This window comes from Fictibacillus iocasae (genome assembly GCF_042665465.1).
Taxonomy (GTDB): domain Bacteria; phylum Bacillota; class Bacilli; order Bacillales; family Fictibacillaceae; genus Fictibacillus; species Fictibacillus iocasae.
The window spans coordinates 113,002-226,122 of sequence record NZ_JBHTCP010000052.1 but is presented as its reverse complement, the minus strand read 5'-3'; the positions used below and the strand labels follow the sequence as shown (position 1 = coordinate 226,122).

Sequence of the window (113,121 nt, the reverse complement as noted above, 5' to 3'; positions counted from 1 at the left end):
TGCGTAAGATGTACTTGATAAAAGCTTCGAAACATTGTATATTGTTTCAGTTAAAAAAGGTTATCAATAACCGATAGAAGGGACTTTTACAATCTAATGAAACTTGGTGCCCGCATGATCAAAACGGGCTTAGCGATTACATTATCGATTTATTTAGCAATCTTCCTTCACCTTGATGCGCCTGTGTACGCGGCCATCGCGGCAACCTTTGCCATCCAGCCATCCATTTACCGGTCGTTTCAGACAATTTTAGAACAAATACAAGGTAACTTGATCGGCGCGGCTTTTGCTATTATCTTTGTACTTTTATTTGGCACCAATCCATTTGTTGTCGGCTTTGTTGTGGTACTTGTCATTGCCGCCAACTTGAAACTCAAGATTGAATCGACGATCCCCCTTGCCATCGTGACCGTCATCGTCATTATGGAAAGCCAGTCGGACAACTTCATCACCTTCGCGCTAGAGCGCTTCTTGCTCGTCATGCTCGGTGTGGTTTCCGCGTTTATCGTCAATCTTGTGTTCATGCCGCCGAAATACGAAGCCAAGCTTTTTTATAAGATCTCCAGCCATACCGATGAAATCATTAAATGGATGCGTATGCTCACACGTCATGCTTCTGAACATACTGTTCTAAAGGAAGAAGTCGAGCGGCTGAAAGAAAGCAGCATCAAAATGAATCAGTTCTATCTCTTTTATAAAGAAGAGCGCACATACTTCCGCCGGAACCATTATACGAAAGGACGCAAGCTTGTCCTTTACCGGCAGATGATTTCAACGACAAACAAAGCGCGCGAACTGTTGAAAAGCCTGCACCGCCATGAAAACGAGCTGTATCAGATGCCGGAAGAATTGCAGGAGCTCGTGCAGGTTCAGCTCGACTGTCTGACAAACTACCATGAGCAGATATTGCTGAAATATACCGATAAGATTCGCGCTGACCATTGTGTCGCGCTGGTCGATGAGATCTGTGAGAGCAAACAGTCGGTGATGAACTCATTCCTCGGCTATTATAAGCCAGACGGGGATCTGAATGATCAATGGCTGCACCTCTTCCCTGTTTTCGCGCTTATCATTGATTACAGCGATCATCTCAGCCACTTGAACAGACTGATAGAAAGCTATAAAAATCACCATGTGGATGATGAAGAGATTCCGCTGTCGCAGAATCAGGAATAAGAGAGTCCTTGCTGGCTGAAATGAGGCCCGCAAGGACTTTTTTTGCGTGGTTAACTGGTTTGAGGATGCGGACCCGCAGCGGGGCAGATGTTAAATTACGGAAAGTCAGTTGCAAGTGGCTGGTTAGCCCGCAAGTTGCTGGAACTCGGCCGCACATACGTTCAACTCGCCCTCACCCTCTCATTTGCCAGCCGTAAACGTGTCGCAGCCGCCGCGCTGGACAAATTGCGAGTAAATGTCTGCGAAATAACACAAAAGAGGCATCACTGACCGCACTTTACTGTCAAGAATGCCTCTTTTTACACATTAATTCTTCATTCGAGGGTCCAGCGCATCGCGCAGTCCGTCACCCATCAAGTTAAAGCCCAACACCGTCAGCATAATCGCGAGGCCAGGGAAAAGAACTGTCCATGGCGCTTCAATGATATAGTTGCGGGAATCTGCGAGCATCTTGCCCCACTCTGGGGTGGGTGCCTGCGCTCCAAGCCCTAGGAAACCAAGAGCTGCCGCTTCGATGATCGCTGTCGCAACGGCAAGCGTACCCGTTACAATGATCGGGGCTAAGCTGTTCGGCAAAATGTGATGCAGCAGTATGCGGGAATCCTTCATGCCGATCGCTTTTGCTGCTGTAATGTATTCTTCCTCTTTTACCGAAAGAACACGGGAACGCAGCAGTCGTCCGAACGTTGGCACGTTGATGATGGCGATGGCAATCAACGCATTCTTCAACGACGGTCCAAGAACAGACACTACGGCGATCGCGAGCAGGATGCTTGGAAATGCGAGCAGGATATCGAAAATGCGAGAGATGACGGCATCCACCCATCTTCCGTAATAGCCCGCGATAATGCCGAGCGCAGATCCTACAACGACGGAGCCTGCCACCGATAAAAAGCCGACCCATAACGAGATTCGTGCGCCGTAAATGATTCGTGTTAGAATATCTCTCCCGAATTCATCTGTGCCAAACCAATGCTCAGCTGATGGAGCAAGGTTCTTGTTCGGCAGCTTCTGTGCATCATAATCATATGGTGCGATCAGCGGTGCAAAAATGGCAAGCAAAATAAAAAACGCAACGATGGAAAGACCAACGATGGCCAGTTTGTTTTTGCGGAAGCTTCTCCAGGCTTCCCTCCAGGGAGATACCGCTTTTTCCTCAGCCGGGCGCGCCATGTCAGGCGGCAGCATCGGCGGGGTATTCTGCAATGCTTCTGCCATGTCCATCCCTCCTACTTATACTTGATTCTTGGATCGATCGCTGCATATAGCAGATCTACAGCCAGGTTAATGAGTACGAAAATAACAGCAACGACGAGGATCCCTGATTGAATGACCGGATAATCGCGGTACGAGATTGCCTCATAAATGTAAGAGCCGATTCCTGGCCAGCCGAAAATGGTCTCTGTCAGGATAGCGCCGCCTAGCAGCAGTCCAATCTGAAGCCCGATTACCGTGACAACAGGGATCAGTGCATTTTTCAAGGAATGCTTGTAGACTACCCAGAACATTCTCATCCCTTTTGCGCGTGCTGTACGGATGTAATCCGAACGCATCACTTCGAGCATGGAAGAGCGTGTCATACGGGCAATAATGGCCATTGGAATCGTTCCGAGCGCGATTCCTGGCAGAATCAAGTGCTTGATGACTTCAATAAATTGATCAAAGCGTCCGTTTAGAAGCGTATCGATCAAATAAAGATGTGTGACTGGATCCACTGAATCTCGTATATTATCACGGCCGGTCGTCGGTAGAAGGTCCCACTGGATAGCCACGATATATTGCTCCATCAATCCGAGCCAGAAGATCGGCATGGATACGCCAACAAGGGCAAGTACCATCGCACAATAGTCGAACCAAGAGTTTTGGAACCATGCGGAAACGATACCTGCGTTCACGCCGATCACGACGGCGATTAGCATCGCAGCAAGCGACAGTTCGATTGTCGCCGCTAAGTACGGCCAGATTTCCTCGGCGATCGGTGTGTTTGTTTTCAAGGAAACACCAAGATCTCCTTTAAAAAGTCCTGTAAAGTAAGCCCAGAACTGGGTGTGCCAAGGCTGGTCAAGTCCGAGCTCCTTCGTCAATGCAGCTACTGCTCTCTCTGTCGCTTGCTGGCCGAGAATGAGCTGTGCCGGATTGCCGGGTATCGCACGGATCATCATGAATACGATGAAGACCATTCCGAGCAGGACAGGAACGAGTGATGCTAATCTTCTAATAGTATAAGCAAACATTCTCTTTCACCTCTCTTAAGGCATTTCGGCTTTTGGACCATAAAAAGAGGGAGTATGCGGAAATCCCCATACTCCCGAATGTACTGCAATTAGTCGATGGATACGTCTACAAATGACTGAGATCCAGTCGGATGAGGTACGAATCCTTTAACTGAGCTAGCGCCAACTAGCTGTGGCTTAGAGTGTACAAGAGGAACCCATGGTGCATCTTCGTGAATGATTTCCTGTGCTTTTTTGTAAAGCTCGTTACGCTCATCTTCATTAGAAAGCTGCTGTGCTTCAATGAGAAGCTTATGAACTTCTTCGTTGTTATAGCGTGCATAGTTGTTAGAGCCGATTGTGTCCTTATCAAGAAGCGTGTAAAGGAAGTTATCCGCATCACCGTTGTCGCCTGTCCATCCAAGCATGAACGTTGGTGCTTCACCAGCCTGAACCTTCTCCAAGTAAGTGCCCCACTCGAATGTTACGATTTTTGCTTCAATGCCAACTTGTTTAAGAGAGGCTTGAATCGCTTCTCCAACTTTTTGGCCGTCCGGCATGTATGGACGTGCTACAGGCATCGCCCATAGATCCATCTTGAAGCCTTTTTCGTATCCAGCTTTCTTCAATAGCTCTTTCGCTTTATCAACGTTATACTCGTAATCTTGAATGGCGTCATTGTAGCCGCCGATTGAAGGAGGCATCGGGTTCTTCGCAGGTTCAGCTGTGCCAGCGTAGAAGTTATCGATAAGCTCCTGCTTATTGATCAAGTGGCTGATCGCCTGACGTACTTCTTTTTTATCAAAAGGTGCTTTTTCTGTGTTAAATCCGAAATATCCTACGTTCATAGAAGGACGCTCGAACACTTGAAGCTTGTTGTTGTCTTTTACTTTTCCTAGATCACTAGGGTTTAAGCCGTCCATCAAGTCGATCTCGCCTTTAGTTACTGCGTTAAGACGAGCAGCGTTGTCCTTGATCACCTTGAACTTGACGCCGCCGAGCTTAGGAAGACCTTTTTTCCAGTAATCTTCGTTCGCTGTCAATTCAATCGTATCGTTTGGCTTCCAAGATTTAAACTTAAAAGGTCCCGTTCCGACAGGATTTTTCGCAAACTTGTCACCGTCAGCAAACGCTTTCGGGCTTGCAATCGCGAATGGGCTCATAGCGATGTTCTTCAAGAATGGAGCTTGCGGGCGAGTTAACGTGAACTCAACCGTTTTCTTGTCTACAGCTTTTACTTCTTTAATCACGTGTCCTTCGTCACCTTCAAAACCGCCAAACATAGAAGGATAGTAAGCGAATTTCGCTTCGTCCTTGCTTGTTGACCAGCGCTTGAAATTCTCGACAACCGCATCTGCGTTAAAGTCAGTGCCATCGTGGAATTTTATGCCTTCTTCGAGGTGGAACGTGTACGTAAGACCGTCTTCAGAGATCTCCCATTTCTTAGCAAGACCTGCTTCAATTTCTGTGTTATCTTTTCCGTATTGTACAAGGTTTTCAAAGATCTGTTCTGTGACGATGAAAGATTCTCCGTCTGTTACGACTGCTGGATCAAGGGCAACCGAGTCACCGCCGCGTCCATAAATCATCGTTCCGCCTTTGCTGCTTCCGCCTTCTTTACCGCCGCCCTCAGAACATCCGGCAAGACCGACAGAAAGAGCGAGCAAGCAAGCAAAGATCACTAATAGATGTTTCTTCATCTTCTTTCCCCCTGTTTCTTCTTAGTTTTTTTTGATGAACATGCCTATTTTTATATGTACGTGCTTTTGTCACTCATAAAGGTGGCAAGCAACGTAGTGGCCTGGCTGAATTTCTTGTAAAACGGGTTTCACGGAAGCGCATGTATCCATTGCCTGAGGACATCGCGTATGAAACGGACAGCCTTTCGGCGGATTAGACGGGCTCGGCACATCGCCCTGCAGGATGACTCGTTCTTTCTTGTGCTCCACATCCGGTATCGGAACCGCCGAGAGCAGCGCCTGAGTATAAGGATGCATCGGCTGATCGTACAGCTCTTCACTGTCGGCGAGTTCAACAATGTTACCCAAATACATGACTCCGACACGGTCACTGATATGGCGGACAACGCCAAGGTCGTGCGCGATAAACAGATACGTGAGATCATATTCTTTCTGCAGATCCTGAAGCAGGTTCAGCACCTGAGATTGAATGGAAACATCGAGCGCGGAAACGGGCTCGTCCGCTATGATCAGCTTCGGATTCACAGCGAGTGCACGGGCGATGCCGATACGCTGGCGCTGTCCTCCAGAGAACTGGTGCGGATAACGCTTCGCATGCCAGCTGTTCAGCCCTACCACTTCAAGCAGCTCTTTCACGCGCCGCTTGCGTTCTGCTTTATCCTTCACACCATGAACGATGAGAGGCTCTTCTAAAATTTTCTCAACAGTATGGCGCGGGTTCAGCGATGCGAACGGATCTTGGAAGACCATCTGCATTTCGCGGCGCATCTTTCTCATCTCGCCCGTTGAAAGCTCGGTTATGTCACGGCCTTCAAAAAAGATTTTACCGTCTGTCGGATCAAGCAGCCTGAGCAGCGCTCGTCCTGTCGTTGATTTTCCGCATCCGCTCTCACCAACGAGTCCAAGCGTTTCCCCTTTATTGATGAAAAAGGATACACCGTCAACCGCTTTTACAGCGCCTACCGTTTTGCCTAGGACGCCGCCTTTGATCGGAAAGTGCATTTTCAGGTTTTCTACTTTAACTAATGGCTGTGTCATTGGCTTCCGCTCCCTTCCCGTCCTCATACAGCCAGCATCTTACTTGCTGGCCATTCTCAAACGCTTTTAGAGCCGGAGTGTCCGAAATGCACTGAGGCATCGCATGCTCGCAGCGCGGTGCAAAGTGGCAGCCGTAGTTGACGGAACCGGGTTTTGGTACGTTTCCGGGAATCGAATAAAGGCGTTCTTTCTTTTCCCTCATGTCTGGAACCGACTGGATGAGACCAACTGTATAAGGGTGTTTCGGGTTTTGGAAGATCGTTTTCACGTCTCCCTCCTCCACAATTTTCCCCGCATACATGACCACAACGCGTTCACACATCTCCGCTACAACACCGAGGTCGTGTGTGATCATCATGATGGCTGTGTCGGTTTCTTTGTTCAGTTTTTTCATCAGTTCAAGAATCTGAGCTTGAATCGTAACATCGAGCGCTGTTGTAGGCTCGTCCGCGATGAGCAATGTCGGATCACAGATCATCGCCATCGCGATCATGACGCGCTGTCTCATTCCTCCAGAAAGCTGATGCGGGTATTCCTTCACGAGCTCTTCTGCCCGCGGCAAGCCGACTAGCTTCAGCATCTCAACGGCTCTAGCCATCGCCTGCTTTTTGTTCCATTTCCTATGTATTCTTAACGACTCTATCAGCTGTTCGCCGATTGTGAAAACCGGATTCAAGCTTGTCATCGGCTCCTGAAAAATCATCGCTATCTCGTTTCCACGAATTTGCCGCATTCTTTTCTCGGATGCGGAAGCAAGATTTTCCCCTTTAAACAGGATTTCTCCTCTGACCTTGCCGTTTGGGGATGGCACGAGTCCCATGACCGACAATGACGTGACACTCTTGCCGCATCCTGATTCCCCTACAATACCAAGCACTTCGCCTGGATTAATATGAAAATCGATGCCGCTGACAACAGGGATTTCTCCGTCATCCGTCATGAATGAAGTATGCAATTGTTTCACTTCAATCACTGGACTGCCCATGATCTCACTCCTTTCTCTTGTTGTTTGTCCAACCTTGACTAAATCTTATTGAATTATGACACTTATCTGACAATTTGACAATAAAAAAATTTCAGAAAATTAGACAAATAGAACCAAAGTAGTAGTCGCTGTATAGGAATATGGTGAATCCTTTTCTTTATTTCAACGAAAGAAGATCGATTATAATAGCATCTTAAGTCTTAAAAAATGTCGAAACCAAATGAAAAAGCGCAGCCGTTGGAGTTCCATTGGCTGCGCTCATTCGTCATGGTTAGTCTAGCTGCTGTACGGTAAAAAGGTCGTAATAAGAGCCTTTGCGCTCCATCAGTTCATAATGAGTTCCGGTTTCCGATATTTCCCCATGTTCGATTACCACGATTTTATCCGCGTGTGTAATGGTGGCAAGCCTGTGAGCCACGATAAATGTTGTCCGCTCTTTTGCAAGCTTTTCAAGTGCTTCCTGGATAAGTTGCTCACTTTCAAGATCGAGGGCGGACGTCGCTTCATCCAGAACAAGGATCGGAGGGTTTTTCAAGAAAACACGGGCGATGGCTACACGCTGCTTTTGACCGCCTGACAGCTTAACGCCCCTTTCCCCGATTTTGGTGTCATACCCTTCTGGCAGGTTCATGATAAACTCATGAGCGTTTGCCGCCTTGGCCGCTGCGATGATTTCTTCTTCCGACGCATCAGGATTCCCCATTAATATGTTCGCTTTGACCGATTCGCTGAAGAGAATATTATCCTGCAGCACCATCCCGATCTTGTCACGCAATGTACGGACCTGGTAGCTTTTAATATTCTCGCCATCAAGCAGAATCCTTCCACCCGTCACATCATAAAAACGAGGCAATAGCCCAACAAGCGAAGACTTACCGCCGCCGCTCATGCCAACAAGTGCAACCGTCTCTCCTGCCTGGATTGAAAGAGAAATCTGCTTGAGCACATCTACTTCCTCTTCGTTGTAGCGAAAGCTCACGTTGTCAAACATAATTTCGCCTTTTACATGATGCAGAGGCCGTGCATCATGCGCATCCACAATGTCATATTCTTCGTCCATGAACTCGAACATCCGGTCCATGGAAGCGATTGACTGCGTGAGGGTAGTTGATGAGTTGACGAGACGTCGCAGCGGATTGTACAGCCTGTCCATGTAACCCACGAATGCAACGAGTGACCCGAGTGTGATGTTGCCCTGTATGGCTTCATATGCAGCAAAGCCAATGACCAGCAGCGGCGCGATGTCCGTGATGGTGTTAACAACGGAAAAGGTTTTCGCGTTCCAAATTGTATGATCCATCGCGCGATCGAGAAAATTCCGATTGCGGCGGTCAAACTGCTGCTGCTCATGGCTTTCCAGAGCGAAGCTTCGAATAACCGATATCCCCTGCACACGTTCATGGAGATGGCCCTGTACCTCAGCTAGCGCCTGCGAACGGTCTTTCGTGAGCTTGCGCAGTTTGGCGTAGAAGAATTTTACGGAAAGGCCGTAAAAAGGCAGCATTGCCAGAGCGACGATAGTCAGCCAAACGTCCATTGAAAACATGATAATAGCTGCGATAATGATGGTGGCCATGTCCAGCCATACGTTCATCAGACCCGTTATAACAAACGTTTTAGTCTGCTCGACATCATGGATGACACGCGAAATTACCTCACCAGACTTATTGTTTGAATAGAACCGGAGACTTAGCTTTTGAATATGATCGAACAGCCTGTCACGGATGTCATATAATATTTTGCTGCCGACCCATTGGGCGTAATATTGACGCAAATATTCGATTGGCGGCCGCAGAATGACAAACACAAAAAATGCGCCGCCCATTAAGTAAAATAGCTTCTCTTTTTTGTCGGCAAGTGTCAGATCCGCCTCGATGATGTCATCGACAACGATTTTTAAAATCAGCGGAGTTAAAAGCGGGATGCCGAACTTCAGCAAACCAATGATAATCGTCCATACAATCTGCATCTTATAAGGTTTAACGAATTGCATGTATCGTTTAATGCTATCCAATTTGTGCACCGTCTTCCTTTGTTGCTGTTTTCTTTAGCATGTAAGAATACATAGAAGGAGTTAATCTCCATTACAGGTGCACGCTTATCCAGAGGGGTGAGCGGTGAGCCCCTTCGCTAGCCAAGCGCCATTGAAGGTTCACCTTCTCACTCATCTAAGCAGGATAAGGAATGCTCCGTCGCAAGACATCGCACGAAGAAAATGTGAAGTCCATTTTCGAGGAGTCGGCACCTTTCATTCCGATTAACTTTTCTGAAGAAGTATTCAGTGATGATAAAGGTGAATGAAAAGGGAAAAAATTACGAAGTTTGTTAATGGCAATAATCTCTTCATTATCTTATAAAAATCATAAGAAACAGAAAACCTGCTGATGGTTTCAACAGGTTTTGTTTGTATTATCTTAATTCTAGGAACCGCTCATACCATTCTTCTACAAATCCAGGTTCGAATGGACCTTTCTTTTGTGTGATCATGGAAAGAAGCTCGTTAAGGTTTCTTTTAATGATTGTGTCGAGCTCCGGTGGGTACCTCATCATTCGTTGATGCAGCTTATACTCATCCTCGTCAAGAAGGATGTATGTGCCATCCGGGAAGACTTTGACATCCAAATCATAATCGATATATTTCAGGGCCTCGTTATCCCACATGAAGGGGGAACCGAGATTGCAGTAATAATAAATGCCATCCTCCCGGAGCATGCCGATCACATTAAACCAGAGCTTGGAACTAAAATAGCAGATCGCCGGTTCTCGTGTTCTCCACTGCCTGCCATCCGATTCCGTTACGATGATCCGATCGTTACCAGCGATGATGATCTGGGAGCTTCCTTTTAGAATGGCAGTATCTACCCACGTCCTGTGCAGATAGCCATTATGCTTATAGCTTTGAATGTTAATAATACTTCCGGTTGCAGGAAAACTCATATGCCGCTCCTTTCTGCCCGAGTTCCGGAAGCCAATGGGTTACCCTATTTACTTGTCCGCTCCTTTTTTCCATTTTTTCTTTTGTGGTAATTCACCAGCTTCAACTTTAAGTCCCTCGTACAATTTTGTCTGCCTACACTACATTCATTTCATTTAACTTTGTTCTAGGTTTGGTTTTATTGAGGATTCAAGCTCTCCGTAAGCTTTCATTCCCGACCGCTGCTGCACCATAGTAAAGTGCATGAGCTAAAAAACCTTTCGTCTCTTCTTTATTATATCGTTTTGTGAATAGTTTGGAAATGATAGTGTCCCTATACCGACAAAAGAAAAGCGCCTTTTTTTTATTGATCTCTGGATTAGTTTTCCCAACAATGGTTTATTGCAAACGAAAGGGAGGTTTGAAGCAGGTGATTTCTGGTTCAGATGAAAGTTGCGAGGTGTAATAGTTGATGAAAAGCAGAATATGTAGGATGAACAATTTTAATGTTCGTCTGCCTTAGTTGAACTTATCTTAAACGTTAACTTATTGACTGAATCGAATGCCTTCCCTGACAAAAAGTTACGACTTAACGCAAATTGAAAAACGCCCCCTTGGATTAGGGAGCGTTTTTGCTTGCAGAGGTTACTGTTGGTTTTTGCGTTGAGCAGACTTCTGGTTTTGCTGGCGAACTTCTTGTGCGTTCGTTTCAGCAGCAAACTCAGTACCATACTGACCAGCTTGTCCAGCTTGTGCGTTTTGTTGACGCGCTTGCTGAGCTTTTTGGTAACCTTGTTGGTTTTGTTTTTTGTCCATGTGTTTTCACCTCCACGCAGATTAATTTAACCGCAAATAAACACAAATATGTACTCAAAAAAACACTTTTAAAAAACAGTTTTTGGTACGTTTAATCGTGAACGGAACTGGAAATAAAGGAGGATTTAACGGAATCTTTACGTGGAATAATAAAAGGATGACAGCAAAAAATAGACACAAGAAAGTGAGGAGAAAAATATGTACGTTGGACGTGATATGACGGAATTGAGCATGACATCAAAGAAAGAATGGAAAGACAGTGAGCTTGCCTATTTTCACCATTCCCTTCAACAGATGACTCCGTACTTGAATGAAGAAGGAGCATCCATACACCGAGAGATCATTAAAGAGATCGAAGCACGCGGCGGTCTTCAGCGAAATGAGGCTGATTGGCAGCACGGTACAGAACAGCAATACGATTAGATGTAAAAAAACAGGGGTCCGGTACAGCTTCTCGTGACGTTTCGTGTGGATGGATGTGTGCGAGAAACGTACCGGACCCCAGTCTTTGTGTTTTATTAAAAGCTGTAGGACTGGCCGCCGTCCACATTCAGGGTAGCCCCTGAAATCCAGGATGCGCGCTTTGATGCGAGAAACACTACAGCGGCTGCGACTTCCTCCACCGTGCCAAAGCGGCCTGCGGGGATGTTTTGCTCTACAAAAGTCGCAATCTTTTCAGGATTTTCTTGCATCCTTTTCTTCCAGTTGCCTGTCTCATGAAGGATGGATCCTGGCGCAACACTGTTGACACGTACCCCATGAGCGACCATTTCATCTGCAAATGATTTCGTGAAAGAAATAAGAGCCGCTTTGCTCGCATTATACGTCGGTTTGCCGCCTGATTCTCGTCCAAAAATAGAGGAAATTTGCACGATAGCTCCATCTCCTCTTTCCTTCATCACTTGACCTGCCATTTGGCTCAAATGAACGGCTGATAGGTAATTTAACTGCATCGCCTGTTCGAATAAATCCATCGTGGTTTCAAGCACACTGCCTCCGTTGCTTCCGCCTGCGTTATTAACGAGCACATCAATCGTTCCGAACTTTTCAATAAAGCGGCTCATGATCTGTTCACGATCAGATGGAACGGTAACATCTCCTCGTATAGCAGTAAATCCGTGTTCGTCAGCGGCCGCAACCAAAACCGGCTCCTCTCTTCCAACAATGGCAACCGCAGCGCCTTCTTCCTTAAACAGCTTCGCGATAGCGAGTCCTATACCTTTGGAGCCTCCTGTTACGAGAACATTTTTCCCTTGTAAGTTCAAGTTCATAGCAAAATGGCCTCCTTAACGAGCTTGATCATTTTTTGATGTGAAACAGGGAAAGCGAGTTTCTCTGTATCCTCTACAGACAATAGACGCCAATCTTCAGGCAGCTCATCTGGCAGTTTCTTGATTTCTGCTTCCCAAACATCAATTTTCCATTTTAAATGCGAAAATACGTGCTCAATATAACCGATTTTTCCTTTTATCGAGATTTCTGCGCCACTTTGTTCATAAATATAAGCTTGAGCCTCATTGCTTCGAGCTGTATCGGAGACTGCGTTGGCTTCTACATTCGGAAATTCCCATAACGTTGCCAACAATCCTGTTTCTGGCCTTTTATGAATGATCAGCCTGCCCGCTTCGTCATACGCGATAACGGCCGACATGTTAACGGTTTTCACCTTTGTTTTTTTCGTTTTGACAGGCAGCTCCTGCTGTCTTCCCTCAGCGAAGGCACGGCATTCGTTCTGCACAGGACAAACGAGGCATGCTGGAGATCGCGGTGTGCAGATGATGGCGCCTAGCTCCATAAGAGCCTGGTTAAACGATGATGGGTCTTCATGTGAAATAAGCTCGCGGACGGCTTTTTCAAAGGTTTTTCTCGTTTTGGGCTTGGCGATGTCTTCATCAATCAATAAAATTCTGGAAAGGACGCGCATCACATTGCCGTCAACAGCCGGCTCTGGAACACCATAGGCAATACTTAAAACGGCACCGGCCGTATAGGGGCCAACCCCTTTTAAGCTTGATATTCCCTCTGGTGTTCGGGGCACGATTCCGTCAAATCGTTCTCTTACCTCTTTTACTGCGGTTTGCAAATTCATAACTCGGGAATAATAACCTAAACCTTCCCACGCTTTCATAACCTGCTCAGGTTCTGCTTCAGCGAGATCTTTGAGCTCGGGAAACTTTTCGATAAAGTTATTGTAATAAGGGATAACAGTATCCACTCTCGTCTGCTGCAGCATAATTTCTGACACCCATATCCGGTATGGGTCCCGGCTCTCCCGCCAAGGCAGCTTGCGGTGGTTCTCTTTGTACCAGGTCAGCAAGTTTTGCTGAAATTCAAGTATGGGAAAATTGGTCGTGTGCAATTCTTGATGATTCAATCTTCATCCTCCAGTTCCTGTTTAATAAACGCCCAGCAATGTATTTTACGAATGCCGCCTTCCACCATCTCGTGAAGGTCGCTGAACACCATTTCGGCTGGATGGAGCCTTGCTTCCTTTATCTTGTTATACAGGCTGTAATCTTTTACCTGGAAGAATTCCACATATAGGGAATCCTGATCAGCAGCCTTGTAGGAGTGGAAATTTGATGCACCCATCGATTGAAGCTTTTTCTTTATGTGCTTGATCAGCGACGAATAAACTTGAACATATTCTGCATTTATTTTATATTCCATAAACACGGTGATCTCATCTTTCATGGTATCACTCCATTCTTCAAGGTAAGGAGGTGCACTTTTTCATGGATACAGGTACTCATATTGTCATGGGCATCGGACTTGGCGGACTTGCCATGATCGATCCCTCGATCGCGGCAGATCCCGTCACAGCTCAGGCTGTCATTGCCGGTACCCTGATCGGGTCTCATGCACCTGACTTCGATACGGTTTTGAAATTAAAAAATAATGCCGTGTATATCCGAAACCACCGCGGCATCACGCATTCCCTTCCCGCATTGGTGATTTGGCCTCTTTTGCTCGCAGGCGCTATCCACCTTTTTGTCCCAGGTGCTGACGGGAACAAAGTCTTGCTATGGACGGCTATCGCCGTTATTTTGCATGTATTTGTTGATATATTTAACGCGTATGGAACGCAGGCGCTTTATCCTGTTTCAAAGAAATGGGTCGCTCTCGGAGTCATCAGTATTTTTGATCCGTTTATCTTTTTCATCCACCTGCTTGGCATCATGCTTTGGTACGGCGGAATCGATCCAGGACGAACCTTTTTATCGATTTATGTGATACTCGTCTTTTATTACATTTGGCGCATTATTGCAAGAAAAAGAGCGGATGCATTCATACGCAGAAAAATTCCGGAAGCCATAGAAATCATCGCTTCCCCTGCCATCCGCTACGGTCAATATCATTTAGCGATAAAGACCCCTAAACAGTTTATTGTTGCAGGTCTCCAAGGAAAAGAACTGACCGTATGGGATGTATTTGACCGCCTTCCAGTTCCAAAGAACAAGATGATTGCAGCTGCCAATAAAGATAAAAACATCGCTGCATTTCTGTCGTTCTCACCAGTATACCGCTGGGAGATTGAAAAGAACGAATACGGTCATGAAATCCGCTATATTGATTTAAGATACCGCAGCAAAGAGCATTATCCGTTCGTTGCTCTTGCTCAGCTCGATGATGACCTAAATGTGATGACATCGTATACAGGCTGGGTATATAGCGAAGACCGCTTGCGCAAGAAGCTAGACTATTCACCTTTTGACATTGTAAAAAACGAGTAGACTGATCCACAATCCCGGATCAGTCTTTTTTTATAGCTAACGAACAAAGTATAAGGTCAACTAGAGCTGACGAAATGGCTTGGCGTCAGCCGAGTTTCCTTTATACTTTGTAAAAGTATAACTTTTTAACACTGAGGGAACTCGACGCAGTCAAAAAGTTAACGAACAAAGTATAAGGTCAACTAGGGCTGACGAAATGGCTTGGCGTCAGCCGAGTTTCCTTTATACCGTTGGAATTTCGGGTTGTCGCTGCTGTATTCATGAAGTCTTGGTCCGTATGATTTAATCCAAGACAAAACCATCGCTTCAGTCGCATCTTGCCCAGCATAATCGTAACCAGCACGTGCTCGTGATGATTCAAAATCTTCCCAAAGACCTTCGACCCAAGTTAGCGCCTGTTCTTTTGATAAGCTGCGGTTAATATGAATCAGCTGTTCGGCAAGCCTGTTAAAACGCTCTTCCATTTTTCTCCCTCCTGTCCCATTATTTAAGGCTTTTTCCGTCACATAAAGGCAAACCCTGCGTCCATACTAGTACAGAACCGATTACAAGGAGGGCTTTTATATGAGAAATAAAGCGAAGAACTTCCCAAATCGGATTTCCGTCTCTGGTGAAGGCCGGGCAAAGGAAGAGTTCTCTTCCAAGCGCCCAGACGGAAGCATCCGCGACCATCCTCAGGAGCGGATGTTTATGTCCAACCAGCACCGAGACGATAAGTAACTCTTGCGGTTATGAATTTCATACTGGGGGTGTCACGAATGAACAAGAAAAAGTTCTTTCAGCCAAACCTGTTTAACGCAAATTACTCCGACCCATTTCACTCCCCACGGGCTAACTCGAAGCATGCGTATAACCAAGTTAACGGAGAAACCCAGCAAGCACTGAATAATTATGTGCTTGAAGTTCAAACACGTAAGCGTTCATAGTGAGGAATAGGGAAGCGTATCCGCTTCCCTATTTATGTGGTGATGAGCATGGATACAGGATAGGCTTCCATTTCTGTATTCCCATTTTTGTAGCCCCATGCAAACACACCGTTCAAATAAACCAGCTTAAACAATGAGCCAGGATCACCCTGCAGCTCGTAGCTTTTCCCACTCTCAAACTGCTCTAGATCAACAAGATAGCTTTTGGCAAGAGCGATTTTCCTGTCATATACAGCAAACTCACTCACCATTCCCATCTGTTCTGCCTTTTGTGCCTTCGCTCTCATCGCTGCGATCTCCATTTGCAGCTCATGCTCTGTCATGTCACTAAATCGTTTTTCCATTGTGTACGACCTTTCTTTTCTATACGATATAACCATACTTCAACATAAGGAGTGATAATCTTAATGAATACTTCTGTTATCATAACCGGCGGTGGTTCTGGCCTTGGTTTAGAGCTCGCTAAGCTTTACTCCAAGAACCACGACGTCTTTCTTCTCGGACGCAGCGAAACGAAACTAGAAGAAGCTGCCTTACAGCTGAAAACCTCACGCGGCACTATACATACCGCTGTCTGTGACGTTGCAAACATAGAGCAGGTGCAATCCGTTCTAAACCTCATTTTCCTTTCAGGTCCTGTACATATGCTCATTAACAATGCAGGCACCGGTGCGTTTGGCCCCCTAGACACACTATCAGAAAATGATGTTACCACCATGATTGACACAAACGTTAAAGGGACCATCTTCCCTGTCATGGCGGCAACTCCATATTTTAAAAAGCAAGACCATGGCACCGTTATGAACATTATTTCAACTGCCGGGCTGCGCGGCAAAGTGAACGAATCCGTTTATTGCGCCAGCAAATTTGCCGTCCGAGGCTTTACGGAAAGCCTCGGAAAAGAATGGGAAGCCACTAATTTGCGTGCCATCGCTGTTTATATGGGGGGCATGGACACACCGTTCTGGGATAATAGCACTCATATAAAAGACCGAAGCCGCCTAAAAAGCCCTTCCCTTGTAGCCGAAACAATCGTCCATGAGGAAAAAGCCGGCGGCTACACGGTAAGTGAAATTTTTATCGACCGATAAACCCTTCACGCAATACTTGTTCGATTAAATGAGCGGCAAAACCTTTCGCAAAAAGCGCACGCTTCATTTTCATCTCATATTCAAAACCGCTGAACTGGCTGTATTTACGATGAGCCTTCTCCGCCTGCTTCTTCAGCGCTTCCTTCTCTTCCTCTTCATCCGGCTCAGACGACGCCGAAAGAATGGACCGCTCAATCACATCCGCAGTGAACCCTTTTTGCAAAAGCTGCATCTTCAGCTTTTGCTTTTTTTCATTCAGCGAGATACCCTTCTTCTGCGAAAGCACCTTAGCCGCCAGCTTCATGCACGTTTCCAGCTGCCGCTCCATCGAGAACTCCTGAAGCGCCTCTTGCATATCCCGCTCGCTTACGCCCTTCGCCATCAATTCCTGCTTCACAGCCCCCGGCCCCTTCGCTGTCGTGTTCATCCGAGTCCTCACGAGCATTCCCGCAAACTCCCGGTCGTTCACATATTTCTGGTCCTTCAGCTGATTTACCACCTTCTTCGCAACCTCTTCAGAAAACTCAGCTTTAACAAGATACTGAACAATTTCCTGAGCAGACCTCATCCTAAACGAAAGGTAATGAAGTGCACGGCTGTAAGCCCTTTTCACCTCATCAAGCGCCAGAATCTCCTGCCATTCACTCTCGCTGATCTCCATCCCCTTCTTGAGACTACCCGCGATCAGCACATCCTCATGAACGCTAAAACCAAACTCTTCCCCCGCGCCTTTATCAATAAAAACATTATAACGTTCCTTACTTTTCTTCTGAGCGGAAATCCGCGTAACAACCGCCATTTCCCCACCTCTTTTCAACTATATTTTAACACAGTGGGGTCCGGTACCGATAAAGATTCACATTATACCGAAGGTCATCATCTCGGTACCGGACCCCTTGTTTGGCTTCGAAGAACATGTTCGCCACACTCCGCCCAAGAACCAAAACCAACCAAAAAACCCCCGCGTAATAAATCTCGCGGGGGCTTCTTGTTCGAAGTGCAGCCTGCACTTTTCTGTGGTTATCAACATCGGGTGGCGGAGGGACCGTACTTATCCGCCAAATACTGTTCAAAAAATTCCTTTTCTGTCGGTGGTGTCTGCTCAGGATGATGCAGCTTCAGATGATTAACGTAAGCCTGATAATTAGGGAGGTTTGACACTCCTTTAAACACGTTGCCTATGTTGATCAGCACGTTCTTCAGCTGTAAAAAGAAACTCATCTTATACTTCACCCAGCTTTGTCTGAACAAATGGCTCTTCATACGTTGGCAGATTCTTTTTCTGTCCTAAAACCTTGTACCAGATGCGAGCCGCATCAATCAGAACGCCTGCGATCAACAGCATGAACAATCCAGTCAGCACCGCGTTCAGCTGATTGTTAAAGATGATTTGTGAAGCAGCTTCCATGCTTGGGATCGCCGGCGGCAATTCGTTTGCAGCCATCTGCGCCTTTACTTGTGATGCTTTTTCAAGGAAGCCTACAGCCGGAACATTGGAGAAGATTTTCTGCCAAGCTGCTGAGAACGTCACGATCAAAAGCCAAGTGAGCGGCACCGCTGTGACCCACGCATATTTCGCTTTACCCATTTTAATAATAACGGTAGTACCGACGATCAGAGCGATTGCTGCAAGCATCTGGTTAACGATACCGAACAGCGGCCAGAGTGTATTGATCCCGCCAAGCGGATCGGTCACTCCGACAACCAGGAAGTAGCCCCATCCTGCCACAACAAGCGCACTCGTTACATACACAGCCCATGTTGAATCTGTTTTTCCTAACGGTTTGTACACATGGCCGAGAAGATCTTGAAGCATGAAGCGCCCGACACGTGTACCCGCGTCAATCGTTGTTAAGATAAAGACGGCTTCAAAGAGAATCGCAAAATGGTACCAGAACGCCATCAAGCTTTTACCGCCGATGACTTGTGAGAAGATCTGCGCCATTCCCACCGCCAAAGACGGTGCTCCGCCTGTTCGGGAAAGAATTGATTCTTCATCCACGTTTCTCGCCAGCTCATCAATTTCATCCGCTGTAACTGAAAAGCCCCAGCTAGAAATCACTTGAGCTGCCGCTGTCGGATCCGCTCCTATTGCTGCAGGCGGGGAGTTAATCGCAAAATATAATCCTGGTGTCAATAATGTTGCTGCCACCATCGCCATGATGGCAACAAATGACTCAGTCAGCATTCCGCCATAACCGACCATCGGTGCATGAGTTTCTCTTGCAATCAGCTTAGGTGACGTTCCAGAAGAAATAAGGGAGTGGAAACCGGATACCGCTCCACATGCGATTGTAATGAACAAGAACGGAAATAAGTTACCCGCAAAAACTGGGCCTGTCCCGTCAATGAATTTTGTGACAGCTGGCATTTGAATTTCCGGCATCACGATCAGTATGCCGATCGCCATCATGCCAATAACCCCAACTTTTAGGAACGTGCTTAAATAGTCGCGCGGTGCTAACAGCATCCAAACCGGCAAGACCGAAGCCAAGAATCCGTAGCCGATCAACAAGAATGCCAGGGTTTTTCCTTCATACGTGAAAAGAGGAGCAAGTGTAGCAGAATCCGCTACCCACTGCCCGCTGACAAGGGCAAAAAGCAAGAGAGCAAAGCCGATGATGGAGGCCTCTCCTACCCTTCCTGGCCTTAAATAGCGCATATAAAAGCCCATAAAAAAGGCAATCGGAATGGTCATAGCAATCGTATAGGTACCCCATGGGCTTGATTTCAGTGCGTTGACCACAACAAGCGCGAGCACGGCAATCAAAATAACCATGATGGCAAAAACGCCGACTAGCGCAAGGTAACCGCCGACAGGACCGATCTCTTCTTTTGCTATCTGGCCAATAGACTTACCCTTACGGCGCATAGAAATGAGAAGGATGACGTAATCTTGCACCGCTCCCGCCAATACAGCTCCGACAATGAGCCAGAGTGTTCCAGGCAAGTAGCCCATCTGGGCAGCAAGCGTCGGACCGACTAGTGGTCCAGCGCCTGCAATCGCTGCAAAATGGTGGCCATAGAGCACCCACTTATTTGTCGGAACATAGTCCTTACCATCAGCGTAGCGTTCTGCTGGAGTTGCATTTTCTTTATTGAGCTTGAAAATCTTGTTTGCGATAAAGCGCGCATAAAATCTGTACGCTACCGCATATGTACAAAGTGATGCCACGATAAACCAGATGGCGCTGATTTTCTCGTCACGCTGAAGCGCGATGACGGATAACGCGATTCCGCCTGCCAGTGCGATCCCAATCCATAATAACGCTTTCAAAAAGGGATTGGATTTCTTTGTTTCTGTTTTTCTTTGCAGTTCCAAGACAGCACCTCCACATTTTGTTTGGTATAATAAGAGCTAACATGATTATAGCAAATATTCTAAATTTTAAAATAAATATTTTGATCATCACATTCTTTTTTGTGAAAAGGAGAACAAATGAAAAATGTACTGATTACAGGAGGAACGGGTTTCATCGGCCGCCATCTTACTCAAAAGCTCACATCTGAGGGGTATCATGTTTACATTTTGACAAGGTCATCCGATAAAAAACAAAGTGAGAACGGAGTGACATTTATCAGATGGATGACAAATGGGGCCGCACCAGAGAATGATCTGCCTGCTATCACAGCAGTCGTGAATCTTGCTGGGGAATCGATTAACGGAAGATGGACCAAAAGCAAGAAAGAAAATATCCTTCAAAGCCGATTATCCGTCACGAAAGAGCTTCTCCGTCTTCTTGAAAAAATGGAGCACAAGCCCGAGGTCTGGGTGAACGCGTCAGCAGTCGGATATTATGGAACATCCAAAAAGGAGATATTTACAGAGGAATCACCAGGTGCTGATAACGATTTTCTTGCGCATGTGACCGCGCTTTGGGAAAAAGAAGCTAGCCGTGCTGGTCAGATGGGCCTTCGTTTTGCTGTTACACGGTTTGGCGTTGTGCTTGGTGAAGATGGCGGCGCGCTCAGCCGGATGATTGCACCATTCAAATATTATGCAGGAGGACGCGTCGGATCAGGATCTCAATGGCTTTCTTGGATCCATGTGGAGGATGCTGCGAGGCTTATACAATTTGCGATTGAAAACAAGAACATCAATGGTCCGGTCAATGCCACTGCACCTCATCCCGTTACTATGGATGAATTCGGGAAAGAAACGGCACGGATCATGAACAAGCCTTATTTTCTACCCGCCCCTTCCTTTGCATTGAAATGGCTGCTCGGCGAAATGAGCATGCTTGTATTAGAAGGACAGCACGTGATTCCGAAAAAAGCCAGCGATAATGGCTTTGAATTCCGTTATCAGCGGCTTACGGAAGCACTTCGCGATCTCATTTAACTTAAATGACAACAGAAACTATATAGCAGGTGATACACATGAAAACACTTTTCAAAGGCGCTAAAGTATATCCAATCACATCAGCCGTCATGGAGTCAGGAGATGTACTGATCCACGATGGGAAAATTGAGGAAATAGCACAATCCATCGAGCCTTCAAGCGAGATGGAGGTTATAGATTGTAAAGGTCTGCACCTGCTGCCAGGTTTGATCGACGTTCATACTCATCTTGGGCTGTATGATGAAGGAACAGGATGGGCAGGAAATGATGCGAATGAAACGTTCGAGGTGCTTACCCCTCACATCCGGGCCATTGATGGCTGCCATCCCCTTGATATTGCGTTTCGTGATGCGATCAAATACGGCATTACAACCGCACACATTATGCCAGGGAGCGCAAACGTAATCGGCGGTACGACCTCGGTTATCAAAACACATGGTGTCGACATCAGAAAAATGCTGATCAAAGAAACAGCCGGGTTAAAGATTGCTCTTGGCGAAAACCCTAAACGGATTCACTCTGGCTCCAGCAACAATTCCATTACAAGGATGGGGATCATGGGGATGCTGCGTGAAGCGTTTTATCAAGCACGCAGTACCCCGAGCCAGAGCGATCTTCGTGTGGCACCTATCGTGGCAGCGTTAAGGCGTGAAATTCCTGTACGCATTCATGCGCATCGAGCAGATGATATCTTATCAGCTGTACGGTTCGCGGAGGAATTTAACCTTGATTTTCGCATCGAGCATTGTACAGAAGGCCATTTAGTGGCTGAAGAGCTTGCACCGTTAAACCTTCAGGTGAGTGTCGGTCCGACGATCACCAGAAAATCCAAGATTGAGCTGAAAAATAAGACGTGGGAAACGTGCCGTATACTATCGGAAAATAATGTTGAAATTTCCATTACAACCGATCATCCGTACACACCGATTCAGTATTTGAATGTGTGCGCGGCCCTCGCAGTCCGAGAAGGGCTGAATGAAGAGAAAGCGCTTCAGGCCATCACGATAAATCCTGCCAAAAACCTTGGTGTAGCTGACCGTGTCGGCAGTATTGAAATAGGGAAAGATGCCGATTTTTCGATCTGGAACGACCATCCTTTTCATTTTTCATCGAAACCTGTGATGACCTTGATAAATGGTCAAATAATTTACAAAAAATCCACATAAAAACTATTTGCTTTTTTATAAAAATGTCTTATGATACAGAAGTAGTCATAATTAAATACATTGCATGGGAAGGCAATTGGTGCGCCACCAGCTCGGGCTGGTCCTAGTGGGTTCGATTCCCACCCCGAATTAATTTTCATTCTTAATTCGAGGGTGGGCTACAAATCTGCCCTCTGGGAGGGATTAAATTGTTAAAAAAGCGTGATTTACAAGACAGTCATGTTCTTTTCAATTTAATGGTGCATCCTGATGTCTTCCCTTTTGTTCGTCAAAAAGCGAATTCCATCGAAGAATTCATGTTTATGACAAAGCAAACGATCGAGGAAGAAGAGCAGGGAACTGTGATTTCAAGAACCATTCTAGATGAGTGGCAAAATCCGATTGGCACTATTAACCTGTTCGACGTCCAAGAAGGCTACGGCTTCCTTGGAACATGGATCGGACAGCCGTATTTCGGCAAAGGCTATAACAACCCGGCGAAGGAAGCTTTCTTTTCAGAGCTTTTTTACGAAAAAGATATCCACACGATATTCATGCGCATCCGCAAGACAAATTTCCGTTCGCAAAAGGCAGCTGAAAAGATCCCTTATGTGACGCTTGCCAATGAAGTGCGTAAAGACGTATACGATCAGCTGAACAAAGACGGCGATGTTTATAACCTTTACCAGATCGAAAAAGATAATTACACGATGCATCAGCTCCGTCTACAGCATCAGCACCAGGCACATCCTCTGGTGTGCGATGGAGAAGAACAGCTGAAAGAAGCTTGAAGGCAAAAAGCGCGGATATTCCGCGCTTTTTTTGTTTCTTTTTGCATATTCTTTGCTACCCCTCAAGGACTAAAAGCTACAACGTTTTGGACCAGCAGACTCTCTGTAAAAACAGCCGTCCCAAGTCCTATTCTTTCCAACCGTCCGAATGGTTCTTAAGGATAAACTAATAATATCTCAAAGGAGAAGGAGGATTTTATGATGAGAAAAAGTGATCGTCAGCAGTCGAAGGAGCGTTTTGATGATTTGACGAAAACTCAAGAAGTGACACTCGCTTCCGAGATGAAGCAAGCACAAGCTGCTGAAAAACAGCCTAAGCGTTAGAAAAAAATTCCTGTTATAATAACGCGTCATCCGGCGCATTCTATAGTTAGAGGGACATCCCCTCTACTTCAAGACTGTAGATTCGTTCACCATTACATTCGCTTTTTAGGAGGCTTGCGTGTGGAAAAACGTAATCGAAAGTCCCAACCCCATGCTCGAAACTCTGCTTCACAAGCTAATGCTTCTCTTGGCGTAGACGTCGAATACTCCAGAGAATTAGCGGATCATGAAGATCTTGAAGCACAGGCAAGAGCGCAGGCTGCAGATAAGCGCCAAAAAGCGCGACGCTAACGCCGGAAAGACCTGCTCAGCTGAGCAGGTCTTTTGTATTTCTTTACGGATCCATTTTATTACGATAAAGAATTAAAGCCTGTTGATAAAGTTATCAACAAGCTGTGCATAATGTGTATATAATTTTCATGCGTTTTCTAGCTTTACAATATCATTACGAAAATGACACAGTTCTACAAATTACTCTGTGGATAACCATGTGGATAGTGTGCATATGTCAGAATATTTCAATGAAAAAGATATTATCCTTTCCAAACAAGCGTACAAACGGTTTCAATATGTGACGTTTGCGGAAACATATCCACAGGAGTAATCTCTTCTAAAGCAAACCCTCCATTTATTAACATGTGGACATCCTTAGCTAACGTTGACGGATTGCAGGACACATAAACCATTCTCTTTGGCTTGATTTTTAGCACCGTGCTTAAAAATTGCTGATCACAGCCTGTACGCGGCGGATCGACGACAACCACATCAGGCTTCCATCCCTCGTTCAGCCATTTCGGAAGCCATTTTTCCGCTTTTCCCGTTTCAAACAGAGCCTGGGTGAAACCATGGTTTTCCGCGTTTTCACGTGCATTCTTAATCGATTCTTCAATCACATCCATCCCGCGAATTTCTTTTGCGAATGGTGCAAGCCAAAGTCCGATTGTGCCAGAACCGCAGTAAGCATCCACAATTTTTTCTTTTCCTGTCAGCTTCGCCTGTTTTTTTACCTCATCATATAAAACAACCGTCTGTTTCGGATTAAGCTGGAAGAAAGCTCTAGCTGAAAGCTCAAAGGAAAGTTCACCTAGTTTTTCTTTAATCGTTTCGCTTCCGCTTAGCGGCAACGTGGTGTCTCCGAAAATAAGGGACGTTTTCTGGTCGTTTACATTCTGCACGATTGACGTAACAATCGGCAGCCGTTTTTTCATTTCAGCCACAAAAAGGTCTTTTTTAAGCAGGTGTTCTCCACTTGTGACAAGGGCAAGCTGCAAGCCATTTGAACGGAACGCAGTTCTGACAACGATGGTGCGAACAGCAGCTCTTTTCGCCTTGTCAGGATGCATAGGAATGTTCAAATCCTTTAATATGCGTTTCACTTCATTTGTTACTTTGTTCGTGTCTGGGTGCTGAACGAGACATGCTTCAATATCGACCAATTTGTGAGAGTTGCCGCTATAGAGGCCTGCGATCACTTCACCATTCTCCCTGCCTGCTTGAAAGCTGCTTTTATTTCGATAATCCCACGGATTTTCCATCCCGATTGTTTCTTTTAAAGGAAGCTTGTCTGGTGATATTTTTGTATACCGTTCAAATGCCTGACGGACAATATCCTGCTTTTCTCTCAGCTGAGCGGCGTACGAAAGATGCTGCAGCTGGCAGCCGCCGCACTCTTCGTATATCGGACAAGGGGGTGTAATGCGGTCTTTTGATGCTTTTCGCAGCTTTTTCACATTCGCCTCGGCTCTATTTGGAAATACTTTTGTAATCACAGCAGTAATTTCTTCTCCAGGCAATGCCCCAGGAACGAAAACTACGGTCTTCTTAAAAAATCCGACTCCCTCGCCATTAATTCCAAGACGTTTAATTGTTAACGGTATAGTCTGACCGACTTCGAGAACAACGTTGCCGCCAGTATGGTTTTGTTTTTTATAGGAAGGCTTTTTCATTTTCGCCATAAACTCACTTCTTCCGTTCTTACTTTTTTCATGCTTTCCCTATTGTAGTCGAAAAAAGCGGTGTATCAAACAAAAAAGTGCTCTCAGGACCCAGGCGAGAACACATCATGGTGATATAAATATGGCTGGTGTTTGCTGTGATGCCGCAAGTTCGTCTAAGCTTTTGAACTGATAACCGCGCTTTCTTACGTCATCAATCACCTTACTTAGAGCATCGCTGTTATCCTTTGATACGGTATGAAGCAGCAGGATTGCACCCGGATGGATCTGCTTCATGATTTGGTTGTACGAATATTGCCAGCCGCGCTGTCGGTTAGTATCCCAATCGGGAAACGCGAGCGACCAAAATACATGGGTGTATCCCTGTTCTTTGGAAAAAGCTACACTATTTTCCGAAAATACACCTTTAGGCGGTCTCACATACATCATTTCAGACTTGCCCGTAATTTCTTGATACCGGCTCTTTACCTTCTGCAGCTCCGTTTTTAATCGCTCTTTACTGATTGATGTCATATCAGGATGATGAAAGGTGTGGTTGCCTACTATGTGACCCTCATCCGCCATTCGTTTGATCAGATCGGGATCTGTTTTCATAAACTGTCCTGTCACAAAAAACGCAGCCGGAACCTTTTTTTCTCGCAGCACGTTCAGCACATCATCGGTATACCCGTTTTCATAGCCATTATCAAACGTCAAATAAATCTCTTTTTTAGATGTATCTCCAATAAATATCGTGCCATACTTTTCCATTAACGAATAAAATTTTCTGTCTGTCACAGGAGGCTGTTCGCCCCCTCTTTTTTCAAAATACCATTCATGCCGCTCGGTGGACAAAGAATGGCCGGCAAGTGAATGATATCCTGTAAAAGTGATTACTATCGTCAGGATTCCAGCGATTATGCCCGTTTTTAGCGATAACTTCATCCTTTTTCCTCCCTTTTTCTTACCCTTAGGTTCTGAAAATCAAGGCAAAGTTATTCGGCTTATGTCATGCGGGAGTTTTTACCATTAAAAAAAAGCCCGCATAACATGCGCAGGCTTTCCGATTAGGTTATTTGAATACATGCTCTTTAAATTGCGCCAATTTTTCTAACGATGATTTATCTACATCCTCATGCAGACTGTTCCCATGAGCGTCCATCGTCACGACTGCGGTAAAGCCGTTAACTCGAATATGCCACATCGCTTCAGGAACTCCAAACTCCATTAAGTCGACGCCCTCTACCTTTTCCATGCACTCAGCATAGTATTGAGCTGCACCGCCGATCGCGTTCAAATATACACCGCCATGCTCCTGCAAGGCTTTTAGCGTTTTAGGCCCCATTCCGCCTTTTCCGATAACCGCTCGTATGCCAAACTTTTTCATGATGTCACCTTGATAAGGCTCCTCTCGAATACTCGTCGTCGGTCCGGCAGCCTTAACGATCCAGTTTCCTTCCTCATCTTTTGCCATGACCGGCCCGCAGTGATAAATAATCTGACCGTTCAGATCAATCGGAGCATCATGATCCATTAAATGCTTATGAATTGCGTCGCGTCCTGTGTGCATCATACCGTTGATCGTTACAACGTCACCCACCTTCAACGCGCGCACTTGCTCTTCAGTAACCGGCGCTTCCAATGTCACCACATTGTTTTCAGCCGATGCTTCAACCGTTGCCGCCGCTTCATTCGCTGCTGCTTGGCTGAAGTCTTCATCTGGACCCTCCTGGTAAAGCCAGTCGATGATCTCTCCAGTCTGCGGATTGATTTTCACACCAAGACGTCGATATGCCCAGCAATTATACGCAACAGAAACGAAAAAGCTTGCCGGAATACGGTTAATCACACCTACTTTGCACCCAAGCAGCGTCGTCTCGCCCCCAAAGCCCATCGTGCCGATACCAAGCTTATTCGCATTCTCCATCACATACTCTTCCAGCTTGCGAAGGTTTTCATTAGGATTCACATCATCCACAGAACGGAAAAGCATCTCCTTCGCCAGCTCATATCCACTCGTCCGGTCGCCACCAATACCCACACCGATAAAGCCCGCACTGCAGCCCTGCCCCTGCGCTTGGTACACCGAATGCATTATGCACTTACGAATGCCATCAAGATCTCGACCCGCACGGCCAAGCCCATCAAGCTCTGCTGGAAGGCTGTACTGAATGTTCTTATTCTCACAGCCGCCGCCTTTTAAAATAAGACGTGCATCGATATAATCTTCTTCCCATTGCTCAAACTTAATCACCGGCGTGCCATCACCCAGATTATCTCCGCTGTTCTCTCCAGTAATCGAATCAACAGAATTCGGACGAAGCTTCGTATCCTTCGTCGAGTCGGCAATCGCTTGGCGAATCGCCTTTTTCATCTCGATCTGATTCACTCCAACAGGCACCTTGATCTTAAACGTCGGCAATCCCGTATCCTGACAAATCGGAGACACATTTTCATCCGCTTTTAAAATATTCCCTGTTATCGTTTCAAGCGACATAGCCGCTCTTGTTCCCGCGTTTTCTTTCATCTTTGCCGCTTGAATCGCACGGCGCACATCTTTCGGAAGCTTTGTCGATGTTTCTACAATCAGCTTGTACATGCTTTCCTGAAACTTCTCCATGTTCTCCATATCCCCTTTTGCGCTTTTGAAAGCGATATCACTATACAGAACATTATAAAGAAAAATTTCCATTAGTTAAAGGAAATGCAATGATATTTAAGAACGTATTAAGCGGTTAATCTCCGTTCCAGGTGCTCGCTTTCCGCAGGGTGGGCGGTGAGCGCTCTCGTCGCAAGCGCCATTGAGAGGTCTCACCTGTCCCACTTATCCTGCAGGAGTCGAGCACCTTACACTCCGATTAACTTTAACAATGATGACTAACAGACCTTTCATCAGCACTTTCAATGAATTAATTTATTTAATCGAAGATGATAACAATTTGCGCATTACCTCAGCCCAAGAAATATCAAACAAAACAAAATAAAACATATCAAAACAACCAAACCCTCTATTACTTCCCAGCGTCCCACAGTGGGGTCCGGTACCGATAAAGGTCTTCATTATCCCGAAGGGCATAATCTCGGTACCGGACCTCTGGTTAGCTTCAAAGAACATGTTCGCCATCCTCCGCCTAAGTACCAAACCATCTCGGTACCGGACCCCAGGTTAGCACCGAAGAACATGTTCGCACATACTCCGCCTAAGTACCAAACAAAAAAATAAACACCGCCCGATTTTTCATTGTTAGGCGGTGTTTGTTTTAGCTTTTTAGCTTTCCCAGTCGTAGCGGAATTGTTTGCATTTTTGTTCTAGGTCATCGAGCATGCCGATGATGCGGTCGATTTCTTCTACGCCCGCTGTTTCAGCATCTATCGTATCCAGGGTCTGGAGAAGAAGGTCCATTCGGTTTTTAATATATTCTTTTTGTGTGTTTTTATCATTTATCGAGTTGCCCACGAACATCTCTCCTTTCCTGTCTACTGTAACAAGGGGCAGGGATTTTGCCAACCCAATCTTTAGATTTTGCTTTATTTGCGGTATGATAGGCATTGATTTCATTCTATGTTTTACGAAATAAAGGAGCTTTTTCATGACTGTTCTGCAAAAAATCACGCCGTCCTATGACCCTTGGGAAGCTTATATGGACATCGAGGAACACGGCCGGCTTACACTGTCCAATATAGAAGTAACCACCACAAACCTGTGCAACATGAGATGCGCACACTGCGCAGTCGGCTACACCCTGCAAACGAAAGATCCTGATGCACTTCCGCTTGACTTGATCATAAAGCGCCTTGATGAAATTCCTGATCTGCGTGCATTCAGCATTACTGGCGGCGAACCGATGCTTTCGTTAAAATCGGTTGACAATTATGTGGTGCCGCTTTTACAGTATGCCCACGAGCGTGGAGCACGCACACAGATTAACTCGAATCTCACGCTCGATATTAAGCGGTATGAGAAAATCGTCCCCTATCTTGATGTCCTTCATATTTCACACAACTGGGGAACAGAAGAGGAGTTTGCTGAAACCGGCTTTGCCGTTATGGAACGCAAGCCGTCGGTAGAGCAGCGGACCAGCTATTTTGACCGGATGGTCGAGAACGCTCAGATGCTTACAGAGCGCGGAGTGATTGTTTCAGCTGAAACGATGCTGAACAAACGCACCTTGCCTTATTTAGAAAAAATCCACCAGCATGTTCTTGAAATGGGCTGTCAGCGCCATGAAATTCACCCTATGTACCCTAGCGACTTCGCCAGTGCGCTTGGTGTGCTTTCACTTGAAGATACGCGAAAAGCGATTAACACGTTGCTCGATGTTCGCGATCGCAGCACATGGATGCTGTTCGGCACGCTGCCTTTTTACCCATGCTCAAAAAACGAAGAAGATCTTGCTCTATTAAAGCGGCTATACAGCGAAGAAAATGTAACCGTTCGAAACGATCCCGACGGCCGATCCCGTCTAAACATTAATATTTTTGACGGACAAATTATCGTTACCGATTTTGGTGATACACCCGCTCTTGGCAATATTCAAGATACGTCACTTCCTGATGCCTTTCAGAGCTGGATGAAAACAAAAACGGCACAATCGCTGAACTGCCATTGTCCTGCCGTTAAATGCCTGGGACCTAACCTGCTTGTTAAAGATATGTACTACAAAAGCCACGACTTCTCCAAGCTGTCCTCTAACCTTTAAAAATGCAGGACACTTTACAAAAGTAAGTCTTGGGGTTACTATTATAGGTAATAATAGCTATGGAGAAAACTCCAACAAGCATGAGGTGATGCATGATGGACTACAATACAATGTGTCCCAAGTATGAAGTGACAATCGATATAATCGGTAAAAAATGGACAGGCCTGATCATCCGCGTATTGATGGGCGGTGCTAAACGGTTCAAGGATATTAAAAAACAGATTCCTGAAATGAGCGACCGAATGCTGACAGAACGCATGAAGGAGCTTGAGAATGTTGGAATCGTTGTGCGCCACGTTTATCCAGAAACACCAGTCCGTATTGAATATGAACTAACAGAAAAAGGCCAGTCATTAAAAACCGTCATTAACTCCATTCAGGAATGGAGCGAGCAATGGGTAGGCGACTGTCAGGTAAAGTAAAGGAAAAAACCATGAATCCGGGAAGCTAGATCCATGGTTTTTCTTTTATCTCGCTGTATTAAAGCGGAACGATAAATGATCTTGAACGGGAATCCAAGCCCCGATTCCTTGCTGCGTTACGTTCTGCACTTCAATCTTGCGCTTTCCACCTTTAAGAACAATGTATACTTCACCGTAAGCCACTCGTCCGCGCTCATTAACCGCTGGTACATAGCTGTATAGCAAGCCTACCTGCTTTGGTGCGATGTTATAGGGGATGTTTTTCTTTGTGGCTGCACCAATGTTTGTTTGGAACGCTAACGGAAGCTCCGTTTTTTGCGATGCTGAAATGATCATCATCTTTTTAACCGCTTCTTCATTTGGAATGTGCGCAGTCAGTCCGCCTGTCACCCGTTTATGTGTCACCTGGCTGTACGAGAGGACCGCACTTCCCTTACCTCCGCGATTATCCAGGCGGTTCGTGTTCGCCTGCTGATATTCCCAGTTAACCGATGTTTTAGTGGACTGATACGAAAGTGGATATTGCCCTAAAAAGATTCTGGCTCTATACCAGAACGCAACTTTAGAAGCAGATATGCTGGACTCGTTTAACAAACGGATCAGTTCTGGATTCGTAATTCTCACATTAGACGTTTTAAGCATGTCTTTCGCGAGCTTGCTCGGCTCTAAATAGGGAATGTCCTGTGCAGAGTTTGGATAAGTATTTTCTTTTGAAATATTAACAACCGAGTTTGGCACCTTAACCGCTGCCTCTTGCTTCGGCTCCTGCTTCGGCAATGGCTTTTGCTCCTGCTTTTGCTCTTGCTTCGGTTCTTTTTTCACTTTTTCTACTGCTAATGCGTGCCCCGGTAATAAGAGTAACGTTATCATAACGATCACAAGAATTTTCTTCATGATTATCCTCCTTTCATATTTCTATTTTTTTCTCACGTTTAAAATTTATCCCATGAAGAAGAAGGATATTATTGGTTTTCCATCCTTGAACATAACAGACTTGCCGAGCGGACATTGCTTTATAGTAATCGTGAACACTTCTCACTTTCACGTACAATGTGTACAATAGGCAATGACAATGATTGCCCTTCACGAGGAGACTTTAACATGTTAACCAAATATAAATTTTCAGTGCTTGTAAGCATCGTGTTCATTTCCGGCTTCGCCCAAGGCATGCTGCTGCCGATTATCGCGGTGCTGCTTGAAACAAACGGTACGTCATCCTGGATGAATGGATTGAACGCGACCGCTTTGTATGCGGGCATCCTGATCGCCTCCCCTTTTATCGAAAAACCATTAAGAAAGTTTGGCTATAAGCCCCTCATCCTTACCGGCTTATTGGCTGTTTCAGCAGCTTTCCTCCTTTTCCCTGTCTGGAAGCTGTTTTGGTTTTGGTTTGTACTCAGACTAGTTATTGGAATTGGTGACCATATGCTGCACTTTTCAACGCAGACTTGGATCACTTCGAACAGTCCAGAGGACAGGCGCGGCAGGAATATCTCTTTGTATGGTATCGCGTTTGGATCAGGCTTCGGAATTGGTCCGCTCATGACGAAGCTGCTGGAATATAACGAAGATCTTCCTTTTATCGCTGCTGGCTTATTATGCCTTGTTTCGTTTGTAGTGATGAACACGATCAAGAATGACTTTCCTGAGCTGGCCGGGTCGAGAGAGAGCGTCTCATCCATGAAAGAAAGATACGGCCAAGTATTTAAAATGGCATGGCCGGCGCTGCTTCCGCCATTTGGATACGGCTTCTTGGAGGCAACATTACACGGGACGTTCCCTGTCTACGCGCTAAGAAGCGGCCTTTCCCTTGATTGGGTCGCCATTCTTCTCCCTGCATTCGTTATTGGAAGTCTCGTATTTCAGCTGCCGCTTGGTACATTGAGTGATCGATACGGACGCAAGCCGATCTTGCTGTTTTGCCTGTCAGGCGGGTTCGTTTCCTTCTTTCTGACTAGCTTCGCACGCGGTGAAATGTGGCTTTATTTAACCCTTTTTATTTTAGCGGGTGTGTTTGTTGGTTCCCTTTTCTCTTTAGGCATTGCTTACATGAGTGACATTTTGCCAAAGCATCTGCTTCCTGCCGGGAACATCCTGGCTGGCATCACGTTCTCTCTAGGCAGCATGGCAGGGCCTGTTATTGGCGGGCTGTCCATCAGCTCGTTCGGCAAACAGGCTTTCGCACTGCCCATTTGCGTGATGCTGTTTGTCCTGTTCACCGCCATCATATTAAAGAAAAGTTCTGCTGCTGTTCCGCATAAGATAACGAAAGCTGGCTGAAAATAAGCATTCCATTTTCATTTTTCATCGCTTTGATTTATACTGTTAATTAGATAATAATTATTATTAATAGGAGTGGTTGTAATGCGTTTGCGTGATGAAATGCCAGAATTTAATGGAGCAGCAGAATGGATCAACGGAGAGGTGTCAAAAAGCGAATTGATCGGCGAAAAGCCTACACTCGTTCACTTTTGGTCAGTAAGCTGCGGTTTATGTAAGGAAGCGATGCCAAACATTAACCAGTTTCGTGATGATTATAAAGATGAACTGAATGTTGTGGCTGTTCATATGCCCCGCCAGGAAAGCGACCTTGATCTCAATTCGGTGAAGGAAACAGCACGTGAGCATGATATTACGCAGCCGATCTTTGTCGACAACGAACATTCGTTAACAGATGCTTACGAGAACCAGTATGTTCCTGCTTATTATGTGTTTGATGCAGAAGGCAAGCTTCGCCATTTCCAGGCTGGCGGCGATGGCATGAAAATGCTCACAAAACGTGTGAACCGTGTGCTGGGCAAAGAAACAAAATAACGGACAGCAGTAAAAGATAACCAGGCTGAAACTAAGCCTTTTCAGCCCCAGTTCACTTGTTTTTAAAGTAAAAAAAATAACCTTGTGGCTCATGCCTCAAGGTTATTTTTTATGAATGATATTTCTTTCGATCAATCGGAAGATAAGAGCGCAAATTTTGAATAATAATAATCCCATTAAGGTTCCGATGCCGTTAAGCAGGATATCGTCTATATCAAAAATCCGCTGTGCGTAGCTGTACTGCAGCATTTCAATAAGAGCGCTCGTCCCAAATCCGATTATAAACATCGTACGCCAAGAAGAAAAGACACGGCTGATTAGCGGAAGTAAAAACCCTAAAGGGAAAAACAGCATCAAATTTCCAATAATGTTCTTAAAGATAAGCCAATAATCACCGCTGTGCCACATGAGCCGAATGCTGTCAAAAAGCACAAGATTCATGGATTTCCCGTAAACATAGTGATTATACGTAAACAATGTGGCATAGAACAGGATCGTTACATAAAGAAGAAAAAGAACGGCGCCGGTCCATCTCCATTGCAGCCTGACTTTTTTCTTTTGTGTTATGCGTTTGGTGCTCATTCTTCATTCCCCTTTAACCGCTTGTCCCTCAAGTTTACCATGCACTCCTAATAATTGTATGATTCAATCGGTGTAACTTTAACTGTTTTTTAATTTTCTATGCTTGTTATATTTAATCAAGACCAGTACAATCAGAGCGGCCACTATCACTAGTGCAATCGGACCCATGTATTCTTTTACCATCGGACCGGCTTCTTTCCATTTTGGGCCGAATTTTTCTCCTAAATAAACATAAAACGCAGTAATAGGAAACATGGCAATAAACGTATAAATGGAGAAAACCCACACATTCATTTTTGCCATTCCGCACGGAACGCTGATGGTCGTTCGTACGCCAGGCAAGAACCGCCCAAAGAAAGCTACTCCTGCACCGTATTTCTCAAAAAAATCATCCGCTGCCTTAATTTCTTTCTCCCGAATAAACACATATTTACCGTACTTCAATAGAAACGGTCTGCCGCCGTAACGCCCGACTGCATAAAGGGTAAGCGGTCCTAACGTGCCGCCTACAGTGCCGGCAATGACGGTCCCCCAAAAGTTCAAGTCGCCTTCATACACCCAATATCCAGCAAGCGGCAGCACGAGCTCTGCTGGTACAAACTCAAATGTCAGTGCGATAATAACGCCTATATAGCCAAATTGTTTTAAGTATTCAACGAACGATAAAATCATGGATTCCATGGCTTGTCCCTCCTTCAATTTGTATACCTGCTAAATAAGCGGGTCTACCATGAATGCACATCATTATAACAAGAAATAAATCACGGGACAAACCAAACCTGTAAAGTAAAGAAAATCTTGACTGGCCAACAAGCTTTAAGTCAGATTTCATTTTAATGGGCAGGAAAAAACCCGCCGTGAGCGGGTTCTTGGTTAATGGAAATTATTCTTTTTGTTCTGGCTGCCGCTTGTTTTGTGCTGGCTGTCGTTCTTGTTGTCTTTGTTATTATGTGATTTGCCTTGTTTCTTGCTCATCGGGCTCGTCCTCCTTTTATGAAAGGATACGATTAAGATTCCCGAAAACGTTCAGATAATAAGCCCCTTTTCTTGGCATAGCTGACTTTGTATTTATGAAGGGTAGCGTTCAATACACCACCGCTCAAAAGGACAATGCCGGTTAAATAGAACCAAAGCATCAGAACGATAATCGCACCGAGGCTTCCATAGGTTGCTGAATAATTGCCGAACTGCTCAACGTAGAACGCGAAACCGAGCGATACGATCTGCCACAGCAGTGTGGCCGCCACCGCGCCATACCATACTTCAGTAAATTTCAGCTTTTTGCATGGACCCATGTAATATAAAACCGAAAAAACCGTGGAGATGACAAGAAAGCTGATCAGCCAGCGAATCAGGCCCCATATTTGCAGGAATGCCGCATCGAGTCCAAGATAAGAGAAGGCAACATTCCCAATGGCCTTGCCGAACACTGGAAGCACGAGAGCTACCACGATGGCAAAGATCAGACCAAACGTCAAAAAGATGGATAACAGGCGGCTGATCCAAAATTTCCGGCACTCTTCCACACCGTACGCTTCATTCAAGGCGTGAATAACGGCGTTGATTCCATTGGACGCCGACCAAATGGTGGCAACAATACCGAACGAAAGAAGGCCTCCTTTTCCGCCATCAACTACGGAAACGAGGTTTTCTTCAATAATATCCAAAGAATCACTGGGCACATAATGCTCCAACAAATCCAGCGCCTCTGCTGGTGTGATAAAGAAGCCTCCCAGCGTAATCATGAAAATAAGGAACGGGAACAGCGAAAGCAAAAAGTAATAAGCGAGCTGGGCAGAAAGATCGGTTACTTCTCCTTTTTTAAATCCTTGGTAAAATTCTTTTGCGAACGCTTTAGGTGAAATGGAATCCAGGATTCGAAAAAGTTTCAACGGACTACAGTCCCTGTGTATGGCCAGGAAGCGTTTCGTTTCTTACAGCCGGTGCCTGTGCTCCTGAGGCGATCTGATGCCCGGCCTCTCCTGCCTTATGGCCGATTTCTTTAAGCTCCATACCCGTTTCTTTCAATTCCATACCCGCTTCCTTCAAATGCTGAACGGCTTCCATACCTGACTGCTTGATGCTTTCAATATGAGTAGAAGCCGATTTTAAGTCCTCCATTAATTCTTTTCCTGAAGCGGCTGCAATTTGAATCCGTTCTTTCAGCATGTTTGTTGTCTCTTTTGGATTATGTCTTACTTCAGATACAATAACAGCGGATTTCTTTCCCATTTGTCTAAATTGATGAATGACTGTATTCCGCGTTTCGCGATCCAGCATCGCCAATGCGGCCCCTGCAAGAGCACCTGCCATCATACTTTTCCATAATAATGAATGATCTTGCTGATAATTAACATAATTCGTTTGCATAACAGATATCGCTCCTTTACTTATTTAGTTCTTTTTAATCTTCCCCGCAAGCCCTATGTCACAAACATTTTTACAACATTGTTTATAAATAAAACGCATTGGGTAACTTATGAGTACAGCCGAATAACACACAAAAAAAGCAAAGAAAAAGGAGGAATCCGAAATGGGATTTTTATGGGCACTTATTATCGGAGGTATTATTGGATGGCTAGCAGGATTACTAACAGGCCGTGATGTACCAGGCGGAATTATCGGCAACATTATTGCTGGTTTCGTTGGTGCTTGGCTTGGAGGATTAATCCTAGGTGACTGGGGACCAGACGTAGCAGGATTTGCAATCATCCCTGCAATTATCGGAGCCATTATCGTAGTGCTTATCGTGAGCGCCATCATGCGCGGCATGAGAAAAAGAGCATAACATAGAAAAAAGGAGTCTTCCTCTAATCAGGGGACTCCTTTTTTCATGTTATAGGATTTTTACAGGTTCTTTTTAAAAACATACGACACACGATCATATCCCGCTTTGTCCTCGTAGAAACGATGAGCGTCTACTCTTTCAAAGTTGGAGCTTAGCGCCACACACGAGCAGCCGTTTTGGGCGGCAAATGACTCTAGGAATGCAAGCATTTCATATCCGAATCCTTTTGAGCGAGCTTTGTTGTCTGTAACAAGATCATACACCCATACATGCTTTCCATAATACAAGTTCGTCAGCACGGCGATACCGGCTGCAGCCCTGATCTCTCCCTCATCCACGAGTGCAAAGAGCGTGTAGCCTTCCTCTTGCATCTCCCCGACAAGCTCAGCAAACAAATCTTCTGTTAAATGCGTTCTTAATTGGCGCATGACCGGAAAAGCTTCCCGAAACTCATGCGGTTCGTTTAATTGCCGAATTTCCCCCATCACTGCCTCCTAAAGCGATTCACGCCGAACAATTTCATTCAGCAGATTCTCGCATCCTTCTGTCACTAAGTCGTATACCTCTTGAAAATTTCCTGTAAAGTAAGGGTCCGGTACATCCTCAAACTCACTTCTCGGAACAAAATCCAACAAGCGGGCAATGCGTCCTGTTTTTCTCTGACTCGCCATGCGATGCATGTTGCCGATATTCTCCGCATCCATTCCAATCAAGTAATCAAAATCTGTCAGATCCGACTGTCTTAACTGCCTTGCCTTTTGGCCGGAATACGAAATGTTCCGTTCGCTCAGCACTCCGCGAGTCCCTTCATGCGGAGGTTCTCCCACATGCCAGTTACCCGTTCCCGCAGAATCAATGGTTATTTTATGTGAAAGCCCGCGGTCTTCTACCAGCTTGCGGAACACTGCTTCCGCCATTGGAGAGCGGCATATATTCCCTAGACAGACGAAAAGTACTTTAATCATAAAAACAAATCCCCCTTAATACGGTTACTAAAAGTATACCTCTTACTTCTGAAAAAATTAAGAGGAGCTTATCTTTTAAGAGACTATGTTATGATGAGAAAAAAAGAACAGGGAGTGTGCAAATTGGACCGAAAAATCCTTGAACTGGCCGACTGGATGAAGAAATCCAAACAGACGGTGCTGCTTACGGGAGCAGGCATGTCTACAGAAAGCGGCATCCCTGATTTCCGGTCACAGACTGGCCTTTGGGCGAAATATGATCCCGCTTACGTATCTTCCACTGACGCTCTTCGCGATCATTATGATCTGTTTCGAGATTTCTACTCATTGCGCATTCAAGATATCACGACCCTCAGCCCGCATGAAGGCTATCACGCCCTATCCGAAATGGAGGCTAAAGGGTTCATCACGTCCATCGCCACACAAAACGTCGATGGATTTCATGAGCTCTCAGGTGCCAAGGATGTATGGGAGCTTCATGGTTCATTGCGGACGGTATCATGCCATGATTGCGGATGTTCTGGCACACACCTTGAATTTACCAATAAACAGAGCTGTTCGCATTGCAATGGCAAGCTGCGTCCGGATATTGTGCTATTCGGCGAGATGCTTCCTCAGGACGTTTGGAATAAGGCCATCAGCGCAATCGAGCAGTCCGACCTTGTTATCGTCATCGGAACAAGTCTTCAAGTCTATCCCGTTAACCAGCTGCCCACGCTGACAAAGGGCAAAACGGTCTTAATCAATAACGAAGCTTCCAGCCACTCCCATCCGTTTGATTTGACCATTCTTGGCAGCGCACGTGATACTTTACTGCAGCTATCTGAAGCGGTTCTAGGAAACTAACTCTTTTTAAAGCATGATAAAAGAAGAAAACCGTTCCCCTAAAAATCGGAACGGTTTTCTTCTTTCTTTCCTAAGCTAGCTTAGGAATACTCAATAGAATAAACATAACTAAGCCAAATACGCTTCACGCACCTGTTCGTTTGTAATAAGATCGGACCCCAGTCCGCTCATGACAATCTCGCCTGTTTGAATCACATATCCACGGTGAGCGACTTGCAGCGCCTGAAATGCGTTTTGCTCAACAAGCAGAATAGTCATGCCTTCTTTGTTCAACTCGGTAATAATGTCAAAAATTTGTTCGACGATAACCGGTGCTAGCCCCATGGATGGTTCATCGAGCAATAGCAGATCCGGCTGGCTCATGAGCGCCCGTCCAATCGCGAGCATTTGCTGTTCGCCGCCGCTCATCGTACCGCCTTTTTGAGACAGTCGCTCTTTTACTCTTGGAAAATAGTGAAACACCTTTTCCATTCGCTGCTGCACAAGCTTCTTATCGTTAACAGAAAATGCCCCCATTTCGAGATTTTCTTTTACCGTTAGCCTCGGGAAAATCCTTCGGCCTTCAGGAACGTGGGCAAGCCCTGTCTTCGCTGTCACATGAGCGGGCTGGCTCGCAATGTTTTTGCCGTTGAACAGCACACTGCCTGACTTTGGCTGCACTTGGCCGCAGATCGTTTTCAGTGTGGTGGACTTGCCTGCCCCGTTCGAACCGATCAATGTAACAATCTCTCCCTTATTTACGGTAAGGGAGATGCCCTTTAATGCATGAATGCCGCCGTAATACGTCTGTATGTCTTTCAGTTCTAGAATGCTCATGCAGTCTCTCCTCCTTCTACGCCTCCGTTACTGCGCTCTTTCCCAAATAAGCTTCAATGACATTCACGTTGTTGCGGATTTCCTCAGGCTTTCCTTCTGCAATTTTCACTCCATGATCGAGAACGAAAATCTGTTCAGAAATTTCCATAACGAGCTTCATATCATGTTCAATCAGGACAATCGTTAGGTTCAGTTCCTCACGCATACGGTGGATGAATTCCGTCAGTTCTCTCGTTTCACGCGGGTTCATACCAGCAGCCGGCTCATCGAGCAAGAGAAGCTTTGGCTTTGTCGCAAGAGCGCGTGCGATCTCAAGCCTTCGCTGCGCTCCATAAGGAAGGTTCTTCGCTTCTTCATTGAGCAGATGGGCAAGCCCGACATACTCGAGCCATCCATAGGCTTCTTCTTTCGCTCTTTTTTCCTCTGCCCGCACAGCCGGTGTCTGGAAAAGAGTGCCGAACAATCCGCCTTTTAAATGGTTATGAAGGCCGACCATCACATTTTCAAGGACGGTAATATCAGAAAAAAGACGAATGTTCTGAAACGTTCTGGCGATGCCATAACGCGAAATCTCATGCGGCTTCAATCCAACAAGCGACTTCGACCCGAGCATGACGTTTCCGCTATCCGGCTGATACACGCCGGTTACTAGGTTGAAGAAAGTCGTTTTCCCAGCACCGTTCGGCCCGATCACCGCTGTAATGGATGCATTTTCCACGTTAATATCGACTCCGTTAACCGCTGTCAGGCCGCCGAACTTTTTCGTTAAGTTGCTTACAGTCAATATGGACATTCGTGTGACCTCCTCTTAAGCCTGCATAACACGGTCTTCGGTAACAGGTTCCTTCGTTCCCGTCTGCTTAGCCGCATGCTTCTTCAATTCGTCTTCATTAAATACTGGATTTTTCGCTGGAATCAGACCTTGCGGGCGATAAATCGCGAACAAGATCAAGATAGCACCAAAGATGAAACGCTGCATTTTTGATGGCGACAACGCTTCAGGGAAGCTGATGGCCCCTTCCATGCTGAGCTGGTTCAGCCAGTTCGTCACTTCCGTCAGCACCTGCAGGTTGAGAATCGTGACAACCGCTGCTCCTAAAATGACACCAGGCACACTGCCCATTCCGCCAAGGATGACCATAACGAGAATCGTAATAGACTCAAGCAGCGTAAAGCTCGTCGGATCAACGAATGCTTGCTTCGCCGCAAACACGACACCCATCATCCCTGAGAATGACGCTCCAATCGCAAACGCGAGCAGTTTCGTTTTGACAAGATGAATACCCATCGACTGGGCGGCGATCTCGTTTTCACGAACCGCTTTCCAAGACCGGCCGATTTTCGAATACTCAAAGTTTCTTACTGCAAACATGACGACCACTAAAATTCCGAGAACAATATAATAAAATTGGCTAGGATACGTGAACTGGATGCCGAACAGCTCTGGCGGTGTAACAGACGAGATGCCCATCGCGCCGTTCGTAATGTTGACTGGCTTGTCCAGGTTGTTATATACGATTCGAATGATCTCACCGAACCCGAGTGTAACGATAGCCAGATAGTCCCCTTTTACTCGAAGGACCGGAATCCCGAGCAGAACGCCGCATAACGCAGCAGCAAAACATCCGACTAATATAAAGAACCAGAAGCTTCCGCCTGAGAGAGGATACTCACCGAACGGCATGAAGTTTGCCGCTTGGCCAGTCGCGAATATGCCATACGTGTACGCTCCTATCGCAAAGAAGGCAACAAATCCTAAGTCGAGCAGACCGGCAAGTCCGACGACGATATTAAGGCCAAGCGCCATCGCTACATAAATCCCGACGAGTGTTGCGACTTCCATGTACGATTGATAGGACGGACCGCTGCTTGCTGCCCAAGGAAGGACACCGACAAGCACGACACCTGCCAGCAGCCATTTCAGCCTGTTGGAGAACTGTGTGTAATAAAGAAGCAATAAAGAGAATAAAAGAAGCAAGAACGCTACCACTGATTTTTGCGATAAATACAGTGCGAGCGATGTGATCAGCACATACACGCCAATTAGTACACCTTGTGCCAGTTTATTGCCAGATAAGAATGATTTCAGCTTTTCCATGACGTCCACCTACACTTTCTCGGTAACTGCTTTTCCAAACAGTCCTTCTGGCTTGAAGATCAATACGATAATAAGAATTCCGAACGCGAACACGTCCTTATATTCGGCAGTGAACACCCCGCCAGTCAGCTTCTGTAAGTTGGCGGATGCAAACATCTCAAGAACACCAAGCAAGAGTCCGCCGAACATGGCGCCACGGATATTTCCGATTCCGCCGAGAACGGCAGCAGTAAAGGCTTTTAACCCAAGAATAAATCCAATGTATGGATTGATCGTTCCATATTGCATTGCAAACAATACCCCAGTGGCTCCTCCAAGTGCGGACCCGATAAAGAACGTAAGAGAAATCACCTTGTTCACGTTGATACCCATAAGTGATGCCGTCTCTCTGTCCTGTGCGACCGAGCGCATCGCCATGCCCCATTTCGACTTGTTAACGAAGAAATCAAGGCCGATCATCATAACCACAGCCGATACGAGCAGGATGATGGAAGACGTCTTAAGAATCGCGTCGTTAAAATGGCTCCAGATTGAAGAGAAATCAAGACCGATTTTAGAATCGAACAGCTGAGGACCAGTTAGGATATAGTTGCCTCTCTTCCATTCTGTGATAAAACGGACGATATCCTGAAGAAGGAAGGAAACACCAATCGCTGAGATCAGCGTAATCAGCTTCGGAGCTTTCCTGAGCGGCCGATATGCGAGCCTCTCAATTCCCATCCCTAGAACACCCGTCACAAGGGACGTGATGACCAGAACAATCAGGAGCGCGATGATTGCCGGCATAACAGCAAGCCAGCCTGCTCCAGACATGAAGATCAGGACAGCCACACCGACGAACGCACCTGTCATAAATATTTCACCGTGAGCAAAGTTGATCAATTCCAAGATTCCATAGACCATCGTGTAACCGAGGGCGATAACCGCATAGATGGCACCGAGTGTCAGGCCATCGACAAGCACCTGGGGCAGTGTTTGCAAAATCTCACTAATCATGTCACTTCCTACCTTTCATAGATGCGTTTCATTTTTTCTAAAGAAAACTTGACTGACGCTATGTCTTAAAGTCAGCCTTAGTTGACCTTCTACTTTTTCCCTAAACTTTTTGACTACGTATTAATCATCACAGGAGTTATACTTTCTAAAAGTGTAAAAAACAAGAGGGAGATGGCCTTTGGGGTCACTCCCTCTTTTTACTGGCACGTTCAATTACTTGCTGATTTCGCCTTCTTGCTTTCCTGGGTATTTCGCTTCATCAAACTTGTAGATGTATACTTTCGCGTACTTGTTGTCACCTTTGTCATCAAATCCGACTTTCGTTACAACACCTTGGAAATCTTGAATCTTGCGGATATGCTCAGCTACCGCTTTGCGCTCAGGCAGCTTGCCGTCGTTCGCTTCGATCGCTGCTTCAAGGCCATCCAGGACAACGCTCATTGAATCATAGCCATACGCAGAGTAAGATTCGATTGTTTTGTTGAATTTTTCTTTGTACTTGGAAGCAAACTTTTGGCCTTCTGGCGACTTGTTCGCATCTGCCGCTACTGACGTGTAGTAGACGTTCTTAACGGATTCACCCGCGATTTCTACCATCGTAGAAGAATCCAGACCGTCTCCGCCCATGAACGGAATGTCAATGCCCTTTTCACGAGCTTGTTTGATCAAAAGTGCTCCTTCTGTGTAAAGACCTCCGAAGAACACAAGATCCGGTTTCTTTGCAACAACCTGGTTCAACACACCGTTAAAGTCTGTTTCACCAACCGTGATTCCTTCGTAACCAAGGATTTCTGCTCCGCCTTCTTCAGCCGCTTTTTTGAACGCATCAGCGAGACCTTGTCCATAAGCTGTTTTATCTTGTACGAGGAAAATTTTCTTCGCTCCGATTGTTTTGATAGCAAAGTCTGCTCCTGCAGGACCTTGGAAATCATCGCGTGCAACGATTCGGTTAACCGTTTTAAGACCGCGGTCCGTCACGTCTGTCGCCGTGTTTGCTGGTGAGACCATGGCCACATTGTATTTTTCATATACTTCTGAAGACGGGATGGAAACTCCAGAATTCAAGTGTCCTACAACAGCCATGACCGCTGTATCTGCACCAAGCTGGTTAGCGTTGGATACCCCTTTTTTCGGGTCAGCCTGATCATCGTATGGAACGAGCTGAAGCTTAAATCCAAGCTTCTCGAATTTCTTCTTGTTTTCTTCAAGCGCGAGCTGTGCTCCAAGCTTGATTGATTCCCCAAGAGTCGCACTTCCTCCAGAAAGCGGAGTCTGTGTCGCTATTTTAATCACTTTTCCTCCTGAGCCTGATCCGCCAGATTCCCCGCCGCAGCCTGCCAAAAGACCTAATGAAAGTGCGGATGCCATCATTACCTTCAAGCTTTTCTTAAGCACCACCCAAAATCCCCCTTTGTGTTTGTTTGAATTTTTAGATTATTAATACTATTTAAAAAAATAGTACAGTAAAAGCTCGTACTAAACAACTAGTTTTTTACTGTTTTAATAAAAAATTGATTTAATTTAAAAGTTTTCCTTATTTTTCGACATAAAAAAGCGGTTCAAATGTTGGCAGAAGCCCATTTGAACCGCTTTTTTATTTTTTAATAATGTCCGCAAAATAGTTCCGTGTTCTTGGTCCGTCGAATTCGCAGAAATAGATGCCCTGCCACGTTCCGAGGATCAGTTCGCCTTCCGAAATCAAAACTACCTGTGAGGCTCCCATCGTGCTGGCTTTTAAATGTGACGCGGTGTTTCCTTCCGCATGCCGGTATTTCGGATGCTCCCATGGATAGACCTCATCCAAGCGCATGATCATGTCACGCTTCACGTCTGGATCAGCGTTTTCATTGATTGTGATGCCTGCCGTTGTATGAGGGCAATACACATAAAGAACGCCGTCTTGAATTCCTTGCTCTTCAACATAAGCCTGAAGTGTGGCTGTAATCTCATAAAACTCGTCCCGTTCGCTCGTTTGAATCGTAAATTTCTGTGCCATCATTATTCTCCTTTCGTGTTCACTATCTGCTATTCCCTTTTTTCTAAACACATCCTTCATACAATTTTCACAGTTTTGGCCGTTTAAGTCCTTTATAAACCGTTAAAATAGTAATGAAAATACATTGTGAAAGGATGAGCAAAATGAGTCAATCCTATGTAAAAGAGTTAGAAGAAGTTCGCGACCGCCTGCTTGGGCACCCGCTTTATAAACAAATGACAAACGCCGACCGCATCAAAGTGCTAATGAAGCATCATGTTTTTGCGGTCTGGGATTTTATGAGCTTATTGAAGAAGCTGCAGCAGGAGCTGACAAGCGTATCGGTTCCTTGGATGCCGCAGCCTCATCCAGAATACGCCCGCTTTATTAACGAAATCGTTCTTGGCGAAGAAACTGATGAAGACGGCGAGGGCGGCTATATCAGCCACTTTGAGCTGTATTATCGTGCGATGGAGGAAGTTGGCGCGGATTATTCTGCAATGGAAGAATATTTGGACGCGCTCCGAAATGGTGCTGACCCGATCAAAGCGTTGGATCAAAGTTCTATTCCCGAAACTGCTGCTCAATTCGTAAAACACAGCCTGGAGCTCGCAATGAACGGCAAGCCGCATGAAGTGGCTGCTGCTTTCTTCTACGGTCGCGAAGATTTGATTCCAGATATGTTCCAGACGCTCGTTGACGAAGTAGAAGCAAACGGCGTTGACGCTCACTGGTTGAAGTATTACTTGCATCGCCATATTGAGCTCGACGGTGACGAGCACGGCCCGCTTGCTGAGCGATTATTGCTTTCCCTTTGCGGCGGCGACGAAAACAAGCTGAAGGAAGCAGAGAACACAGCTAAAGAAGCGCTTGAGTACCGCATTAAGCTGTGGGACGGCGTTCTGCAGGAGATCGAAGAAAAAGGGCTGTAAAATAAAAAAAGGAGCACGAGCCATGATGATGGCTTTTGCTCCTTTTTTTAATTCTATTTGCGGTGGACACGGGTTCGGTCTCCGGCTATCTTCTTCCATTTTGCTCGTTCCGCGTTTGCCAAGCGCTGATCTTCCTTTCGCGCTAAAAAGGCAAGCTCGCGCTGCAGCTTTACATAGCTCTGATACCTGCCCGCATCCAATGTTCCATCTGCGAGGCCTTCTCTGACCGCACAGCCCGGCTCGTTTTGATGCGAGCAGTCATTGAATCGGCAGCGGCTCGATAAAGATTCAATATCCTGAAAGCTTTGTCCGACGCTGTCGTCCGCTTCCCATAATTGAAGCTCACGCATTCCCGGTGTATCAATCAGCACGCCTCCGCTTTCCATCACCAAAAGCTCTCGGTGAGTTGTCGTATGGCGTCCTCGGCTGTCTTCTTCCCTCACCTCGTTCGTCTTTAGCACCTCTGCACCGTAAAAGTGGTTCACAAGTGTTGACTTCCCAACACCTGACGAGCCCAGCAACGCCACCGTCTGGCCTTCGCCTAAATAGTGCTGCAGCTCCTCAAGCCCCGTCCCGCTCTCAACACTTACCGCATGAACAGGTACTCCGAACGCGACACCTTCTACATCGCTGATTTTCTGATCCACATCATCACATAAATCCGCTTTACTCAAAATAATGACCGGGTTTGCCCCACTTTCATACGCCATCAGCAAGTAACGCTCCAGCCTGCGCAGGTTAAAATCATGATTCAGGGCATTGACGAGGAAGACGGTATTTACATTTGTGGCGACAATCTGCTCTTCAGTCGTCAGTCCGGCTGCTTTACGCGAGAACTTGCTAAACCGCGGCAGTATCGCGTGAATGGTTGCTTTTTGTTCCTCGGGTCTCGCCTGAACCGCGACCCAGTCACCGACAGCAGGAAAATCGCCGCGTCCCTCTGCCTCGTGACGCATTTTCCCCGTCACCTCGCCTAGCAGCTCACCATGCTCAGTGAGCACGCGGTAGATGCGCTTGTGCTCCAGGCTGATGCGGCCAGGTACAAGAGCTTGTTCTTTGTATGGTTGAAACGCTGTTTGTAAAGTCTCGTTAAATCCTAATGTGTTTAAATTCAAGGGTAGTTCCTCCAATGATATCTGTATTTTGTTTTGGTATAGAAAAAAGAGCCGTATTGTACACGGCTCTTTGATGTGCCCAACGAATTTTGGGCATATAAAAAAACCATGAACCGACACGCAGCCCATGGCAAAATAACAGAATCATAAAAAGGAAAACCGTTCGTTTACCCGTTCGTATGCTCCAAGGGCTGCATTATGAAATTAACAATGAGGGTGTTCGCGATGTATACCATAATGCATTCCTCCTTAGTGAACTTGGTAATTAATGACTTAACTATACTATAGTATGTGAATTATTGTAAAGGGTTATTCTTGGTTTTCAGCGATTTGAGTAAAATAGACTGTTCTGGCGCGAGTCACAAGTCTCGTGAATAGATAAAATCTTCATATGCTGTGCAGCGATCTCATGTCGGTTATGATTTGTTTGCAGATCTGGGAGATTTATTTGCAGATCTGTGAAGTTTATTTGCAGATCCGAGACTCTTATTTGCAGGTTGAAGAATTTATTTGCACGGCGATTTTTTATTTATTTTTCGACACGTTTATTTTCTGAATCATCTCATTCTTTGCACGCATCATAATGTACACACCACAACAATGCAAAAATAAAAAACTGGCGGAGCATCCGCCAGTTTTCTCCTATCTAATTAACGCTTGTAGATCCAGACCGCTCCTGCAGAGTTGTCTTTTGCTTCGCCGATGACTTGGATGTTTAATCCATGGTTAGGAACGAGACGTCCAGCGTCGTCGATTACCCCTCCAGAAAGAGCACCATTATAATCTTTTGTATCAATATAAGACTTTGAATCATCAAACGTTGTTACACCTTTTTCACCTTTGTAATCAAAGATTCCACGTGAAGGTGAGTCGATATAGAATGGTGTCGTCTTATCAAACGAGAATGCCGCATCTGCTACTTGATAACGAGTGGACTGCGCTACCGTTGGGGCACCATCTTTAGTTCCAACGATTGCATTAGGATGCGAATCGACTACTCCAAGGAAACCTTCTCCTGGATGCACGCCAACCCAGTTATCCAAGTAGCTTTCATCTGCGTACCAAACGACCATACCTGTGTTGTACTTAACGCCGCGAGCTTGAAGAAGTGCTTTGTCAGATCCTGAGTAGTTTCTCCACTCTAGATAATAGTGGTGGTTTTTGTAAGAGAATCCATTGGATTGTTCAAAGCCTTCAAGTGTTACACTCGGTGTGCCTTCAGCATCGTCAGAGAACACTTTCTGTCCATCTACTGTTAAAGAAAGGTTGTCCATAGCAAATCCATCAAGCGCAAGACCGCCGTCTGTTACATAATCAAACACAAGCTTCACTTTCTTGCCTGCAAACTGTGAAAGATCATATGACTTGTCTACCCACTGACCTTTTGTAGACTCAGCACGCGCATCGCCATCTGTATCATCGTCACCGATTACATCAAGTTCTACCTCTTGTCCATCAGAAGTAACAGCGTTTACATACAAATAATCGTAATCAAATTCAATATCATAAAGCGTTTTGAAATCAAACGAAGCAGATTTCGCATTTGTCAGATCAAATTCAGGCGTGCTTAATGTAGTATGAAGATCATCGCCTTTTGTGCTGTAATAGTACTTTGCACCGAAAGCAGGATCAATCCCTTTAACCGGCTTTTTCGGCAAGTTCACTTTTACGATTCCAGGGTTGTTTGACTTAGTAACAGACTGGTCGATGAACGTTGCTAAACCATTCTTATCAATTTCATCTGCGTTAACTTCCTTAATGTTCGCCCAGTTTCCTCCCATAATCTTTTGGAAGTATTCTTTGTTTTGAGGAGAGAAGCTTGTTGGCTCCGTTCCTGCAATCTTACCGTTCCAGCTTCCGCCAGACATGATGGACCACGATGCAACTGGCTCGCCGTCGCCCGTGTATTGTGTGTCGTACTCATCCGGAAGACCAAGGTCGTGGCCGAATTCGTGCGCGAATACACCTACAGCTCCGTCTTCAGGCTGGATTGTGTAGTCGAAGGCACCCATTTTCCCGCCCCAATAGTTAACTTTAGCAGTAGTGTTAGGAACCGCAAAAACTCCTCCAAGCGTCCAGCGATGTGACCAAATAGCGTCATCTCCTAAACGTCCGCCGCCAGCTTCCTGACCAGTCCCCGCATGGATGATCATCAAGTGGTCAACCAAACCGTCTGGCTCGTTTTGATTTCCGTCACCATCAAGATCATAAAGGTCGAACTCATCATATTTAGAAAGGTCCATTCCAGCAGCGACCGCAGCCTTCAACGTATCCTTTACAAGATCACGCGGTCCTTTAGGTGCTAAATTGTCATGGCCACCAGCAGGACTATCATCGCCATACTCTTTCGCTGTTCCTGGTACGGTTAGCCACTCAGAAACCGTTCCATCCACTGTATAGCTTCCGCCTGATTGCTCTTCATAATATTGCTTGAACGTTTTCACTTTTTCACCGCTATGCAGCGTGAATTCTTCGTCACCGAACATGAGCTTCTCGTAGTGCTCTTTGTTAAAATCATTGGAGTACATATAACCAGCTTCTTGATCTACATTATTATGCTTGAAATCAGAGAACTCCGTTAATAGAACGAGAACTTTATCTGAGCGAACGCCGCCATTGTATTGCGCCTGCTTCGCTTCATCTACTTTAACATAGCCATTCGGCTTTCCTTTTTTGAAGTTGCCATGGCCTTTGTTCAACTGCTTGGCAAGCTTGTCCTTTTGCTTTGTTAAGAAGTCTTTTGTCTTCACATCCATCTCATGCTTGTGCTTGTCTTCATGAGCAGAAGGCTGTCCGCCGGTTTTCTTGCTTTTCTTTGCAATATAATCCTTAACCGCTTTGTTCACCTCTGCATCAGATGCGTTGGCAGACACAAGCCCGCGTTCCTTCAGCGCTTTAGCCAGGCGGTCTTGATCGATGATGTTCAGATCAACTGGCGCTGAAGCTAATACGTTTGGTGCAGGTGTTTTCACTTCTTTTACTTCTTTCGTTAAAGCCGATGGTGCCAATGCTCCTAGAGCCAGTCCCGTTACCAGAAGCGATGCTCCTAGCTTTTTCCCCCATTTTTCCAACTTTACCCCTCCGTTGTTAGAACATATTAAATATTCTGTTTTTTCTTGCTATAAGAAAGGTAACATATTCCAAGCTTTTTAGAATGTGTCTTTTTACCTATTAATAAAATTTATTACGTGACGATAGACTTATTTTTTTAAAAAATAAATAAGCTACCGCAAAATGAGCAGTAGCTAATGAATCACTTAACCGATTTTTCGTATCCTCTGACGATCCGTTTGAGCATATCGTCGTCCATCTTCAACACTTGCTTTCCTGCCTGCTTTAACATGGCAGCAGTGTTCTTATTAATGAATTGGATGTTTCGTGTCAGGTAGTTACGGTAGACGCTGATCATGTCATTAAGTGAGCGTTCTTCCCCTGTTAGACGATGTTCATCCTCAAAAGGTGCCGCAGTAATGTTGTCGATGCCGAGTCTTTCGCAAATGATGGTTAATGCAATGATGCTGTTTGGAGGGGTGCTGCTTGTAATATTGTAGATGGCCCCGTCTTCACCGAAAACAATCGCCTCATGCAGCACGTTCGCCACATAATCAACAGGTACGAGATTTTGTGTGCTGTCAGGCTCACAAAGCAACCGGAATACCTGGCTGCCCTTCTGCTTACGTTCCATCTTCTTCTTGAACACTTCCAGACTCCGCATTAAACCGTACATTGTAAACTGTGAATCTGCCTCGCCGGTTTCCGAATCACCAATAATAATGGCAGGGCGAAGGATCAGCACTTCGAAATGCTTTTCATACTGAAACACAAGGTGCTCGGCTTTGCACTTGCTTTCTTCATATGGATTGTTAAACGGACCGGTTATCGGATAAAGCATCTCTTCGCCAAACTCCCTCGTTCCGAGTGTGTAGGCTGTAGAAACGTAGAGAAACCGCTTAGTCTGGACAAGCTTGGCTGTTTCCAAAGCGTGCCGTGTACCCTCAAAATTGATCTGGTGCAGTTCTTCATGCAGGTTTGCATCGAACTTGACGAGAGCGGCCATATGATAAAACACATCCACTTCACCTGTCAGGTCCTCCAGCTGCTCCGAAGATAAACCTAGATTTTCACGCGTGATGTCGCCTTGTACGATATGAATGCTCGCATCATTTGTATCTATAGAAGCTAAAAGCTCAGACGCTTTGTTCATGTTTCTAGCTAAGATATATAACGTATGCCCTTGTTCGGCAAGCCCTCTAACAAGCTTACCTCCTAAAAATCCGGTTGCTCCTGTTAAAAAAATGTTCATAGTCCGATTCCCCTCTAGTGATCTTATCTTTATCTTACCATAGTAACGGAACCTACTTCACACATAGCAAAAAGACAGCTGTGATGTTCACAGCTGCCCTTAGCTCGTCCTTCTGGTATGGACATTTTTATGATCTTGTCTTTTTGCGGTACCGGACAACGAACTACTTATTCCTACTATTCGTTCTCGCGCTCTGGCTTGGCGATGTTGATAGCGGCAGTTTCGTTGTTCATATAATCGGTCGTGTGTGGTGTGTTTTCTTCCTTGCTGTCACCGTAAAAAAAGTCGTTAATCTTCTCTTCTGCGTGTGCTGTTTCGTTTTGCTGCTTCTCATTTTCTTGTGTCATTTAGAAAGTCCTCCTGTACAGTTTTCACATGCTGAAAATACTTCTTCGTACATCTCTTGTTTATTTGCGTCAAATTCGGTGTTGCAGTACTGAAGAACGCCCTCTTTATTGACGACAAAACAAGAGCGGATGGCGGTTCCATCCTCTTCGTTCAATACTCCAAATGCTTTGGCCGTCGTTTTGTGCCAGTCTGCGAGCAAAGGATAGGGAAGTGTACCGAGAGCTGCGGCAAATACATTATGTGAATAAATATGGTCCACACTGATTGCCAGCACTTCTGTATCGGCTTCCTCAAAACGCTTGTAATCCTCTTTCCAAGAGGTGATTTCCTTAATTCAGCCAGGGGTGAAGTCAAGCGGATAAAAAGCAACAAGCACGTTCTTTTTTCCTTTAAAATCAGACAGGGCGATATCATCCCCTTTTGTTGACGGCAAGCTGAAATCTGGTGCTTGATCTCCTACTTTAAGCATCATCCCACCTCCTTTTTCGTCCTGTTTATAGTTCCCTTATTTTCTGAATACAAACGAATGAAAGGAACTACTACAAACTATTCCAGTTCCATAAAGCTTGTTCGGCCACAGTGTTAAATTGATAAAAGAGACTATGAGCCGTATTAAAGAAAACTTTTTGTCTGCGCCGAATATCTCATTTAGTAAAAAGTTATGCTTTCTTAAAGTGCAAACAAAAAACCATCCGTTGTGCCACACGAGGCACAATGGATGGTCATGTCATTTTATTGAATGACGACTGTTTCTTCGATCGTAATCTCTTCTTCCACAACAGGCATCTCTGTGATGATTTCGATTTCCTCTGAGAGCTGTTCTGTTTTTTCCTCATCAGCTGACGGAACGGCTAGTACCGCAGAGTTGGCTGAAGCGTGCTTTTTGGCTGATTCACTCGCATGAGCAGCCGCACTTGATGCCGATTTGTTCAGCTGAGAAACAGAAGCTTTCGTTTCTGAAGGAGCTGGAACTTCTGTAACTGGCTGAATTTCCACTTGAGGTGTTTCCTTGTCGGCAGGTACTTCTTCTGCCGGGGACTCGACTGGAACTTCAACTACTGGTGCTTTTTCAACGGGAACTTCTACTACTGGAGCTACTTCAGCTGGTGTTTCTGCAGCAGGCACTTCCGCTACTGGCGCTTCTTCAGCTGGTACTTCTGTAGCAGGGACATCAACTACTGGTGCTTCCTGTACTGGAGCAGCGTCAACCGCGTGTACGGCAGAGTTTGGTGCGGCATGCTTTTTTGCATTTTCGCTAGCGTTTTCTGCCGCTTGAGAGTTGACCTTGTTTTGAAGCGAAGGGTTCACGTTTTCAGCTTCTTCCTCTTCTGTATCTTCTTCAGAAGAGCCTTCGTCTTCCCTTACAGCATCGTCATCTGAAATTTCTTTCACTGTTTCTTTTGCTTTCTTTTTCTTCTCTTTTTTGTCTTTTTTCTTTTTCTTTTCTTTCTTCTCTTTTATAACCGCTTCAGGTGTGTCGGTATCTTGCTCTTCAGATTCTTCCTTTTCCTCCTCAGTTGGCAGCTGAGTTTCTTCTGGAGCAGGAACGACAACTTCTTCCGTCTCCTCAGGTGCTTTCGGCTCTTCTACAGGAGCTTCCACCACAACCTCTGGCCCTTCCTCTTTTACTTCTTCAACAGGAGCAGCCGGCGGCTCAGCAGGGACAGGGACTGGTGCATGAACAGCTGATTGAGGCGCTGCATGCTTTTTCGCGTTCTCGCTGGCATGTTTTGCTGCTTGTGAGTGAGACTTATCCTTTGTATTTGCTGGTTTCGATGCTTTGGCAGGTTTCACAGCCTTTTCAGCTTTTACAGGCTTGGCAGCAGGCTTAGCTGCGGCAGGCTTCTGTGCTTTGTGGGCATGCTGAACAGCAGCTGGTTTGCCTTTCCCTTCAGGCTTATTGCCTGAAGCATCTGCTGTTCCGGCACCCACGATCGCCGCAAGGCTTAGTGCACCTGCAAATACAAGAGTTCTAACAAAAACACGGTTATTTTTTTTCATCATCATTTTTCGCTCCTTCATTTTTCATGGTTTACGTTCAATTAGCTGAAAAATAAAAGAGCAAATCTTGGCGGCTCTGAAGGCGGGGCATTCACCCATTGATTTCGGAGCAAGTCAAGCCGTGAGAAAAAGGACGGCAACGGTTCGTTTTCATCTTCTTTTTCAGAAAACATCAGCATTCCCTTCATAAATAAAGAGGACTTTCCACCTTGTTCTTTGTCTTTAGAGGATGCTTGAAGAGTTTGCAGTGTTTGAACCAGCACGGCCTGATCCTGCGGGATACTTGAGCTTTTGATTGGTACCGGAACTGGCACTCTCTTTTTCGCTGGCACAGAAAAGATAACCTGAGCCTTTTTCACTTCCACTTTTTTATTAGACTGAGGCACGATCGTTGCTTGTGCTTCCTCTAGCGGCTGCAATGGTACACGTTTTGCTGCCGTCACACTTTGCTTATGTAAGGAATCGTTTGCTGGTATTTTCTTTGGTTGGGCTTGCACTTGTTTCTTAATCGGTTGTTCCTTTTTCTTTGCGTTTTGGGAAGCGGGTGCAGCTTGCTTTACAGACTCAGGAACACTTTTTTGCTTTGGTCCTTTATGACCTGCAGGCCTTTTTGCCGGAACTTGTTTGCGTTCCGCACTTTTCACTTGATCACTCACCGATTTTCCTGGAGGCGCAGGTTTATTAGCAGCGTTTTCATTTTGCTTCGCGAAACCGCTCCTGCCGCGCTCCTGTTCTCCTGAATCAATGCCTTTATCGGCAAACGCAACAGAAGGAAGGAACAGGATGGTCCCTGCAACCAAGCCTTGAATGACAAGACTCGAAATTCGCATTCACTCACCTCCTTTCATGTTTTTAAAATAGGTGTAACCTTACTTGTCCGGCCTAACTGTTTCAACATAATAATACAGGTAAACTTGGGTTTTTTTGACGGTAAACGTCAAAGTTAGTCAATCAGTCCTGTATGGCTATAGAGGAAATGGATGAATAATCGCGAAGAAAAGAGGAAAAAGGATGAATTACACATGAGCGAAAAAAAATCATTTGTCGAGCAATACAAGGAAGATCATCAGCATCCCCTCAATAAAGCGACCCATGCCATTGGCATACCGATGATTATCGTGTCACTTCCGCTTTTCTTTTTCCAATGGAAACTTGCACTTACCATGTTCGTTGCCGGTTGGATATTGCAGCTTATCGGTCATATGTTTGAAGGGAAAAAGCCATCATTCTTGTCCAATCCTATCTACTTGATCGTTGCTCCTGTCTGGTATGCGAAGAATATTTTAACGGGCAGGGCATTCAAGAAAAGCAAAGGCTATAGCACACTTTAATGGTCTGAAACCATTTCAGTCTCGTACCGTATATAGTAGTATTAAGACATACTTAATCAGTTCAGGAGGAATGAACGTATTATGAGAAGTGCAAACCCTTCTTTAAAATCTTCAACATTTACAAAGCATAGGGGTCTTGGCGGCGATTCAGCCATGACACTTGGCGGGACGGTAAACAAGGCTTTCATCATGCTTGCGATCCTGCTTGGTACTGCCTTTTACACCTGGGGACAGTACTTTGATGGCAAGCCTGTTGGCCATTTGATGATGATTGGCTTGATTGGCGGATTGATTGCTGCTCTTATTGTTATTTTCGTACCAAAGACTGCTCCTATTCTTGCACCTGTTTACGCTGCTCTTGAAGGGATGGCTGTCGGAGGTATTTCTGCACAGTTTGAAGCACAGTTCAGCGGCATTACCCTTCAAGCGGCGATGCTGACGTTCGGCACTCTTTTTGCCCTTCTGATCGCTTACAGGTTCCGTATTATACGCGTAACCCACAACTTCCGTTTGATGGTGTTTGGTGCGACAATGGGTATTTTCATCGTGTATCTGGCTAGCTTTGTGATGAGCTTCTTCGGCATGTCGATTCCTTATTTGCATGAATCTGGCCCGATCGGGATTGGAATCAGCTTGTTTATCGTCGGTATTGCGGCCTTGAACCTGGTGCTTGATTTTGACTTCATCGAGCATGGTGCAGAGCAACGAGTACCTAAATATATGGAATGGTACGGCGCATTCGGCTTGATGCTTACACTCGTGTGGCTGTACTTCGAAATTTTAAATCTTCTCGCAAAATTAAAGGACCGCTAATACGCAAAGAGCCGCACTCCGGGAATCCCGGGTGCGGCTCTTTCTTTATATGATTTCAGCCCATCTTGTGACCACGTATAATGTAAGCACGGTGATCAGGCTAATGCCGCTCCATGCTTTCCTTTTTGAACAATTGAAAATGGTTGTCTGAACTATGTAAAGAAGCAGCCAGCAAAAGAAAATAGCAACGGGGAGCAGCAGCTCTGGCTGCACTCCTTCAAAAATGATAATGCCATAAAAATAGAAAAGACAATATGGCAGAATGAGAAGTCCTGTTAAAAAGTACACGCCATGTACAACATATTTGGAGATCGGTCTCTTTTCCACACTCTTATCCATACTGGTCAATACGGAATAGAGTGATCCAAGCCCAAACACGGTTCCCGTAAAATAAAATGCCTGAAGAACAAACAAAACGGACGTATTCATGACTTGCAGTCCGTTATACCAGAACAGCCTGCTGATTAAAAGGAAAAGCAGCGCACCCGCCAGGAGCACAGCAAGTGACTTGAGCTTACTTCCTCTGCTGTTCATCCTCCAGAGAATACCGCCTGAAACGGCAATAACCGTTCCCCATACAGGCTTGTTAACGAGCATAACGATGCCATATAAAACGAACAGGACGGAGAATACGTTCGTTACGTACGTTCTAAAATATGGGGTCTCATTGTAATCTTGGTTCACCTTAGTCATGCTGCACCTTCCTGTTACCTTGTTGTCTGAGTAGAATATCGGCCAAAAAGCAGGAAAGTCAAGTGTTCTCGTCTTATTTTTTAAACCTGGCATACGATTGAACAGAATCACGGATCAGCCATAAGTGAATGAGCTCAAGCTTACGCTTATATTGCTTAGCAGCCAGCTCTCCTCGCCAATGGCGTTTTCGAATCAATTCAATATACTTTTCAATCACTTCATAATAGTTAATCATACGGCACACACCCCCAGCTAGTATCACGGAATCTATTCCCGCGCATGGCTGGTTGTAAACCTAACTAACAGGGGTCCGGTACACTCATTTTTAAGATGAGTGTACCGGACCCCCTGCTATAATTCATAAAAAAGTGGACATCCTTTTCTTATGAAGGAGGCGTTTTGGATGGCTAATAAAGATAAACCGTATGAAGGAAAAGAAAGTTTATATCTCGATATTGACCGAATGATCAATGAAGGAATGGCGGGCGGATCAATTGCAGATGAAACGGACTTAAACCAGATCGGACCCACAACAAATATTACGGATGAAGAAGAACCCCCAATCAAACAAGAATAATGAGCAACAAACAGCAGGACAGTAAATCGACAGCTGTCCTGCTGTTTTTTTACAGCCGCTTTTATTTTAAACCTTGAATGCTTTGCACCAAAGCATGATAACGCTCTTCTAAGGCTTGTTTCTCTTCCTCCGTTTTTGCGGTTGAAATCTTTCCGATGATATCCGTCAATTCCATCTCTAAAAGAAGGATATCCTCTTTGCTTTCAGTGTTTCCACCAGCTTTTCTTTCTATATCCTCGACAGCTGCCAGGTGCCCTACACCATTTTCGATAGAAAAGATGTGCGTTGCCACTTTTTCAATAAGATAGCGGTCATGTGCCGCGAACAATACGGTACCTGGGTAGGCGGCGAGAACGTCCTCAAGAGCTTCACGGGTGAAAACGTCGAGATAATTCGTCGGCTCATCGAGCACAAGGAAATTGTAGCTTCCTAAGAGCAGCTTCGCGAGCGCTGTTTTCACCCGCTCTCCGCCGCTCAACACTGAAACCGGCTTGTGCACGTCCTCTCTTTTAAACAGCATTCTCGCAAGCACCGTGCGAATGAATTCCTCCTTATAAGGGCTCGTATCTTTCACATTCTCCAAAATGGACCGCGATTCATTGAGCACAGAAAGATTCTGGCTGAAATATCCCACCTCTGCACGAAGAGACAGGCGGACCGCTGGAGTATCGTTTTGCACAACTGCCTTCAGCAGCGTGGATTTCCCTGTGCCATTATTCCCGGTTACGGCACATTTTTGGCCAGGTTTTAGCTGCAGTGTCACGTTGTTTAGGATACGTCTGCTGCCAGCCGAACAGGTTAACCGTTCGATGGAAAGGGCTGTTTTGCTATGAATGGGTTCGAATGATTGTATATCAAACACGATTGGCTGTTTTAAATGAGGCTTTTCCTTCACCTCCAAGCGATGAATTCTTTTCTCCATCGCCTTAACCGTCTTGTCTATTGATTTTTTCTTGCTTTGAAATCCTCCTTTTCCAAGCTTCATTTCACTGTTGCTCAGCTTGGTGGGCTTGGAGCTCATTGATTTTACTTTCTTCTCCTTTTCCTTCATAGCCTCTGTTAGCCTGGCTTTTTCTTTAACAAATTCGTCATACTCGTATTGCTTTCGTGATTCCTCGGCCTGTTTCTGTTTTTTATAATCCGAATAATGGCCTGAATATTGCATGATCTTGCCGTCATTTATCTCAAGGATGGATGAACACACGTTGTCCAAAAATTCACGGTCATGAGAAATGACGAGAACCGCGCCTTGAAACTGGACGAGTTCCCGTTCAAGCTGAACTGTTCCCTCTCTGTCAAGATGGCTTGTCGGCTCATCGAGGAACAGAATATCAGGGTTGATTTCGAATGCAGCCGCAATTTTCCTGCGTGTTCTTTCTCCTCCGCTCATAAAGGCTTCTTCCACTTGTGCGATGCCCCAAATGCTTTCACTCTTAGCAGAAAGCGTATAATCATAATCTTCCAGCTGTGCGGCGATCGCCGTTGTGCCGAGAATGGTCACGCTTCCTTTATCGGGCATTTCCCTTCCTGTCATCATGTTCATGAGTGTGCTCTTGCCTGCACCATTTTGACCGACGATTCCGATCCTGTCTCCTCGGTATACCGTAACAGGGTGTTCCTGTTTGAAAAGCAATTCCCCTTTGATGGAATGCTCCACATTCAACATTTCCAATAACATAAAAAAAACCTCCCATGACTAGAGAGGACCGTTGCCGAGAGTACGCCAAAAATATCCCTTAACGTCAAGAATAAGGGCATAAAAAAACAGGCGTATCGAAAAATGGGCAAAGAAATCCTATCTAGCGTTCTATGTGAAAAAATATTCAGCATGTGCCAGAAAATAGGAGTTAATTGCGCATTGGACGATATACCTGTACCTTTCATAGACTTACATCTTTCTTTCATTTTAAATAAGATTGCTAGTTATTGTCAACTGATTCACTCATTCTCCGAACCGTTTCCAGTCAATCCTAGTAGGCTGCCTATGCTGGTCTTTCATCTTGTGCAGCCTTATATAAAGAAATCCTTTTAGATAAAATGCACTTACCTGCTCTTTTCTTACCGCACAAGGCAAATGCAGTTCACGTTCAAACGCGCCACCGCTAAACTCTTCCACCACTGGTTTAAAGACGCCGTTCTTAATGGTTACATGGCCGGAAAGCTTAAGCATCTGGTTTTCTACCGTAACGGTAACATCCGAGTCCTTTTCAATTCCAGGCATGGCCGCCACGCATAACAGCTCGTGCGGAGATTCGTAAATGTTCATGGCAAAACTGCTGGACTGGCCTTCTTTCGTCCTGTCCATCATGTTTTGAGGATGAAAAAAAGACTGGCCGAGATATTGATCCGCGATTTTCTTCCACTCCAGCATATCTTTCCATTGGTCCATGGCGGTCCATCACCTCTCTTACGTGGCAGGTGCGAGCGGCACCAGTGGTGCAGGGATAATAGGAGGGGCGGTCTGTGTATAGCCACCCGAATTGTATAAATTCGAAACCGGTGTAATCATCCCCGCGCTTCCTATCTGGAGCACAGAAGAATTCGATATCCCCTCTACCTTGAGCTGGTGTATCACAATGTTCTGGCTGACAAATAGATTCATAGCCCGCCCCTCACTTTCGCCCCTGGCGGCATTTTAACAAAGTTACGGATCTGCAATGCGCGTGATTCCATCCTCACATCGCCTGTGCTGCCAATGTGGAACACGGCAGAGTTGGCAAAACCGGTAGATCGTACGTTACCCACTGTAATAAATGGATGTTCATTGTATGTTGTTTTCCTTACGGGAGATATATTTTCTGGAATGGGTATGGTCGACGTGAAGGCATTGTACTTTTCAAAAGGAAGATCCAGCGAACCGAACCGTGAATTTTGCCTTTGCAGAGCAATCGCATAGGAAACATTATTGATGAACTCGCTGTCACCAGCTTCGACAACGGCCGCACTATCTAGAACTTTAACATTTACGGAATGGACGACAGAGGTTCTTTTCATTATGTTGCCCTTGTAATTGGCACCAGATCTGGACCGACTACAAGCGTTTCTGGCGGAGTATCAAAGAGACTTCCCATCCTGATCGTTTCGGCATCTCCTATGATAAAGAGCGAAGAAAGAGTAACTCGGCCGACTTCAATGCTGCCGACATTTAATTCAATGTTGGTTACTTGAAAATTCATTTTCTCCACCACCTTCTGTCATGCTCTTTTTCAGATGCTCCATAAAGGCTGTAATCGACTTCATCACATCTTCTTTTGTTTTCTGTACAATCATCTGCTTGCCTTCTTCGTCCTGCGGATCATATTTGATGCGGTAATGCTCGAGACGCTCAGGGATTTGCCGCTGTATGTCTTCCACCATGAAGATACGATAAGACTCTTCAAGTGGAAATTTCATTTCATTCTCCAGCTTTTTCACTTCTGCAATGATCTCTTCTTTAAAATAGTCCTCCAGACCGCTCCTGACGTCACTGAAAAAAGGATCTGAGGTCTGCCACTCTGTACTGCCGGTGGAAATGGTATTCTGTCCTGCCGAAAACTGTTCAACGAGATCCTTCGCATCATCAGATGATGGCGTGATGCCAATGTTAAGTGTTCCATCCAGCCTCTCGATCTTCAGCTGATCGAATTTATATTCAATATTCTGCGGAGGCTTCGATTTTAACTCTGCAATCTGGCCTGACAGCTCCTTTACTTGGACTTCCAATCGAGCAATCCGCTCATTTTGTGCGGAAACCAATTCCTGAACTTGCTGTATATAGCTGTACACATTGAACTGATCGTTCATCAAGCACACACCCCTCTAAAAGAAAATATATGCTTCTCCAAAAGGGATTATTAATTGTTGGCCACGATGTTTTGGTCATTGTTGTCGCCGTCATATGTGTACGTCATGCTGTAGCCATTCTGAACATGAACGGCCTCGCCCGTATTAAAGGACCCGGCACCGGCATATGTCTTCGCATAGCTGATCGGATTAATGGATTGAACGTCTCCAATATTCATCACCGAGCTGTTGCCGATTGAGTTGATTGAAATGGAACCTACAATCGCCGGCATGGGATATCACCCGCCTATTTTTCATTTCCGTAATCATCCTATGCGACAGCCCAGAAAAGGTTACTCACTCTAAGCAGTCACACTTGGGCGCCATGCAGCATATGATGCAGAAAAGTCTGGAGAGGAGCAGACCGCATGCCTTCACTGATTGTTGCACCCATCAACATCAACTCCGCAAACGGCCAGGTGAACTTTGGCGACAGCTTTATCATTAATCCGAAAAGCACCGGTAAAACGTACAGTGGTGCAGGAGGAGGAAATACAGGAAACTTTGTTCAAACCGTTACAGTCATCAGCGGGACGAACACGATCGATACTGATGCGTTTGACTCTAACAACGCCGGCAACGCTTAAACCATTTTAGGGAGGTTAAAGATATGCTTTCATTTAACGACCGTTCTCTTTCAAGCTGGCTCAAATCATTTGAAGATCTGGTGGATAAAGGCTTCATTCAATATAAGCAGATCATGGAGAATCTATCGTTCATGGTGGAAACCGATGAAACACCAGACACTTACATCATTCAAGCTCACCTTCAAGATTACCGGATGAAGGATATTCAACTTGAAGTGTTCGATCAGGCTGTCCGGATTGTCGCTCAGCGGAATGAAACGACACAGCTAGAAAATGCACTGAACAAGACGCGTCAGACTGCCAGCCAAGTAAAGCGTATCGAACGGGTGATTCCACTTCCATTCCGTGTAAGGCAGGAAGACTTGCGCGCCACATTCGGTGATGGTGTCCTCAAAATAGCCATCCCTAAAAAAGCACTGCCTAACTATATTGATATTGAAATAGAAGACGAACAGTGACCTTCATTCCCTGAATGAAGGTTTTTTTAACACTATAGGAAAGCATAGCTTTTTTGTAAGATGATGACTCGCCGCGGCAAAAAAGTTAACGTACATAGTGTAAGGGCAACTAAGGCTGACTTTAACGCTTGGCGTCAGCCAAATTTTCTTTATGGTAAGATGGTTAGTAAAAAATAAAGTAAACGAGGTGCCATGATGAAAAATAAAGTGATTCTTGTGACGTCAGATGTGTTTGGCAAGGGGGAGACAGAGCTAGGCGAAACGGTGATGGAGACGTTTTTTACAGTTTTGAAGCAGCAGCTGGAACTGCCAGTCGCAGTTTTTTTCATGAACCGCGGTGTATTTTGTCTCACCAATCAGTCTATGACTTCTCTTCATGCGAAGGAGCTTCAAGAAAAAGGGGTTAGCGTTTATGCATGTAAGACATGCGTGGACTATTACGGTGTTGAAAACGAGCTGACGGCAGGCGAGATCTCGAGCATGGGGCATTTTGTGGAGCTTGCCGCCAAGCATGAAGTCATTACCATCAGTTAATTGAAAAGAAGCGGTACCGCAGTAGATGCGGCACCGCTTCTTTTCATTATTAATCTTTATTGTAGCGTTCATTATTGCGTGAAGTAGCTTCTTCCCCATCAACGAGCAAATCTTCCTTCTTCACCGTATCGGACACTTGCTTCGTTTCCTCGACCGTTCTTTTGCCGATGACGACTTCATCTGTTACGACAGGTTTTTTCGTCACTTCAATTTGTTCTTCACGAATGGGAACTCTGATCGTTTCACCATCATTGATTGGTTTTCCATCATAGTCCTGATCTTGGTTAACAGAACGGTGCTCGATGTACACTTCTTCTTTTTTCACCGGCACTTCGACTGTTTCTTGACGGGATTCAACTGTTTTCTCAATGTCTACTTCCCCTGTTTGAACCGTATTTTTCTGGACATCGAGCTGCTCCTCGCGCAGCCTGATTCGTTCTTCCTCTGTATCCTTATTGTATAAATCGTCCGTTCCTGTGTAGCTTTTTTCTTGATTCAGCAATTCTTGGTTAACGTTCGTGTCGCTATAGCTTTCGAGCGTCGTGTTGTCATCCACTATAACGGCAATCTTACCATTTTCCAGATGAGAAGAATGAGCGATAACATCTCCATCAGCAATTCCCATGCTCTTCAGCTGCTCTTCTGTAGTGGTAGAATGCTTTGTTTCTTCTGTAAACGTATTTTTCAGCTTATCAAGAAATGATTCTTCTTCCACTCCTCGTCGCGATGTTTCATACCCTGCTGCATCATTATCAAAGTTCATATATTCCTTCGTTTCGCCATTCGTATAGACAAGAATGTCATCCTGGCTATACCCTTTTTGCGTTAGCTCAGAAACCGCTTCGATTACTTCGTCCTTTGTCTCATAAACACCTACGATGCTTTTTCCCATACGTTTATTACCTCCAGGTTGCCTTTGTTATGGCAGAATATTTTCGACTATGGATGTAATGTACCACTTTAAAATATTCGTAAACGTTTGAATGTGCAGAAAATTATTTAGAGATAATAAAAACCATCCCTCTAGGAGGAACGGTTTCTGATGATGATTAAGATTTGGAGATTTCCGTAAGCGCATCTCCTGCTTTCTTGTTGTCATAGTCTTTTACTGCGAGATCGCCTAATGAAACGATGCCGATCACATTTCCGTTTTCCAGCACAGGAAGACGGCGAACCTGATGCTGAGACATCAGCCGCTGTGCATCTTCAATCGACATATCTGGCTGTCCTGATATGGGATTACTGGACATCACATCGCGCGCCGATCCTTCGATGTTTCCCTCTGCTACACAGCGAGTCACAATATCACGGTCTGAAACAATCCCGATGAGTTCGCCATTTACAGAAACGGGAATAGAACCGACTTCAAGAGACTTCATCAATCCAGCTATCTCTTGAATGGGCGTACTAGGCTCACACGTTTCAATGCTGCTTGTCATAATATCCTTCAACTTCATACGAACGCCTCCCGTAGAAAAATTTTATACGGTAGTGAAGTTCCTTTTCTTCGGGAGTCATAAACCTGTTTGAGCCTATTAAGAATTTTTCTGATAATAGTTCCTTAGCCACGATTCGGTAAAATCAACGAGCTCTCGTTGATTCATCAACACACTATCCGCCGAACCAATCTTACCTTTATGAACGTCATAGGATTGCTCGAAAGCTTGACCTATCTTAGGAAAAAGATCGTCCGCATACACGCCACGCTTGTAGCTTTTCCAAATTCTCTTGCCGTTTTCCATGACCGGGCTGCCCGACCATTCTAGCTCTAAGCCTGGTGCTCTGTGCTCGGCAAGGTGCATGGACGTGTTGCTGTCGTATCCGACACCGAGCAACAGCACCAATCCGTTAACGTCATATATTCTCGAAAGCGGAGATTCTTCTCCCAATCCTAAGTCATAGGCGTGATCGTTTAATATCTCATCACGTTTGTTTCCCCATGCCGCAAAGGACAACGTCGGGTGATTACTGCGCTTTACACCAGGATAGCAGCGGAACATGTCCGCGATCTGCCCCATAAACCATGTAGGTGTAGTATCCGGATTGAACGGAGGCATCTCGTCCTTGATGGTCTGCCACCAGCTTTCCGGTACGGGGGGATTCTGCCAATGTGACGGATCGGATAAATCACCGCTGTGTGCAGGCATGACGATCGTTCCTTCTTCCGTCACGATATCCATTAGAGCCTCTACAACTGCGCCGGCTCCGCCTACTGTCCAGCCAATTGATTTCAGGCTCGAATGCACGATAAGTGTCATTCTTTTTTTTACGCCAAGTTCTTTCAAGTCGCGTATGAGTGAAGACTTTGTTCTGGGAAAATTTGTAGATTGTATGATTTGTTTCATCTTAATACCTCCTGTCAATTTAATTATACAGGTGCCCCATAATAAAAGGATATATTTTGCAGAAGTGATTGCGCGCCAGGATTTTACTTACGAATTATCATTACTAAATAAAAAAGCCCCTACATGATGAGGGACTTTTCATATTACTGTCTATATCATTTATTTAAGCCGCTGCTTGACCTTCCTTGGTTTGTTTCTTTTTTAAACCAAGACTAATTCCGGTGTATCCGAAAAACAGCGCGAATAGCGGAGACAGCCAAAGCATAATGGCGAATGGAACGTAATCCAGCACAGGTACATTCAGCGTGGCGGCGATAAACGCGCCACTCACACTCCAAGGTACGAGCGGATTCACGAGTGTTCCTGCATCCTCCAGTGTACGTGATAGATTTTTCAAAGGTACGCCTGCTTTTTCATAATGCTGCTTGAACGCCTGTCCAGGCAGCATGATGGACAAGTACATCTCTCCTGTCAGTGCATTCACGCCGATAGAAGAGGCGACTGTCGCTGCGATCAAGTTTCCTGCTTTATGAAGCTTATGCTCGATCGCATTTATCAATCTTTCAAAGATTCCCAGCACTTGAAACAACCCGCCGAGCGAGAGCGCGATCATAATCAAGGAGATCGACCACATCATTGGAATCAATCCGCCCTTGTTTACGATGCTGTCAACCGCTGCATTGCCTGTTTGCATCTGAAGACCATTTTGCAGGACGTTCACTGCTTTGGCGAGTGTTAGGTCGGGCACTAACACAAACGCTGTTATGGTAGAAAGCGCGACACCAGCCAGCAGTGTCGGGACGATTGGCTTGCGCATGAAAGCGAGAATCATCACAGCGAGCGGTGAAATAAGCGTCAGCCCGCTGATTGGAAATTGTGTTTTAAGCGTCTGGCGAATGTTTTCCAGCTCTGCTGCATTTCCTGCAACGTCTTCCTTTCCAATAAAAAAGAAAACGACAGCCGTAATGAATAAAGCTGGTATAGTCGTCCACATCATATGGCGGATGTGGGTGAACATGTTCACGCCTGTAATTCCTGGCGCTAGATTTGTGGAATCAGAAAGCGGCGACATCTTATCACCGAAGCACGCACCGCAGACAATGGCTCCGGCTGCAATACCAGGATTCACTCCCATTACATGGCCAATGCCCATGAGTGCGACTCCGACGGTACCGATTGTTGTAAATGAGCTTCCTGTAAAAGTTGAAACGAGTATCGTAATAAACAAAGCACTGAGTGCAAACCATTCAGGCTGAATATAATCCATTCCATAATACAGCAGAGTCGGAACCGTTCCACTCATCATCCAGCTGGAGATCACGAAACCGATCACTAATAAAATGAGCATAGGAGATAATCCGCTCGTAATGCCTTGTATTAGTCCTTTTTCAATTGTTTTCCAACCTGCCCCGCTCATCATGCCAAACGCTCCAAGAACAATGACACAAATCATTAGCGGAACATGCGGCTCCACCTTTAATAGCACCAAACTTGAAAACATGATGCCGAATAACAAAAATAATACCGCGATTAACCCTGGTGCAGAAATCCTGCTGTTCATATCTATCTCTCCTTCATCTTGCTGTTAAATGGAATGGGTACATTCACCAACACACTTAAACGCTTTTACGCGTTGAAGCGTGTTGGTACAGTACCCTATAATAAAGGAGAAGTCGTTTTATGTCAACACATGATTCGGGGTCCGGTACCATTTTCCATTTCTAGCTCTGTATCGGCGAATTTTAAAAATGGTACCGGACCCCAAGATACCAGACACAAAGAAAGCCTGCACAAAGCGAAGGCTTTGTGCAGGCTTTCTTTGTTATGAAATGTAAACGAAGTACAAGATAAATATTGCGCCGAGTACATACATGATTGGATGAACGTCTTTATGCTTTTTCAATGCAGCCATGGTGACTGGGTAAAGGATAAATCCTAATGCAATTCCTGTCGCAACACTGAACGTGAGCGGCATCATAATGATGGTGACGAACGCCGGTATTACAATCTCGATTCTCGACCAGTTCACGTGCCGAATCTCACTTGCCATCAGGGCACCTACTATAATGATGGCAGGAGCCGTCACCTCTGCCGTGACGACCGACAACAATGGCGAAAAGAACAAGGAAAGTGTGAACAAGGCGGAAATAACGACAGATGAAAAGCCTGTTCGACCGCCTGCGGCAATGCCTGCTGAGGACTCAATAAACGATGCTGTTGTCGTTGTTCCAAGAACAGAACCGATCACAGAAGCAGAGGAATCAGCCAGCAGCGCTCTTCCTGCGTTCGGTATCTCATTGTTTTTCATTAAGCCGGCTTGGCTCGCTACGGCAATCAGCGTACCAGCGGTATCAAAAAAACCGACAAACAAGAATGTAAAGATGACGGCAAGCAGATCGGGAGTGAGCACTTTGTCCATGTTTTCAAATGCTGCGCCAAATGTTGGTTCAAGGCTCGGGACAGAACCGATCACACTCGCCGGCTTATCGATAAGTCCTGTGAGCATACCCGTAGCGGTTCCGATAACCATGCCGTAAAAAATGGCTCCTCTTACTCCTTTTACGAGCATCACAGCTGTTATGATAAACGTGAATAATGCAAGCACAACAGGCGGATCGGTTAAGCTACCCAATGATACGAACGTAGCTTCATTGCCAGCGATGATGCCAGCATTTTTAAGCCCGATAAAGGCTACAAAAAATCCTATCCCGCTTGCAATCGCATATTTTAGATCAGACGGAATGGTGTTTATGATTTTTTCTCGAATCTTTAAGAGACTGAGAATGACGAACAAGACAGCCGAGACGAGGACGCCTGTAAGCGCGGTCTGCCACGGTATGCCCATCCCGATCACTACCGAGTAGGTGAAGAACGAGTTGAGACCCATGCTTGATGCAATGCCGATTGGATAATTGGCCAGCAGCCCCATCAGCAACGTACCGAGTATGGCCGTGACGGTTGTGGCGGTGAACACGGCGCCCTTATCCATGCCAGCCTCACTCAGCACGATGGGGTTGACGACTAGAATATACGCCATCGAGAGAAACGTTGTAATTCCTGCAAGTGTTTCCTTGCGATACGTTGCGCCTCTCTCAGCGAATTGAAAGTATTTCTTCATATAGTATTCCTCCTGTTTAAACAGGACCTTAAAAACAAGAAAAAGCCTTAGCCTGGCAAGTTGGCCAGAACTAACGCTTATCATACAAAAAAAGAACAGCAGCAGAGTCTGCCTATCTAATCTTGTAGTCAAGCTTTTTACGGCAGCTTGGTAGAAACTTCCGAGCCATATTCCCGGATTTATACAAGGTCCATTTTATATCAAAAAAACAATATGAAGAGAATTCTATCAGTGCTAACACCGTTCGTCAACTAAGAATTGAGTCTTTTGTCCTATCAAAACTTTCTGTTAATTTGTGTCCCATAGCGAGACCAGAGTGACTGGCTGATTTTTCTCCGTTCCATCAGCTCTTGGAAACGCAATGTTTTTTCATTTAACTGTTTTTTCAGACGTTCCTGCTCGTCCATCGCCGTGCAGCATTGAAGCAGATCTTCAATCTTCAGCACTTCCTTTTTCAGCTGCACTTCTGCCGGCACCATGCCTGCATTCTTCAGAACCTTATAAGACGCCCTTAGCTCTGCTGGCACAGAAGAATCATCTTCGAGCTTTAAAGGTTTCCCTTTACCAGGAAGATCGTCAAACACGCCTTTACGTTCTGCCTCTTTTATCTTCTGTTCTGCCATATGAAAAAATAAATCCATGGCGCTCATCCTCTCCGTACTCTCTATTACCCTTTCACTTCTACTCATACTCATTTTTCTCCTGTTTTTGTTATAATCGGTATAACAGACATTATTTCAAGTAGAAAAGGAGCTTTTTATTATGTCAAAATATAAAGCATTAACGATTGCAGGATCCGACACGAGCGGAGGCGCAGGCATTCAAGCCGATTTAAAAACGTTTCAGGAGCTAGGTGTCTACGGCATGACAGCCCTCAATGTTGTCGTGGCTCAAGACCCTCACCGCGAATGGTTTCATGAGGTGTTCCTTCTTCCTATCGATTTGTTTAAAGCTCAGCTCGAAACAACGATAACAGGAATTGGGGCAGATGCATTGAAAACAGGAATGCTGGCTTCGGTTGAAGTGATCAAAGCAACAGCAGAAGCGATTGACAAGCACGATTTAAAGAATGTCGTGATTGACCCTGTCATGGTGTGCAAAGGCGCAGAGCCGCTTCACCCAGAACTGGCTGACACCTTGCAGAACGTTCTCGTTCCAAAAGCGACAGTGGTCACACCAAATCTATTTGAGGCTGCACAGCTTGCGGGCATGGAGCCTATTACAACCATCGATCAAATGAAAGAAGCGGCTCAAAAAATTCAGCAGAACGGTGCACAGTTCGTTGTCATTACCGCTGGAGGAAAGTTTGAGCACGAAAAAGCCATTGATCTGCTTTATGATGGGGAAAACTTTGAGATCCTAGAAGGGGATCGCATTGACACAAGCTATACGCACGGCGCAGGCTGCACGTTCTCTGCTGCTATTGCTGCAGAGCTTGCGAAAGGCGCACACCCGAAAGACGCCATCTATACTGCGAAAGAATTTGTGACGGCTGCGATTAAAGAATCCTTTCCGCTTAATGAATATGTCGGTCCGACATGGCACGGTGCGTACCGCAGCGGTAAATAATATTCATGAAATCTGCCTGAAGAAGCATTCTCATTTTGAGCTTCTTCAGGTTTTTTTTCACCCAAGTGAATGCCACCCAATATGATATGGAAAGCAGATTGATAGGGATTTGAAGGCTTTTCCCTTATAATAATAGTAATGAGATAAAGAGGGAGTGGACTGCATGCAGCCGATTACGCTGGAGCTAGTGCAGCCGGTTATCGAACAGTTTTTCGGCGAGGATGTTTACCTTCACCTTGAAACGACGAACGGCGCATATGCCAACCATAATAATGAAAAAGTATTGACCGTCAACGCCTATATACGCAACGGCAGGGTGAACTTTGATTCTGGCAAGATAACAGGCACAGGCCCATACCGGGTTGGCCTTAAAATAGAGCTTGGATGGATATACGCAGAAGGGCTCACACATTGGGAGCTGGACAGCAGCGGGCGTTTGCTGCTTGCCGGACATGATGCGGAAGGCAAGCTGGCTGTGGCGCTTCAGATCAGCCGCCATCCGTTTGAATAAGGAGGCACAATGATGAAGGAACATGTATTAGTAATCTTTCCGCATCCAGACGATGAGGCCTTTGGAGTAGCCGGTACGATCGCTCAGCTGACTGCCAGAGGAGTCAGTGTCACCTATGTTTGCCTGACACTCGGCGAAATGGGCCGGAACATGGGCATACCACCTTTTACGACTCGCGAATCACTGCCTGAAATTCGTCGTACCGAGCTGGAAGCGGCATGTAAAGCGATCGGAATCACAGACCTAAGAAAGTTCGGATACCGTGATAAAACCGTTGAATTTGAGGACCGCAATCTCATTGCCGCACGTCTTTTAGAAGTGATCGCCGAGGTGGAACCCACCCGTGTCATCACCTTTTACCCAGGTTACAGTGTACATCCTGATCACGAGGCGACGGCAGAGGCGGTTGTGCATGCTATGCGCCTTCTGCCGGAGAATGATAGGCCGGAACTTCACTGTGTCGCGTTCGCACGGGATACAGAAGAAGGGATTGGCAAGCCTCATATTGTGAATGATGTGGCAGATGTTTTCGAACGCAAGATGGATTGCATTAAAGCACATAAATCTCAGACAGACTGGCTGATTAAAGCCATTGAACAAGATCCCGCCATGTACGAATGGGCGAAGAAAGAGCGGTTTTGGATTTATCCCCTTTAACGAGCAGCGCGCACGTCATGTGTGCGTTGTTTTTATTTTTGACGAGATGTTACTCCCCCTTTCACGAATTCAAGGAAAGGGGGTTTTTCCTATTACTTGAAAGATTTGTCCTTTTTTCACAAAACCATGTGTCAATATAAAATTCTTGTGGTATACTAGTTGTAACAGAATGTTCACAAATAAGACGATAAATCGTCAAATTTGTAAGCGGTACCATTACAGAGAGGGGTTGACTCACCATGGACGTATTTGTACTTTACTTATTCATTGCGACGGCTACACCATTGTTTCTTTGGACGGAAAGCAAGAAAATGGCGATCATGCAGATGCCATTTATTGCGGTAATTTGGCTTTACGCTATCCTTCATATGACAAATGCTGACTTAAGCCCGATGATGCACACGATGTTTATCAGCATCTTCGTCGCAAACGTTATTTTTGCTCACATTGCGGCAGTCTTGATTTTTGCAGGGCCGTACTTTAAAAAGAAAAAGCTCGAAAAGGATTCGATTATTGATTAATATCCCACTCCCTGATTTTCAGGGAGTTTTTATTTGCTCTGGAGGAGCCGTTATTTCTACCTTGATCCGGTCAGGATCTTCAAAAAATAGCGCGTAGTACCCTTCACCGCCCGCGTAAGGGTGACGGTCACGGTATAAGATTCCTGTTCCCTTCTCTTCTAGCATCATCGTCAAATGCTCCACGTGCTCTTTCGATTCTGCATGAAAAGCTAGATGATTAAGCCCCACCCTGCACCGGTGATAAGGTACATCCATAAACCTGTCCTCTGTCTGAACAAACACGATATAAAAGTGGTCCCGCTTGTAGCTGAAGCCCATCTCCCATTCCTGATACAGCTCGTACTTCAGCTCCTGCAGCAGCCAGCTCCAGAACGCTCTTGTCTTCTTCAAATCCGATACATATAGTTCAATATGATGAAGCAATAAAATCAACTCCCTTCTAATTCAAATTATGACATAACTTCATCTTTCACAAATCGATTACTTAAGATATACTTGTAAAAAATTGAAAAGATGGGGTGAAAGAATGGAGTTGCTGCGAACTTCTTTCAGCTGGGTCGGCAGTGAAGAGACTTTGCTTGATTCTCCGGCAGTGACGAAAGCTGGCTGTGTCACGATAGGTCGATATGGCGGCCATACAGCTGCGGGAGCTAAAAAGAACGAAGACGGCTGCTTAGTGTGGTGCAATAAAGAGTATGAATGGGAATTCACTATGATCTTAGATGCGCACAATACAGCGCAAAGTGCAGAAATCGTCTTGGATGCCCTGGAAAAGGAACGGGAATCACTTCATGTGCTGTTAAATCAGCCGGCGCAGTCCTGCCTACCCATGCTTGAAGAAAGAATCGTATCGATCTTTCAATCTCCTGCATTTAAAGAGAAATGCTCTCAAATTAAAGGCGAGACGGCCTGTTTGATCGCTGTTCGTAAAAGTAATTATTTATGGTGGTTTTCAGTCGGAGATAACCTTATTTTTTTGTTTGCTGATGAGCTGAAATCGCTCGGTCAGCAGCAATTGAACACACGTAATTTTTATGAATGGATCGGCCAAGTGAACACGTTTGATCAGGAAGTTCCGTGCTATTCGACAGGACGTCGTGAATTGAGGCAAGGAAACAATTTGATCTTACTGACAACAGATGGACTCGTGGAATGCCCGAATGAACCCTTTACAGATCACAATATTATCTATAAACGTTTTCAGGATAGGAAAAACGATGAAGCTGTACAGTCGCTGCTCGAGGATGTGCAGTACAATAAAGGAACAGACAGTGTGACGATGCTCGCCTGGAACGTCAACAATACGAAGAAAGCGGCTATGCCGAGCAACATGCCATCACTTTAATATTTTGAAAGACGATTGCCTTTTACCTAAAAAATGCGCGCCGTTTGACAGCCTTTTAAGACGATTCCGCGCTATTCCTGACAAGATACGAGCGTATTTTTTATTCATTCGTGCCGGATGAAGGCAACGTCAGTTTTGAACTATTAACGTTGGCCTATCCAACTCCTTCCGCGCCAATTTTTTGATATGCGCGCTATAATAAAAAATTGCGAGCGGTTCCATAGATTTGCGCGCCGATCGACTTCTCATTCGCGCCGTTAAGCTATTGCGCGCCGCTTGGCTTCACTTGCGAGCGGGTTCTTAAACAACACCTGTACTCTCGCGCCACTTTTAACAAAATGCACGCCAACCACTAATCACACAAATAATAAAAAGCCGCTGCAAAAGTGAACGTTCACTTTTGCAGCGGCTTTTCTCATTAGTGATAACCGTGAATGCCGAAGTACATGACCCAGACGGATCCAGCAACGACGGTTATAGCGATAAAGAATGCATAAGCTATATTAAGCGTCTGCCATACACCGTTCTCGCTTTCCGTCATATGCATGAACATGAAAAGCTGGAGCATGGCTTGAAGGATGGCAAGAACCACAATGATAACGAGGACCACGGTACGTGAAAGATCTGACTCAAGGGCTGCCCAAGCAGCTGCCAGTGTCATCACAATCGAGAGTACTAAACCAATCACGTGGCTCATTGGAAAACGTTTATTCGGATTAGCCATGGTGCATGCCTCCTCCCATTGATGGCTCCATCATGCCGTAAAGGTATACAGCTGTGAAAACGAAGATCCACACAACATCGAGGAAGTGCCAGTACAAGCTGACGATAAATACTTTTTTCGATGTTGCTGGATTCAATCCTCGCATTTTCAGCTGAATCAGAATGAGGATAACCCATCCGATACCAAGTGTAACGTGGGCACCGTGTGTGCCGACAAGTACGAAGAAAGCAGACCAGAATGCAGAGGTCTGCATCGTCGCGCCTTCATGCACATAGTGAACGAACTCATATATCTCAAGGCCGAGGAATCCAAGGCCAAGCGCCAAGGTAATGATCATCCATGTGTAAAGGCCCTTAAGGTTATGTCGGCGCATCTCATGAATCGCGATGCCGCATGTAAAGCTTGATGTTAAGAGCAAGAACGTTTGAAGCATCACGCCTTTAATTTCAAACAGTTCACCCGGTGTCGGGCCTCCTGCTGTACGGCTGAACAGGACTAGATAGGTGGCGAAAAGCGTCGCGAAAAGCGCGATTTCCGCCCCTAAGAAAATCCAGAAGCCTAAGATGTTTAAGCGTCCTGTTTCCGTCTGGTATTCCATCGGCGTGTTTGGATCGATTGTAGTATTATGAGCACCCATTTTCCACGCCTCCTTATTCCGTAATCTTTTCTGTTTCTTTTATTTCTTCAACAGATACATAAAATCCATCGTCATAGTCGAACGATCGGGCAATCAAGAATGCCACGATCCCGATACCGCCGATGATCGCCATCGGCCACCAGGCGAATACCATACCGAATCCTGCGATGAAGAAGAAAATACCCATCAAGAACGGTTTGCCGGAGTTGCTTGGCATGTGAATCTTCTTCAGATCAGCAAGGCGGGGCTTGAACGATTTCTTTTCTTCTTTCATCGTCCAAACTGTATCCCATCCTTTAACTTCAGGTACAACAGAGAAGTTATAGAAAGGAACCGGAGTCTGTGTCGCCCACTCAAGTGTGCGTCCAGATCCCCATACGTCATTCGCTGTTTCTCTTTTCGCATAACGGAAGCTGTAGTAGATGCTGTATACAAGAACGATGAACCCGAAGCCCATTAGCGCTCCGCCGATCGTTGCAAGCACGTTCAGATCAAACCAGCCGTCCGCCCAGCTGTATGTGTGAATACGGCGAGGCATTCCGTCGAGACCTAGGAAGTACATTGGGAAGAAGCACAGGTTGAATCCGACTACGAACAGCCAGAAAGCCCATCTTCCTAGACGTTCGTTCAGCTTGTGAGCAAACATTTTCGGATACCAGTAATATAGTCCAGCGAAACATGCGAACACAGTCGCTGAAATGAGTACATAGTGGAAATGCGCCACTAGGAAGTACGTGTTGTGATATTGATAGTCGGCTGCAGCCATGGCGAGCATGACCCCTGTTACACCGCCGATAACAAAGTTCGGGATGAAGGCTAATGACCACATCATCGCAACCGTCATCTGCAGGCGGCCTTTGTACATCGTTAATAGCCAGTTAAAAATCTTAACACCTGTTGGAACCGCAATCGCCATCGTTGTAATCGAGAAGAACGAGTTAACGCCTGCTCCGGCACCCATCGTAAAGAAATGGTGAACCCATACAACGAAGCTGAGTGCTGAAATCGCACCCATAGAGTGAACCATCGCTTTATAGCCGAAGATTTGCTTACGGCTGAACGTTGCGATAATTTCAGAGAAAATACCGAATGCAGGAAGTGCCACGATATACACTTCAGGATGTCCCCAAATCCAGAAAAGGTTCGCCCAAAGCATCGGCATACCGCCGTCAGCCAGTGTAAAGAAGTGGCTTCCGAACAAGCGGTCGAATGTCATCAGCGCAAGCGCGACTGTAAGGATCGGGAATGCGAAGATGATGATGATTGTTGTGATAAGCGTGGACCAAGTAAACATTGGCATGCGGAAAAGCGTCATGCCTGGCGCACGCATTTTTAAAATCGTAACCAGGAAGTTGATACCTGTTAAGAGTGTACCGATACCAGAGATCTGAAGACCGAGCAGGTAATAGTTCTGACCTGGCCCCGGGCTCAGTTCATTTCCGGCAAGCGGCATGTAGCTTGTCCAGCCGGCTGATGGTGATCCGCCGATTACGAACGAGATGTTGAACAGCATCGCCCCGATAAAGAACGTCCAGAATGAAACAGCGTTCAAGTATGGGTACGCAACATCACGCGCTCCGATTTGGAGCGGTACGACGACGTTCATTAAACCGATAACGAACGGCATCGCCATGAAAAGAATCATGATCGTACCGTGTGTTGTGAAAATTTCGTTATAGTGCTGTGCGTCCAAAAACTTTCCGTCAGGGACGGTGAGCTGCGCACGCATAAGGAGTGCGTCGACACCGCCTCGGAAAAGCATGAGGACAGCCGCAATAATATACATGATGCCTAGTTTTTTATGGTCAACAGTCGTGAGCCACTCTCTCCAGAGCCAGCCCCACTTTTTGAAATATGTTAGTGCAAAAATGATACCGATCGTTGTAAGTGCGATCGATGCGTCCGCGCCGTAAATGAGCGGGTCGCCGGTGACGAAAAATTCATCCCATTTCATATGTGCTGCCTCCCCTCTTTAGTGGGATCCGGAATGATCTGAACCTGTTTCGGCTTCTGATTGCTTCCGGGCTTCCTCTTCTATTTGTTTGCGTTTCTCTTTTGCTTCGCGGCTGTGAGGGTTTAGCGGTACTTGCCCCTGGCGCTCGCGTGCTTTGATCGCATATTCGGCGTCTTTCGCATGGTCAACCCACTTCAGGTGAGTCGATGAGAAGGTCATCTTTTCAGATTCGCCTTGAAGCATCAGCTTATCGTATTGCTTTTGCGTGAGTTTAGGAGCCGTTTGCTGCACCTCTTTTACCCACTTCTCAAAGTCTTCTTCCGTCATAGCCGTTGTGATGAACTGCTGCGGTGTGAACCCTTCGCCTGTAAAGTTGGCGTTGCGCCCTTTATATTTTCCTGGCTCATCTGCCTGCAGGTACATTTCCGTCTGCATGCCAGCCATCGAGTACTCTTGTCCGCCAAGCTGCGGAATCCAAAGCGCCGCCATAGAATCAGCAGATGTTAGCTTAAACTTAACCGGGCGGTCTTCCGGAATATATAAGTAGTTCACCGTTTCAATGTTCTCTTCTGGGTATGTGAACACCCATTTCCAGTCAACAGACGTAGCGTGAACAACGAGAGGCTTCTTCTCATTTGCCGGTTCTTCCAGCGTGTAGATTGCCTTGACCGTTGGTATTGCTAGCATCGTTACGATAATAATCGGAATCACAGTCCACAGAATCTCAAGCTTCAAGTTGCCTTCCATCTCAGGCGGCTTGTAGCCTTCATTCTCTGGCTTCTCCCGATATTTATAGACGATCACTGTAAACAAAATAAAGACAACTGCTACAATAAACAGCATAAATCCGATAGAAAGCAAAATAAGATCTTTCTGTGTTGCAGCAACTGGTCCTTTTGGATCCAAGATCGCCATGTCACTGCTGCAGCCGCTCAAAAACAAGACGGCCGTCAATAATCCTAATGTAAGAAACGGCTTCAACCGTCGCATCACCAGGTCCACCTTCCTTTCTCTATATCCAGCTATTCAGCCTAGGAGCCACTTATGCCCCTACGCTTGTGAATTACATCACAAAAGCAATTACTTAAGTACATATACCTAACTGCTAACATCGTACCAAACGTTATCATAAAAATCGCAGCGTATACACAAGTGTCACGAGAATTTCAAAGAAAGCTCACAACTTCTTCACACTTTAGTCAAAAAATGTTCAAATTTGTGGAAACAGCTTCATGTATTGGAAGTGAAAGCGTGTTTTTTACCAATTCTCTTTCTCTCCTCGCATAACCTCTTTTCTACACTTGTACCCTATATGTATAACCTTCACACTTTTATTTAAAGAAACGGTTAAGGACTGAAACTCATACGAGTGTCAAGCATTGATGCTTTTAGATTTCTGCGTAGCGGTTGATCTCCATTACAGGCGCACGCTTTCCGCGGGCAATAAATAATTAGACAAAAGCTTTTTTTAAAGGATTTAAAAATGCTGAACCAATTTTAACAAAATGCTAAAAAATAAGAATCCCTGAAAAAAGGGATTCTGTATTTGGTTATTCGTTTGTTGATGGAAAGAAAGCGGCGAGTGATAGTTGAGATGAGATGAAGCTTGTTAGAGCTCCTGCCGCTGGAGTTGCAGGTTGCTGTGCGGCTATTGCGGTTATGACGCAAAGCGGGATGAGGACTGGGCCACCTGTAGATTCAAAAAGCAGGGTGCCGCAGTTCACTTTTTTAATGATGCCGTTTAAGTTAGCCGCTTCTTTTAAGAACACTGTGACTCTTTTGCCTGTACACTTAGTCAGCTCTTTTCTTAACGAAATCGTGCAGCTGTCCTCTACACACTCACAATGACACGTTTGTTCTTCGTTCTGCACAAGGTACTGAGCGCATCCTGTTAATGCAGCTGCTGCCGTCCCTTGAGTTAAAAACGGGGCCGCAACCGAAATTTGGCAGATCGGAATGATAAAATCGATCGGGATAATGGGCGGGCCGAATGGAATGGACGTGACGTTCAAGACAATTACACCACATTCGACACGCTTTAGCAGCCCTTGAAAGTTCAAGCTGCTGAAGAAAATTGTCACTTGACGCTGCACGCAGGATTGAAGCTGTTCTCTTAGGTCTTTCACACAGATCGATTCTGAGCAGGGGCAATCGCACGTCCTGCATGTTTTCTTTTGTGTTTCCAGAAAGCACGAATCTTGATTGGCCGTAGCGGTTTGAGCAAAAAAATCACCAAGCCCTATCGCGAGAATATCGCATATTTTAATCAGGATCGGACCAGGAAGCTGTCCTTCATTTTGTATCACAACCGTTCCGCAGTCCACTTTAACAAGACGGCCGACAAAAAATGGAGCCGTTCTGCTTGCTACGATGATGGTAATTCGTCTGCCAGTTAGACAGACAAGATAGCTTCTCAAATTCCTTGTACAAATATCTTCTGCACAGCCGCAATTCTCGCACTTTGCGGGAAGATGGCGGGCAATTTTACTGCAGCTCACCAATACTCACTCCTAAAATATTTTCTCTCTTTATCGTATGCTCGTACGGGGACAAAGGTACATAAGTAACAAAAATGAAGGGGTCCGGTACTCAACGGCACCGAACCCCTTCATTTAAAAGATTATTCTATTCGTGTACCGGACCCCGAACTATCCGAGCTTGAACGTTGGGGCTTTTAGGCGCTTGCTTCGACTTGGTTGTCGGCGTCGTTGTAGACGCTGGTATCGAGTTCGTTTTGAAGCTTGCTTGTCACGATCCCTGATGTCATCGCTCCGCTGACGTTTACCGCTGTGCGGCCCATGTCAATAAGTGGTTCAACTGAAATCAAGAGACCGGCAAGAGCGATTGGCAGGTCCATCGCTGACAAGACGAGCAGTGCTGCGAACGTTGCTCCTCCGCCTACTCCTGCTACACCGAAAGAGCTGAGTGCCACAATGGCGATCAATGTGGCGATGAAGCTAGGAGACAATGGATCGATGCCGACAGTCGGCGCGATCATGACGGCGAGCATCGCAGGATAGATGCCTGCGCAGCCGTTCTGGCCGATCGACAGACCGAATGAACCAGCGAAGTTCGCGATGCCATCCGGAACGCCTAAGCTTTTTTGCGTGCGGATGTTAAGCGGCAGCGCCCCTGCACTTGTTCGTGATGTGAAGGCAAAGGATAGTACCGGAAATGCTTTTCGCATATAGGTGACAGGGTTCAGCCCTGACAGCGTGATCATGAGTAAGTGGATGCCAAACATGACGAGAAGTGCCACATAGGAAGCGATAACGAACTTACCGAGCTTTGTGATAGCATCTAGGTCACTCAGCGCAACCGTTTTGGTCATGATCGCGAGTACACCATATGGAGTCAGGCGAAGGATCAGGGTCACCACTCGCATGATCACACCGTAGAATGCATCGACGATTCCCGCAAATGTTGCGGCTTGCTCTTCATTTTTCTTTTTAACACCTAAATAGGCGAGACCAAGGAATGCGGCAAAAATGACAATCGCGATGGTAGACGTTGGCCGTGCGCCTGTGAAATCAAGGAACGGGTTCGCTGGCAGCAAGGATAAAATCTGCTGCGGAAGCGTCAAGTCTTTAACGGTTCCAAACGTTCCTTCCAGCTCTTCTCCTCGTGCATTCTCTGCATCGCCTTGCTCGATCTGTACGGCTTCAAGGTCAAAGGCTACCGCTGATGCTATGCCGACAGCTGCCGCTACAGCAGTCGTTGCGATCAACAGTCCAATAATCCAGGTAGAGATTTTACCGATATTATTGGAAAGCTTTAATTTCGTGAATGCGGACAGAATGGAGATGAAAACAAGCGGCATAACGATCATTTTCAAAAATGTTACATAACCTCCGCCTACCAGCGAGAACCAGTCGGCAGATTTTGCTACAACCTCGGAGCCTGGTTCGTATGCGTACTGAAGAATAAATCCAAATATAATACCAAGTCCAAGACCTGCAAACACACGCTTGGAAAATGAAACATGCTTTCGCTGCATATACACTAAAACACCGATCAGTACAGCCATCACGGCGAGATTCAATAAGACCAGGTAAGTCGTCATCCTGGGTTCCCCCTCTTAAAAAAGTAGTCGCTTACCAAAAGTAATATAACTATTCCGATACGTCAAGTATGAATTACCGTTTTACAATTCTTCTTTCCTCCTTTCTCCAGCCCAACAGCACATAAATAACCCGCATTCAACAGCAATGGAATGAATGCGGGTTTATCGTTTGAGCTCGTGTCCTGGTCGTTGGTGTATTCAGTTTTGTACAATCTATTCACTGACCGGACAAATTATTCATCATATATTGAGACAAAAGTTTCCCGATTTTTCTATGTAGAAGCAGTGCTTCATCAGAGTCAGTAAAGTCAGTGAGTAACACAGCCGCATAAACGGGCTCGCCGCCTTCCTTCATGATGATGGCGGCATCATGCTCAACGCCTGACAGCTCCCCTGTTTTGTTCGCCACGAAAAGCTGTGGATTCATCAAAGCGGGCAGTTTATGGCGGAACTGCTGTCCACTAAGGACAGGGATCATATCCTGATGGAGGGGATGCTCGTATATTTTCCTCATTAGTAAGACGGTGTCCCTGCTGCTTATCCAATTTTCATGTGGTGATGAAAGATCCATCATTTTTCGCTGTAACTGTGTGTTTACACAGCCGATTTGTCTGCATCTCTCATTGATTCGATCCATCCCCAGCAAATCAATGAGCACATTCGCCGCTGTATTATCGGAGACCGCGATCATCAGTGTAAGCATATCTTGAACGCTGAATGGTCTACTAACAGACAGCCTAGAAATGATGCCCGCCCCACCTGTCATCATTTCAGGATTGATTGGCAAGATCTCGCCTGAAGTTAATTCTCCCTGCTCTATTAGGCTGTATCCTTCCAGTAAAATGGCGAGCTTGATCAAGCTCGCCGATTTCATTTTTTTATTTGGGTTGATTTCCATACTCCAGTCAGTGAATTGTATTTGTACACTAGCACTTCCATTAAAAGAGGAAGCGAGCTGGTGAAGTTCTTTTTTGAGCCTCATGGCTACGTGACCGCTCCGCCCATGGCAGCTGTTCCACCGTCATTGCTCATTTTCTCAAACATGTTGACCCCCATCACCACGGCTGTCCATTCTTCTGTGGATAGAAGTTCAGACCGGTTGACAAGTTTGTATGCACGGCTTTCAAAAAAACCACTCACTCTTTCAAAGCAGACAACCTCTTCTTCTTTTTCATTTAATATTTGATATTCCTTTGAGAACACTTTAGATACAATCGTGTAATTCCCTCGATCAGCCGTTTCATATACAAACTTCCTCTTTGTGAAAGAGAAGCTTTGCTGCAACCTTCCAAGCTCCACTTTGTTTTGTCCAGTTATGATCCAGCGGCCCTTGAAAAATCCGCTGAAACGTCCTTCAATGTGTGTTTTATGATCAAGTCCACAAACAGCGACTGAGGATGTAAAGGCACTCTTCAAATCTAAATATCCGATCTGATCTTGATTTTCATTGAAAATCTCTGTGATCCCTCGTGAAAAGAAATTGTCTTTAAAGTATACTTCCTTCATTCTATATCACTCCTTACTACCGCCCTTTTCTTAACCAACGTATGAGCAGCGTGAAAGTTTCAGAAAACATATTTTTCCGGCAAAAGGAAAAAATGAAGGGAGAAAAGAGGTGAACACAATTGTCACGAGGTAAAGAGTTTGAACATAAGAAAAAAGGCCATCCCGGCCAGTTTCCAGATAACAGCCTTCAGCCACGCATTGTACAGGCATCTGATGAGACAGATTCAGAATCACTCGCCACGAAAGAGGCGTTCAAGAATCGCAGAGAAGAAGAGTAAACGATGCTATCTGGGTAAAAAGGAGCCCTCTCTTCACGCGCTTGAGAAGGGCTCCTTCCACTTTTTTAAAACTTACTCGGCGTTCCTCTTTCGCGGATGATGACATCGCGATCTTTTCTCGTGCGACCTACTGTGAACAATCTCCTAAGAAAATAGCCTGCAATGCCATACACGATGATGGCCACTAATGTAGAAAGTTCGAGCTCAAACCTGCCGATATCAATCATTGGAAAGATAGCTCGGAACGGATAAAGCAGCGGTTCACTAAGAGAGAGGACCAACTGAACAAATGGCGCGTTTTCATTGGCACCAAATAATTTGAACAACAGACGCAATCCGAGGATCGCCTGGATGACTCCGACCACGATGCTGATAATCATTGCAACGGCTCGTCCCATGTTAATCGCTCCTTAACTGAATGGTTTACTTGACTGTTCCCCTCTTTTTTCCTTTTCTAACCTTTTATCATAGGATAAAAGGACTATCCCACCATTCAGTCGAATAGCATAAGTGTGTGATTATTTAAAGGGGGATATCGTTCATGACGCTTTACGGAACACTAGTACTTCTTCACGTCATCGCTGCTGTTGTCGGCCTTGGTGCTAGCTTTGCCATGCCATTTATTACAAAATTTCCAAAAACGGTTTCACAGGCTCAATTTGCTCTGCGCGTAAACAAACAGGTGGAGATTCTGCCAAAGATCGGCAGTCTTACCCTGCTCTCAACCGGCTTGATAATGGGATTCCTTCACACGCCCTTATTTACCGAAATATGGTTTGTCGGCTCTCTCGTCATTTATCTTGCCGCCCAAGTCATTGTTGCTGCTCTTATCCCAAAACAAATGAAGGAACTAGAAGCCGCTGTCGAGCGAAATGAAGGAGATGCATTGTCTTCCGATTACTATGCTATACATAAAAAAATCGATAGCTACAGCTATATCCTTCATGCATCAGCTGTCATCATGATCTTCTTAATGTCTGTGAAGCCGTTTTAAACGGATTCTTGAAGCCTTCTTCTTCAATTGGAAGGCTTTTTTCGTTTCTGCGGTTGAGTCAATTCCTTTTCAATACTATAATGAAGCAGTAAACGACTTCTGACAGAAAAAGGTGTTCTATAGATGAGTATTTTATCCGTATCAAACTTAAGCCACGGCTTTGGCGACCGTGCTATTTTTAATAATGTCTCATTTCGCCTCCTGAAGGGTGAGCACATCGGATTAATCGGTGCGAACGGTGAAGGGAAATCGACTTTCATGAACATTATCACAGGCAAGCTCAAGCCTGATGAAGGAAAAGTGGAATGGGCGAAAAAAGCGCGCATCGGGTACTTGGATCAGCATACTGTTCTTCAAAAGGGTATGACGATTCGCGATGTGCTGAAAAGCGCGTTTCAATACATGCTGGATATGGAAGCTGAAATGAACGGGATGTATGAAAAAATGGGCGAAGCGACACCCGAGGAGCTGGAAAAGCTGCTTGAGGATGTCGGTGTGCTGCAAGACACATTAACGAACAATGACTTTTACGTGATTGATGCAAAGGTCGAGGAAATCGCGAGAGGTCTCGGTTTAGAAGATATCGGCCTTGAGCGCGATGTTAACGATCTAAGCGGCGGACAGCGCACGAAGGTTCTCCTCGCCAAGCTTCTGCTCGAAAAGCCAGACATCCTTTTGCTGGATGAGCCGACAAACTATTTAGACGAAGTTCATATCGAATGGCTGAAGCGCTACCTACAGGAATACGAGAATGCGTTCATTCTGATCTCGCATGACATTCCGTTCTTGAACAGTGTCATTAACTTGATCTATCATATGGAAAATCAAGAGTTGAACCGATATGTCGGCGACTATGACAACTTTATGGGCATTTATGAAATGAAGAAAGCCCAGCTCGAGTCTGCTTATAAAAAACAGCAGGCCGAAATGGCACAGCTGAAAGACTTCGTAGCACGCAACAAGGCGCGTGTATCCACGCGTAACATGGCGATGTCACGGCAGAAGAAGCTGGATAAAATGGATGTGATTGAACTGGCGAAAGAAAAGCCGAAGCCGGAGTTTCATTTCAAGCAAGGCCGCACGTCCGGTAAGCTGATTTTTGAAACGAAGGATCTTGTGATCGGGTATGACGAGCCGTTGTCAAAGCCGCTTAACCTCCGCATGGAACGCGGCCAGAAGATCGCGCTTGTCGGAGCGAACGGAATCGGTAAAACAACGCTGCTGCGCAGCATACTTGGTGAGATCAAGCCAGTCAGCGGATCTGTTGAACGCGGCGAGCATCAAGAAGTCGGCTATTTTCAGCAGGAAGTGAAAACGGCCAATTACAACACGTGCATTGAAGAGATCTGGAGCGAGTTCCCAGGCTTTTCACACCATGAAGTGCGTGCCGCTTTAGCAAAATGCGGACTGACAACCAAGCATATTGAAAGCAAGGTCGAAGTGCTCAGCGGAGGCGAAAAGGCGAAGGTCCGCCTATGTAAGCTGATAAATCATGAGACGAACCTGCTCGTGCTCGATGAGCCGACGAACCACTTAGACGTTGACGCGAAGGAAGAGCTTAAGCGTGCGCTGAAGGCTTATAAAGGTAGCATCATCCTGATCTCCCATGAACCAGAGTTTTATAATGAAGTGGCGACGGATGTTTGGAACTGCGAAAGCTGGACGACGAAGGTGTTTTAACGAAAAGAGGATGTTCCCGCGTGCGGGTACATCCTCTTTTTGCTGTGTTAATATGGTAAATAACGGAATGTTGTCCGATGAATGCAGAGGATTCCCCGCAATGGCAGATTGTCAGCCGCAAATGGTTAAAACTCGCCCGCGCATCACTCGAAGTCAGCCGCAAGCTTGTCGAACACGCCCGCGGATCTTGCATCCCCGAAAAAAACATCAAGAAAAGAATCCATTTTCATCTCAATTTCGTGTAATAATACAAAAACCATACCGCATGGTTCTGTTCATCTGCCGCAGCTCTTTCAAATTGCTGTTTGATGTATGGATTCTGCGCTTTATCGGCGATTTCCATATAAAAATCAACCGTTTTCTGTTCGTCCTCAATTGAAGCTTCTAGCCCTTTTTTATACACAGTGGCGCATTTCTCAGTCATTTGCGGCTGATGCTGCCTGCCGGTCAGCTGCGTGTAAATATCATTAAACACCTGATAATGCTTGATCTCATCGCTGCGTATTTCTAGAATCCTTTCTCGTTCACCTGCTGTCGGAGCAAGCTGCGCTAACTGCTCATAGCAAGCGATGGCACTGTACTCGCCGTTTAACGCTTTTTCAATTTCCGCTGCCAACCCAGCATCCTGTGGTGCCCGACCGAACATAAACATTGTGTCCACACTCCCGCCTGTTCCATGTGCTTTATCGTATGCACATGCCTAGGTTTCGTGTACAGAATGAAAGAGAGCCTCCATGAGGAGACTCTCTTATCCTTTAGCTATTCAGCTCTTCAACAAGCAGCGACAGCTCTTCCCATCGCTCCATCGTTGCTTCAAGCTCAGCTTCTATCTTCTTTTGTTCACCGAACAGCTCGTTGATTTTTCCGATATCGCTTCCAGCGGCGATGATCGCCTGCTCCAGCTCCGTTTTCCGTTCTTCAAGCGCCATGATGCGGTCTTCAATCGTGTCCCATTCCTGCTGGTCTTTGTAAGAAAGCTTCTTCTTTTTCTCTTTTTTAGGCGCGCTGTCTTCAGCCGCTGCACGCTGTGCCTGAAGGTGTGCAGCAGCACTCGCCTCACGCTCACGTTTTTCTTCCATATACTCGCTGTACGCTCCTTGAAAGCGGCGAATCGTTCCATCACCCTCGAACGCCAGCAGCTTATCGACGACTCTGTCCAAGAAATAACGGTCATGTGATACGGTCACTACAACACCAGGGAAATGATCTAGATAATCCTCCAAGATGGCCAATGTCTGAATATCAAGGTCATTTGTCGGCTCATCTAAGAATAGTACGTTCGGCTCGCCCATCAATACGCGCAGCAAATATAAACGGCGCCGCTCTCCGCCTGACAGCTTGCGGATGTACGTGTATTGAGCAGAACGAGGAAATAAGAAGCGCTCGAGCATCTGTTCTGCTGTAATCGGAGTGCCATCAACCGTATAGATGACAGAAGCGACCTCTTTAATATAGTCAATCATGCGCAGTGAACCGTCCATCTCGTCATGGTCCTGCGTATAATAGCCGATCTTGACCGTTTCCCCGATCTCCACCTCGCCGCTGTCCGGCTGTACTCTTCCCGCGATGATGTTGAGCAGCGTCGTTTTGCCGCTGCCGTTCAGTCCTACGATGCCAAGGCGCTCGCCTGGCACCATGAGGTAGTCCAGATTGTTAACAAGCATCTTGCCGCCAAGGGACTTTGTGACACCCTTCAGTTCTATGACCTTTTTGCCAAGGCGCTGCGACCCGATCGCAAATTCAATGCTTCCCTGCTTTTGCGGACCCTTAACCTCTTGAAGCTCCTCTGCGCGCTGTATGCGCGCTTTCTGCTTGGTGGTGCGTGCTTTGGCGCCCCTTTGCAGCCATGCCAGCTCGCGGCGCAGCAGGTTCTGGCGCTTGTCCTCACTCGCTGCCTCACGCTCTTCGCGATCGGCCTTCTTCTCTAAATACGTTTCATAATTGCCTTCATAGGCAAATAAACGGCCATGATCGAGCTCGAAGATTTGGTTCGTCACCCGGTTCAAGAAATAACGGTCGTGCGTGACCATGATCAGCGCGCCTTTGTATTGCGACAGAAATTGCTCGAGCCATTCAATGGTCGCGTTGTCCAAATGGTTCGTCGGCTCATCAAGAATGAGCAGGTTCGCCGGCTGAATAAGTGCCTTTGCGATCGCCACCCTTTTTTTCTGTCCGCCCGAGAGATGCTTCACTTTTTGAGAAAAGTCATTCAAACCGAGCTTTGTGAGCACCGTCTTAGCGACTGTGTTGGCTTCCCACGCTTCATTTTCATCCATCTTCTGCTGTGTTTTCATAAGGCGTGACAGCTTCTTTTCATCTGTCGGATCTTTCTCCATTTCGAGCAGCGCTCTCTCGTACTCGCGCATCGTCTGCATGATTACGGAGTCGCCGTAATAGATCTGCTCTAGCACGCTCAAGCTTTCTTCCAGCTCTGGCTGCTGCGGAACGTATTCCACATGAAAGGAATTAGCGTGCGTCAGTTTGCCGTTCTCGATCGATTCAATCCCGACCAGCACCTTCAGCAGCGTTGATTTCCCCGTCCCATTCGTTCCAATCAACCCGATTCTCTGATTCTCTGAAATGGAGAATGAAATGCCATCAAATAATACTTTTTCGCCATATGTTTTTGTTAAGTTTTCTGCTAATAAAATGCTCATTGGTTAACCGCCTTGTTTAGTATGCTGACTATATTGTATAGCAACAGCGGTCATATTGAAAATCTCTATTGCGAAGAGGCGAGAAGACTTCCCGCACGATACCTGCTGCCAGGATGATCATCCGGCAGTGTGCTGCTATCATGGCTGAACAGCTTTTGCCGGAGTGGCCCTTCTTTATATTCTTTTTTGTACAATCCCCGATCCTGCAAAATGGGAATGACCAATTCGATAAACACCTCAAGACAGGACGGTGTCACAAGATGGTTGAGATTATACCCATCCACTCCCGATTCTTCAAAGTGCTGCTGTATTTGATCCGCCACGGCTACAGGGCTGCCTACGATCACCGCGTTCCGGTCAATATGCTCGAGCCGTTCCAGCGCTTCTTTTATGGACAGCTTTTTCGATGCGTCCTTCGTAAGTGATGCTGCTTTATAATGGCCATGCTCCGTTTTCTTGAACTCGAAGCTCTGGCTTGGATCCTGCTTCGCATACTCATCCAAGTCATATCCACTCGCACCGCCGAACTGTGCTTTCGCCGCGTCCGCGCTCCACAGCTTGTTGTATTCCTCGTATTTTGCTTCGGCTTCTTCAGATGTTTCTGCCACAATTACGGTAAGAAAGCAGAACACCTTAATATGAGCAGGGTTCCGGCCATACTCTTGGGCTTTGCGGCGAATATCATTCGCATAAAATCTGATTCTCTCGGCAGTCGGTCCGCCGACAAACACGCATTCTGCATGCTGGGCAGCAAACGCCCGGCCTTTCTCTGATGTTCCCGCTTGATAAATAACCGGCGTGCGCTGCGGCGACGGCTCGCTTAAGTGCGGTCCTTCCACACTGAAATGCTCTCCTGAATGATTAATTTCATGCACTTTCGTTGAATCTACTAATATCCCTTTTTCTTTGTCTTCCACTACCGCTCCGTCTTCCCAGCTCGCCTGCCACAGCTTGTAAGAGACTTCGAGAAACTCATGGGCGATCTCATAGCGCTTGTCGTGCTTCACCATGTCTTTTAAACCGAAATTGCGTGCTGCATTTGGCAGATAGGAGGTGACCACGTTCCATGCGATTCTTCCGTCTGTTAAGTGATCAAGGGTAGAAAAGCGCCTCGCGTTGCCAAACGGCTGTTCATACGTGGTGCTCACGGTCATCGCGAAAGACAGGTGCTTCGTCACACTTGCCATGACCGGTATGACAAACGCGCCGTCATTCACCGGAATTTGGAGGCCATCTTTTATGGATGGTATTTTGCTTTGCTTGTATGTGTCATACACACCGAGTACGTCTGCAAAAAAGACAGCGTCGAACTTTCCTTTTTCAAGAAGCTTGGCCATCTTGACCCAATAAGCTAAATCTTTATATCCTCTGTGCCTTTTAGATTCTGAATGCTTCCATAACCCGTGTGAGTTGTGCATTGCACTCGTCATTTCAAACGCGTTTAATACGATCTGCTTTGCCATTTTACGCCTCCATCATTTTGTGATTATGGCCCATACAAAAAGCCTCTTCCTACAAAATAAGAAGAGGCGTGAAATGACATGTTGCAGAAGCTGCTCTTCTTATCTTTCAAGCTTGACGCTTGCTGGAATTGGCACAGTGCTTTTGCAAGCCTGCTGCCGAGGTTTCATAGGGCCAGTCCCTCTACCTCTCTGGATAAGAAATGAAACTATTAAACTTTGTTCATTAAGTTACAGGTAAGTGATGCATATGTCAACCTAAATATTCGAAAATTCTGTTATATCATCTGTTAAATGCCTCATTATTAGTAAGAGAGCTTTTATAATGTGGTGGTTTATGGGTATACAAGCATTAGAATATAATGATGGGGGTTAGTGGCTATGGGTATCCGAAAGTATATTTTTCGCAAGTTTGAGAAGCCGACTGGACTGGTCGGCAAGCTGACAGGACGTTATATGGCGTTCGAAAATAGACGCCTGAATAAATGGACGACTTCCCTACTAAACATTCAGGATGGAGAATCCATCGTTGAAATTGGCTATGGCCCTGGAAAGGGGATTGAGTATATTTGCCGCAAATTCCCTACTTGCCATGTAACCGGCTATGATATTTCGGCTGATATGAAAAAGCACGCTGAATCGCGAAATGAGCAGTTTGTAAAAGAAGGTCGCGTGGTGCTTTACGATTTTGCTGTGGCTCTCGCAAACGAGAATTCAGGCACATATGATAAGGCTTATTCTGTCAATTCTATTTTCATCTGGAAAGATCCAGTGGGCGACTTACAAACCGTGAAGAACTGGTTGAAGGACGGCGGAAGCATCGCGATCACGCTCCAGCCACATGAAAAGGGTGCAGACGATGTGACCGCTGAAGAAAACGGTAAATTGATTTCGTTATATTTAAAACAGGCTGGGTTCAAAAGCATTACGGTTCATACAAAAGAGATGAAACCTGTTAACGCCGTTACAGTAACAGCACTTAAATAACAGAAAATTCAATTTATTATGTTTGACAAATTATGATGCGGGTATATTAACCCTGCAACACTATTAAGCCATGAGGAGGAGTTGCAAGATGAGGAACACATTGTGTACCGAAAAAGGCAATGATCCAAGAGATGGACCAAGTAGTGAGCGAATGTATCATTTTGTACCAATCTAGCATTGAGCAAGTGGACCGATTTAGCAGTGAGTAATCAAGGATAACAGCACATCAAAAGAAAGAAGAGCCGGATTGTTTCCTGGCTCTTCTTTCTTCAATTCTTGCGGTTGTTATGGTCTTTCCCATGATCTTCTAAAAAACTGTTCGGTTTGCGCGTTTTCCGTCTCGCCTTTTGTACGATAAAGATAATGATCAATATACCAAGTAACAGGCTTATATTAAAGAAACCGCCAAGGAATAAAAAGAAATCCCGGAGTGCATCCCACATTATTCATCACCTCTACTACCATTCTTACCCTATCTGCGCATGCAATACTCATGTTTTTTCTTCCAGCAGCGGGGAATAGTATAGAAAAAAGAAAGAAGGTGGCCGCCTTGGCTGAGAACCGGAAAAAGCCGATGAAAAACAATCCGATGGATCATCCTGAACAATATCGGACAGAGAAAGAAAGCTTGTTTGATAAGTTTGAATCAGAACAGAATGTCGATCCGATTCCGATGGAGGATCTAAAAGAAGAAAAGCGTGAAGAAAAGGACAAAACAGGGACGAAGCATACCTCTTCCAGCGAGAAAAAATACAACCCATAAGCTCTATAAGCCAGAGGAGCAGCTCCTCTGGCTTATATTAGCTATAAACTAATTCCTTTTCTGCTATGGGTTCTTTTTTGCGGCTTTCGGCTGCGGGCAAGCGTATCAAAACAACGGTACCCTCGCCTTCCTTGCTCTCATATTGAACAGATCCACCCATCGACTCAATGATTCTAAGCGAGACCATTGTTCCCAGTCCGGTTCCCTTTTCTTTAGTCGTATAAAACAAGGTACCAATTCTCCCTAGCTGCTCGGCTGTCATACCTTTGCCTGTATCCTTAATGACAATGAACGCGTGCTCTTCATCTGCATCAAGCTGGATCGAAACGTACCCACCCTGCTCATTGGCTTCAATAGCATTTTTCACCATATTGACAAGAGCTTGTTTAAGCTGGCTTTTATCCGTGTATAAGACAGGATTCTTCTTAAATGCTTCCTCAACGACAACGCCGTTCTTTAAAGCTAAAGGATTAAGAAGCAAGACTAAGTCATGAAGAAACTCAACAGCATGAAACGTTTCCATTTTACGAAATTCCGGCTTAGCGAAGTTTAGATAATCGCTGATAATCGATTCAGCTCGGCCCAGCTCACTTAAGACGAGCGGTATGTATTGTTTGCTGCTGTTTGTGCTGTCTCTTTCCATTAATTGAAGAAACCCTTTGACAACGGTAAGCGGGTTACGGACCTCATGTGCAATGGATGCCGCAAGTTCACCGATCATATTCAGCTTTTCCGCTCGCTGAATTTCCGCTTTCATAAACGACCGTTCGATAACGGATTCGTTCAGCACCGCAGCAAAACCGAGACCCAAAACCTGAATAAAGCCGAAAATCATGACATAGGTGGCAAGCTGCTCCCACGGTACACCCAAGATCATGCCTTCCACGTTCAATACCGAGAAAAGAATGCCGAGCTGTACCGCCACTGGCCATAACCCGATAATAATCGCGAGCTTCCAGCGCTTATCAGGAGCAAAATTCATGAATTTTTTTGTGAGAAGAAATGGAACAGCTGCTGCAAGAGTACACGCTACATAACCGAACATAAGGGTATCTCCCCCCACGTACGTTCTTGTACAGATAAGTGCGATAAATACGATAAACCCTGCTTTTGGACCACCGTAAAGCATAGCCAGTACTAGCGGAACGTAACGGAGATCCCAATATAGTCCATGATCATAATATCCAAATAAAAGACAGAGCGATGAGGCTGCCCCATTAAGAACACCGCACAAATACGGAGAACCCGACCATCGGCTTTTTTCAAGCAGCACACTGTAGAATAGTACGGGTGCAAGAATAATCAGCACATGAAGCAGCAATTTTTCAGCAATCATTCTATGTACCTCATTTCCATAATCATCTAAATGAGGTATACGACAAAAAGTCCCAATTACCTTTAAGTTCACACATTTTTTTACAATTTATTGTATGTAAAAAGCCTTAGCAGCTGCCAAGGCTTTTTCTATTACGATACTTTATTTTCTTTACCTTTTGATTCCTGATAGCCATCTTCCCAGTACTCTGCGTTCTTAATGCCAAGTTTGGTTGAGTTAAACACAGGGTCCAGGCCTTGTTTCTTCTGTTCCTCATAATCCTTCAGAACTGCCAGGGCAGGTTTGGCCAGGATCAATATCGCGATCAAATTCAGCCAAACCATGATGCCGAGCCCAATATCCCCCATCGCCCATGCAAGCTCGGTCGTTTTCACAGCACCGTAGTAAGTGGCACCAAGAATAACGAGCTTCAAGACAAACATGGCAGCCTTCGGATTTCTGCCTCGTGCCAAATAGGCGATATTCGTTTCAGCCATATAATAATATGCCATAATGGTCGTGAATGCGAAGAAGAACAAGGCGACAGCTGTAAACCCTGCGCCAAAGCCAGGAAGCACTGTTTCTATGGCCGCCTGAGTGTATCCAGCACCTTCTGGTACACCCGGAAGCTTTTCAACAATATAGGATGTCTTATCAGCGTTTTCATAAACGTTGTAGGAGCCTGTAAACAAGATCATGAACGCTGTTGCCGAGCAGACAAGCAGTGTATCCACATAAACAGAGAATGCTTGTACGAGTCCCTGTTTAGCCGGGTGGGATACTTCCGCTGCTGCAGCAGGATGCGGTCCTGTACCTTGTCCGGCTTCGTTGGAATACACGCCTCGCTTGACGCCCCATGAGATGGCCGCGCCAAGAATACCGCCAAATGCGGCGTCAGCACCGAACGCACTACGTAAAATAAGTGAGAATACGGCCGGAAGCTCTGTAATGTTCGCTGCGACGATAACCAAGGAGACGAGAATGTATCCAATCGCCATGAACGGAACAACGTACTGCGCGACAACGGCGATGCGCTTCACTCCGCCAAAGATGATGCCAGCCAGCAGCACCATTAAGACAACGCCTGTAATCTTTGGATCCACATTAAACGCGTTATCAAGACCGACTGCGATGGAGTTGGATTGAATGCCTGGCATGAGCAATGCCATCGCAACGATAGAAGCTACTGCGAAGATCACGCCATACCATCTCCAGCCAATGCCTTTTTCAATATAATAAGCTGGCCCGCCGCGATACTGTCCATCCTGCTTCACTTTGTACACTTGAGCAAGCGCTGATTCAATGAATGCGCTCGCTGCCCCGATGAAGGCAATCATCCACATCCAGAAAACAGCACCCGGGCCACCCATGGCGATAGCCGTTGCCGTACCCGCTATGTTACCTGTTCCGACACGGCCAGATAAGGCCATAGCCAGCGCCTGAAACGAGGATACTCCTGCATCCGAGCTTTTACCTTGAAACATAAGCTTGATCATATCTTTGAAATGTCTGACCTGGAGAAAACGAGTAAGAATTGAAAATAAAAGTCCAACGCCTAAACAAAAATAAATCATAGGCTGACTCCACAAAATGGCGACAGCTCCATCCACAAAACCTTTCAACATCTCTTCCATTAAGCCACCTCTTTTTTTCTGAAAATTATACTTATTATGAATTATAGTGCAAAAAGAGATGACTGACAATTCGGCAAATCATGACATTTATTTCGGCTACCCTGTTTCTTCTTTGTTCTGATTTTGATACAGACTGTGATAGAACCCCTGATGAGCAATCAGCTCCTCATGCGTTCCCTTTTCAATAACCTCTCCTTCTTGAAGAACCACAATCTGATCCGCACGCTGTATCGTATTCAGCCGATGTGCGATCACGAAGCTCGTTCTCCCTTTAAACAGCCTCTGTAATGCTTCCTGAATTTTCAGCTCTGTAATCGTATCAATGCTGCTCGTCGCTTCGTCCAAGAGCAGGATTGCTGGATCAGCGACCATCGCTCTGGCAATGGACAAAAGCTGGCGCTGACCTTGAGATATGCCGCTGCCTTCTGGTTTTAATAAGGTGTCATATTGATTGGGCAGCTTCATAATAAAAGAGTGGGCGTTAGCCATATGTGCTGCTTTCTCCACTTCTTCATCACTCGCGTCTAGCCTGCCATAGCGGATATTCTCCCTAATTGTACCTTGAAACAAATAAGAATCTTGCAGGACGAACGCCATATGTGACCGCAGGCTCTCCCTTTTAATAGAAATGGACGCCATTCCATCGAACAAGATGCTTCCTTGTTCAGGATCATAAAATCGTGACAGCAGATTAAACAAAGTTGTCTTTCCAGCACCAGTTGGACCGACAAGCGCTGTCATCTGTCCTTGTTGAGCCACAAAGCTGATCGATGAGACCGTATCCCCATTGTGTCCTTCATATGAAAAAGAGACATCTTGAAATTCTACATTTCCGGTTAGTTGGGCAACAGCTACAGCGTTATGTTCATCGTTTTCTTCTTTTTCTTCGTCCAGAATTTCAAACACTCTTTCTGCTCCTGCAACTGCGGACAGCAGGGTATTGAACTGGTTGGCAAGCTCATTGAGCGGACGAGTGAACTGGCGGGAGTACTCGGCAAAAATGACGATAACCCCAATGGTAATCATTCCTTTAAACGCAAGATAGCCTCCGATTCCAGCAATGATGGCGAAGCTCAGGTTGTTGAGCATATTCATCAGCTTCGGAATAAAGCCGGCGTAGGACTGCGACCAATAGCCAGACTGCCTAAGGTTCTCGTTCTTCTCCAAAAACTCTGCCGTGACTCGTTTTTCCTGTGAAAATGATTTAACGATGCGCTGGCCGGATATAATTTCCTCAATATAGCCGTTCAGCACACCCGTGTTTTTTTGCTGCTTTTTATAGAGCGGACCCGTTCTTGCCGTAATCCATTTCATACCAGCAAAAAGCATGGGAACAATAATAAGTGTCAGTGCGGTCAAGAGCGGACTCAGCCAGAGCATGACACCAACCGTTCCTGCCAGAGTCAGAACACTGGACACGATCTGAATGAACGAGCTGTTCAAGGTCGAGCTCACGTTGTCTATGTCATTCGTGATCCGGCTCATCAGCTCCCCATGCTGCCGTTTCTCAAAATACGAGATTGGCAGGTGATGAAAGGTGCGGAACAGCTGTGAACGCATCGTATAAACCGTATGCTGCGCGATGCCGATCATCCAGTAGTTCTGCAGGAAGATGCCGATAGATTGCAAGGCATATACCGCAATGAACGCAGCAAGCAAAAGTCCAAGCCCCCGCAGCTTCCCAGGCACAATATACGTATCAATCGCAAGCCCAATCAAATAAGGACCAAGCAGCCCAAGCGCTGAACTGACAAGAATCATGATAAAAACGAGAGACAGCTGTCCTCTTTTTTCAGCAAGGTAGCTCCAAATACGTTTGGCTGTCGCACCCCAATTTTCCGGCTTCACTTTCTTCTTTCCAAGATTATGAGGATGTCCTGCCATATACTGCGGCCTCCTCTCCGTTTTGAGAAGTAACGATCTGCTGGTAAAGCACGGAGCTGTCCAGCAGCTCTTCGTGTGTTCCCACTGCTGTCATCTGGCCATCTTCAAGCAGCAAAATGCGATCCGCTCTCATCGCTGTGCTGATCTTTTGGGTGATGATGAACGTCGTACACTGATACGCTTCAAGCGCCTCCAGCAGCCGGGCTTCTGTCGCTAAATCAAGAGCACTCGTGCTGTCATCGAGCAATAGAATGCGAGGCTTACGGACGAGCGCACGGGCGATGGACAGCCGCTGCTTTTGCCCTCCTGACAGATTCACACCCTTTTGCCCCACTTTCGTATCATATTGATCTGGCAGCTTCATAACCGTCTCATGAATCTGGGCATCTTTAGCTGCTGTAATGATCTCATCCATTGAGGCATTTTCTTTTCCCCATTTAATATTGTCTTTCACGGCACCTGTAAATAACAGCGATTCCTGCGGCACATAGCCAATCTGGCTTCGCAGCTGCTCAAGCGTCATGCTGCGCACATCGGTACCATCAACTTTTACAACACCGCTTGACGCATCATACAGCCTTGGTATCAGCTGAAGCATCGACGTCTTACCAGAACCCGTGGCACCAAGCACGGCAACGGTTTCCCCCGCTCCGATCGAAACGGTCAGGCCGCGAATGACATCTACATCTGTTCCCGGATAGCGGAACGCAACGTTCTCAAAGGAAACTCCTCCTTCAGACACCGCTCTTTCCATGTGCTCCCCTTCCTGCATTTCTGTTTCACTGAACAGCACTTCGCCAATACGCGTGGACGACGCCTTGGCACGTGAAAAAGCCATGATGATGAAAGAAAAGATGGAGAGTACAGACGTAATTCTCGTCGCATAATTGACGATCGCCACCACTTCTCCTGCCTTCACCTCACCAGACACGATATCCTTGCTGCCGAACCAAAGGATGGCCATTACCGTGATATTCATAACTAAAAGCAGAACAGGTATCGTCATCTCTACAAGTCTTAGGGATGAAACAGTATGGCTCATCAAGCTGTCGTTCGCCTCGTGAAAACGGGAAGCTTCATGCTTTCGACGCAAAAACGCCTTGATCAGCTTCATCCCAGCCAGATTTTCCTGCATCACACTGTTTACTTTATCCAGCTTTTCCTGCACCGTCCGGAATAGCCTACCCGCTTTGTTTAAAATGACAAGAAGAAAGTATAGAAGAATCGGAACCGTAATGAGAAGAACAGCGGCAAGCTTCACATTAACGATTGCCGCCATGATGACTCCGCCTATAACGAGCAGCGGAGCACGAAGCATGATCCTAAGGCTCATAAATACCGTGTTCTGCACTTGTGTGACGTCATTGGTCATTCTTGTGATAAGAGAGGAAGTTTGAAATCGCGTAATGTCACTAAACGAAAAAGACTGGATTTTTTCAAACAGTGCTTTTCGCAGGTCATAGCCATAATTCTGGCTCACATTGGCAGCGACAAAAGAGCTGGCGATTCCAGCGGCAAATGCAAAGAGTGCAATGCCAAGCATGATAGCTCCCCAATACAGGACCACATATAAATCTTTCTTTAGAATGCCATCATCTATGATTTTAGCCATAATAACCGGCTGCAGCAGTTCCACTGACAATTCCACCAGCATAAGCAGCAGCGCTCCCGCTACACCTATCCGATAGGGCTTTAGCAACTTAAGCACCTTGACCATGTTCTTCCTCCGCATCTGAATGGTTAACAAACTGAAGTATATCTATCATCATAACGCGTTACGTCTCTAATTTTAAATATTTCGACTTTTTCTGGACAGATTATTTTTTTCAAAAAGGGTTTCACTCTTGCGAACTTCGGGAATGGATTGGATTGGCGGTTTTAATTTATAGGGGGATTAAGACTACAGCCTTTTTTGATGAAAGCAGATGCATATATACATAGTAAAAGGAGAGCATGGACATGCTGACGAAACAAGAAACCTTTGCACTAGGGGACATTCAGTTCGGCTGGGATTTAGAAGAAGGAAGCTTTACGTATCAAGGCTCAGACGCCGTTTTATTTTGGATTGAATCAGCTATGAAAACCTTGTTTGATACGATTGAGGAAATCTCTGGTGATGACGCGGCTAGCGTGGTAATGGAAACCACAGGTCACCGTCAGGGAGAAATTGTTGGAGACTTCTTTAATCAGTTGAATTTCTCTATTGAAGACGCTGTGAAAACCATTCCGCCTCTCTATGCTTCAGCAGGCTGGGGCATCGTGCAATTTGAAGAGGTGGATGTTGCTGCTTCTCGGGCTACCGTATTGCTTAAGAACAGCTGGGAATACAAGATTAATAAAATACAAGGGAAATCCACGCATGGATCATTCCTTCCCGGGCATTTTGCGGGCCTGTTATCCAAGCTCTTTAACACGAATATCTGGTATGAAACGGTTCAAGGCAATGTTGGCGACGATCCTTGCTGTATCTACTCCTTCTATCCTTCAGACATGACGGCATCCAAGAATATTCATGAACTGCTTCGAAAAAAAGAACAGGACGAAATTCGTAAGCTTGAAGAAGTCGTTGAAACACGTACCGAAGAGCTCAAATCGCTTGTACAGCGCTTATCATCACCCATTATTCCAGTGCTTGAGAACATTGTCGTCATCCCGCTGATCGGCCAGTATGATGACAGCCGTTCCGAGGAACTGCTGAACAAGACGCTCGAGAGCCTGCCAAAGCTCAAGGCGAAATATCTCGTGCTTGATTTAACGGGTATGGACACGGACGGCTTTGATGCGTCCAACTTATATTTTATTGAACGGTTATCTAAAGCAGCAGCCCTTCTTGGCGCTGAATCAATCCTTGTCGGCATTTCAGCAGAACTCGGAATCGCGATTACACGCGAGCAGGTTGACCTCTCAGCACTGAATTGCTTCGGTACCCTGCAGCATGGCATTTATTACGCCCTCTCTCAGGAAGGCCGAAAGATTATTTAACGAGTTAACGAGTCAAGGACGTCCCAAGGTGGCCTATTTCAGCCTTCAGGACGTCCTTTTCATTTGGGGATGTTCCGAAGACGAGATTGCCGGATAATTTGATTAATAACCTCCGAGAAAACAATTCCCATGGCGATGGAGCCTGATATCATGAATGCTTTTGCTGCCAGACTGACCGCAACTCCATAATCATTTTGAACAAAGTTGCGCATGGCATCATAGGCCATACCCCCTGGAACGAGCGGGATAATCCCGCCAACACTATAAATAATGACCGGGGTCCGGTACCTTTTAGCAAATAACTGGCTCGCTACGGCCACGATAAACGATGCCATGACAGTGGCCGGAACGATATCCACACCGTTTTCCGTCATCACTATATATATGCTCCAGCCTACCATGCCGACAAAGCCGCACTTGATAAGTGACGGCCTCGGTGCGTTAAACAGAATGATAAAGGCTGCTGAAGCAATGAAACTTGTCAAAAGCTGCTCGGCAATAAACAACTGCCGCACCCCCTTTTTACATAATGGAAAAGACGACGGCGATGCCCGAGCCAATCGCAAACGCCGTTAGAAAAGCATCCGCCCCCTTAGACAGACCGGAAATAAGGTGGCCAGCCATCAGATCACGCACCGCATTCGTGATAAGCAGCCCTGGCACGAGCGGCATGACAGAACCGATGATGATTAAATCCATGTCACTGCCCAATCCCGTTTTCACGAATAAAAGTCCAAGCAGCCCGATAAGGAGCGATGCTGAAAATTCAGAGAAAAATTTGATGGGAACAAGATGATGAAAATATAGAAGCGCCATGAACCCGATGCCTCCAGCTAAGAAAGCGGGGAGAAAATCACCCCATGTTCCTTTAAACATGATCAGAAAGCAGCCGGATGCAATCGCCGCTGCAAGCACCTGCACGGTATACGAATACGTCGATTTAGAGGCGGCGATCGCTTCTAGGGCAACGTATGCCTCATCCACTGTCATTTCCCCTGCACTGATTCTTCTGGAGATGCCATTTACTTGGGCGACCTTTTCTAAGTCGGTCGTCCGATCGTTGATGCGGATCAGCTTCGTCTTCGTTGGTTCATCGGTTTCCACGGAAAACAAAATGCCTGTCGGTGTCACGTATGGATGGGATTCCAAGAAACCAAACGAGGCAGCAATCCTCATCATCGTATCCTCTACCCGGTAGGTTTCTGCTCCACTTTCCAGCATAATCTTCCCAGCGAGTAGACAAACGCCCATAATGTCATATGTGTAATCCATTTCCTTCTGCATCCAAAATCGCTCCATTTTCATTCTTTGTTTTCATTGTATCCTAAAAAACATCTTAAACATCTTGGCTGAGCCCATTCTATTCATAGGTCACTTCGCATTTCAAGAAAATCAGGAACGCTCAATATTTTAACAGTTTAAATGATTGCGTTCAAAATGAATAGGGGTCCGGTACCTTTTTTCACACATGCAGCCGCAGCGCGCAATGAAGAAAAAGGGTACCGGACCCCGGTCTATGCAATCTTTTTTGTTTTGTGGCTGATCATGGACCGGACAGCTTCTGCATTGACAAGAGCGATTCCAGCAATGATGGTGATCCCACCTAATACGCTCATCACCGTGACTTTCTCATTGTAGACCACTGCCCCGAGACATAAAGCGATAAGTGGCGAGATATATAGCCATGTAGAAGGAAATACAGGGTCTTTCTTGGAGACTAGCCAATAAAAGAGTGTATGCCCGATCATTGAGCCTGCCACAGTTAAATATAGCAGTGAGCCCCATGCAGCAGGCTGAGCCATAACCGGAAGCTCTAGCGTTTCTGTAAACGCAGACAATAAGAAGAGCATAGCTCCTCCGTACATCATTTGCGCAGCGTTCAATGCGATTGGCGACGTTTCTGAAAAGTGCTGAATAACATGCTTTGAATAGAGCGCTCCACCTGAATACGACATTTCACCCGCTAAGATAAGCAAACAGCCTGCCAGCCAAAGCCCGCTCACTTCCGTGTAAAGGGCAGGCATAAAGAGAACAACGACTCCAGCAAAGCCAATGACTCCGCCAATCGCTGAAACAAATGGCACCTTCTGGCGGAAAAGCATGACCTGCCAGAGCATGATCATTAATGGTCCTGTTGCCGATAGAATACCAGCCATGCCTGACGATACATACTGCTCTGCCCAATATAGGGTGGAGAAAGTGCCGAACGTCAAGGCAAACCCGCTCAACAGCATTTCTTTACGCAAAAGGATGCGCCACTTCGCTTTCCCCCGCCACTTCATGATAAGGAATAAGATCAATCCTGCAAGAAAGAATCGGCTTCCTGCTGAAAAAAAGGGGGGAGCCCCCGCATCCATCCCGATCTTTATGGCGAGAAACGTGGTCCCAAACACGAAACACATCACGATATAATTGAACATAACCATATTTATCCACTCCCTTTTTCAACCTATCATATAATTCAGAGAACAGAACAGTTTCTACACGACAGAACAGATTGATCTACTTTCTAGTAAACTAGAGAAAAGGAGTGAAACGACTATGAAGGACCACTTATTTCGGCAAATAGGCCAGACGATTACGAACCGCATTGAACGCGGTGAACTCAAGCCGGGCGACAAGCTCCCTTCTGTCCGCTCACTCGCTCTTGAGCTTGGTGTCCACCGGCTGACCGTCTTTAAGGCTTATCAGCAGCTTAAACATAGAGGAAGCGTTACTGTGGTGGATAAATCGGGTTATTATGTGAAGGAAGATGCTTCCCCGCTCGTTGGACTGGATTACCCGGTTGTTTCCTCTTATGTTCATAAAAGTCATTTGTCTGAAATCCATCGCATTCATGCGGATTATCAATTTTCACAGGCTGTTATTGATCCGGACCTGCTGCCGAATCAGTATACCTCTTCCTCTGCCAAACACGTTCTCGATCTTTACCCCAAAGTATTCAGCACGTATGCTGCCGTGCAGGGTGACTCTGAGCTGCGAGACTATTTATCTCACTACTTTTACCAAAACCAGAAGCAGCTCGCTTCACCTGAGGAAATCCTCATTGCATCCGGTTCACAGCAAGCAATTGATTTAATCGCACGTGTTCTCGTCAGAAGGGGCGATACCGTTCTGATTGAACGGCCGACCTACAGCGCAGCAATTGATGTATTTCACAATATTGGCGCCCGCTTGCTCACGGCAGATCTTACAGCGGAAGGGTATAATCTCGTACAAATCGAAAAGCTGATGAAAGAATATAGGCCGCGCCTTTTTTACAGCAATCCGACGTTTCAAAATCCGACAGGCTATACGGTGCCGCTAGAACAGCGTAAGCAGCTTGTGGATCTTGCCGAGAAGTATCAAGTGTTTCTTTTAGAAGATGACGCGTTTCGGGACATCTACTTTGCTGATAAACCTCCGCTTCCTCTATCATCTTATGACGTGCATGGCCATTGCATATATGTAAGAAGCTTTAGTAAGTACATTGCTCCAGGCCTCCGCATCGCTGCCGTTGTCTGCCGTGAGCCTCTTATGCAGCAGCTGCTGGCTGCCAAATCGCTAATGGATAATGGAACGCCGTTATTGAACCAAAAGCTGTTTCTTCACTATTTTCGTTCGGACCGCCTGCAGCAACATATTGAAAAGCTTCGCACCGCTCTTGAAATCAGAAAGGAAGTCATGGAAACATCACTTGCCGATCAACAATTGACTTGGGAAAGCCCGAGTGGCGGCTTAAACCTTTGGGTGCGTGTTCCAGATGCCATTAACATGGACCGTTTGCTCGCCGAATGTCTTACCCACTCTCTTTCTTTCGTACCTGGCACAATTTGCGATCCGCTGAAGAAACAAGAGCACTGGGTGCGGCTCAGCTATTCATTCATGAACGAACAAAAAATAAAAGAAGGGATAACGCGGTTTAAAGACATTTTGAAGAAATTGAACAAAGAAATCATTTAAAATGACTAAAGCCATCCCGGAAGGCGATTTGATTGCCTTCCGGGATGGCTTTAGTGAAATTCTTCTTTTCTTTTTTTCATGCCTGTCAGCACAAGCAGCAGGATGCCAAGCACGCCAAGTGCGATGACGATCATATAAACGACCGCCAGCGCTGACCGGCCTGTATCGTTTGTCTGCTCGTCATTGGTTAAAAACCGTGATGGCGTTTTACCTGTAAACAGCTGCAGCTGCTTAGCTTTCGCTGCGACCGAATTTTTTTCACGCTCGCCTTCTGCAAACAGATTGTTCTTCACGTTCTCCCATTTTTCATCAGGCTTCATTTTAAATGTTAAGCTCTTTTGCTCTTCAGGAATAGGTGTTTTCTGTTCGTTCAACGGCTCTTCATTGAAAAAATCCGTGTCGTTATCTCTTTCTTTTTCCTCATAAATGTTTGGTGAAAGATTATCAATATTCTGCTGAGCATAGGCTGTCTTGCTGGTCAACATGGTGAACAGCAAGACAAATGCAAGAACGGTGTGTAAAAATTTAATAGGCTTCATATGCCTGGTCGGTATCCGCCGGCTTTTTTGACTTGGTGAATGCTTCAGCCGCAAACGGAATAATAGTCAGCAAGGCAATAATGCCGATTAACACGAATGATCCTTGAGCAAACTGGTTGTCCGTTTCATATTGAATGGACATGTAGACCGCGGACATTGGATCTTCGTATAAGAAGTTCGGTGCCGCTAAAGCCAACAGCGGACTGACAAAGAACAAGATCAATCCGACACTTGCCAGCCAGCCTGCTGCGTTGCCGAAATAAAAGGCCGTCTTTACGAGCGCTGATGCGGCTGTTAATAGCAGGATCGTATAAATCGACCATTGGATCGCCTTGCTTTCGGACAGAGAGTAAATTTCAAGACCGAACAAGGAGATGACCAGCCCAACAATCAAGTTTAACAACACGAACAGTGCACCCTTGACAAGCATCGGCAAGCTGCTGAAATAGTGGGTGAAGAACCCGATCAGCAATGCGCTGATTAAGACAATGACGAGGATAACGACAGGAGGAACGGTTTTCTCTTTTTCAGCCGGCGTATCTCCGCTGATTTGAAGCGGATTGGCTAAATAATCATAGACATACCCATTGTTCTGTCCATCGACCTTCGTGTTTCCTAGTACGTTAAACACATCATCTCGAACGAGTTTAGTAGAGGCTACATTTGTCGCCCATTTCTCGTTCAGAACATCTGCATCACTTTGAACGGTCGTTACTTTTTTCTGAAGCTCACCTGTATAATTCACTACATAATTCTGTCTTTCACCTAGCGTCTTCATCAGTTCGTTGATATAGATCATTTCCTGTCCGATGCTTTGCTGCTGCGTCAGTACAGATGTTCCATCCATATCCTGTGAAGGTGCAACCTCACCGATGCCAGACTGCATTTCCTGAAGCTGAGAAAGCACCTTGTTTGCACTCTCTTCCATTACAGAGACGTCATTGATAATAGCCGCCTGCTGTTCATCTAGCGTTAAATTGTAGTCTATAGTGAACAGGTCAAAGTTTCGTTCCATATCTACCATGACTTCTTGCGTTTGAGGAAGGCTGAATTGCAGCGATTCCCACAATGCTTGCTCTTCTTCATCTGCTCGTAATACGCCTGAAACCTTCTTTACTAAATTCTCATTATTGAGAACCGAGTCTTTAGCAGCATCTGCTTGATTCAATCGATTCGCTGCCACTTCATATTCAGCCAAGAAGCCATAATACGAAATCATCGAATCAACCGAGCCGTTTTTCAGCGGCGTGCTGAACGCTTGAATCAGACGCAGCTTTCTATCCTCTGGCAGCTGTGGAGACAAAAGCAGCTCTTGTTCCTTCTTCAAGATAAGATTTCTAATCTGATGGCTTGCCCCATTATTATTGACAACGTTTGTTGAAAGAGCAGAATACTTCGATAATAGGTTGTTATACTCTATCGTTACGTCCTTCCACGATTTCCCTTTAACACCTATCTCACCTGATAGGTCCTGAATTTCTTTATCCAGTTTCTCTAAGTAGCTGATCGAACTGATAAGCTCTGCTGATTTCGGATCAGGAACGGCTTTGGCTGACGTTAATACTTTAGCCAGTTCTGTTCTCATAAGCTCAAGCTTCGCTAGTTCTGATGTTAAATTGGCTTGTTCTGGGTCCTTTGGTGTCTCCTCTACTGGCTGTCCACCTTGACCGCTATCTGTGATCTTTTCTCGAGCCGAAATTAAATCGTTTTCCAAAAGCGTCATTGATGCTAGTTTGTATTCGTCCAAGAAGCTTCCGTGCACGTCCTTCATTTCCGCCATCTGCCGCTCGGCGTTGTTATACCGCTTTTCCAGAAGGACTCCCACTGCCTCTGCATTCTTATTTAATTGCTCCTCTACGCCTGTCATCGCCCCGCTGAACATGGCACCTTGCTCGTTAAACACCTGCCTTAGTTCTTCTTGCTGAAGAGCAAGGCTTTGAGTGCCTGCCTCAATAGCAAGCATGCTTTCCTCCTGAGCAACGCCCAACAGCTCCTGCTGGCCGTTTTGATACTCTTTATAAGCGTCAACATAGTTTACGAATGAAGCGAGGTTTTGCTCAAACTCTTCTACCGTGCCGGCACGCTCAGGCGACGTTTCTACACCCTGCTGCATGCTTGCTTTTAAATCCTCAAGCAGCCCCTTTTGGCGCTCCAGCTCTCCAGCTAGATTTTTAGAACTTGGCTTATAGAAATTGACCATTACCGTTTGAAAAGCGATTTCCTTTTCCAGAATACGGTCAAATTCCTTACGCACATCGTCCATATCTTCTGAAACATAATTCCAGTAAAGCGAGCTCATTTTCGTGTTCACACGGTTAGCCGCATAATCAAGCTCACGCAGCAATTTCTCTTTGTTCACCGCGTTCAGCTGGCTTTGAACTTTATATTGAAAGTCCGCCTTTGCCGGCTGCTGATCGTCGTATGTTAAAAGATTGTTTGTGAAATCAGACGGAATGAAGACAACCGCATCATACTCATTGTTTTTCAATCCGTTTTCTGCCGCACTCCGGCCGAGCACGGTCCATTTATAATCCGATTTTTCTTCCAGAATAGCCGGCACCTTTTCGCTGAGCTTCAAGTTCTCTGCCTCAGGCGCACCAGCATCCTCGTTAACGATCGCAATAGAACGAGTCGCCGTTTCTTTAACCTCCATCGGATTATCCCCGACAAACTGGATAAACAGATGAGGAAACACGAGGATGACGGCCGCGGCCAGAACCATTTTTATCGTATATTTCCATTGACCCGTCATGTGTAGATCTTCCTTTCAATGACACATAGTGGAATTTGAATTTTCGTTTCTTTGCCATTTTCCACGTAATAGCCGAACCCTGCGTGGACGTCTTCTTCCTTCCTGTTATAGGGAAGTGTAAAGAGTGTCTGTTCTGATTTCTTCATCAAAACGAGAGCCTGTCTGATTTGCTTGATCTCGGTCGTGAACGCATCGAAGCCTTTTGTAATTTCATTGTTGTTTCCAGACACGATCACGTTAAAACCAAGATGGCTGTAGTTCTTCATAAAGCGTGAGAGGCGGTCCTGCATCATGCTGTCAGTCGTCTGTGTAAACCGTGAATAGCCGTCAATGATGAAATATACCTGGCTGTATGAAAGCTCATGAAGCGTTCCTTTTTGAATGCTTTCTACATATTCTTTCTCACGTTCCTTAAACAGTTCTTCTACTCCATCAAGCCATGCTGCGATATTTTCCTTTGTTTCCAGATAGCTCACTTTCTCTTCTGTCGCATAGCTGGAAAGGCCGCGGTCAATCGCATCGAACATCCCGATATGCTTTGTATCCTGTAACAGAATCGTGTTCAGCATGACCTTAAGCGCGTTTGTCTTGCCTTTTTGTGCCTGGCCGACAATCAAGCAATGCTTGTTGCGGACAAAGTCCACATACACCGGCTGGACGAGCTCTTCATCAAGACCAATCGGCAATATGCCTTGCTCCTGCATGCCTTCTGAATATTGCGTAAAGCTGATCATCGTCAGTTCGTTAGGCAGCATCGGCACCGCTTTAGGACCGGCTGTGTCCTTATACTTTTCTTTCAAGCGCTGAATTTGACTCTTCATGTTTTCGAGCAGCTCGTAATCATCTGCCCCATCGGCCGGCATAAATACTTGAGAAAAATAAGCTTCCTCACTCTTGATGATCGCCCGGCCCGGAATCGGTTCTGGTGAAAACGGCACTCTGCCAAGAATCATGTACGACTCGGTGGAATCCATTAAATAATGGACGATTTTCGTCTTGAGGTTATTCATGAGCGACTGCCTCACAGAGTTGATTCTCGTCGCAGTAAATATCATATAAATGCCGAGTGACTGGCCGTCACGTGCAAACTGTGTCATCTGCATTTCAATATCCTGCAGCTCTTCTTTCACGAGATCAAAGTTATCGATGGTGATGAACTGCAGCGGCAGTTTTTCTTCACTGACCGCGTTGTACATTTTAATGCTGCTCACTTCTTTTTGCTGAAAGAGCAGTTTGCGGCGGGCAATCTCATCTTTTAATAATCGAAGGAACTTCTCAATCTTATGCTCTTCGTCCATCAAGAAATAATCAGCCGTGTGAGGCAGCTGCTTAAGGGGCAGCAATGTTCCGTTTCCAAAATCAAACAAATAATAGTGAAGCTCCTCTGGGCTCAGCTTTTCTGCCATGCTGAGCAGGATTCGAAGAACGGTATGTGACTTTCCGTAGCCGGATGAACCAAAGATTCCAATGTTCCCATCATCCATCAGCTCGTACACATATGGCGACTGGCTTTGCTTTTCCGGTTCGTCGATCATCCCTAAGTAGATTTCATGAGCGCTCTCATCCTCGGTTGATGACTTAACAAGACGTGAGTCAAGCGGCGGTAGCCATGGACTGTTCAGCTTGCGGATGCCCATCTTCTGCTGCAGCTCTTCGATTCGATCTACGACGATGTCAATCTCGGATTCTGTTTCCTTTTTGTCTCCGTCAACTGCAGTTACATCAGAAAGCGGGATGAGTCCGTAATCCGTGACGAGGGCCACCTCATCCTCCGCTTCAAACGTTTCCGCTTGATACGGCGCTCCGCTCCAAGCCGACTGAAACAGCTCGTATACTTCGTTATTGCCGACCTGCAAATACCCTCGGCCCGTCACGGTAATGGAGGACGCATCCGCATTTTTTAAAATTTCCCGGCTGTCCGCCGCGTCCTGTACCTTTAGTGCCACCTTAAAGCGTGCGTTGCTCCAGATCTGGTCATCGATGACGCCTCCAGGCTTTTGTGTGGCTAGTATCAGGTGGACACCAAGGCTTCGGCCGATACGTGCCGCACTGACGAGCTCACGGATGAATTCCGGTTCCTCAGCTTTTAATTCGGCAAATTCATCCGAAATCAGAAAAAGGTGCGGGAGCGGATCAGATGCCGTGCCGCGCTTATAAAGTGAAGTATAGTCATTGATATGGTTCACTTCGTATTGGTCAAAAAGCCGCTGCCTTCTTTTCAGCTCGCTTTTAATAGATGCGAGCGCGCGGCTGCTAAAGTTTTTGCTGCCTTCAATGTTCGTGATCGTACCGAGCAAGTGCGGCATGTTTTTAAAAGGCTGAGCCATGCCTCCACCTTTATAATCAATTAAAAGGAACGCCACTTCATGTGGATGGAAATGCACAGCCAGTGACAGGATATACGTCTGAAGGAACTCCGATTTACCCGAACCTGTCGTACCCGCCAGCAGACCATGCGGTCCATGTGCCTTCTCATGAAGGTTCAGCTCCACGATATCCTCTTTTCCCTTTAACCCGACAGGAACAGCAAGCGATTTAGAAGACTGGCGGGTAAGCCAGTTTTGCTCAATTGGAAGCTCGTCCACTTCCTTCGCCTTTAACATGCCCAAGAACGATACACTGTTCGGGATCGAGTTGGTCATCCCGACTTGATGGTCAAGCGTTCTTAGCATGCGGGCATAATTCTCATTGCTCTCTAAGCTGTGCGCATCGAGCGCAAATGGAATCTGAACCGCCTTTTTCTCTTGGATGAGAATGTCGCCTTCGCTGTCATTAATGTAGCGGACAAGCGTGTGAACGTTCTCTGATAGGCTCTCTTTCGTCTCTGCTGCAAATATTACGGAAATACCAAGGTGAGAGTACTCGCCCTCCAAATATTCCAAAATGACGTGTTCAGCGATCAGCTCTTGATCCATCACGATAAATACGATGTGAGGAGAGAAGCGCAGCTTTTCCTTGTCTTCCTCCATGTCGCGTTCACGCAGCATCTCGTAAAACGATGAAAGCAGCTGGTCACGGCTTTTTTCGTTGTAGATCATGCCTTTGGCGAAGCTGTTCGGCAGCTGGAAGTGAGGCAGCCATTTCGCCCACTCCCATTGCTTGTAGTCATTCTCATCGAAAATAAAAACAAACCGGACATCATGGTAGCTATGGAAAAATGCGAGCTGGCCGATAATCTGATGAATCTCGTTCTTTACGATATTCTCTTTACCGACTAGCCCCATCGCCCCTTTTGAAAGACTGACGGTTACCGGGACATTCTCTACCTCTCGATACACCTTTTCCATCCTCTGCGACTGCTCAAGCAGATCATCAATCTCTCGGTTCGCCATATCGCCTGCGTTCAGGTTAATGGAATAGCTTGATGGAAGGGTGCCGGTACCGATCCTTAACTGAAGAAAATCATGGCTCTCAGGAGAGCGCTCCCAGATGCGGTCGGATATTTCCTGTGTTAAATATTTCATTCTCTCAAACGATGGAAAATGGTAATCTAACACCATCTTCTGTTTATCTGCGAGTTCCTGTAGCTCTTTACGCTTGTTTTCTAAATAGATGGTGTACACTTTGCGGCGGCGCTCTTGGCGGCGCTTAAAGTTTCCTCGTTCTTTAAAGAACTGGACAGATGACGTAACAAGGGTTGTTGCAAACATCACCATGGATACGATAATGAAAATGCCGCGCGGCTGGACGAGTGCCACAATCCCCATCACTAGAATCATGAGCACAGGCGGCATGATGATAAGCCATAGCCCGCGGTTGGGCTCCTCCCCTTCCTGTGAGGGAAACGACATCGACACCTTATCCTTAGGCAGCTCGTATATCATGCGTGGCGTTCGTCTGTAGACCGGGTATTTCTTGCTCATCTCCGACTGCGGCCTCTCGCTTCTGTGCAGCATAGTCTTGTATTCTTCCAGACTCGCAATATGAAGAAGGTCGTTTTCTAGAATTCTTATCACCATGAACGGTACGAACAAAATGTCCCCGATTTCCAGGCCCGTCTGCTTCTTTATTTTTCGTCCGTTCAGATAAACGTTCTCGTTGCCAGGAGCAATCATCCAGCGGCTTCCCGCTTTCGTGAACGAAAATCCTCCAGCACCCCAAGTGGCACTGCTGACATGTGCATGCTCATCTGATGAAAAGACCAATTCTTTATGCAGCCCTGTAAAGTACGTTCCTTGGACGCTCAGTTCCTTGGTCACGTAAATAGCCAAACGTTCCTCACCGTCTTTTAGAATAAAAGGCTGGTCAGCAGAGACCGTACCTATGATTCTATTGCTTTGGAAAACATCCAGCTTATGTTCTTCCGTACTTTTTTGAATCGTCAATGGGCCGTCATTGAAAGGAAATGCCCTTACGGTAACCGTCTGCTGCAGCTCCCCCCCGATAGTGACGGGGCGGAAGGTATCCGTTTGGAGCGGCACCTGCTGATACGTTTCATGGTGAAACACCCAAATCGTGTTCATCTCGGCCCCTCCCTATTCATTTCCAGCGGCTGGAGCTGCCGGTTTGGCTTTGTCTTTTTCAGCTGCTGCTTCCTGCGCTTTTTTGGCTTCTTGCGCCTTTTGTTCTTCCTCTAGCTTTTTCTGTTCTTCCAGCTGCTGCTCCGCTTGGCGCAATTCTTCCTCTTTTCGTTCTTCCTCTTCAATCAGCGCCTTTTGTTCTTGTTCATATTCATCGATTTCCGCTTGTACTTCTTTTAGCAGCTTCTGCTTTTCCTCACTCGACAAATCTTCATTGGCTTTGATTTCGTTACGGTACTCAAGGAGTCCATATACAATAAGGTCACGGTCTTCGAGCGCACGTGCGATGTCGAGTGCCTTCTTCCCTTCCCCTCTGCCAATATGAATCCAATAGGCGAAATACTGAGGATCGGTCTGAAGGGTAACGGTGTTCGATACTTGCTCTTTTTGCTCTTCTGTCAGCTTAGCGTTCTTTATGTAGGATGATGCAAGCTCATATTGAACGACCTCCGGCATTTCATCCGCTTCATAATCGGCCAGCGTCTCCACGACCTCGCTGTACTCGCTGCCAAGGAAATGCTCATTACTCGCGACAAAGGCGTCCTGCTTCGGTTCAAGAAAGAATAAAGAATACAGCGTATACAGCAATGCCGGCAGGAAACCAGCAAGCAGCCCTATTGCGACATAACGCGTCACTTTCCATTTGTTTTGCGGTATAGTGACAAACGATTTATCCTTTTCATCCAGGTTCTTGATTTGCTGTTCAATCCATGCCAGGAGGCTGTCTTCATTTTGCGCTTCCATGATTTCTTTTGCTTGCGGAGTTAGATCCAATGTTTCGTGGAACTTCAAATACTCTTGAAACGTATACTTGCCATCTATTGCTAAAGCTGAGGCTGCCTTAAGCTGCTGCCAAAGCTTCTCGCTGTCTTTTTCATAAGGAGGGATGCTTTCCTTTACACCGTAATGTAAAAAGCTTGGGGTTAAACTTTCATCGAATAGTATATTCTCTGGGCTGACAACGATGTGCAGCCTGGATAAGGAGTGCTCTTTCACTTTTTTAACAAGCTGATGAGCAAATAACAATCTGCTGCGCCCATCTTTTTCCTTTAAAGCACGAAACGTATGAAAACGAGCATCAGGTGTTGCCGTGATGATTAGTTCATCTTCGTTCAGGGTAATATCTCTTTGAATACCATGATCAAGCCCCTTAAGAAGTTCAATTTCTGCTTGGTTGTCGAGCTTAATCTTTTCTTTCTGAAAAACAAAAGCTGTCGCATCCTGTTCTCTATGAATACGGGCCTCTAATTCCTGCTCCAGATAGGACTGTTTTATTTCTGCCATTTATGTTTAGACTCCCTTCATAGAACTTCAAACCGGTCGCCGGTTGTAATTCCGTTCTCGGACAGTTTCTCATTGCCTGATAATACGACACTCTTATTGGGAATTCGCACCCAATAACCATCTCTCGGCGGAACAGAGATGGACTTTGCCTGCCAGATAATATCCACAACCTTTTTTACGCTGTTAAAATTGGACAGACGCAGGTCAAAGGTTTCACCTGTATAATGCTTTAGATCAACGGTAACCTCTATATACATATCTCTCACCCCAAAAGGAAGGAGCGCCACTGCTAGAATCAGTGTCGGCGCTCCTTTTTGTCTTTCAATAGGTTGTTAATTGAAGCTTAGCCTCTGATTTGGCTCGCGATTTGGTTGTCAGCGTCTTCAAGTGCTTTAGAAGTGTTGTTAAGCTGTGTAGAGATGTCTTCAAGCAGCTGCTGCATTTGCTGGAAAGAAGGCTTAAGTGCCTCATACTGCTGGCTGAATGCGCGGCTTGCTTCACCTTCCCACATGCCTTCTAATTGGCTGATCATGCTATTAAGGCGGGAAATCTGCTCTCCAACCTGGCTGCTTTCGTTAGAATAACGGCCTGACATATCGACTAGTTCTGCAGGGGTAACGCGAATAATTCCTGACATTTTCATCTCTCCTCATGTTTTAAATATTTATTTAAACAACGATCAAAATGACCGGTTGTTCTGCAATTAATAAGGCAGCTAGGTGATCACAACCTATATTTGCCCTATATTGGAAATACCGAAACCTATTTTTTGTAATTTCTTGTTACTTTTTGCTTAATTCTTTTTCCTCATAGTAAATCTTTACCTGCTGGGTGTTTATTTTGTTGATGTGATTCGTGTATATCTGTGCCATATGATTCATGGCTTCTATATGATGTAAAGCGAACGACTGGACATTTTTTTGCCTCTCCAGAAGTGCACTGTTGATTTCTTCCACGATGTTTCCTTTGCTTTTTCCTAATTCCTGCTGCACATTGCTGGTTAACTCTTGACTTAAGGCAGCAATGTCTTCTAAACGTGTTCTGAAGATATGAAACTTATGATGCAAACTTTGATGCGGCTCAAAATCATGCCATATTTTTTTTTGCCCCATACCCTATCACCTTACCTCAGCTCAAATATCGCTGCTATTCGTTTATCTTCCTGAAAAAGGTCTGTTATTGATGTTTTCATACGCTGCAGAAGTGCTTTTCCTTTTTCCAACTCAACTTCATAAGAAGCAAACATCTCTTCAAACGTTTCATGAAAAGCCGAGTTTAAACCGGGAAGCTCTTCTTCTACCGAAATGCTGGTCACCGTATAGTTTTCATTTTCAAGCAAGTATTCATAAGATGAAGGGCTTGCTTCCATGTCGTGAATCTTTTGCATTAACTTGCTTTTTCTCTGATCAAAGTCATATACATATTCAAAATCATAGGCGGTACGAAGCTGGCTGGCGTTTTCCTCCATCTCCCGGTATTTATCGATTCCCGTTTGATAGATCGTAACAGCGGAAGAAAGGTTCACTTCAATTGGTTTACCGTTTCCGCCTGATTTGGTTAATATCATTTCACCCTTGACATACCGTAGGCCTTTTTCCTTTGCTAATGCGTTTGCCACTGTTCCAGCTCCATGAGCGTGAACGCTTTTATCGTATTTCGGTTTAATGTTTTTTACGGTTTCTTTTATTTCATCAAACCTGTCAAACAAAGATGTTAAGCATTTTTTTATTGTGTTAAACGCTTGTTTAATAGACGCTAGATCTTCAAGGTAATTCAACGGATTAAATGATACCTTAAAGATATTTAATTCACTCAGTTGCCCAATCGTTTCTCTTATAGTTTTAATGTCTTCTATCATGCCGTCTAAATGAGCATCTATCTCATTTAAATCCTCGCCATGAATGTTCCAGGCCACCTTCATTAAGGTAAGAACGTTCCCTTTTTCTTTATACAACTGCTTAATCACATCAGGGCTCACGGTTAAACATAAAGGAATTAATTTCTTGGCAGCTAAAAAATGCTCCAAAGAATCATCGGCATCCTTCATTTCTCCAAATGCTTCTCTTAAGTCTCCCAACTGATTTACAGTGATCCCCAGCATTTTAGCAAGTAGTCCATCGAATCCATTTTTTTCATAAGCAGGCGCATACTTGGCTAAAAAAACCTGCAGCTTTTGCAAATCTTCATCTGATACGTCATCAATCATCGTGCGGATGCCATCAAACTCAGGGTCGGTATCCACAAACTCCCTCTCTCCCAAATCGATGAATCCACGAATAATGGACGCTGCATACAGCATGTCTTCATAAGCGGTAAGGTGGTGGATGTTCTTTCCTTTTTCTTTGTAGTATTGTTCGGTGAATTCCTTGAGCTTGGATGGTGGGATAGAGTATATTTGGTTAAAATCACTTGAGTTTAAATTAAACTTTTTCGCTAGTAAATACCAATAATCAACATCTAAGGCAGCCAATTGATAAGCTGATGGTGGTGCATCGTTAATGGCATAAACTTCTTCAAACCCTCCATTTAACAGCTGCAGCATTTGAATTAAGTTCCCGCCTAAAGAATGTCCTATCCCATACTTACTTAATTGTATGTTATCGCCGGTCTGCTGTTTAATTTTTTCTGTTACTGATTTATCAAATTTTTTTGCATCTCTATATTGACTTTCGTTATGACCAACAAAAATACCCATGCCATTGTATAGCCAATCTAATGCAATACTGCTTCCCTTCTCTTTATTTTCACTGCCTCTCGTTATCGTATAAGCAGTATTAATGTTAGTAGCTTCATCATAAAAGTGAATAACGGTTCCATCAAAACCAGAGTCTTTTCCAGAAACTGGATAATCATCT

Annotated in this window: 119 protein-coding genes and 2 riboswitches (1 of these 121 only partly in view); of the genes, 36 read left to right on the top strand and 83 right to left on the bottom strand. The window is 45.7% G+C overall.

Translation table 11 applies throughout. From position 1 onward, the window contains the following. Positions 1-96: 96 nt before the first annotated feature. Positions 97-1,176, top strand: coding sequence for an FUSC family protein (locus ACFQPF_RS18500; RefSeq protein WP_379751757.1), 1,080 nt, complete (start codon positions 97-99; stop codon positions 1,174-1,176). Positions 1,177-1,482: 306 nt separating this feature from the next. Here ACFQPF_RS18500 and ACFQPF_RS18495 read toward each other — a convergent pair whose 3' ends face one another. The 8 genes from ACFQPF_RS18495 to ACFQPF_RS18460 form a co-directional block, all read right to left on the bottom strand. Continuing rightward, positions 1,483-2,394: an ABC transporter permease gene (locus ACFQPF_RS18495; protein ID WP_379751755.1), complete on the bottom strand. Its 912-nt coding sequence runs from the start codon at positions 2,392-2,394 to the stop codon at positions 1,483-1,485. An 11-nt stretch (positions 2,395-2,405) separates the two neighbouring features. Then, a complete protein-coding gene (locus tag ACFQPF_RS18490) occupies positions 2,406-3,410 on the bottom strand; it encodes an ABC transporter permease (protein WP_379751753.1) in 1,005 nt (334 codons plus the stop codon). 89 nt (positions 3,411-3,499) lie between these two features. Beyond that, entirely contained in the window at positions 3,500-5,089 is a 1,590-nt protein-coding gene (locus tag ACFQPF_RS18485; RefSeq protein WP_379751751.1) for an ABC transporter substrate-binding protein, read from the bottom strand. A 69-nt stretch (positions 5,090-5,158) separates the two neighbouring features. Next, positions 5,159-6,127 carry an ABC transporter ATP-binding protein gene (locus ACFQPF_RS18480; RefSeq protein WP_379751749.1) on the bottom strand — a complete coding sequence of 323 codons (969 nt, stop codon included), beginning with the start codon at positions 6,125-6,127 and terminating at the stop codon, positions 5,159-5,161. Next, positions 6,108-7,112, bottom strand: a complete 1,005-nt coding sequence (locus tag ACFQPF_RS18475) for an ABC transporter ATP-binding protein (RefSeq protein WP_379751747.1) — start codon at positions 7,110-7,112, stop codon at positions 6,108-6,110. Before ACFQPF_RS18475 ends, ACFQPF_RS18480 begins: the two co-directional genes overlap by 20 nt. Positions 7,113-7,383: 271 nt before the next feature. After that, positions 7,384-9,126, bottom strand: a complete 1,743-nt coding sequence (locus tag ACFQPF_RS18470) for an ABC transporter ATP-binding protein (RefSeq protein WP_379751745.1) — start codon at positions 9,124-9,126, stop codon at positions 7,384-7,386. A 395-nt stretch (positions 9,127-9,521) separates the two neighbouring features. After that, positions 9,522-10,049 carry a nucleoside tri-diphosphate phosphatase gene (gene ntdP / locus ACFQPF_RS18465; RefSeq protein WP_379751743.1) on the bottom strand — a complete coding sequence of 176 codons (528 nt, stop codon included), beginning with the start codon at positions 10,047-10,049 and terminating at the stop codon, positions 9,522-9,524. A 622-nt stretch (positions 10,050-10,671) separates the two neighbouring features. Next, entirely contained in the window at positions 10,672-10,842 is a 171-nt protein-coding gene (locus ACFQPF_RS18460; RefSeq protein ID WP_379751741.1) for a gamma-type small acid-soluble spore protein, read from the bottom strand. 198 nt (positions 10,843-11,040) lie between these two features. On the opposite strand from ACFQPF_RS18460, the gene ACFQPF_RS18455 reads away from it, so the two are divergent. Further along, positions 11,041-11,265, top strand: a complete 225-nt coding sequence (locus ACFQPF_RS18455; RefSeq protein WP_379751738.1) for a hypothetical protein — start codon at positions 11,041-11,043, stop codon at positions 11,263-11,265. A 95-nt stretch (positions 11,266-11,360) separates the two neighbouring features. On the opposite strand, the gene ACFQPF_RS18450 is transcribed toward ACFQPF_RS18455, so the two are convergent. The 3 genes from ACFQPF_RS18450 to ACFQPF_RS18440 are packed head-to-tail and all read right to left on the bottom strand — an operon-like array spanning position 11,361 to position 13,536. Then, a complete protein-coding gene (locus tag ACFQPF_RS18450) occupies positions 11,361-12,113 on the bottom strand; it encodes an SDR family NAD(P)-dependent oxidoreductase (RefSeq protein ID WP_379751736.1) in 753 nt (250 codons plus the stop codon). Beyond that, positions 12,110-13,216 carry an A/G-specific adenine glycosylase gene (mutY, locus tag ACFQPF_RS18445; RefSeq protein ID WP_379751734.1) on the bottom strand — a complete coding sequence of 369 codons (1,107 nt, stop codon included), beginning with the start codon at positions 13,214-13,216 and terminating at the stop codon, positions 12,110-12,112. Before mutY ends, ACFQPF_RS18450 begins: the two co-directional genes overlap by 4 nt. Next, positions 13,213-13,536, bottom strand: coding sequence for a hypothetical protein (locus ACFQPF_RS18440; RefSeq protein ID WP_379751732.1), 324 nt, complete (start codon positions 13,534-13,536; stop codon positions 13,213-13,215). The genes mutY and ACFQPF_RS18440 overlap by 4 nt, the downstream gene beginning before the upstream one ends. A 41-nt stretch (positions 13,537-13,577) precedes the next feature. Between ACFQPF_RS18440 and ACFQPF_RS18435 the strand changes: the two genes are divergently transcribed. After that, the gene (locus ACFQPF_RS18435; RefSeq protein ID WP_379751730.1) at positions 13,578-14,576 is read left to right on the top strand and encodes a metal-dependent hydrolase; all 999 of its coding nucleotides are present in this window, start codon (positions 13,578-13,580) and stop codon (positions 14,574-14,576) included. A 182-nt stretch (positions 14,577-14,758) separates the two neighbouring features. On the opposite strand, the gene ACFQPF_RS18430 is transcribed toward ACFQPF_RS18435, so the two are convergent. Beyond that, entirely contained in the window at positions 14,759-15,040 is a 282-nt protein-coding gene (locus ACFQPF_RS18430) for a YfhJ family protein (protein ID WP_379751728.1), read from the bottom strand. 100 nt (positions 15,041-15,140) lie between these two features. Here ACFQPF_RS18430 and sspK point away from each other — a divergent pair, with 100 nt between their 5' ends. Together sspK and ACFQPF_RS18420 are read left to right on the top strand one after the other, a co-directional pair. Next, on the top strand, positions 15,141-15,296 hold the full coding sequence (gene sspK, locus ACFQPF_RS18425; RefSeq protein ID WP_379751726.1) for a small acid-soluble spore protein K: 156 nt from the start codon (positions 15,141-15,143) through the stop codon (positions 15,294-15,296). 11 nt (positions 15,297-15,307) lie between these two features. Continuing rightward, a complete protein-coding gene (locus tag ACFQPF_RS18420) occupies positions 15,308-15,502 on the top strand; it encodes a YpzG family protein (RefSeq protein WP_379751724.1) in 195 nt (64 codons plus the stop codon). A 32-nt stretch (positions 15,503-15,534) separates the two neighbouring features. Here the strand turns inward: ACFQPF_RS18420 and ACFQPF_RS18415 are convergent, their stop codons facing one another. Then, entirely contained in the window at positions 15,535-15,846 is a 312-nt protein-coding gene (locus ACFQPF_RS18415) for a YfhH family protein (protein ID WP_379751722.1), read from the bottom strand. A 63-nt stretch (positions 15,847-15,909) separates the two neighbouring features. Between ACFQPF_RS18415 and ACFQPF_RS18410 the strand changes: the two genes are divergently transcribed. Next, complete coding sequence (locus tag ACFQPF_RS18410; RefSeq protein WP_379751720.1) at positions 15,910-16,593, top strand: SDR family oxidoreductase; 684 nt, start codon at positions 15,910-15,912, stop codon at positions 16,591-16,593. Here ACFQPF_RS18410 and recX read toward each other — a convergent pair. The 3 genes from recX to ACFQPF_RS18395 all read right to left on the bottom strand — a co-directional run bounded on the left by recX (position 16,580) and on the right by ACFQPF_RS18395 (position 19,915). After that, positions 16,580-17,392: a recombination regulator RecX gene (recX, locus tag ACFQPF_RS18405; protein ID WP_379751718.1), complete on the bottom strand. Its 813-nt coding sequence runs from the start codon at positions 17,390-17,392 to the stop codon at positions 16,580-16,582. The genes ACFQPF_RS18410 and recX overlap by 14 nt on opposite strands. A gap of 224 nt (positions 17,393-17,616) precedes the next feature. Then, complete coding sequence (locus ACFQPF_RS18400; protein WP_379751716.1) at positions 17,617-17,814, bottom strand: YbdD/YjiX family protein; 198 nt, start codon at positions 17,812-17,814, stop codon at positions 17,617-17,619. A 1-nt stretch (position 17,815) separates the two neighbouring features. Further along, positions 17,816-19,915, bottom strand: coding sequence for a carbon starvation CstA family protein (locus ACFQPF_RS18395; RefSeq protein WP_379751713.1), 2,100 nt, complete (start codon positions 19,913-19,915; stop codon positions 17,816-17,818). Between the two features lie 117 nt (positions 19,916-20,032). On the opposite strand from ACFQPF_RS18395, the gene ACFQPF_RS18390 reads away from it, so the two are divergent. From ACFQPF_RS18390 to ACFQPF_RS18370, 5 genes are all read left to right on the top strand, one after another. Further along, entirely contained in the window at positions 20,033-20,935 is a 903-nt protein-coding gene (locus ACFQPF_RS18390) for a TIGR01777 family oxidoreductase (RefSeq protein WP_379751711.1), read from the top strand. Positions 20,936-20,973: 38 nt separating this feature from the next. Further along, positions 20,974-22,101: an amidohydrolase gene (locus ACFQPF_RS18385; RefSeq protein ID WP_379751709.1), complete on the top strand. Its 1,128-nt coding sequence runs from the start codon at positions 20,974-20,976 to the stop codon at positions 22,099-22,101. Between the two features lie 188 nt (positions 22,102-22,289). Then, positions 22,290-22,871, top strand: coding sequence for a GNAT family N-acetyltransferase (locus tag ACFQPF_RS18380; protein WP_379751707.1), 582 nt, complete (start codon positions 22,290-22,292; stop codon positions 22,869-22,871). Positions 22,872-23,069: 198 nt separating this feature from the next. Then, positions 23,070-23,195 carry a hypothetical protein gene (locus ACFQPF_RS18375; protein WP_379751705.1) on the top strand — a complete coding sequence of 42 codons (126 nt, stop codon included), beginning with the start codon at positions 23,070-23,072 and terminating at the stop codon, positions 23,193-23,195. Positions 23,196-23,315: 120 nt separating this feature from the next. Beyond that, on the top strand, positions 23,316-23,486 hold the full coding sequence (locus ACFQPF_RS18370) for a YfhD family protein (RefSeq protein WP_379751702.1): 171 nt from the start codon (positions 23,316-23,318) through the stop codon (positions 23,484-23,486). 242 nt (positions 23,487-23,728) lie between these two features. Here ACFQPF_RS18370 and rlmD read toward each other — a convergent pair whose 3' ends face one another. The 4 genes from rlmD to ACFQPF_RS18350 form a co-directional block, all read right to left on the bottom strand. Next, a complete protein-coding gene (gene rlmD, locus ACFQPF_RS18365) occupies positions 23,729-25,150 on the bottom strand; it encodes a 23S rRNA (uracil(1939)-C(5))-methyltransferase RlmD (protein ID WP_379751700.1) in 1,422 nt (473 codons plus the stop codon). Positions 25,151-25,255: 105 nt separating this feature from the next. Then, positions 25,256-26,074: a delta-lactam-biosynthetic de-N-acetylase gene (gene pdaA / locus ACFQPF_RS18360; RefSeq protein ID WP_379751699.1), complete on the bottom strand. Its 819-nt coding sequence runs from the start codon at positions 26,072-26,074 to the stop codon at positions 25,256-25,258. 127 nt (positions 26,075-26,201) lie between these two features. After that, a complete protein-coding gene (locus ACFQPF_RS18355; RefSeq protein WP_379751697.1) occupies positions 26,202-27,821 on the bottom strand; it encodes a fumarate hydratase in 1,620 nt (539 codons plus the stop codon). Between the two features lie 576 nt (positions 27,822-28,397). Further along, positions 28,398-28,586 (bottom strand): SE1561 family protein, encoded by a 189-nt coding sequence (locus tag ACFQPF_RS18350; protein WP_379751696.1) that lies wholly within the window; start codon positions 28,584-28,586, stop codon positions 28,398-28,400. A 133-nt stretch (positions 28,587-28,719) separates the two neighbouring features. Here ACFQPF_RS18350 and yfkAB point away from each other — a divergent pair, with 133 nt between their 5' ends. After that, the gene (gene yfkAB / locus ACFQPF_RS18345) at positions 28,720-29,829 is read left to right on the top strand and encodes a radical SAM/CxCxxxxC motif protein YfkAB (RefSeq protein ID WP_379751694.1); all 1,110 of its coding nucleotides are present in this window, start codon (positions 28,720-28,722) and stop codon (positions 29,827-29,829) included. 95 nt (positions 29,830-29,924) lie between these two features. Then, a complete protein-coding gene (locus tag ACFQPF_RS18340) occupies positions 29,925-30,251 on the top strand; it encodes a winged helix-turn-helix transcriptional regulator (protein WP_379751779.1) in 327 nt (108 codons plus the stop codon). Positions 30,252-30,296: 45 nt separating this feature from the next. Here ACFQPF_RS18340 and ACFQPF_RS18335 read toward each other — a convergent pair whose 3' ends face one another. Next, complete coding sequence (locus ACFQPF_RS18335; protein ID WP_379751692.1) at positions 30,297-31,145, bottom strand: YfkD family protein; 849 nt, start codon at positions 31,143-31,145, stop codon at positions 30,297-30,299. A gap of 156 nt (positions 31,146-31,301) precedes the next feature. Here ACFQPF_RS18335 and ACFQPF_RS18330 point away from each other — a divergent pair, with 156 nt between their 5' ends. Both ACFQPF_RS18330 and ACFQPF_RS18325 read left to right on the top strand, forming a co-directional pair. Next, positions 31,302-32,531 (top strand): MFS transporter, encoded by a 1,230-nt coding sequence (locus ACFQPF_RS18330; protein ID WP_379751777.1) that lies wholly within the window; start codon positions 31,302-31,304, stop codon positions 32,529-32,531. A gap of 84 nt (positions 32,532-32,615) precedes the next feature. Further along, on the top strand, positions 32,616-33,065 hold the full coding sequence (locus ACFQPF_RS18325; protein WP_379751690.1) for a TlpA disulfide reductase family protein: 450 nt from the start codon (positions 32,616-32,618) through the stop codon (positions 33,063-33,065). 102 nt (positions 33,066-33,167) lie between these two features. Here ACFQPF_RS18325 and ACFQPF_RS18320 read toward each other — a convergent pair whose 3' ends face one another. The 4 genes from ACFQPF_RS18320 to ACFQPF_RS18305 form a co-directional block, all read right to left on the bottom strand. Further along, on the bottom strand, positions 33,168-33,647 hold the full coding sequence (locus ACFQPF_RS18320; protein WP_379751688.1) for a VanZ family protein: 480 nt from the start codon (positions 33,645-33,647) through the stop codon (positions 33,168-33,170). 78 nt (positions 33,648-33,725) lie between these two features. After that, positions 33,726-34,328 carry a DedA family protein gene (locus tag ACFQPF_RS18315; RefSeq protein ID WP_379751686.1) on the bottom strand — a complete coding sequence of 201 codons (603 nt, stop codon included), beginning with the start codon at positions 34,326-34,328 and terminating at the stop codon, positions 33,726-33,728. Positions 34,329-34,654: 326 nt separating this feature from the next. Then, positions 34,655-35,539: a YihY/virulence factor BrkB family protein gene (locus tag ACFQPF_RS18310; protein WP_379751684.1), complete on the bottom strand. Its 885-nt coding sequence runs from the start codon at positions 35,537-35,539 to the stop codon at positions 34,655-34,657. A 4-nt stretch (positions 35,540-35,543) separates the two neighbouring features. Continuing rightward, positions 35,544-36,017, bottom strand: a complete 474-nt coding sequence (locus ACFQPF_RS18305) for a hypothetical protein (protein WP_379751682.1) — start codon at positions 36,015-36,017, stop codon at positions 35,544-35,546. A gap of 163 nt (positions 36,018-36,180) precedes the next feature. On the opposite strand from ACFQPF_RS18305, the gene ACFQPF_RS18300 reads away from it, so the two are divergent. Continuing rightward, positions 36,181-36,435 (top strand): GlsB/YeaQ/YmgE family stress response membrane protein, encoded by a 255-nt coding sequence (locus ACFQPF_RS18300; protein ID WP_379751680.1) that lies wholly within the window; start codon positions 36,181-36,183, stop codon positions 36,433-36,435. 59 nt (positions 36,436-36,494) lie between these two features. Here ACFQPF_RS18300 and ACFQPF_RS18295 read toward each other — a convergent pair whose 3' ends face one another. Then, positions 36,495-36,920 carry a GNAT family N-acetyltransferase gene (locus ACFQPF_RS18295; RefSeq protein WP_379751678.1) on the bottom strand — a complete coding sequence of 142 codons (426 nt, stop codon included), beginning with the start codon at positions 36,918-36,920 and terminating at the stop codon, positions 36,495-36,497. Positions 36,921-36,929: 9 nt separating this feature from the next. Further along, a complete protein-coding gene (locus tag ACFQPF_RS18290) occupies positions 36,930-37,400 on the bottom strand; it encodes a low molecular weight protein-tyrosine-phosphatase (RefSeq protein WP_379751676.1) in 471 nt (156 codons plus the stop codon). Between the two features lie 123 nt (positions 37,401-37,523). Here ACFQPF_RS18290 and ACFQPF_RS18285 point away from each other — a divergent pair, with 123 nt between their 5' ends. Continuing rightward, the gene (locus ACFQPF_RS18285) at positions 37,524-38,246 is read left to right on the top strand and encodes an SIR2 family NAD-dependent protein deacylase (RefSeq protein WP_379751674.1); all 723 of its coding nucleotides are present in this window, start codon (positions 37,524-37,526) and stop codon (positions 38,244-38,246) included. Positions 38,247-38,354: 108 nt separating this feature from the next. Here ACFQPF_RS18285 and ACFQPF_RS18280 read toward each other — a convergent pair whose 3' ends face one another. The 6 genes from ACFQPF_RS18280 to ACFQPF_RS18255 form a co-directional block, all read right to left on the bottom strand. Then, entirely contained in the window at positions 38,355-39,062 is a 708-nt protein-coding gene (locus ACFQPF_RS18280; protein ID WP_379751672.1) for an ABC transporter ATP-binding protein, read from the bottom strand. 16 nt (positions 39,063-39,078) lie between these two features. Next, on the bottom strand, positions 39,079-39,855 hold the full coding sequence (locus ACFQPF_RS18275) for an ABC transporter ATP-binding protein (RefSeq protein WP_379751670.1): 777 nt from the start codon (positions 39,853-39,855) through the stop codon (positions 39,079-39,081). A 15-nt stretch (positions 39,856-39,870) separates the two neighbouring features. After that, positions 39,871-41,160 carry a branched-chain amino acid ABC transporter permease gene (locus ACFQPF_RS18270; RefSeq protein ID WP_379751668.1) on the bottom strand — a complete coding sequence of 430 codons (1,290 nt, stop codon included), beginning with the start codon at positions 41,158-41,160 and terminating at the stop codon, positions 39,871-39,873. A 9-nt stretch (positions 41,161-41,169) separates the two neighbouring features. After that, positions 41,170-42,156: a branched-chain amino acid ABC transporter permease gene (locus ACFQPF_RS18265; RefSeq protein ID WP_379751666.1), complete on the bottom strand. Its 987-nt coding sequence runs from the start codon at positions 42,154-42,156 to the stop codon at positions 41,170-41,172. Between the two features lie 213 nt (positions 42,157-42,369). Beyond that, the gene (locus ACFQPF_RS18260) at positions 42,370-43,554 is read right to left on the bottom strand and encodes a branched-chain amino acid ABC transporter substrate-binding protein (protein WP_379751664.1); all 1,185 of its coding nucleotides are present in this window, start codon (positions 43,552-43,554) and stop codon (positions 42,370-42,372) included. A 196-nt stretch (positions 43,555-43,750) separates the two neighbouring features. Next, complete coding sequence (locus ACFQPF_RS18255; RefSeq protein ID WP_379751662.1) at positions 43,751-44,152, bottom strand: secondary thiamine-phosphate synthase enzyme YjbQ; 402 nt, start codon at positions 44,150-44,152, stop codon at positions 43,751-43,753. A gap of 143 nt (positions 44,153-44,295) precedes the next feature. Here ACFQPF_RS18255 and ACFQPF_RS18250 point away from each other — a divergent pair, with 143 nt between their 5' ends. Then, a complete protein-coding gene (locus tag ACFQPF_RS18250) occupies positions 44,296-45,063 on the top strand; it encodes a DUF3050 domain-containing protein (RefSeq protein ID WP_379751660.1) in 768 nt (255 codons plus the stop codon). A gap of 53 nt (positions 45,064-45,116) precedes the next feature. Here ACFQPF_RS18250 and rsgA read toward each other — a convergent pair whose 3' ends face one another. The 7 genes from rsgA to ACFQPF_RS18215 form a co-directional block, all read right to left on the bottom strand. Further along, positions 45,117-46,178, bottom strand: coding sequence for a ribosome small subunit-dependent GTPase A (gene rsgA, locus ACFQPF_RS18245; RefSeq protein WP_379751658.1), 1,062 nt, complete (start codon positions 46,176-46,178; stop codon positions 45,117-45,119). A gap of 650 nt (positions 46,179-46,828) precedes the next feature. Further along, positions 46,829-49,249 (bottom strand): immune inhibitor A domain-containing protein, encoded by a 2,421-nt coding sequence (locus tag ACFQPF_RS18240; protein ID WP_379751656.1) that lies wholly within the window; start codon positions 49,247-49,249, stop codon positions 46,829-46,831. Between the two features lie 182 nt (positions 49,250-49,431). Next, positions 49,432-50,481: an SDR family oxidoreductase gene (locus ACFQPF_RS18235; protein ID WP_379751654.1), complete on the bottom strand. Its 1,050-nt coding sequence runs from the start codon at positions 50,479-50,481 to the stop codon at positions 49,432-49,434. Positions 50,482-50,657: 176 nt separating this feature from the next. Beyond that, positions 50,658-50,828: a hypothetical protein gene (locus ACFQPF_RS18230; protein ID WP_379751652.1), complete on the bottom strand. Its 171-nt coding sequence runs from the start codon at positions 50,826-50,828 to the stop codon at positions 50,658-50,660. Beyond that, complete coding sequence (locus ACFQPF_RS18225; RefSeq protein ID WP_379751775.1) at positions 50,825-51,298, bottom strand: redoxin domain-containing protein; 474 nt, start codon at positions 51,296-51,298, stop codon at positions 50,825-50,827. The genes ACFQPF_RS18230 and ACFQPF_RS18225 overlap by 4 nt, the downstream gene beginning before the upstream one ends. Before the next feature lie 263 nt (positions 51,299-51,561). Continuing rightward, positions 51,562-52,836, bottom strand: a complete 1,275-nt coding sequence (locus tag ACFQPF_RS18220; RefSeq protein WP_379751650.1) for a hypothetical protein — start codon at positions 52,834-52,836, stop codon at positions 51,562-51,564. A 35-nt stretch (positions 52,837-52,871) separates the two neighbouring features. Further along, entirely contained in the window at positions 52,872-53,660 is a 789-nt protein-coding gene (locus tag ACFQPF_RS18215) for a hypothetical protein (protein ID WP_379751648.1), read from the bottom strand. A gap of 192 nt (positions 53,661-53,852) precedes the next feature. Between ACFQPF_RS18215 and ACFQPF_RS18210 the strand changes: the two genes are divergently transcribed. Then, positions 53,853-54,161, top strand: a complete 309-nt coding sequence (locus ACFQPF_RS18210) for a DUF962 domain-containing protein (RefSeq protein ID WP_379751646.1) — start codon at positions 53,853-53,855, stop codon at positions 54,159-54,161. A gap of 81 nt (positions 54,162-54,242) precedes the next feature. Next, the gene (locus ACFQPF_RS18205; protein WP_379751644.1) at positions 54,243-54,974 is read left to right on the top strand and encodes a Bax inhibitor-1/YccA family protein; all 732 of its coding nucleotides are present in this window, start codon (positions 54,243-54,245) and stop codon (positions 54,972-54,974) included. Positions 54,975-55,019: 45 nt separating this feature from the next. On the opposite strand, the gene ACFQPF_RS18200 is transcribed toward ACFQPF_RS18205, so the two are convergent. Next, positions 55,020-55,667 carry a hypothetical protein gene (locus ACFQPF_RS18200; RefSeq protein WP_379751642.1) on the bottom strand — a complete coding sequence of 216 codons (648 nt, stop codon included), beginning with the start codon at positions 55,665-55,667 and terminating at the stop codon, positions 55,020-55,022. 73 nt (positions 55,668-55,740) lie between these two features. Beyond that, positions 55,741-55,902, bottom strand: coding sequence for a hypothetical protein (locus ACFQPF_RS18195; protein WP_165766884.1), 162 nt, complete (start codon positions 55,900-55,902; stop codon positions 55,741-55,743). A 168-nt stretch (positions 55,903-56,070) separates the two neighbouring features. Between ACFQPF_RS18195 and ACFQPF_RS18190 the strand changes: the two genes are divergently transcribed. Beyond that, positions 56,071-56,244: a hypothetical protein gene (locus ACFQPF_RS18190; protein WP_379751641.1), complete on the top strand. Its 174-nt coding sequence runs from the start codon at positions 56,071-56,073 to the stop codon at positions 56,242-56,244. Positions 56,245-56,305: 61 nt separating this feature from the next. On the opposite strand, the gene abc-f is transcribed toward ACFQPF_RS18190, so the two are convergent. The 7 genes from abc-f to ACFQPF_RS18155 form a co-directional block, all read right to left on the bottom strand. Further along, positions 56,306-57,922, bottom strand: a complete 1,617-nt coding sequence (gene abc-f, locus ACFQPF_RS18185; protein WP_379751640.1) for a ribosomal protection-like ABC-F family protein — start codon at positions 57,920-57,922, stop codon at positions 56,306-56,308. A 264-nt stretch (positions 57,923-58,186) separates the two neighbouring features. Beyond that, on the bottom strand, positions 58,187-58,633 hold the full coding sequence (locus ACFQPF_RS18180; protein WP_379751639.1) for an Hsp20/alpha crystallin family protein: 447 nt from the start codon (positions 58,631-58,633) through the stop codon (positions 58,187-58,189). An 18-nt stretch (positions 58,634-58,651) separates the two neighbouring features. Beyond that, entirely contained in the window at positions 58,652-58,846 is a 195-nt protein-coding gene (locus tag ACFQPF_RS18175) for a spore germination protein GerPB (RefSeq protein WP_379751637.1), read from the bottom strand. Next, the gene (locus tag ACFQPF_RS18170) at positions 58,843-59,238 is read right to left on the bottom strand and encodes a spore germination protein GerPE (RefSeq protein ID WP_379751635.1); all 396 of its coding nucleotides are present in this window, start codon (positions 59,236-59,238) and stop codon (positions 58,843-58,845) included. Before ACFQPF_RS18170 ends, ACFQPF_RS18175 begins: the two co-directional genes overlap by 4 nt. Continuing rightward, positions 59,238-59,420 (bottom strand): spore gernimation protein GerPD, encoded by a 183-nt coding sequence (locus ACFQPF_RS18165; protein ID WP_379751633.1) that lies wholly within the window; start codon positions 59,418-59,420, stop codon positions 59,238-59,240. Before ACFQPF_RS18165 ends, ACFQPF_RS18170 begins: the two co-directional genes overlap by 1 nt. Next, the gene (gene gerPC / locus ACFQPF_RS18160) at positions 59,395-60,027 is read right to left on the bottom strand and encodes a spore germination protein GerPC (RefSeq protein ID WP_379751631.1); all 633 of its coding nucleotides are present in this window, start codon (positions 60,025-60,027) and stop codon (positions 59,395-59,397) included. The genes ACFQPF_RS18165 and gerPC overlap by 26 nt, the downstream gene beginning before the upstream one ends. Before the next feature lie 50 nt (positions 60,028-60,077). After that, positions 60,078-60,299, bottom strand: a complete 222-nt coding sequence (locus ACFQPF_RS18155; RefSeq protein WP_379751629.1) for a spore germination protein — start codon at positions 60,297-60,299, stop codon at positions 60,078-60,080. Positions 60,300-60,434: 135 nt separating this feature from the next. Here ACFQPF_RS18155 and ACFQPF_RS18150 point away from each other — a divergent pair, with 135 nt between their 5' ends. From ACFQPF_RS18150 to ACFQPF_RS18140, 3 genes are all read left to right on the top strand, one after another. Next, positions 60,435-60,653, top strand: a complete 219-nt coding sequence (locus ACFQPF_RS18150; protein ID WP_379751627.1) for a spore germination protein — start codon at positions 60,435-60,437, stop codon at positions 60,651-60,653. Between the two features lie 23 nt (positions 60,654-60,676). Then, positions 60,677-61,111 (top strand): Hsp20/alpha crystallin family protein, encoded by a 435-nt coding sequence (locus tag ACFQPF_RS18145; protein WP_379751625.1) that lies wholly within the window; start codon positions 60,677-60,679, stop codon positions 61,109-61,111. A 195-nt stretch (positions 61,112-61,306) separates the two neighbouring features. Then, the gene (locus ACFQPF_RS18140; RefSeq protein ID WP_379751773.1) at positions 61,307-61,645 is read left to right on the top strand and encodes a DsrE family protein; all 339 of its coding nucleotides are present in this window, start codon (positions 61,307-61,309) and stop codon (positions 61,643-61,645) included. Positions 61,646-61,694: 49 nt separating this feature from the next. On the opposite strand, the gene ACFQPF_RS18135 is transcribed toward ACFQPF_RS18140, so the two are convergent. The 6 genes from ACFQPF_RS18135 to ACFQPF_RS18110 form a co-directional block, all read right to left on the bottom strand. Next, the gene (locus ACFQPF_RS18135; RefSeq protein ID WP_379751623.1) at positions 61,695-62,537 is read right to left on the bottom strand and encodes a YsnF/AvaK domain-containing protein; all 843 of its coding nucleotides are present in this window, start codon (positions 62,535-62,537) and stop codon (positions 61,695-61,697) included. A 157-nt stretch (positions 62,538-62,694) separates the two neighbouring features. Beyond that, the gene (locus tag ACFQPF_RS18130; RefSeq protein ID WP_379751621.1) at positions 62,695-63,102 is read right to left on the bottom strand and encodes a CBS domain-containing protein; all 408 of its coding nucleotides are present in this window, start codon (positions 63,100-63,102) and stop codon (positions 62,695-62,697) included. Between the two features lie 78 nt (positions 63,103-63,180). Next, positions 63,181-63,996: an AAC(3) family N-acetyltransferase gene (locus ACFQPF_RS18125; RefSeq protein WP_379751771.1), complete on the bottom strand. Its 816-nt coding sequence runs from the start codon at positions 63,994-63,996 to the stop codon at positions 63,181-63,183. 157 nt (positions 63,997-64,153) lie between these two features. Continuing rightward, a complete protein-coding gene (gene nhaC / locus ACFQPF_RS18120) occupies positions 64,154-65,551 on the bottom strand; it encodes a Na+/H+ antiporter NhaC (protein WP_379751619.1) in 1,398 nt (465 codons plus the stop codon). 261 nt (positions 65,552-65,812) lie between these two features. Then, positions 65,813-67,108 (bottom strand): NCS2 family permease, encoded by a 1,296-nt coding sequence (locus tag ACFQPF_RS18115; protein ID WP_379751617.1) that lies wholly within the window; start codon positions 67,106-67,108, stop codon positions 65,813-65,815. 105 nt (positions 67,109-67,213) lie between these two features. After that, positions 67,214-67,315, bottom strand: a riboswitch (purine riboswitch). Positions 67,316-67,383: 68 nt separating this feature from the next. Further along, on the bottom strand, positions 67,384-67,749 hold the full coding sequence (locus tag ACFQPF_RS18110; protein WP_379751615.1) for a DnaJ family domain-containing protein: 366 nt from the start codon (positions 67,747-67,749) through the stop codon (positions 67,384-67,386). Between the two features lie 121 nt (positions 67,750-67,870). Here ACFQPF_RS18110 and pdxK point away from each other — a divergent pair, with 121 nt between their 5' ends. The 4 genes from pdxK (at position 67,871) to ACFQPF_RS18090 (ending at position 70,366) form a co-directional block, all read left to right on the top strand. Continuing rightward, positions 67,871-68,677, top strand: a complete 807-nt coding sequence (gene pdxK, locus ACFQPF_RS18105; RefSeq protein WP_379751612.1) for a pyridoxine/pyridoxal/pyridoxamine kinase — start codon at positions 67,871-67,873, stop codon at positions 68,675-68,677. Between the two features lie 163 nt (positions 68,678-68,840). Continuing rightward, the gene (locus ACFQPF_RS18100) at positions 68,841-69,188 is read left to right on the top strand and encodes a YojF family protein (RefSeq protein ID WP_379751610.1); all 348 of its coding nucleotides are present in this window, start codon (positions 68,841-68,843) and stop codon (positions 69,186-69,188) included. 9 nt (positions 69,189-69,197) lie between these two features. Beyond that, positions 69,198-69,845, top strand: coding sequence for a bacillithiol biosynthesis deacetylase BshB2 (gene bshB2 / locus ACFQPF_RS18095; RefSeq protein WP_379751608.1), 648 nt, complete (start codon positions 69,198-69,200; stop codon positions 69,843-69,845). Positions 69,846-70,084: 239 nt separating this feature from the next. Further along, a complete protein-coding gene (locus tag ACFQPF_RS18090; protein ID WP_379751606.1) occupies positions 70,085-70,366 on the top strand; it encodes a spore morphogenesis/germination protein YwcE in 282 nt (93 codons plus the stop codon). 18 nt (positions 70,367-70,384) lie between these two features. On the opposite strand, the gene ACFQPF_RS18085 is transcribed toward ACFQPF_RS18090, so the two are convergent. Beyond that, a complete protein-coding gene (locus ACFQPF_RS18085) occupies positions 70,385-70,789 on the bottom strand; it encodes a VOC family protein (protein WP_379751604.1) in 405 nt (134 codons plus the stop codon). 103 nt (positions 70,790-70,892) lie between these two features. Here ACFQPF_RS18085 and ACFQPF_RS18080 point away from each other — a divergent pair, with 103 nt between their 5' ends. Then, positions 70,893-71,711: a PP2C family serine/threonine-protein phosphatase gene (locus ACFQPF_RS18080; RefSeq protein WP_379751601.1), complete on the top strand. Its 819-nt coding sequence runs from the start codon at positions 70,893-70,895 to the stop codon at positions 71,709-71,711. A 418-nt stretch (positions 71,712-72,129) separates the two neighbouring features. Here the strand turns inward: ACFQPF_RS18080 and qoxD are convergent, their stop codons facing one another. The 8 genes from qoxD to ACFQPF_RS18040 form a co-directional block, all read right to left on the bottom strand. After that, on the bottom strand, positions 72,130-72,435 hold the full coding sequence (qoxD, locus tag ACFQPF_RS18075) for a cytochrome aa3 quinol oxidase subunit IV (RefSeq protein WP_379751598.1): 306 nt from the start codon (positions 72,433-72,435) through the stop codon (positions 72,130-72,132). Continuing rightward, a complete protein-coding gene (gene qoxC / locus ACFQPF_RS18070) occupies positions 72,428-73,072 on the bottom strand; it encodes a cytochrome aa3 quinol oxidase subunit III (RefSeq protein ID WP_379751596.1) in 645 nt (214 codons plus the stop codon). Before qoxC ends, qoxD begins: the two co-directional genes overlap by 8 nt. A 13-nt stretch (positions 73,073-73,085) precedes the next feature. Next, positions 73,086-75,026 (bottom strand): cytochrome aa3 quinol oxidase subunit I, encoded by a 1,941-nt coding sequence (gene qoxB, locus ACFQPF_RS18065; RefSeq protein ID WP_379751594.1) that lies wholly within the window; start codon positions 75,024-75,026, stop codon positions 73,086-73,088. A gap of 18 nt (positions 75,027-75,044) precedes the next feature. Continuing rightward, complete coding sequence (gene qoxA / locus ACFQPF_RS18060; protein ID WP_379751592.1) at positions 75,045-76,016, bottom strand: cytochrome aa3 quinol oxidase subunit II; 972 nt, start codon at positions 76,014-76,016, stop codon at positions 75,045-75,047. A 560-nt stretch (positions 76,017-76,576) separates the two neighbouring features. Continuing rightward, positions 76,577-77,524 carry a hypothetical protein gene (locus tag ACFQPF_RS18055; RefSeq protein WP_379751590.1) on the bottom strand — a complete coding sequence of 316 codons (948 nt, stop codon included), beginning with the start codon at positions 77,522-77,524 and terminating at the stop codon, positions 76,577-76,579. A 176-nt stretch (positions 77,525-77,700) separates the two neighbouring features. Then, positions 77,701-79,089, bottom strand: coding sequence for an L-cystine transporter (locus ACFQPF_RS18050; protein ID WP_379751588.1), 1,389 nt, complete (start codon positions 79,087-79,089; stop codon positions 77,701-77,703). Positions 79,090-79,306: 217 nt separating this feature from the next. Continuing rightward, the gene (locus ACFQPF_RS18045) at positions 79,307-80,071 is read right to left on the bottom strand and encodes a serine hydrolase (RefSeq protein WP_379751586.1); all 765 of its coding nucleotides are present in this window, start codon (positions 80,069-80,071) and stop codon (positions 79,307-79,309) included. Between the two features lie 2 nt (positions 80,072-80,073). Then, positions 80,074-80,595 carry a hypothetical protein gene (locus ACFQPF_RS18040; protein WP_379751584.1) on the bottom strand — a complete coding sequence of 174 codons (522 nt, stop codon included), beginning with the start codon at positions 80,593-80,595 and terminating at the stop codon, positions 80,074-80,076. Positions 80,596-80,714: 119 nt separating this feature from the next. On the opposite strand from ACFQPF_RS18040, the gene ACFQPF_RS18035 reads away from it, so the two are divergent. After that, positions 80,715-80,873 carry a hypothetical protein gene (locus ACFQPF_RS18035; protein ID WP_379751582.1) on the top strand — a complete coding sequence of 53 codons (159 nt, stop codon included), beginning with the start codon at positions 80,715-80,717 and terminating at the stop codon, positions 80,871-80,873. A gap of 65 nt (positions 80,874-80,938) precedes the next feature. Here the strand turns inward: ACFQPF_RS18035 and ACFQPF_RS18030 are convergent, their stop codons facing one another. Further along, positions 80,939-81,271 carry a YggT family protein gene (locus tag ACFQPF_RS18030; RefSeq protein WP_379751580.1) on the bottom strand — a complete coding sequence of 111 codons (333 nt, stop codon included), beginning with the start codon at positions 81,269-81,271 and terminating at the stop codon, positions 80,939-80,941. Between the two features lie 143 nt (positions 81,272-81,414). Here ACFQPF_RS18030 and ACFQPF_RS18025 point away from each other — a divergent pair, with 143 nt between their 5' ends. Beyond that, positions 81,415-81,867 (top strand): DUF2269 family protein, encoded by a 453-nt coding sequence (locus tag ACFQPF_RS18025; protein WP_379751578.1) that lies wholly within the window; start codon positions 81,415-81,417, stop codon positions 81,865-81,867. 123 nt (positions 81,868-81,990) lie between these two features. After that, complete coding sequence (locus ACFQPF_RS18020) at positions 81,991-83,547, top strand: ABC-F family ATP-binding cassette domain-containing protein (RefSeq protein WP_379751576.1); 1,557 nt, start codon at positions 81,991-81,993, stop codon at positions 83,545-83,547. Positions 83,548-83,773: 226 nt separating this feature from the next. Here the strand turns inward: ACFQPF_RS18020 and ACFQPF_RS18015 are convergent, their stop codons facing one another. The 3 genes from ACFQPF_RS18015 to ACFQPF_RS18005 form a co-directional block, all read right to left on the bottom strand. Beyond that, a complete protein-coding gene (locus tag ACFQPF_RS18015; protein ID WP_379751769.1) occupies positions 83,774-84,193 on the bottom strand; it encodes a ferritin-like domain-containing protein in 420 nt (139 codons plus the stop codon). 109 nt (positions 84,194-84,302) lie between these two features. Continuing rightward, positions 84,303-86,204 carry an ABC-F family ATP-binding cassette domain-containing protein gene (locus ACFQPF_RS18010; protein WP_379751574.1) on the bottom strand — a complete coding sequence of 634 codons (1,902 nt, stop codon included), beginning with the start codon at positions 86,202-86,204 and terminating at the stop codon, positions 84,303-84,305. A 65-nt stretch (positions 86,205-86,269) separates the two neighbouring features. Next, positions 86,270-87,667 carry an LLM class flavin-dependent oxidoreductase gene (locus ACFQPF_RS18005; RefSeq protein WP_379751572.1) on the bottom strand — a complete coding sequence of 466 codons (1,398 nt, stop codon included), beginning with the start codon at positions 87,665-87,667 and terminating at the stop codon, positions 86,270-86,272. A gap of 96 nt (positions 87,668-87,763) precedes the next feature. Beyond that, positions 87,764-87,867, bottom strand: a riboswitch (SAM riboswitch). Between the two features lie 178 nt (positions 87,868-88,045). On the opposite strand from ACFQPF_RS18005, the gene ACFQPF_RS18000 reads away from it, so the two are divergent. After that, positions 88,046-88,651, top strand: a complete 606-nt coding sequence (locus tag ACFQPF_RS18000) for a class I SAM-dependent methyltransferase (protein WP_379751570.1) — start codon at positions 88,046-88,048, stop codon at positions 88,649-88,651. 574 nt (positions 88,652-89,225) lie between these two features. Further along, positions 89,226-89,414 (top strand): hypothetical protein, encoded by a 189-nt coding sequence (locus ACFQPF_RS17995; protein ID WP_379751767.1) that lies wholly within the window; start codon positions 89,226-89,228, stop codon positions 89,412-89,414. A gap of 37 nt (positions 89,415-89,451) precedes the next feature. Here the strand turns inward: ACFQPF_RS17995 and ACFQPF_RS17990 are convergent, their stop codons facing one another. The 4 genes from ACFQPF_RS17990 to ACFQPF_RS17975 all read right to left on the bottom strand — a co-directional run bounded on the left by ACFQPF_RS17990 (position 89,452) and on the right by ACFQPF_RS17975 (position 95,964). After that, complete coding sequence (locus ACFQPF_RS17990) at positions 89,452-90,750, bottom strand: ATP-binding protein (RefSeq protein WP_379751568.1); 1,299 nt, start codon at positions 90,748-90,750, stop codon at positions 89,452-89,454. A 131-nt stretch (positions 90,751-90,881) separates the two neighbouring features. Further along, the gene (locus ACFQPF_RS17985) at positions 90,882-92,354 is read right to left on the bottom strand and encodes an alanine/glycine:cation symporter family protein (RefSeq protein ID WP_379751765.1); all 1,473 of its coding nucleotides are present in this window, start codon (positions 92,352-92,354) and stop codon (positions 90,882-90,884) included. 105 nt (positions 92,355-92,459) lie between these two features. After that, positions 92,460-94,247, bottom strand: a complete 1,788-nt coding sequence (locus tag ACFQPF_RS17980; protein WP_379751566.1) for an ABC transporter ATP-binding protein — start codon at positions 94,245-94,247, stop codon at positions 92,460-92,462. Next, the gene (locus ACFQPF_RS17975; protein ID WP_379751564.1) at positions 94,228-95,964 is read right to left on the bottom strand and encodes an ABC transporter ATP-binding protein; all 1,737 of its coding nucleotides are present in this window, start codon (positions 95,962-95,964) and stop codon (positions 94,228-94,230) included. Before ACFQPF_RS17975 ends, ACFQPF_RS17980 begins: the two co-directional genes overlap by 20 nt. Before the next feature lie 242 nt (positions 95,965-96,206). Here ACFQPF_RS17975 and ACFQPF_RS17970 point away from each other — a divergent pair, with 242 nt between their 5' ends. Next, on the top strand, positions 96,207-97,229 hold the full coding sequence (locus ACFQPF_RS17970) for an STAS domain-containing protein (RefSeq protein WP_379751562.1): 1,023 nt from the start codon (positions 96,207-96,209) through the stop codon (positions 97,227-97,229). A gap of 59 nt (positions 97,230-97,288) precedes the next feature. Here ACFQPF_RS17970 and ACFQPF_RS17965 read toward each other — a convergent pair whose 3' ends face one another. The 3 genes from ACFQPF_RS17965 to ACFQPF_RS17955 form a co-directional block, all read right to left on the bottom strand. Continuing rightward, positions 97,289-97,735, bottom strand: coding sequence for a threonine/serine exporter family protein (locus tag ACFQPF_RS17965; RefSeq protein ID WP_379751560.1), 447 nt, complete (start codon positions 97,733-97,735; stop codon positions 97,289-97,291). A gap of 16 nt (positions 97,736-97,751) precedes the next feature. Next, positions 97,752-98,513, bottom strand: a complete 762-nt coding sequence (locus ACFQPF_RS17960) for a threonine/serine exporter family protein (RefSeq protein WP_379751558.1) — start codon at positions 98,511-98,513, stop codon at positions 97,752-97,754. Positions 98,514-98,743: 230 nt separating this feature from the next. Further along, a complete protein-coding gene (locus tag ACFQPF_RS17955) occupies positions 98,744-99,655 on the bottom strand; it encodes a DMT family transporter (protein ID WP_379751556.1) in 912 nt (303 codons plus the stop codon). A 115-nt stretch (positions 99,656-99,770) separates the two neighbouring features. On the opposite strand from ACFQPF_RS17955, the gene ACFQPF_RS17950 reads away from it, so the two are divergent. After that, positions 99,771-101,171, top strand: coding sequence for an aminotransferase-like domain-containing protein (locus ACFQPF_RS17950; protein WP_379751554.1), 1,401 nt, complete (start codon positions 99,771-99,773; stop codon positions 101,169-101,171). A gap of 50 nt (positions 101,172-101,221) precedes the next feature. Here ACFQPF_RS17950 and essA read toward each other — a convergent pair whose 3' ends face one another. The 8 genes from essA to ACFQPF_RS17910 form a co-directional block, all read right to left on the bottom strand. Then, positions 101,222-101,710, bottom strand: a complete 489-nt coding sequence (gene essA, locus ACFQPF_RS17945) for a type VII secretion protein EssA (RefSeq protein ID WP_379751552.1) — start codon at positions 101,708-101,710, stop codon at positions 101,222-101,224. Beyond that, positions 101,697-104,462 carry a type VII secretion protein EsaA gene (gene esaA, locus ACFQPF_RS17940; protein WP_379751550.1) on the bottom strand — a complete coding sequence of 922 codons (2,766 nt, stop codon included), beginning with the start codon at positions 104,460-104,462 and terminating at the stop codon, positions 101,697-101,699. Before esaA ends, essA begins: the two co-directional genes overlap by 14 nt. Beyond that, complete coding sequence (essC, locus tag ACFQPF_RS17935) at positions 104,459-108,925, bottom strand: type VII secretion protein EssC (RefSeq protein WP_379751548.1); 4,467 nt, start codon at positions 108,923-108,925, stop codon at positions 104,459-104,461. The genes esaA and essC overlap by 4 nt, the downstream gene beginning before the upstream one ends. 12 nt (positions 108,926-108,937) lie before the next feature. After that, a complete protein-coding gene (gene essB / locus ACFQPF_RS17930) occupies positions 108,938-110,266 on the bottom strand; it encodes a type VII secretion protein EssB (protein WP_379751546.1) in 1,329 nt (442 codons plus the stop codon). A 17-nt stretch (positions 110,267-110,283) separates the two neighbouring features. Beyond that, the gene (gene yukD / locus ACFQPF_RS17925) at positions 110,284-110,523 is read right to left on the bottom strand and encodes an ESX secretion system protein YukD (protein ID WP_379751544.1); all 240 of its coding nucleotides are present in this window, start codon (positions 110,521-110,523) and stop codon (positions 110,284-110,286) included. Positions 110,524-110,609: 86 nt separating this feature from the next. Beyond that, complete coding sequence (locus ACFQPF_RS17920; RefSeq protein ID WP_094253564.1) at positions 110,610-110,903, bottom strand: WXG100 family type VII secretion target; 294 nt, start codon at positions 110,901-110,903, stop codon at positions 110,610-110,612. Positions 110,904-111,048: 145 nt separating this feature from the next. Continuing rightward, on the bottom strand, positions 111,049-111,378 hold the full coding sequence (locus ACFQPF_RS17915) for a hypothetical protein (protein ID WP_379751542.1): 330 nt from the start codon (positions 111,376-111,378) through the stop codon (positions 111,049-111,051). A gap of 11 nt (positions 111,379-111,389) precedes the next feature. Beyond that, positions 111,390-113,121: the 3' portion of a DUF6792 domain-containing protein gene (locus tag ACFQPF_RS17910; protein WP_379751540.1), read on the bottom strand. Its footprint extends 146 nt past the window's final position; only the last 1,732 of its 1,878 coding nucleotides appear in the window; its start codon lies off the right edge, out of view; its stop codon occupies positions 111,390-111,392.

What these genes read in the sequence shown, in the direction of transcription:
- ACFQPF_RS18495 (WP_379751755.1), bottom strand. Translation starts at nt 2,394, where the DNA reads ATGGCAGAAGCATTGCAGAATACCCCGCCGATGCTGCCGCCTGACATG.
- ACFQPF_RS18100 (WP_379751610.1), top strand. Translation starts at nt 68,841, where the DNA reads ATGCAGCCGATTACGCTGGAGCTAGTGCAGCCGGTTATCGAACAGTTT.
- pdxK (WP_379751612.1), top strand. Translation starts at nt 67,871, where the DNA reads ATGTCAAAATATAAAGCATTAACGATTGCAGGATCCGACACGAGCGGA.
- ACFQPF_RS18400 (WP_379751716.1), bottom strand. Translation starts at nt 17,814, where the DNA reads ATGAGTTTCTTTTTACAGCTGAAGAACGTGCTGATCAACATAGGCAAC.
- ACFQPF_RS18500 (WP_379751757.1), top strand. Translation starts at nt 97, where the DNA reads ATGAAACTTGGTGCCCGCATGATCAAAACGGGCTTAGCGATTACATTA.
- ACFQPF_RS17985 (WP_379751765.1), bottom strand. Translation starts at nt 92,354, where the DNA reads ATGTTGAAAGGTTTTGTGGATGGAGCTGTCGCCATTTTGTGGAGTCAG.
- ACFQPF_RS18205 (WP_379751644.1), top strand. Translation starts at nt 54,243, where the DNA reads ATGAGAAGTGCAAACCCTTCTTTAAAATCTTCAACATTTACAAAGCAT.
- essA (WP_379751552.1), bottom strand. Translation starts at nt 101,710, where the DNA reads ATGAAGCCTATTAAATTTTTACACACCGTTCTTGCATTTGTCTTGCTG.
- ACFQPF_RS18230 (WP_379751652.1), bottom strand. Translation starts at nt 50,828, where the DNA reads ATGACACAAGAAAATGAGAAGCAGCAAAACGAAACAGCACACGCAGAA.
- qoxB (WP_379751594.1), bottom strand. Translation starts at nt 75,026, where the DNA reads ATGAAATGGGATGAATTTTTCGTCACCGGCGACCCGCTCATTTACGGC.
- ACFQPF_RS18410 (WP_379751720.1), top strand. Translation starts at nt 15,910, where the DNA reads ATGAATACTTCTGTTATCATAACCGGCGGTGGTTCTGGCCTTGGTTTA.
- pdaA (WP_379751699.1), bottom strand. Translation starts at nt 26,074, where the DNA reads ATGAAGTTATCGCTAAAAACGGGCATAATCGCTGGAATCCTGACGATA.
- ACFQPF_RS18170 (WP_379751635.1), bottom strand. Translation starts at nt 59,238, where the DNA reads ATGAAAAGAACCTCTGTCGTCCATTCCGTAAATGTTAAAGTTCTAGAT.
- ACFQPF_RS18000 (WP_379751570.1), top strand. Translation starts at nt 88,046, where the DNA reads ATGGGTATCCGAAAGTATATTTTTCGCAAGTTTGAGAAGCCGACTGGA.
- nhaC (WP_379751619.1), bottom strand. Translation starts at nt 65,551, where the DNA reads ATGAACAGCAGGATTTCTGCACCAGGGTTAATCGCGGTATTATTTTTG.
- ACFQPF_RS18235 (WP_379751654.1), bottom strand. Translation starts at nt 50,481, where the DNA reads ATGAACATTTTTTTAACAGGAGCAACCGGATTTTTAGGAGGTAAGCTT.
- ACFQPF_RS18200 (WP_379751642.1), bottom strand. Translation starts at nt 55,667, where the DNA reads ATGACTAAGGTGAACCAAGATTACAATGAGACCCCATATTTTAGAACG.
- essB (WP_379751546.1), bottom strand. Translation starts at nt 110,266, where the DNA reads ATGGCAGAAATAAAACAGTCCTATCTGGAGCAGGAATTAGAGGCCCGT.
- ACFQPF_RS18460 (WP_379751741.1), bottom strand. Translation starts at nt 10,842, where the DNA reads ATGGACAAAAAACAAAACCAACAAGGTTACCAAAAAGCTCAGCAAGCG.
- ACFQPF_RS18005 (WP_379751572.1), bottom strand. Translation starts at nt 87,667, where the DNA reads ATGGCAAAGCAGATCGTATTAAACGCGTTTGAAATGACGAGTGCAATG.
- ACFQPF_RS17955 (WP_379751556.1), bottom strand. Translation starts at nt 99,655, where the DNA reads ATGGTTATGTTCAATTATATCGTGATGTGTTTCGTGTTTGGGACCACG.
- ACFQPF_RS18130 (WP_379751621.1), bottom strand. Translation starts at nt 63,102, where the DNA reads ATGAAGTTGAAGGATATTATGACAAGCAGCATTGAAACGTGTGAGCCT.
- ACFQPF_RS18335 (WP_379751692.1), bottom strand. Translation starts at nt 31,145, where the DNA reads ATGAAGAAAATTCTTGTGATCGTTATGATAACGTTACTCTTATTACCG.
- ACFQPF_RS18165 (WP_379751633.1), bottom strand. Translation starts at nt 59,420, where the DNA reads ATGAATTTTCAAGTAACCAACATTGAATTAAATGTCGGCAGCATTGAA.
- ACFQPF_RS18320 (WP_379751688.1), bottom strand. Translation starts at nt 33,647, where the DNA reads ATGAGCACCAAACGCATAACACAAAAGAAAAAAGTCAGGCTGCAATGG.
- ACFQPF_RS18265 (WP_379751666.1), bottom strand. Translation starts at nt 42,156, where the DNA reads ATGATTAGTGAGATTTTGCAAACACTGCCCCAGGTGCTTGTCGATGGC.
- recX (WP_379751718.1), bottom strand. Translation starts at nt 17,392, where the DNA reads ATGGCGGTTGTTACGCGGATTTCCGCTCAGAAGAAAAGTAAGGAACGT.
- ACFQPF_RS18090 (WP_379751606.1), top strand. Translation starts at nt 70,085, where the DNA reads ATGGACGTATTTGTACTTTACTTATTCATTGCGACGGCTACACCATTG.
- ACFQPF_RS18385 (WP_379751709.1), top strand. Translation starts at nt 20,974, where the DNA reads ATGAAAACACTTTTCAAAGGCGCTAAAGTATATCCAATCACATCAGCC.
- ACFQPF_RS17915 (WP_379751542.1), bottom strand. Translation starts at nt 111,378, where the DNA reads ATGGGGCAAAAAAAAATATGGCATGATTTTGAGCCGCATCAAAGTTTG.
- ACFQPF_RS18430 (WP_379751728.1), bottom strand. Translation starts at nt 15,040, where the DNA reads ATGGAAGAGCGTTTTAACAGGCTTGCCGAACAGCTGATTCATATTAAC.
- ntdP (WP_379751743.1), bottom strand. Translation starts at nt 10,049, where the DNA reads ATGAGTTTTCCTGCAACCGGAAGTATTATTAACATTCAAAGCTATAAG.
- ACFQPF_RS18455 (WP_379751738.1), top strand. Translation starts at nt 11,041, where the DNA reads ATGTACGTTGGACGTGATATGACGGAATTGAGCATGACATCAAAGAAA.
- ACFQPF_RS18080 (WP_379751601.1), top strand. Translation starts at nt 70,893, where the DNA reads ATGGAGTTGCTGCGAACTTCTTTCAGCTGGGTCGGCAGTGAAGAGACT.
- ACFQPF_RS18175 (WP_379751637.1), bottom strand. Translation starts at nt 58,846, where the DNA reads ATGAATCTATTTGTCAGCCAGAACATTGTGATACACCAGCTCAAGGTA.
- ACFQPF_RS18315 (WP_379751686.1), bottom strand. Translation starts at nt 34,328, where the DNA reads ATGGAATCCATGATTTTATCGTTCGTTGAATACTTAAAACAATTTGGC.
- ACFQPF_RS18270 (WP_379751668.1), bottom strand. Translation starts at nt 41,160, where the DNA reads ATGGAAAAGCTGAAATCATTCTTATCTGGCAATAAACTGGCACAAGGT.
- ACFQPF_RS18145 (WP_379751625.1), top strand. Translation starts at nt 60,677, where the DNA reads ATGCTTTCATTTAACGACCGTTCTCTTTCAAGCTGGCTCAAATCATTT.
- yukD (WP_379751544.1), bottom strand. Translation starts at nt 110,523, where the DNA reads ATGTATATAGAGGTTACCGTTGATCTAAAGCATTATACAGGTGAAACC.
- ACFQPF_RS18340 (WP_379751779.1), top strand. Translation starts at nt 29,925, where the DNA reads ATGGACTACAATACAATGTGTCCCAAGTATGAAGTGACAATCGATATA.
- ACFQPF_RS18050 (WP_379751588.1), bottom strand. Translation starts at nt 79,089, where the DNA reads ATGACGACTTACCTGGTCTTATTGAATCTCGCCGTGATGGCTGTACTG.
- ACFQPF_RS17970 (WP_379751562.1), top strand. Translation starts at nt 96,207, where the DNA reads ATGCTGACGAAACAAGAAACCTTTGCACTAGGGGACATTCAGTTCGGC.
- ACFQPF_RS18300 (WP_379751680.1), top strand. Translation starts at nt 36,181, where the DNA reads ATGGGATTTTTATGGGCACTTATTATCGGAGGTATTATTGGATGGCTA.
- ACFQPF_RS18215 (WP_379751648.1), bottom strand. Translation starts at nt 53,660, where the DNA reads ATGCGAATTTCGAGTCTTGTCATTCAAGGCTTGGTTGCAGGGACCATC.
- ACFQPF_RS18450 (WP_379751736.1), bottom strand. Translation starts at nt 12,113, where the DNA reads ATGAACTTGAACTTACAAGGGAAAAATGTTCTCGTAACAGGAGGCTCC.
- ACFQPF_RS18295 (WP_379751678.1), bottom strand. Translation starts at nt 36,920, where the DNA reads ATGGGGGAAATTCGGCAATTAAACGAACCGCATGAGTTTCGGGAAGCT.
- ACFQPF_RS18255 (WP_379751662.1), bottom strand. Translation starts at nt 44,152, where the DNA reads ATGGCACAGAAATTTACGATTCAAACGAGCGAACGGGACGAGTTTTAT.
- ACFQPF_RS18275 (WP_379751670.1), bottom strand. Translation starts at nt 39,855, where the DNA reads ATGTCCATATTGACTGTAAGCAACTTAACGAAAAAGTTCGGCGGCCTG.
- yfkAB (WP_379751694.1), top strand. Translation starts at nt 28,720, where the DNA reads ATGACTGTTCTGCAAAAAATCACGCCGTCCTATGACCCTTGGGAAGCT.
- ACFQPF_RS18015 (WP_379751769.1), bottom strand. Translation starts at nt 84,193, where the DNA reads ATGTTCGGTCGGGCACCACAGGATGCTGGGTTGGCAGCGGAAATTGAA.
- ACFQPF_RS18135 (WP_379751623.1), bottom strand. Translation starts at nt 62,537, where the DNA reads ATGGGAAAAAGCATCGTAGGTGTTTATGAGACAAAGGACGAAGTAATC.
- ACFQPF_RS17975 (WP_379751564.1), bottom strand. Translation starts at nt 95,964, where the DNA reads ATGGTCAAGGTGCTTAAGTTGCTAAAGCCCTATCGGATAGGTGTAGCG.
- ACFQPF_RS18330 (WP_379751777.1), top strand. Translation starts at nt 31,302, where the DNA reads ATGTGTACAATAGGCAATGACAATGATTGCCCTTCACGAGGAGACTTT.
- ACFQPF_RS18305 (WP_379751682.1), bottom strand. Translation starts at nt 36,017, where the DNA reads ATGCAAACGAATTATGTTAATTATCAGCAAGATCATTCATTATTATGG.
- ACFQPF_RS17995 (WP_379751767.1), top strand. Translation starts at nt 89,226, where the DNA reads ATGAAAAACAATCCGATGGATCATCCTGAACAATATCGGACAGAGAAA.
- ACFQPF_RS18220 (WP_379751650.1), bottom strand. Translation starts at nt 52,836, where the DNA reads ATGATGATGAAAAAAAATAACCGTGTTTTTGTTAGAACTCTTGTATTT.
- ACFQPF_RS18155 (WP_379751629.1), bottom strand. Translation starts at nt 60,299, where the DNA reads ATGCCGGCGATTGTAGGTTCCATTTCAATCAACTCAATCGGCAACAGC.
- ACFQPF_RS18140 (WP_379751773.1), top strand. Translation starts at nt 61,307, where the DNA reads ATGAAAAATAAAGTGATTCTTGTGACGTCAGATGTGTTTGGCAAGGGG.
- ACFQPF_RS18435 (WP_379751730.1), top strand. Translation starts at nt 13,578, where the DNA reads ATGGATACAGGTACTCATATTGTCATGGGCATCGGACTTGGCGGACTT.
- ACFQPF_RS18415 (WP_379751722.1), bottom strand. Translation starts at nt 15,846, where the DNA reads ATGGAAAAACGATTTAGTGACATGACAGAGCATGAGCTGCAAATGGAG.
- ACFQPF_RS17980 (WP_379751566.1), bottom strand. Translation starts at nt 94,247, where the DNA reads ATGGCAGGACATCCTCATAATCTTGGAAAGAAGAAAGTGAAGCCGGAA.
- ACFQPF_RS18195 (WP_165766884.1), bottom strand. Translation starts at nt 55,902, where the DNA reads ATGATTAACTATTATGAAGTGATTGAAAAGTATATTGAATTGATTCGA.
- ACFQPF_RS18485 (WP_379751751.1), bottom strand. Translation starts at nt 5,089, where the DNA reads ATGAAGAAACATCTATTAGTGATCTTTGCTTGCTTGCTCGCTCTTTCT.
- ACFQPF_RS17960 (WP_379751558.1), bottom strand. Translation starts at nt 98,513, where the DNA reads ATGCAGAAGGAAATGGATTACACATATGACATTATGGGCGTTTGTCTA.
- ACFQPF_RS18490 (WP_379751753.1), bottom strand. Translation starts at nt 3,410, where the DNA reads ATGTTTGCTTATACTATTAGAAGATTAGCATCACTCGTTCCTGTCCTG.
- ACFQPF_RS18110 (WP_379751615.1), bottom strand. Translation starts at nt 67,749, where the DNA reads ATGGATTTATTTTTTCATATGGCAGAACAGAAGATAAAAGAGGCAGAA.
- ACFQPF_RS18190 (WP_379751641.1), top strand. Translation starts at nt 56,071, where the DNA reads ATGGCTAATAAAGATAAACCGTATGAAGGAAAAGAAAGTTTATATCTC.
- ACFQPF_RS18025 (WP_379751578.1), top strand. Translation starts at nt 81,415, where the DNA reads ATGACGCTTTACGGAACACTAGTACTTCTTCACGTCATCGCTGCTGTT.
- bshB2 (WP_379751608.1), top strand. Translation starts at nt 69,198, where the DNA reads ATGATGAAGGAACATGTATTAGTAATCTTTCCGCATCCAGACGATGAG.
- ACFQPF_RS17990 (WP_379751568.1), bottom strand. Translation starts at nt 90,750, where the DNA reads ATGATTGCTGAAAAATTGCTGCTTCATGTGCTGATTATTCTTGCACCC.
- esaA (WP_379751550.1), bottom strand. Translation starts at nt 104,462, where the DNA reads ATGACGGGTCAATGGAAATATACGATAAAAATGGTTCTGGCCGCGGCC.
- qoxD (WP_379751598.1), bottom strand. Translation starts at nt 72,435, where the DNA reads ATGGCTAATCCGAATAAACGTTTTCCAATGAGCCACGTGATTGGTTTA.
- ACFQPF_RS18290 (WP_379751676.1), bottom strand. Translation starts at nt 37,400, where the DNA reads ATGATTAAAGTACTTTTCGTCTGTCTAGGGAATATATGCCGCTCTCCA.
- ACFQPF_RS18020 (WP_379751576.1), top strand. Translation starts at nt 81,991, where the DNA reads ATGAGTATTTTATCCGTATCAAACTTAAGCCACGGCTTTGGCGACCGT.
- ACFQPF_RS18180 (WP_379751639.1), bottom strand. Translation starts at nt 58,633, where the DNA reads ATGGACCAATGGAAAGATATGCTGGAGTGGAAGAAAATCGCGGATCAA.
- ACFQPF_RS18115 (WP_379751617.1), bottom strand. Translation starts at nt 67,108, where the DNA reads ATGAAGAAATACTTTCAATTCGCTGAGAGAGGCGCAACGTATCGCAAG.
- ACFQPF_RS18040 (WP_379751584.1), bottom strand. Translation starts at nt 80,595, where the DNA reads ATGAAGGAAGTATACTTTAAAGACAATTTCTTTTCACGAGGGATCACA.
- qoxC (WP_379751596.1), bottom strand. Translation starts at nt 73,072, where the DNA reads ATGGGTGCTCATAATACTACAATCGATCCAAACACGCCGATGGAATAC.
- ACFQPF_RS18475 (WP_379751747.1), bottom strand. Translation starts at nt 7,112, where the DNA reads ATGGGCAGTCCAGTGATTGAAGTGAAACAATTGCATACTTCATTCATG.
- ACFQPF_RS18045 (WP_379751586.1), bottom strand. Translation starts at nt 80,071, where the DNA reads ATGAGGCTCAAAAAAGAACTTCACCAGCTCGCTTCCTCTTTTAATGGA.
- ACFQPF_RS18030 (WP_379751580.1), bottom strand. Translation starts at nt 81,271, where the DNA reads ATGGGACGAGCCGTTGCAATGATTATCAGCATCGTGGTCGGAGTCATC.
- ACFQPF_RS18355 (WP_379751697.1), bottom strand. Translation starts at nt 27,821, where the DNA reads ATGGAAATTTTTCTTTATAATGTTCTGTATAGTGATATCGCTTTCAAA.
- ACFQPF_RS18250 (WP_379751660.1), top strand. Translation starts at nt 44,296, where the DNA reads ATGAGTCAATCCTATGTAAAAGAGTTAGAAGAAGTTCGCGACCGCCTG.
- essC (WP_379751548.1), bottom strand. Translation starts at nt 108,925, where the DNA reads ATGAACACGATTTGGGTGTTTCACCATGAAACGTATCAGCAGGTGCCG.
- ACFQPF_RS18325 (WP_379751690.1), top strand. Translation starts at nt 32,616, where the DNA reads ATGCGTTTGCGTGATGAAATGCCAGAATTTAATGGAGCAGCAGAATGG.
- ACFQPF_RS18150 (WP_379751627.1), top strand. Translation starts at nt 60,435, where the DNA reads ATGCCTTCACTGATTGTTGCACCCATCAACATCAACTCCGCAAACGGC.
- ACFQPF_RS18210 (WP_379751646.1), top strand. Translation starts at nt 53,853, where the DNA reads ATGAGCGAAAAAAAATCATTTGTCGAGCAATACAAGGAAGATCATCAG.
- ACFQPF_RS18010 (WP_379751574.1), bottom strand. Translation starts at nt 86,204, where the DNA reads ATGAGCATTTTATTAGCAGAAAACTTAACAAAAACATATGGCGAAAAA.
- rlmD (WP_379751700.1), bottom strand. Translation starts at nt 25,150, where the DNA reads ATGGCGAAAATGAAAAAGCCTTCCTATAAAAAACAAAACCATACTGGC.
- ACFQPF_RS18440 (WP_379751732.1), bottom strand. Translation starts at nt 13,536, where the DNA reads ATGAAAGATGAGATCACCGTGTTTATGGAATATAAAATAAATGCAGAA.
- ACFQPF_RS18280 (WP_379751672.1), bottom strand. Translation starts at nt 39,062, where the DNA reads ATGAGCATTCTAGAACTGAAAGACATACAGACGTATTACGGCGGCATT.
- ACFQPF_RS17950 (WP_379751554.1), top strand. Translation starts at nt 99,771, where the DNA reads ATGAAGGACCACTTATTTCGGCAAATAGGCCAGACGATTACGAACCGC.
- ACFQPF_RS18375 (WP_379751705.1), top strand. Translation starts at nt 23,070, where the DNA reads ATGATGAGAAAAAGTGATCGTCAGCAGTCGAAGGAGCGTTTTGATGAT.
- ACFQPF_RS18390 (WP_379751711.1), top strand. Translation starts at nt 20,033, where the DNA reads ATGAAAAATGTACTGATTACAGGAGGAACGGGTTTCATCGGCCGCCAT.
- qoxA (WP_379751592.1), bottom strand. Translation starts at nt 76,016, where the DNA reads ATGCGACGGTTGAAGCCGTTTCTTACATTAGGATTATTGACGGCCGTC.
- abc-f (WP_379751640.1), bottom strand. Translation starts at nt 57,922, where the DNA reads ATGTTATTGGAAATGTTGAATGTGGAGCATTCCATCAAAGGGGAATTG.
- ACFQPF_RS18420 (WP_379751724.1), top strand. Translation starts at nt 15,308, where the DNA reads ATGAATTTCATACTGGGGGTGTCACGAATGAACAAGAAAAAGTTCTTT.
- ACFQPF_RS17920 (WP_094253564.1), bottom strand. Translation starts at nt 110,903, where the DNA reads ATGTCAGGAATTATTCGCGTTACCCCTGCAGAACTAGTCGATATGTCA.
- ACFQPF_RS18480 (WP_379751749.1), bottom strand. Translation starts at nt 6,127, where the DNA reads ATGACACAGCCATTAGTTAAAGTAGAAAACCTGAAAATGCACTTTCCG.
- gerPC (WP_379751631.1), bottom strand. Translation starts at nt 60,027, where the DNA reads ATGAACGATCAGTTCAATGTGTACAGCTATATACAGCAAGTTCAGGAA.
- sspK (WP_379751726.1), top strand. Translation starts at nt 15,141, where the DNA reads ATGAGAAATAAAGCGAAGAACTTCCCAAATCGGATTTCCGTCTCTGGT.